Source organism: Kribbella sp. NPDC003557, assembly GCF_040610805.1.
Taxonomy (GTDB): Bacteria; Actinomycetota; Actinomycetes; order Propionibacteriales; family Kribbellaceae; genus Kribbella.
The window spans coordinates 498,328-609,237 of the sequence record NZ_JBEXMY010000003.1 but is presented as its reverse complement, the minus strand read 5'-3'; the positions used below and the strand labels follow the sequence as shown (position 1 = coordinate 609,237).

The window sequence follows — 110,910 nt, the reverse complement described above, 5'->3', positions numbered from 1 at the left end:
ATCAGGGGCCGGGTCAGGGGTGAATCGGGGACGAAACGGGTCCACGGGCGGGGGTGGGCGCGCGTATGGTTCTGGCGTGGCTCAGGATGACGTTCCCCAGGAGAACCGACCGCAGGATGTCGTGCCCGCGCAGGCCGGTGACGATCCGGTGCTGCGGCGGCGGGTGTCCGATCTCGAGCGGGAGGAGGTCGCCGACATCCTCCGCGACGCCGCGGGCGAGGGCCGGCTGTCCTACACCGAGCTCGAGGACCGCCTCGAGACGCTGTACGCCTCCAAGACGTACGGCGAGCTCGTCGAGCTGACCGCCGACCTGCCGAACGGGCCGCGCGCGCAGACCGTGCCGGCCACCACCCCGCAGTACGGCGGTGCGCTGGTGGAGTCCGGGCCGGTCATCAACGTGTTCATGTCCGAGTCCAAGCGGACCGGGAGCTGGCTGGTCCCGCAGCGCCAGGAGATCAACGCGGTGCTCGGCGACGTCACCCTCGACTACACCGAGGCGCAGATCCCGTTCGACGAGGTCCACATCGACGTGAAGTCGATCCTCGCCGACGTGAAGATCCGCGTCCCGCAGAACGCGATCGTCCTGCTGGACAGCAACCCGATCCTCGGCTCCGTGTCCGAGCAGGAAGCCGGACTCAAGGCCGTCCCGGACCCGAACAGTCAGCCGGCCGCGCCGAAGCGCTTCCACATCCGCGGCACCGCGATCCTCGGCGAGATCAAGATCAAGCGCGGCCCGCGCCTGAGCAAGCGCCTCGGCCTGACCTGACCGGCGCCGCTCAGGGAGTCGGGCGCTGCTCCTCCAGCAGTTCGCCGAGCCACAGGCGGAACGCTGACAGGTCGTTGACGTGCTGCTGGGTGAGGACGAGGTTCTTCGCCCAGACGTTCTTCGGCTGCACCGGCAGCTGCCGCGCCAGTTTCGGGCCGGCCACGAAGCCGATGGACCCGACCTCGCTCCACGCCATGAACCGCCGGCGTCCGACGTGGATGCCCCGGTGGTCGACGACGACGGCCGGGCGCTGGGTGACGAGCTGCCAGGCGATCATCGCCGCGATACCGACGTACCCCACGATCAACAGGTAGGCCAAGTACCGCCAGCCCTCGTCGTCGAGCATGTCCGGCAGCCGGCTCGCCGTGAAGAGCCCGAACGCAGCCAGGTACAGGCCCGGGAAGATCGAGAACGACCAGCGGCGCAGCGGGAACTCGACCCGGCCGTTCCGGTGCCACTCGACCATCCACGCCTCCGGCAGGCGCTCACCCATCACGCTCATCTCGCCCCCGCCCTCACAACTCCACCCCCGGAGCAGAACCAACTCTAATGCACCACACTTGGCGCATGCGGCGACTTCGCGGAGCGCTGACCTGGGCGTTCGTTCGTGGTCCGGCGGCGGCGTACGCGCTGGCCGACTCCGGCTCGTCGCTGTTCGGCATCGGAGCCGTGCTGGTCATGGCGCTGGTCGCCGCGCTCGGCGCCGGTGTCGGTGCCCTCGTCGCACTCGTGACCGGCCGGCCGGTGGACGATGCGGCGTTCGTCGGCGGGATGATCGGCCTGGGCGTGGTGGTCGCGTATCTCGTGCTGATGGTGGTCGTCGTCGGTGTCCTCTGGGTCCGAGGCGTCAGTCCGTCCGAGACGGCGACCGGCGAGAAGCCGGCCGGGCGGCACGCCGCGGCTGCCTACGGATGGCGGCGGCGCGGGGCGCCGCTCGTGCCAGGCAGTCTGGTGTTGTTCTTCCTGCTGGTCGCGGTGCCGTTCGGGGCCTTGGGCCTGCACGCCCGGAGCGCGGCCAGGCCGGCGGACGGGCCGACCGCGATCGCCGACGGGACCGTGGTGGTCGTCAATGAGCCGGGGTGGTTGGACAAGAGCTCAGGCACGGTGGACATCCGGTACGCCGTCGCCGGTGCCGACCACACCTTCGAGACGGACCGGGATGCCGGCGATCACTTCTTCCGGCTCGGCGACGTCGTACCCGTCGAGTACGTCGTCGCCGAGCCGGCGAAGGCCCGTGCTGTCTGGGCGGTCGAGTCGGCGCGGGAGGACACAGTGTTCTGGCTGTGGCTTGCCGGCATCTGCGTCGCGCTCGGGCTGCTCAGTGGTGCCGGGTACCTCGTCGGGCGGTCGCGGTCCAGCGGCCGCCGTGCCGGTTGATCTCGATCGGGTGGTCGAACGTCTGCGTGATCAGGTCCGTCGTCAGTACGTCGTCAGCGGGCCCGGCGGACAGGACCCGGCCGTCGCGGAGCAGCGCGGCGTGCGTCGTACAGGTCGGGAGCTCCTCGAGGTGATGGGTGACCAGGACCCACGCCAGGTGCGGGTGGCTGAGGTGGATCTGGTCGAGGGTCTCCAGCAGTTGCTCGCGCGCGGCGACGTCGAGGCCGGTCGACGGCTCGTCCAGGAGGAGCAGCCGCGGATCCGAGATCAGCGCGCGGGCGATCAGGGCACGGCCGCGCTCGCCCTGCGACAGTGTGGTCCACGACGAGCCGGCCAGCGCGCCGATCCCCAGCAGGTCGATGAGTTCCAGCGCGCGATCCTCCTGCGCGGGGGTCGGCTCCCACCGCGGCATCCGCTCGATCGTGCCGGTGAGCCCGGTCAGTACGACGTCCCGGATGCTCAGCGGCGATCGCAGCGCGTGCCGCGGATTCACGTGCCCGATGGATTCGCGCAGGGTACGGATGTCGACCGTCCCGAGCCGGCGGCCGAGGATCTCGACCGTGCCGCGGGTCGGATGTGTGACCGCGCCGCACAACCCGAGCAGCGTGCTCTTGCCCGCGCCGTTCGGCCCGAGCAACGCCCACCGCTCACCCTCGCCCGCGGTCAGCGACACCCTGGACAGCAACAGCTTGCCGTCCCGGACGAAGTCGACGTCCTTCAGTTCGAGCACCCGTAAACCTCCTCGTACAACGCCTTCAGCTCCTCCGCACTCGCTTCCCGTCCGGTCGCGTCCGTGTGCCGTTGCACGTGCTGCGCGAACTCCCGCTCCTGCTCGGGCGACAGCCGGATGCCGTACACAGACTCCAGCACATGCGCGATCCCGCCCTTGCCGGACTGGCTGTTCACCCGGACGACGGCCTCGTACCCGCGCCCGACGTCGGCCGGATCGATCGGCAGGTACGGCACCTCCCACGCTCCCGGTCCCTGGACGGCGAACCCCTTCCGGATCGCGTCCTGGTGCGTGCCCGAGAAGGCGGTGTAGACGAGGTCCCCGGCGTACGGGTGCCGCGGATGGATCGGCATCCGGGTGCAGTACTCCACCACCTCGCGGATGCCGTCGATGTCGGAGAAGTCGATCATCGGGTCCACACCCTGCGCGTGCAGGTTGAGCGCGAGCGTCGCGATGTCCACGTTGCCGGTGCGCTCACCGTTGCCGAAGACACAGCCCTCGACGCGCTGCGCCCCTGCGAGCACTGCCAGCTCCGCGCAGGCGATCCCGGTCCCGCGGTCGTTGTGCGGATGCACCGACAGGATGACGCCGTCGCGGCGTGGCAGGTTCTGGTGCATGTACTCGATCTGGTCGGCGTAGACGTTCGGCGTCGCGACCTCGACCGTCGCGGGCAGGTTCACGATCACCGGCCGGTCGGCTGTCGCGTCCCACTGTTTGGTGAGGTGGTCCGCCAGCTCGAGCACGTAGTCCGGCTCGGTCAGGTTGTAGACCTCGGGCGAGAACTGGAACCGCACCGAGTCCCCGGCCAGCCGCAGGATCTCCTCGGATCCGGCGTAGATCATCGAGGCCAGCTCGTCACGCGACTTGCGCAGTACGACGTCCCGCCACACCGGCGCGGTCGCGGCGTACATGTGGACGACGACGTCGCCGCGCATCCCGGCGACCGACTCGACCGTCCTCGCGATCAGGTCCGGGCGCGCCGGGGTGAACACGACGATCGTGACGTCGTCGGGCACCAGGCCGGACTCCGCCAGCAGCCGGACGAAGTCGAAATCGGTCTGCGAGGCGGACGGGTAGCCGACCTCGATCTCTTTGTAGCCGATGGCAACCATCAGCTCGAAGAACCGGCGCTTGCGCTCCGGGTCCATCGGGTCGGCCAGGGCCTGGTTGCCGTCCCGGAGATCGACCGGGACCCACAGCGGCGCCGTGGTGATCCGGTGGTCCGGCCAGCTGCGGTCGACCGGCGCGACCGGGACCCTGGCGAACACGTCGCGGTAGCGATGGCTGGGCATGGGGGAGGGCTGCTGACGATTCATGGTGAAGGTCCTTCCGGGGCTGCGGGGGAGGACCGGCGGACGACTGCACTCCACGGGAGGAGCGCCGGTCGATCAGCTCCCGCCGTGGCGGCCAAGAAGGAGGAGACCCGGGAGCGTGCGCATGCCGAGCACCGTACCAACTCCTCAGACAAGCTGACAACCTGATCAGCCCTACAATGCTGGTCATGATTCGTCGTCATCCGCTCGCGGAGCAGGCCGCCGAGGAGTTGTTGCGGCGGATCGGGAGTGGTGAGTGGGCGCTCGGGGCCAAGCTCCCCGGTGAGACCACGCTGGCCGCGCAGCTCGGTGTCGGCCGGTCGACGATCCGCGAGGCGGTGCGGGAGCTGGCCGGCCGGCGGGTGCTGGAGAGCCGCCAGGGCGCGGGCGTGTTCGTGATCGCGCTGCAGGCCGCCGAGGACTGGGACAAGGTGCTGCGGAAGGCAGACATCACCGACGTGCTGGAGGGCCGGCTCGCGATCGAGACCGAGGGCGCCCGGCTGGCGGCGTCCCGGCGGACCCCGGCCGACCTGAAGAACTTCCGCTACACGCTCGCCGACCGGCAACGGGCGGCCGTGAAGGCGCCCGACGACTGGTACATCGAGGCCGACCTCGCGTTCCATCGCGCGGTCGTGACGGCCGCGCACAACGCCGTGCTCACCGAGCTCTTCGACACGTTCGTGCCGCGGATCCGGCGGGCGATGATCGACATGCTCAAACTCGACGAGGAGCACCGGCACCGGCACGACCAGGCCGCGCACGAGGCGATCGCCGACGCGATCCGCGCCAAGGATCCCGACCTCGCCGCGGCCCGCTCACGCGAACACCTCAGCGCCGTGCGGAGTTCAATCCGCTAGATGCCGCTCGTGCAGCGACCGCAGCCACGGGGTGAGCGCGTCCAGGTCCTCGACGTTGTCCTGCGGGATCGAGATCGGCCGGGTCCGGCGGTCGGCCGGGTTGACCTGGACCGCGCGCGCCAGCGGCCAGCCGGCGGGCTCGTCGATGCTGGTGATCCCCGACCACCGCAGGATCCGGCCGCGGGTGATGCCCTCGGCGTCGACCGTGATGACCGGGCGGTTCGTGATCAGCTGCCACGCGGTCAGGCCGGTGCCGTAGACGAACGCGGCGAGCGCGGTCAGCCGCAGGACGCCGAGGGCGCCCGAGACGCCGTCCGCGCGCAGATGGTCGATGTTCGTCCACGCCGACAGCACCATCAGCAGGCCGAACCCGGCCAGCCGCACCGCCAGCCGGCCGCGGCGCGGCCGGAAATCCACACTGCCGTTGGACTCCAGCTCGGAGGTCCACGCTTCGGCGGACACGCTCAGGAACCCCACTTCTCCGTGTGCTCGGCCGCGGTCGGCGGGTCGGCGCCGTGCCGGGTGCAGGTGATCGCCGCCGCCTTCACCGCGTAGTCCACCACGTCCCGCAGTTCCTCGGCGGTCATCCCGGCCAGCCGTCGCTCGCCGAGCAGCCCGCGCGCGAGCAGCCCGGTGATCAGTGCCGCCATCAACGAGTCGCCGGCGCCCACGGTGTCGACCACCTCGATCGGCGGCGCGGGAACCTCGACCCGCAGGCCGCGACCGACGCCGAGCGCGCCGCTCCCGCCGCGGGTGATCACCACGCACTGCGTCCGCTCGGCCGTCAGCAGCTCCGCCGCGATGTCGTCGAGCGAGACACCGGGCCGGAAGAACGCGCAGTCCTCGTCGCTGAGCTTGACCAGGTCCGATTGGGCGGCGAGCTCCCGGACGGCGGCCCAGGCCGGCACCGGGTCGGGGGTGATCGCCGGCCGTGCGTTCGGGTCGAGCGTGACGGTCACGGGCTGGTCCGCGACCGACTTCAGGAACTCCCGGATCGCGGTCGCCCCGGGCTCGAGCATCATCGCGATCGACCCGGTGTGGATCGCCGGGCAGCCCCGGGTCAGCGACAGCGCCGGCGGGTCCCAGGTCATGTCGAACTTGTAGGTCGCTACGCCGTCGGCGTCCAGCGTCGCGGTCGCGGTGCTGGTCCGGAAGCCGGGATCGACCGTGCCCGGGGCGAGCTGGACCCCGTTCCCGAACAGGTGCGCGCCGAGCAGGTCGCCGTACGGATCGGTGCCGAAGCGGGCCACGAGCTCGGTCGGGACGCCCATCCGCGCGAGCCCGACGGCGACGTTCGCGGCGAACCCGCCGGGGATCGCCTTCGGCTTGCCGTTGCCGTTGCGGAACTTCCCGGCGGTCCCGACGATGTCCACGAGAGCCTCGCCGATGACGAGGACGGGTGTGCTCATCGGGCGTGCTCGAAGTCGATGGCGGAGTAGGCGCGCAGCTTCTCCAGCTGGTGGACGCTCTCGATGCTGCGGATCGTGCCGCTGCGCGAGCGCATCACGAGCGAGTGGGTGCGCGCGGTGGACCGGCCGTACCGGACGCCGCGGAGCAGCTCGCCGTCGGTGATCCCGGTCGCGACGAAGAAGCAGTCGTCGCCGCTGACCAGGTCGTCGGTGTCGAGCACCCGGTCCAGGTCGTGCCCGGCGTCGAGCGCCTTCTGCCGCTCGGCGTCGTCGCGCGGCCAGAGCTTGCCCTGGATCTTCCCGCCCAGGCACTTCATCGCGCAGGCCGCGATGATGCCCTCCGGCGTACCGCCGATGCCGAGCAGCATGTCCAGACCGGTGTCCGGCCGCGCCGCCTCGACCGCGCCGGCCACGTCGCCGTCGGAGATGAACTTGATCCGCGCTCCGGTGGCCCGGATCTGGGTCGCGAGCTGCTCGTGTCGCGGCCTGTCCAGCAGGACCACGGTGACGTCGTCGACCGTGCTGCCCTTCGCCTTCGCGACCCGGCGGATGTTCTCCGCGACCGGCAGCCGGATGTCGACCACCTCGGCCGCCTCCGGGCCGACGACGAGCTTCTCCATGTAGAAGACCGCGGACGGGTCGTACATCGAGTTCCGCGGCGAGACGGCCATCACCGCGATGCCGTTGGCCATGCCCTTCGCGACCAGCGTGGTGCCGTCGACCGGGTCCACCGCCACGTCGCACTCGGAGCCTTCGCCGGAGCCGACCTGCTCGCCGTTGTAGAGCATCGGGGCGTTGTCCTTCTCGCCCTCGCCGATCACCACGACGCCGTTCATACCGACAGTGCCGATCAGCGTACGCATCGCGTTCACCGCCGCGCCGTCGGCGCCGTTCTTGTCGCCGCGGCCGACCCAGCGACCGGCCGCCATCGCGGCGGCCTCGGTGACCCGGACCAGTTCCAGGGCGAGGTTCCGGTCGGGCGCGTGCGCCTCGACCTCCAGATGGGCCGGTGGTGTGGTCGGGTCGCTCATGCCAACGGATCGTAGCCAACGGGTCTGACCGGTGTTCGGCCGGATTGCGGTCCGCGAGACACTGTGGGCATGAGTTCGACAGGTCAGGGTGCGTCCGACGAGGCTGAAGCGCTGGAGAGGGCGCGGGAGAAGGCGCGGGAGAAGGCGCAGATCCAGGCCGAGGCGAACGAGTACCGGCAGGCGTACCGGCGGGACAAGCGCAAGTCGCAGACCGTCGGGAACATGGTGTTCGCGCTGGTGATCTGCCTGGCCGTGGTCGCGTTCCTGATCACCGTCACGTGGCGGCCGAAGAAGGAGGCGCAGCCCACCGCGGTCGAGTACTCCGCCCAGCTGGAGGATGCGCGCAAGGCCGCCGCCTGGGTGCGCGGGCCGGATCCGATGCCGTCCGGATGGACCGCGACCAGCGTGGAATTCCGCACCCCGCAACAGGCGCCGATCACCTGGCACCTCGGGACCGTGACGAACGAGAAGAAATACGTCGGGCTCGAGCAGTCCAATGTCACCGGCGGGAAATTCGTCGCCGAGAAGCTCGGCCGGACGTCGGACGACGGGACCGCGACGGTCGCCGGCGTGACCTGGCAACGCAAGGTCCTGCTGGACCGCAAGGGCGAGAACGCCTTGATCCTGGTGGGTTCCGGGGTGACCACCATCGTCGCCGGAAATGCCGGCTATCCGGCCCTGGAAGCGTTCGCTTCGGCACTGCGCTGATTCGCTGCCGCCCGCGGAATGCCCATTTTCCGGGCATTTCCGACCACTTTCCGGACGCACGTTGACACGTGCCGTCGGCAGGCGGTTCGATCGAAGTCCGGTCAGCATGCTCGGGGACAGCAGAAAGGGCCGTTCCATGGTCGCGCCGTCCCGAGCGGGGAGTTGACCCGCCGATGTTCGTCACCGGGCTGTTGCTGGGGGCCGGCAGTGCGCCGCATCTCGGTGCGCCCTGGCAGTTGCTGGCCTATCGCGGCGGCACGTTGTTCGGCGCCGCGCTCGACGGCGCGCGGGGGTGCGGGTTCGACCAGTTGGTCGTGACGCTCGGCAGTGCCTCCGAGCAGATCCACGACCGGGTCGACCTCGACGGAGTGCGGGTGGTCGAGTCCCCGCACTCCGACACCGGCAGTGCGTCGATCGTGCCGGCCCTCGACGCGGTCGACCGGCGGGCCGACGGGATCGTCGTCCTCGCCGGTGACCAGCCCGGCATCACCTCGGCCACCGTCTGGTCGCTGGTCGCCGAGGCGTCCACCCCGATCGGCGTCTGCCGGTACGACGACGGCGAGAGCTACCCGTGCTGGTTCGGCCGCGAACTCTTCGGCGAACTCCGCGGCCTGCGCAGCGACGCCGACCTGTGGGAGCCGATCGAGGCCGGCACCCACCCGGTCACCAGGGTCGATGCCATCGGCAACATCCCGCCCCGCGCCAGCACCTGGGCGTCGTACCGCGAGCTCCTCGACGGCGCCGCCGTACCCGAGGAACTCCCCTTCGACACCCACCCGCTGCCCATCGCACCTTCGACGCGCCGCCGGCGCCGCGCCCCCAGCTGACCCGGCCCGGACCGCCACCACTCATCAACCGCGCCGATGCGGCGGCCCGCCCGCTCAGAACCCGCCGCGAACCGGTCCCGCGAAGGGGTTGGTGAGTGGTGCAGGTCCGCCTACTCGGCGCCGGCGAGGCGGAGGCCGACGATGCCGACGACGATCAGGGCGATGCAGGCCAGGCGGGTCGGGGTGACCGGCTCGTGGAAGACGACGATGCCCAGCGTCACCACGCCGACGGAGCCGATGCCGGTCCAGATCGCGTACGCCGTGCCGACCGGGAGACGGTCGAGCGTCTTGGCCAGCAGGGCGACCGAGATCACGCCGAACACGAGCACGCCGAGCGTCGGCCACAGCCGGCTGAAGCCCTCGCTCGGTTTGAGGCTGAGCGCGAACGCGATCTCGAACGCCGCCGCGGCGAGCAGGATGAGCCATGCCATCAGGCCGCCAGTGCTCCCCTCAGGTGCCGGTGCGTCACCGTCGCGACCCGGGCGCCGAGCGCGGCCGCCGTCCGCAGGTCGGTCGCGGGCGGTGCCTTCTCCGCGGACAGGTCGGCGTCGGACTGCGCCATCGCGCCCAGCCAGCTGCCGAGCCGATTGAGGTCCTCGATGCTCGCGGTGCTCTCCGCCCAGCCCGGGTAGATGTCCAGGCCGACCCAGATCATCCCGTGCTGCGCGGCGAACACAGACAGGTCGACCAGGCTGTTGAGCTTGTCGCCGGACATCGCCTTGGAGTTGGTGAACCCGGCCGCGATCTTGTCCCGCCAGGCGAGGTCGGCCGCCCAGACCCGCACGCTCTCCTCGGCGAACTTCTTGAACACCCAGCTCGGGCTCCCCATGTACGTCGGGGCGCCGAAGACGATCGCGTCCGCGGCGGTCAGCCGCTCCCACACCTGCTCGGTCAGCTCGTCCAGCGGCACGAGGTCGGTCGTGGTGCCCGGAACCGACGCGGCGCCCGCGGCGACCGCCTCGGCCTGCTTCGCGGTGTGCCCGCGCCCCGAGTGGTAGGCGATCGCGATCCGAGCGTGCGTGTTGCTCATGTCTGCTTCCTCCAGAGTCTTTAGCGGACTACAGTCCGTCTTATGAACGACAGTACCGGACCGCAGTCCGCTTCACAACGGAATCTTCCGGTCGTGGGTGAGCCACGGCCGGAACGGGCCGACGCGCGCCGCAACCGGCTGCGCGTGCTGGAGGCCGCCGAGCGGCTGTTCACCGAGCGCGGGGTGAAGAACGTCTCGCTGGACGCGATCGCCGCCGAGGCGGGCGTGGGGAAGGGAACCGTGTTCCGGCGGTTCGGCGATCGCGCGGGTCTGGCGGTCGCGCTGCTCGACGAGCGCGAGCAGGAGCTGCAGGCGAAGATCATCAGCGGCCCGCCGCCGCTGGGGCCGGGGACGTCACCGGTTCTGCGGGTGACGGCCTTCCTCGACGCGTACCTGGAGCTGCTCGACCGGCACGTCGCCCTGTTCATGGACAGCGAGAACGCCTCGGACGGCGCGCGGTACCGGATCGGGTCGTACCACCTGTGGCACCGCCACCTGTCCCACCTGATCGAGTCCGCCCGCCCGGACCTGGACGCGGACTACACGGCGCACGTCGTACTCGCGCCGCTGGCGGCCGATCTGCACCACGCGCTTCGTGAGCAGGGATACGACCTCGACCGGATGAAGGCCGGCCTTCGGGCGGTGGCTACAAACTTGCTCTCAGCCTGATCTCGGGCAGGTCGTTCAGCGAGGAGTGCGTCCGGTCGGCGGTCTCGGTGAAGCCGTAGCGCGAGTAGAAGCGGCGGGCGCGGGTGTTTGCCTCGAGCACCCACAGCTGGACGGTGGTGCAGCCCGCGGCGCGGAGGTCCGCGCAGGCGGCGTCGGTGAGAGCTCTGCCGGCGCCCGTGTCCCAGCGGGAGGGATGGACGAAGAGCGCATACAGCTCGCCCGTGGCCGGTGGGGCGGCCTGATCCCGCTCGGGCCCGACCCCGGCGTACCCGATCACGAGCTCGCCCAGCACCGCCACGTGAATCCGCGATCGCCCGGCAGCAATGCTCTCCGCCCAGGACCCGGCGATCGCCACGGGATCCATCGCATCCAGAAAGTCCTGTGGCACGAGTCCGCCGAACGCGCCCCGCCAACTGGCCACCCGAGCCTCAGCGGCCCCGATCAAGTCGGCCTGCCGAGCCACCCGAGTGGTCAACTCTCCACCGCCCACCGCGTCCACCTGTTCACTCGGCCCCCGGTGGGACCTTCCTGCCCACCCGGTCGGGGGTTTGTGGCGGGTCAGTTCGTTTTCTCTTCGTGGGCGGCCTGGGCCTTGGTGAGGCGTTCGCGGGCGCCGTCGAGCCAGCGCTGGCAGGTGCCGGCCAGTTCCTCGCCGCGTTCCCACAGGGCCAGTGACTCCTCCAGGCTGGTGCCGCCGGCTTCGAGCTTGCGGACCACGTCGACGAGTTCCTCGCGGGCCTGCTCGTAGGTCATCTCGGGTCGGTCGCCGCTCACTTGTCTTCCTCCGTCTTGACTTCGACCGCGAAGCGGCCGTCACTGACCCGCGCCTGCAGCAGGTCACCCGGCGCCACCTGCGCCACTTCCCGTACGGCGGTCCCGTCGGCGAGCTGGAGCACCGAATACCCACGCTCGAGCGTCGCCTTCGGGGACAGCGCCCGCACACTCGCCAGCCGGTGCGCGATGTCGTCGCCGGCCCGGTCCAGCCGATGCGTGAGCGTCCGCCGGTTGCGTTCCACCAGCGCCGCGATCTCGTCGGACCGCCGCTGCAGGTCCGTGACGGGCGCGGCGAGCGCCGGCCGCGAGCGGATCGCCGCCAGCGCGTGCGCCTCGCGGTCCAGCCAGGACCGGATCGCCCGCAGGCCGCGCTCGCGCAGCTGCCGCACGCCGTCGAGTTCTTCCCGCACGTCCGGGACGATGCGCTTGGCCGCGTCGGTCGGCGTCGACGCGCGGAGGTCCGCGACCAGGTCGAGCAGCGGTGAGTCCGGCTCGTGCCCGATCGCGCTCACCACCGGCGTGGCGGTCTTGGAGACCGCGCGGATCAGGCCTTCGTCGGAGAACGGCAGCAGGTCTTCGAGGGAGCCGCCGCCGCGGGCGATCACGATCACCTCGACCGACTCGTCCGCGTCCAGCTTCCGCAGCGCGGTCATCACCTCGCCGGCCGCCGACGGGCCCTGCACCGACGCGTACTCGATCCGGAACGCGACCGCCGGCCAGCGCCGCTTCGCGTTCTCCAGGACGTCGCGCTCGGCCGCCGAGTCCCGCCCGCAGATCAGGCCGATCGTGTGCGGCAGGAACGGCAGCTTCTTCTTCCGGTACGGCTCGAAGAGGCCCTCGGCGCCGAGCAGTTGCTTCAGCCGCTCGATCCGGGCCAGCAGCTCGCCGATGCCGACGTGGCGGATCTCGCTGACCGCGAGGGCGAGCGTGCCGCGCCGGGCGAAGAAGTTCGGCTTGGCGTGCACCAGCACCCGCGAACCGTCCCGGACGTCGACGGTCTCGAAGACCCGCCGGTTGCAGGTGAAACGCAGGGAGATGTCCGCGTCGGTGTCCCGCAGCGTGCCGAACACCGTCGTCGTCCCGCGACCGATCGAGACGTCCGTCAACTGCCCCTCGACCCACACGGCACCGAGCTGGTTGATCCAGCTCGCGATCCCGTTCGCGATCGTACGCACGGCCGCGGGCGCTTCCGGCGAGGTCTCCAATGCCACCCCCAGACCCTACGACCCCGCACCGACATTCCCTAACGTTGAGTAATGCGCCCACTCCTCCTACTGGATTTCGACGGCCCCCACCAGCTGATCCGGCAGGTCGACGCGCGGGTCGGGCTGGCGGCGGCCGATTTCGGGGTGCTGCGGGCGTGGGCGGCTGGAAAATCCTTTGCGAGTAAAGGATTTCCGGGGCATTCTTGACGCACTGGTAACACCTCCCACGGAGGAGCCGTCCGGACAGGGCGGACGGCTCCCCGGCGCAGGTCCGGCGTGCATCCGGACCCGTTCACGGCGGCCCGTACCATGGGGACCGTGACTTCCCAGCCTGACGACACCGGTACGACGACCGCGACCAAGACCAAGCGGGTGCTGCTTGCGGCGCCCCGCGGGTACTGCGCGGGCGTCGACCGGGCCGTGGTGGCCGTGGAGAAGGCCCTCGACCTGTACGGGCCGCCCGTGTACGTGCGTAAGGAGATCGTGCACAACAAGTACGTCGTGCAGACGCTGCAGAAGCGCGGCGCGATCTTCGTCGACGAGACCGCCGAGGTGCCCGAGGGCGAGACGGTGATCTTCTCCGCCCACGGCGTCGCCCCGGTCGTGCACGAGGAGGCGGCCGCGCGGCAACTGAAGACGATCGACGCGACCTGCCCGCTGGTCACCAAGGTGCACCACGAGGCGAAGCGGTTCGCCGCGACCGACTACGACATCCTGCTGATCGGCCACGAGGGCCACGAGGAGGTCATCGGCACCTCCGGCGAGGCGCCCGACCACGTGCACCTGGTCGACGGCCCGGACGACGTGCCGAACGTCACCGTCCGTGACCCCGAGAAGGTCGTCTGGCTGTCCCAGACCACGCTGTCCGTGGACGAGACGATGGAGACGGTGCGCCGCCTGCGCGAGCGGTTCCCGCACCTGCAGGACCCGCCGAGCGACGACATCTGCTACGCCACCCAGAACCGCCAGGCCGCGGTCAAGAAGCTGGCCCCGGAGGCCGACCTGATGCTCGTGGTCGGCTCCCGGAACTCGTCGAACTCGGTGCGCCTGGTCGAGGTCGCGGTCGAGCACGGCGCGAAGGCCGGCTACCTGGTCGACTTCGCCGACGAGATCGACGAGGCCTGGCTGGACGGCGTCGACTCCGTCGGGGTGAGCAGCGGGGCGAGCGTGCCGGAGGTGCTGGTCCGCGACGTCCTGCGCTGGCTGGCCGAGCGCGGGTACGCCGACGTCCAGGAGGTCACGACCGCGGAGGAGAGCCTGACGTTCGCCCTCCCGCGCGACCTCCGCACCGACCTGAAGGCAGCCGGCCTCCCCACCACCGGCACCTCCGACCACGCCTGGACCATCTGACCTACTTGATGGTGACCTTGGTGGATTTCGTCACCGGCACCCAGCCGTTGGTGCCGCAGTACCGGACCGTGTACTTGAACGTGTAGGTGCCTGCCTTCGTGTACGTGTGGGTGCTGGGCGGCGTCGACCCGTCCTGCAGTGTGTAGGTCTGCCGTCCGGTCGTAGGCTTCGTGCCGCTCAGGCAGTCCACCGCGCCGGCGTCGGAGCCGCTCTGGCCGCCGTCGCCGAAGAAGTACTGCGTCCCACCGAGAAGGTCGAGGAAGGTGGTCTGCGAGGTCGAGAGCGGTCGGTGGTTGATGAGATCCGTCGGCACCAACTCGGTTCCGGACACGGTCACCTTCATGGTCAGGGTCCGCCCCTGAACCGTCGGCTTCAGCGTGACGTGCACTCCGAGCGTCGGGGCGTCCGGTGTGTTCGAGGTGTGGCCGGCGGCAGGTGGCGTGGTGGTCGTCGTTCGCGCGGCCCCGGTCACACCCGGCGTCGCCGGTTTCGTCGCGCTGGTGCCCGGCGCGGCGGGCAGGGTGCTGGTCTGCGTGTTCGACGGGGTGCTCGTCGGTGTGCTGGTCGGTGGACCGGTGACGACCGTCACCGGTGCGCTCGGGGTGTTGGTCACCGGCGGGCTGCTGTTGATGTCGGTGAGGTTGCCCGCGGCAACGGCGACGGCGACGACCGCGGCCGCGGCCAGGGTCACGACACCGGCGGTACGACGGCGGCGCGCCGTCCGGACCCGGGCGAACACGGACTCGCTGGGCACCGCGCTGGGCGGTGGCGGGTCGGCGACGAGGCGTTCGAACTGGTGCTTGAGATCATCGGTCATGCGTCAGCCCTCCTTCTGGGCCGGAGCGGAAACGGCGGCCACCAGGTGGTGTTCGCGGAGTTTGGCCAGTCCGCGCGAGACGTTGGACTTCACGGTGCCGACCGAGCAGCCCATGATCTGCGCGATCTCGGCCTCCGGCAGGTCCTCGAAGTACCGCAGGACCAGCGTGGCGCGGGTCCGGCGGGGGAGTCCGGCGAGTGCCCGCAGCAACAGGTCCCGGTCGTCGACCGAGCCGTACTGCTCGCGGGCCTGCGGTTCCGGCAACTGCTCGGTCGGTGTCTCGCCGCGCCACTTCCGGCGCCACCACTGCGTGCTGGTGTTCACCATCACGGTCCGGGTGTAGCTCTCCAGAGCGCTGCCGCTGCGCAACGAGTTCCGGTGGAACCACACCTTGGTCAGCGCGGTCTGCACCAGATCCTCGGCCAGGTGCCATTCACCGGTCAGCAGGTATCCGAACCTCTGCAGCGCGGTGAACCGCCCGTCCACGAACTCGGCGAATTCGTGGTCGCGTCCTGGATCCATTCCAACCCCCATCTCACTCAACTCGGTCAGCCTTGAGATGGCACGACCCGAAGGAAAGGTTGAGTGGTGAGCTGGATGATCTCAGGCGGTTTCGTCGTAGCGCTGCTGGGCCTTGGTGATGGCCGGCATGTGGGTCTCGGCCCAGTCCGTGACCGCGGCGATCGGCGCGGTCAGGGATGCGCCCATCGAGGTCAGCGTGTAGACCACCCGCGGCGGGATCTCCGGGTAGACCTCGCGGGTGATCAGGCCGTCGCGCTCCATCCGGCGCAGGGTCTGGGTGAGGACCTTCGGCGCGACCCGGCCGATGCCGTCGCGGAGCTCGGTGAAGCGCAGTGGCCCGGCGCGCAGGCTCAGCACGACCAGCACCGTCCACTTGTCGCCGATCCGGTCCAGGATCGCGCGGGTCGGGCAGTTCGGGTCGAACGCGTCGCCTTTGATTACCACAAGGTACTTATAGCACGTTGAAGTAGCCAGTTACCAATAGATACCGTCGATCCCAGATCAACGGACAAGGAGCAGAGATGAAGATCGCGGTGTTCGGCGCGAGTGGAATGGTCGGTAGCCGGGTGGCGGCCGAGGCGGTGAGCCGGGGCCACGAGGTGGCCGGCGTCACGCGGTCGGGCGGCGAACTGCCGGACGGCGTCCGGGCGGTCCAGGGGAGCGCGAACGACGTGGCCGCGGCCAAGGAACTGGCGGCGGACTCGGACGTGCTGGTCGCGGCGATCGGGCCGAGCCGGACCGGTGGCGACCACCAGGACTACCTGGACGCGGTCGACAACCTGATCGCCGCGGTGCGGGGGACGGCGACCCGGCTGCTCGTGGTCGGCGGCGCCGGCAGCCTGGTTGTCGGCGGCAACCGGGTGGTGGACGGGCCGGACTTCCCGGCCGAGTACAAGGGCGAGTCGCTGACCGTCTCGCAGGCGCTCGAGAACCTGCGCGCGAGCGATGTGAACTGGACCATGCTCTCGCCGGCGTTCGTGATCGCTCCGGGCGAGCGCACCGGCGTCTTCCGGCTCGGCCAGGACGAGCCGGTCGGCGACCACATCTCCGCCGAGGACTACGCGGTCGCCCTGGTCGACGAGGCCGAGAGCCCGGCCCACAACCAGCACCGCTTCACGCTGGGCTACTGAGAGACTTGCCCAGGTACCCGCGGGCGAGCATCGTCACCCATTGGTAGACGGCGTCCTCCGCGGGCGCCAGCGGTCCGGGCCGGAAGTGCGGGGACTCCGCGCCGCGCTGGACCGACTCGCAGGCGGCCCAGTCCTCGCGGTTCGTGATGTCCCAGAACTCCACGGCGTACGACGGATCGGTGACCTCGGGCCGGAAGTACCACGAGCACTCGATGGCGGTCAGGCCCGGCGTTCGCGGCTCGAGCCGATGGGTCATCACGTAGTCGGGATGCAGCGAGATCAGCAGGTTCGGGAACAGCCCGAGGTAGTTGACCTGGCGCGGGTTCACGCCGTCGAGCGGCACGCCGAGCGACCGGCCGTCGAGCGACATCGTCTCGGCGTCCGGCCGCAGGTCCATCAGTCCGCCGACCCAGGCGCCGGGCAGGTTCCAGTTGTCGCCCGAGGTCGGCGGCGACACCTTGCACAGCTCGGGATGGATCAGCGGGCAGTGGTAGCACTCGTGGTAGTTCTCCACGATCGTCTTCCAGTTCGCCGCCACGTCGTAGGCGTGCCGCGCCTTCAGTACCAGGGATTCCGGCGCGTACGGCGCGACGAGGTCGCTGATCCCGCCGAGATGGTCCGCGAGCGACGCCGCCGTGCCGGTCGCGTTCACGAACAGCCACCCCTGCCACACCTCGGCCGGCAGCTCGACCAGGCCGTACGGTTCGGTAGGGAAGGCGTCGCCCATCCGCGGTGCGGCCTTCACGGATCCGTCGAGCTCGTACGACCACCCGTGGTACGGGCACACCAGTGCGGGCCGGCTGCCGGACTCCGCGCGCTGCAGCAGTTCGTGCCCGCGATGCCTGCACACGTTGGCGAAGGCCCGCGGCACGTCCCCGAACGTGACGACCGTCGCGATGTCGCCGACAGTCACCTCGCGGTACGTCGCGCCGTCCGACAGTTCGTCGACGCGGCCGAGGCAGGTCCAGGTGCCGGCGAAGAAGTGCCGGCGCTCCCAGGCGAGCACCTCCGGATCGACGTACGCCGCCCGCGGCAGCATGACGGATTCGCCATGCGGCCGCAGCGAGGCTTCCAGGGCGCGCGCGTCGAGCGGAGGATTCGCCATTCCCCCACTATCGAGCGTGCTCGACGTACTTGCCCAGTACGTAGTCCCAGCCGGTGTCGTAGCTGAGGCGGGCCCGGCCGCCGTCCCCGCGGCGCTCCCAACCGGAGTGGACGAGCTGGACCTGCGTGCCGTCCGCGGTCGCCTCGAAGGTCACGGTGACCTGTCCGGCTTCTGACGGATCCTGCCCCGGGTGCCAGCTGAAGCTCAGCGACGCCGGCGGATCCCAGTCCGACAGCGTGCCCCAGGTCGCGATCTCGCCGTCGGCGCCGTACTCGACGATGCGCCCGCCGACGGCGCCCTCCAGCCGGACCTCGTTCGCCGCGGCCGCGCCGACCGAGTGGCTGAACAGCGGCCACCACGCCGACGTCTCCGCGGTGAACGCCTCGAACGCCCGGTCCACGCCGACCGGCACGACGACGGTCTTCACCAGTGGTGAGATGTCTTGTTCCACAGTCATTTCCGTTCCTCCTCGGTCTGCTTGACCGTCCGCTGCACGTGGTCGGCGTACGCCTGCAGCGCGTCGCCCCAGAACTGGTCGAGCCAGCTGCGCAGCTCGTCCAGACCCGCCTGGTGGACCCGGTAGATGTTCCGGGTCCCGCGCGACTCGTGCTGCACCAGACCGACCGCGCCGAGCACCTTCAGGTGCTGCGAGATCGCGGGCCGGCTGACGGGCACGCGCTCGGCCAGTACGCCGACCGAGCACGGCCCGCCGGTGCGCAGCGTCTCGAGGATCACCCGGCGCGTCGGGTCGCCGAGCGCGTCCAGCACCGGTCCGGCGGCTTCGAGCGATCCGTAAGTTCCCACGAACGGTAAGTTGCCACTAACCGAGGCGGACGTCAAGCCCCTCAGTCGAACGGATCGAGGATCAGGCCGGCCTGCTGTGGGTTCCCGTCGTGGACGAGCGCCTCGTGGTTGCCGACGTCGTCGAAGGCGAACCCGTACGCGTGCCCGTCGGCCATCTGGGAGTGGATGATCTTCGAGTACTGGTTGGTGACCGCGTCCTGGTAGAAGTTCGCGTTGCTCGGGTCCGGCTGGTTCGGGTTCGTCAGCAGCGTGGAGCGGTTGTAGCCAGCGCACAGGGTGCGGGAGATCGGGCCGCGGACCTGGTCGTTCGGTGCGTCGAGCAACTTGAAGCAGCCGAACACACTGGCCGAGTCGGGCTTCTGGAACGACGTGACGACGGCGCCGGAGCTGTTCGTGAAGTTCATGACGCCACCGGACACGCGGCCGAAGTACTTCGTGGTGGGCTGGTCGCCGAACGGCGTGACCGTCAGCGTCTCCGAGCTGTACTTCGACCAGACGCGGTTGATGTAGTCGTCCATCGTGTTCGCCGGCAGTGCCCCGGTCTCGACGCCGTACAGCGGGGAGAGGGCGCGGAGGACCGAGCCGTCGGGTGCCGTCTGGAGCAGGCCGCCCCAACCGCCCGCGGTGTTGCGGAGAGCGTTGTAGACGGCGTTGTAGCCGCCGGGCTTGAGGTGGCCGGTGGTCTTCGTGGTCCCGTCGGCGCCCTTCACGCTGACGGCGTACGGGGCGGAGACCATGTCCACCTGGGTGCTGTTGATCCACAGGCCGCCGTCGTTGAGCGTGTACTCCGACCAGTGGAACAGGATGTTCCGGTTCGGGTCGCTCGGGTTCTGGACGGCGGGCTGGACGAGGCCGCCGGTGGTGAGCTTGAAGACGAGTTTCTGGCCGTACGAGAAGTAGACGCGGCCGGAGAACTTCGGCATCTGGATCGTCGTCGACCGGCCGTTGGCCGGGCCCTGGATCGAGGCGTCCGGCGCCGGGGTCGGCGGGTTGCCGCCGGCCGGCCAGGCGTGGAAGGCGCCGGACGCGTCGGCCCAGCCCTGCTGGCCGGTGGCCAGGTTCGTGCCCAGGTTGTAGATGTAGACCGGGTCGCCGCGGCCCGAGTTGTTCGTGATCGTCAGCGGGATCGTCGCCGGCACCGCCGCGTCGGCCGACCGGTCCGGCACCGCCGACACCACGCCGGCCACGGCCACCGCGGCCGCGACGACACCCAACACTCTGGTCCTGAAGCGCATGTCCTTCTCCTCACGTCGCCTGAGAGAGCGCTCTCATCGTTCCGCGAGGAGGCCACTGACTGTCAACAGCTCGCTACTGTCGGCTTTCCGACAGGGTGGGCGCGGATCGCCGGGCCATCACAATCGCCGGGTGGGCGGGGGTGCCGCGCTCAGATGCGCCGAGTGGGAGCGATTGTGATGGCCTGCAGATCCGCTCAAGACTGCGGGATTCCCTCGCCGGTGAGGCCGTCGATGGATTCGCGGATCAGGTCGGCGTGGCCGGTGTGGCGGGCGTACTCCTCGATCAGGTCGACGAGGATGTAGCGCAGGCTCGGCGAGGCGCCGCCGCGGCCCGTCCAGTTGGCCAGCTGGTCCACGCCGCCGACCGCGAGAACCTCGGTGACGGCGGCGCGGGAGCGGGCAACGGCCGCCTCCCACAGCCCCATCAGTTGCTCGGGGGAGTCGTCGGCCGCGCTGCTCCACTCCCAGTCCGGCGTCGCGTCCCAGTCGACCGTGTCCCACGGGCCGCCGAGTTCCTTGCCGAGGAGCCGGCCGGTGAAGTACTCGTCCTCGACGAGCGCCAGGTGCTTGAGGAGCCCGCCGAGTGTCACGGTCGACGGCGGGTGCTGCTTGTTGAGGCCGGCCGCGTCCAGCCCGCCGCACTTCCACGCGAACGTCCGGCGATTGCGCTCGAGCGCCCCGAGCAACGTGTCCGTCTCACTCCCGGCGACCGGCGGCTCGGTCAGCGGCTCGGTCGGCGGTTCCGTCAGCGGCTCGCTCGCCGGCTCGGTGAGAGGTTCGGTGCCGGTGCCGGTGCCGGTGCCGATGCCGGTGCCGATGCCTGTGCCGGTGCCGATGCCTGTGCCGGTGCGGGCCTCGGGCTGGGATGCGTCGTCCATGGCGTGCACGGTAATCCACGTTCCGGACGATCGCCGTCCGGAATCGGTCAGCCGGCCTGGGTCGGTGGCCACCGCCGGGTCGTCGGCGACTCGTCGAGCGCCACGAACTCCGGCGCGGTCAGCGGCCGCACGGACGCCTCGATCGACTCCATCGCGGTCAGCTCGGCCTCGGTGACATGCAGGTCGCGGAGCTTGCGCGCGGTGATGAACACCCGCCGCTCGAACGAGCCGACCGTCCCGTTGTAGGCCTCGACCGCGGACGTGAGCGAGCGGCCGACCCGCCCGAGGTGATCGCCCATCGTGCCGAGCCGCTCGTACAGCTCCCGGCCGAGCTCGAAGACCTGCTGGGCGGACTCGGTCAGCGCCGACTGGTTCCACGCGTACGCCGCCGCGCGCAGGGTCGCGATCAGCGTCGTCGGCGTCGCGAGGATGACCCGGCGCTCAGCGGCATACTCGAGCAGGGCCGGCTCGATGTCGAGCGCCGCGGACAGGAACGACTCACCCGGCACGAACAGGATGACGAACTCCGGCGACGGCGACAGGCGCGTCCAGTACGCCTTCGAGGACAACTGGTCCACGTGCGTCCGCAGATGCCGCGCGTGCGCCCGCAGCCGGTCCTCGCGGAACGCCGCGTCGTCGGACTCGCTCGCGTCCAGGAACGCGGCCAGCGGCACCTTCGAGTCGACGACCAGATTCTTGCCCTCGGCAAGCCTGACGACGAGATCCGGCCGCAGCACGCCGTCCTCGCCGAACGTCGTCGTCTGCTCGGTGAAGTCGCAGTGGGCGACCATCCCGGCGAGCTCGACGGTCCGGCGCAGATGCAGCTCGCCCCACCGGCCGCGGACCTGCGGCTTGCGCAACGCGGTGGACAGCGACGCCGTCTCGCGGCGCAGCGCCTCGCCGCTCATCCGCACCTCGTTGACCTGCTGGTGCAGCTGGCTCTGCCACGCGGCGCGGCCCTGCTCGAGCTGATTCAGCTGCGCGTGCAGGCGGTCGAGCGCTTCCTTGACCACGGCCTGCCCGCCCATCTGCTGCCCGACGCTGGTCCGCTCCTGGGTCAGCTCGACGACCCGGTCCTCGGCGGCGTCGCGCTCGGCGGTGATCCGCGCCAGCGCCGCGCCGTCCCGGCCGCGCACCCACAACACGCCGAACACGGCACCCAGCAGCAGCCCCACCACGAGGAAGAGCAGGATCAGCAACACCGTCGCACCCGTCATGTCACAGATAGTGCCGAACCCCGCCGACAGTTTCCGGCAGATCGCGCCGGGAGTCCGGGAAAGTGCCGGAAGAGGTCCGGTTCGGTTCCGGATCAGCGCGCGGCCGCCTCGATCACGAACGTCGTACTCGCGGTGGCGACGGTGCCGACGAGATCCAGGCCGGCTGCCGCGAGCAGCGCGCGGTACTCGTCCGTCGTCCGCTCCCGGCCGCCCGTCATGATCAGCATGTTCAGGTCGGAGAACGCCGTGCGCACCGGATCCGGCGAGAGGTCGAGCAACTGCTCGACGAGCAGCACCCGGCCGTCGGCGGGCAACGCGGCACGGCAGTTGCGCAGGATCGCGATCGACTCGGCATCCGCCCAGTCGTGGATGACCGACTTCAGCACCAGCGCGTCCCCGGCCGGAACGCTGTCGAAGAAGTCGCCTCCGACCACCTGGAACCGGTCGGCCGAAGCGCCCGCCACCACGTCGGGCTGGTCGAACAGCACACCCTTGACCGCCGGGTAGCGCTCGAGGATGCCGAGCAGCAACCGCCCGTGCCCGCCGCCGACGTCCACCACGGTGCCGTAGCGACCGAAGTCGTACGCCGCGACCACGGCGTCGGTGACCGCGTCCGCCATCGACGTCATGGCCGCGTCGAACGCGTCCTGCTCCTCGGGATGCCTGGCGCGGTACTCCCACACCGGCTCGCCGTGCACGATCGAGAATGCTGTCTCACCGGAGCGGACGCTCTGCTCCAGCGCCGCTTGCGTCTGCCAGTACGACCCCGTCCCGATGAACCGGGCCCAGCCGGCGGCGGAGCGAGGCGCGTCGACCCGCAGGGCCGCGCCGAGCTCGGTGTTCGCGTACGTGCCGTCGTCGACCGTGTAGAGGCCGAGCGCCGTCAGCGCCCGCATGAGCCGGGTCAGCGCCGGTACGTCGGCCCCGGTCGACTGCGCGAGCTCGGGCAACGTCTGCGGGCTGGTCGCGAGCACATCGCTGATCCCCAGCCGGGCGGCGACCGAGATCGCCTGCGACACCTGGTACCCGCCGATCAGGCGGAGCAACTCCCGGGAAGCGTCCATGGCCCATCGTGCACCCGGGAGGACCTGGCGGTCAGCAGTTCATCGCGGGGAACGAGTAGCCCTGCGCCTTGAGCAGCGGGAGGACCTTGTCCAAGGCGGCCACGGTCTGGGCGCGGTTGCCGCCCCCGTCGTGCATCAGGATGATGTTGTGGTTGTGCGCGTGGGTGAGGATGTTGTGCACGATCGCGGTCGTCCCCGGCCGGGCCCAGTCGCGCGGGTCGACGTCCCACAGCACCTGGACCATGCCGGCCGCTTTGATGTCGGCGCGGACCTTCGGGTTCGAGGCGCCGTACGGCGGCCGGAAGCAGGTCGACGTCGGCCCGTCGAAGATCTCGTGGTGCCGCTTCGCGGGCGGGACCGCGGTCAGCTGCGCGTGCGTGACCGAGTGGCTGCCGATCGTGTTGCCGGCGGCAAGCACCTGCTCGCGCAGCCCGGGGTGCGCGGTCTGCATCGAGCCGAGCTCGAAGAAGGTCGCGTGCGCGCCGTGCTTGGCCAGGACCTGCAGCACCTTCGGCGTCCAGACCGGGTCCGGCCCGTCGTCGAAGCTGAGGAACAGGACCTTCTTGTTGCCGGTGGCAAGCGCTGCGGTCGGGTCCGGCGCCGGCTTGCGCGGTTTCGACGGCGGTGCGTTCAGCGTCGGTGTCTCCGTCGGCGTCGGGACGGGCGTCGTCGTGGTCTGCGTGGTCGCGGCGGCGGGCCGTGGCTGCTGTTCGTGCCCGAGCGCCAGGACCAGCAACGAGCCGGCGACGACGACCAGCGCCACCCCGGTCGCGACGAATGCTGCGAACTTTCGGGACATGACTTTCCCCTTGCAGATCAGGCGGATCTTCCCCAGCTGCGCCCCCTCAGGCGCCCTCACACTGGAGAAGACGCCCTACTGCTCGGGCTGGTTGGCGCTGCTGTGTTGCGGTGAGATCTCGACTGTTGCGACGCCGCCACGGTGGTACAGCCGGCCCTCCAGGGACTTCACGCTGGCGACCAGCAAGAAGCTCATGCTGACCAGCAACGACCACGCACCGAACTTCGCCGGATGCACGAGCCGCCACACACTCACCTGGTCGGGGTAGTTCCACGCGTCGAGGAACGTGCCGAAGTTCTCCGCGATCCACAGGAAGAACCCGATCAGCGCGAACGACAACGCCAGCGGCATCCGGTACCGCCGGACGCCGACGGTGAAGAAGACCCAGGTACGCCGCAGGACGACGAGCAGCGCGATCGTGATCGGGATCCGCAGGTCGGGGATCCAGTGATGGGTGAAGAAGTTCGCGTAGATCAGCACCGCGCCGATCGTGGTGAGCACCGGCCGGTAGTTGCTCACCCGCAGGTCGAAGCGCCGCCACGCCTGGCAGATGTAGCTGCCGACCGCGGCGTACATGAACCCGGCGAACAGCGGCACCCCCGCGAACTTGGTCACCGCGTCACCCGGGTACTGCCAGGAGCCGACCCGGACCTTGAACAACTCCAGCCCGAGCCCGACCAGGTGGAACCCGAAGATCACCGCCACCTCGCGCCACGTCTCCAGCCGGACCAGCCAGAACAGCAGCGTCAGGCCGAGGCAGTAGATCAGCAGGGCGTCGTACCGGGCGATCGGCAGGTCGACGTACTTCGAGATTGCCAGCCCCGCGAACAGGAACGCCGGGAAGAGGCACGACACCACCTCCAGCCACCCGAAACGCAGGAATTGCAGGCATCCGAACACGAAGCGTGAGGGCGATGCGAGGCGGCCGGTCCAAGTGGTCACAGACTGGAGACGTTCCTTGCGAACACCTGGTTGGGCCGAATATGACCGAATATCAACAGCCTTGGGAGGTGGCGGGGATGCTGGTGTTCGAGACGGACCGGGTGCGGGTGCGGGACTGGTCGGAGGCGGACGGCGACCGCGTGTTCGACATCTACCGGCGCTGGGAGGTGTCCCGGTGGCTGGGCGCCGAGCCGCGGGTGATGAGCGACCGCGGGGCGGCGTCGAAGGCGATCCAGCGGTGGAACGAGCGCAGCCGCGAGGCGCCGTACGGCGTCTGGGCGGTGGAGGAGCGGGCCACCGGGACGATCGCGGGGACCGTCCTGCTGGCGCCGCTGCCCGAGCCGTCGGACGGGACCGCGGGCCGCGGCGAGGTCGAGGTCGGCTGGCACTTCCACCCGGACGCGTGGGGCCGCGGCCTGGCGACCGAGGCGGCGCGCGGCGCGATCGAGCACGGGTTCACCGCCGGGATCGGCCAGATCTACGCGGTCGTCCGCCCGGACAACGTCGCGTCGCTGGCGGTCTGCAACCGGCTCGGCATGCGCCCGATCGGCCGCACCCGACGCTGGTACGGCGCCTCGCTGGAGGCGTTCCTGATCTAGCCGGATTGGGGTAGTTGGGGTTCCCCCGCGTAACCTTGACGCCCGTGGCACTCACCATCGGAATCGTCGGGCTCCCGAACGCGGGCAAGTCCACCCTGTTCAACGCGCTGACCAAGAACGACGTGCTCGCCGCGAACTACCCGTTCGCGACCATCGAGCCGAACGTCGGGGTCGTCGGCGTCCCGGACCCGCGGCTGGCCAAGCTCGCCGAGCTGTTCAGTTCGCAGAAGGTGATTCCCGCCACCGTGCAGTTCGTCGACATCGCGGGCATCGTCCGCGGCGCGTCGGAGGGTGAGGGGCTGGGCAACAAGTTCCTCAGCCACATCCGCGAGTCGGACGCGATCTGCCAGGTCACCCGGGTGTTCCGCGACGACGACGTCACGCACGTCGACGGCAAGGTCTCGCCGGCCGACGACATCTCCACCATCCAGACCGAGCTGATCCTGGCCGACCTGCAGACCGTCGAGAAGGCGATCCCGCGGCTGGAGAAGGAAGCCCGGCTGAAGAAGGAGAGCGGCGTCGTCCTGGAGGCGGTCCGGGAGGCGCAGAAGCACCTCGAGGCCGGGACGCCGATCATCGCCACCGACGTGGACCGCGACGCGATCCGCGAGCTGATGCTGATGACCGCCAAGCCGTACCTGTACGTCTTCAACTGCGACGCCGACGAGCTGTCCGACGAGGACCTCAAGCAGAAGATGCGGGACCTGGTCGCGCCGGCCGAGGCGATCTTCCTGGACGCCAAGTTCGAGGCCGAGCTGGTCGAGCTCGGCGACGAGGACGAGGCCCGCGAGATGCTGTCCGAGATGGGCATCGACGAGCCCGGTCTGGACGTCCTCGCCCGGGTCGGCTTCGACACCCTCGGCCTGCAGACGTACCTGACGGCGGGCCCGAAGGAGTCCCGCGCCTGGACGATCAAGCGCGGCGCGACCGCCCCCGAGGCCGCCGGCGTCATCCACACCGACTTCCAGCGCGGCTTCATCAAGGCCGAGATCGTCTCGTACGACGACCTCATGGACGCCGGCTCCATGACCGCCGCCCGCTCCGCCGGCAAGGTCCGCATGGAAGGCAAGGACTACATCATGCAGGACGGCGACGTCGTGGAGTTCCGCTTCAACGTCTAGGAGACGAGGCGGTTCTGCTCGGGCTGGTTGATCTCGGACCAGAGGGTGTCGAGGGACAGGCCGAGGACGTCGGCGATCGCGGCGATGGTGGGGAAGGCGGGGGTGGCGACCCGGCCGGACTCGATCTTGCGGAGGGTTTCGGGGGAGACGCCGGCGTCGAGGGCGGTCTGGAGCATCGAGCGGTCGCCGCGGGCGCGACGCAGGAGGGTGCCGAGGCGCTCTCCGCGCTCGACCTCCGCGGGGGTGAGCGGCAGCCTGACCATGGTCCGATGATAGTACCGGGATAGTTTGGCCGGTATAGTTATTGCATGATCGAGATCTTGGACAGCCGGCAGCTGGCGCAGGCGAAGGAGACCGGCGCGCTGGTGGGCGGCATCCTGCAGACGTTGAAGAGCCGGACCACCGTCGGGACGAACCTGCTGGACATCGACCAGTGGACGAAGGGCCTGATCGCGGACGCCGGGGCGCAGTCCTGCTACGTCGACTACGAGGCGTCGTTCGGGCGCGGGCCGTTCGGCCACTACATCTGTTCGGCGGTCAACGACGCCGTGCTGCACGGCAAGCCCTCCGACTATCAGCTCGTCGATGGTGACCTGCTGACGCTCGACCTCGCGGTGCTGCTGGGCGGTGTCGCGGCGGACGCGGCGATCAGCTTCGTGGTCGGTGACACCAAGGCGCCGGAGGATCTGGCGATGATCGACGCGACCGAGCGCGCGCTGGCCGCGGGCATTGCCGCTGCCAGGCCTGATGCCCGGATCGGCGACATCTCGCGAGCGATCGGGGATGTGCTGAGCAAGGCCGGGTATCCGATCAACACCGAGTTCGGCGGTCACGGCATCGGTTCGACGATGCACCAGGACCCGCACGTCTCGAACACGGGCCGCCCCGGCCGCGGCTACAAGCTCCGCCCCGGCCTGCTGCTCGCCCTGGAGCCGTGGGTCATGCAGGACACCGCCGAGCTGGTCACCGACGAGGACGGCTGGACCCTCCGCAGCGTCACCGGCTGCCGCACCGCCCACACCGAACACACCATCGCCATCACCCCTGACGGCCCCGAGATCCTCACTCGCGCGAAGTAGGTCGATGGGTCGCCGTGATCGCCCGGGCGGCTTCACCCACCAGTGTGACGAGTTCCGGGGGTGCGATGACCTGGGCGGCGCCGGCCTGGGCGAGGACGGCGGCGCAGGCTTCGTGGGGGGATTCGAGGTCGGTGTGGACGAGCCAGCAGCCGTCGTCGGTGGGGAGCATCGGCTGGAGGGGGCGGAAGCGGCGGATGGCGTGGTCGCGGACCTTCAGGACGATCGGGTACGACGGGCGTGAGGCCCGGAAGTCGCGCTGGGACTGGAGCCAGTAGGCGGCGAGATCGAAGTCGACAGGTCTGGTGAAGGCGTCCTCGGTCAGCTCGGCCGAGGTGAGGCGGGACAGGCGGTAGGTGCGCAGGCGCCCGTCGGTGCGGGCGGCGACCAGATACCAGGTGCGCGCCTTGGCCACGAGCCCGAGCGGGGCAACCGGAAACGGGCCGCGGCGCCCGCCGACCTCGGCGCGCCCAACGGACGGGTCGGGCAGCACGCCGGCTTCGGGGCGCCCGCCGGACGGGTCGGGCCGTCCCGCGCTCGGGGCGGTGTGCGGGTCGAGGTCGCCGTACGTGATGGCTAGGTGGCGTTCTTCCCAGACGGCCTGGCGGCAGAGGTCCAGCCAGCGGGGGGTTTCGCGGCGGTCGTCCCAGCCGGCGTGGTCGATGAGGAGGCGCTGCCGGGCGTACTCGGCCTCGCGGCGGGTGCCTTCGGGCAGTGACGCGATCAGTTTCGTGACGGCGAGTTCACTGGAGGCGTCGAGGCCGAGGTCGGCGAGGACGTGCGCGGTCGCGCCGACGAACACCGACATCACCTCCGACGGCGTCAGCCCGGTCAGTCGGCTGCGGTAGTCCGGCAGCATCGTCCACCCGCCGCCGCGGCCGCGGATCGAGTACACCGGGACACCGGCGAGGCTGAGCGCGTCCAGGTCGCGCTGGATCGTCCGCGGCGAGACCTCGAGCGCGGCGGCCAGTTGCGCGACCGTCGACCGGCCGCGCGTCTGCAGGTGCAGCAGCAGTCGGAGGAGCCGCTCGGCGCGCATCCTCCGACTATCTCAGGAAAACAAGCCATCAACTGGCGTCTTTCCTCCCTACGGTCGGGCCCATGACTGCAGTCGAGGTGGAGAACCTCTCGATGTCCTACAAAGCGCCAGTGCGCAAGGGCGGCCTCCGCGCGGCCCTCGGATCGCTGGTGCGCCGCGAGTACAAGACCGTCCAGGCCCTCGACCAGGTGTCGTTCACGATCGCCCCGGGGGAGGTCGCCGGGTTCATCGGGCCGAACGGGGCCGGCAAGACCACGACGATGAAGATCCTGTCCGGGATCCTCTACCCGACCGGCGGCGAGGTCCGGGTCCTCGAGCAGGTCCCATGGCAGCGCCGCGCCACCTTCCTGAAGCGGATCGCGTTCGTGCGCGGCAGCCAGCCGGTCGGCGGCTCGCAGGAGCTGACCGTGATGGACTCCCTCGAGTACCAGCGCCTGCTGTACGACGTGCCGCGCGCGACGTTCCGCCGTACCCTCGCCGAACTCGAGGCGCTGCTCGACCTGGATCCGCTGCTGGAGCGGCAGCTCCGCGCGCTCAGCCTCGGCGAGCGGATGCGGGTCGGGCTCGCGATGGCGCTGATCTACCGCCCCGAGGTGCTGTTCCTCGACGAGCCGACGATCGGCCTGGACGTCAGCGCCGCGAGCCAGATCCGCGACTTCGTGCGCGAGTACGTCGAGCAGACCGGCGCGACCGTCCTGCTGACCAGCCACTACATGGCCGACGTCGCGTCGCTGTGCCCGCGGCTGATCCTGATCGACCACGGCCAGGTCCAGTACGACGGTCCGCTGGCGGAGCTGTCCGCGCGGCTGTCGCCGTACAAGCTGATCCGGATCTCCGCGGCGGAGGATCCCTCGGCGTTCGGGGAGGTGGTCGAGAAGGCCGACGGGCGATGGGTGCTGCGGGTGCCGCGGGACGAGGTGGCGGGGACGACGGCGCGCCTGCTGCAGGCGTTGGAGGTCGTGGATCTCGCGGTGGAGGAGCCGCCGCTGGAGAAGGTCATCGACCAGGCGTACCGGGAGGGGCTGCGATGAGAACCCTGTCGAGAACGGGCGTACTGCTGGGTTTCCGGCTCCGTCAGGAGGTGCTGGAGTGGTCCGGCGCGTGGTGGTTCCTGCTGACGCTCGTCGTGCAGGCGGTGGTCGCGCCGCTGATCGGGTTGTTCGTGTGGTCCGCGGTGTATCCGGACGATCCGGCGATCGGGCGGTACTACCTCGCGGTGATCCTGGTGACGCTGATGACCGAGTCGTTCGAGCAGCACACGTTTTCCGAACGGATCTACAACGGCACCCTGAGCCACGAGTTGCTCCGGCCGCAGCCGGTGGTGGTCGGCGTGATCGGGATGAACCTCGCGATCCGCGCCTGGCTCACGGTGCTCGGCGCGCCGATCGTGCTGCTCACCGGGATCGCTGTACGGGTTGGCTTCGACTGGTCGGCGGTGCTGCGGAGCACGCCGTACCTCGTGCTCGCCGCAGCACTCGTTTTCCTGTGGACGTTCCTGCTGTCGTTGACCGCGTTCTGGACGGATCGGGTGCATGCCGTGGTCGGGTTCGGCAGCCAGTTGGTGTTCCTGTTCGGCGGTACGGCGGCGCCGATCGCGCTGCTGCCGGACGGGTGGCGCCGGGTCGCCGAGGTGCTGCCGTTCTACGGGATGATCGGTCTGCCGGCCGAGATCGCGGCCGGCGCCCGGAGTGGCGGATCGTTGACCTACCAACTGGTATGGGTGGTTCTCCTGATCGGCACGGTGGCGGTGCTGTGGCGGGCCGGCGTCCGCCGGTACACGGCGGTGGGCTCGTGAAACCCCTTCGCCTGCTGGCGGCAGGCTTCTCGATGTCGCTGCGCCGGAGCGTGGCGTTCCGCGTCAACCTCGTCTTCGACGTGCTGCTCGCGTTCACCGGCCTGGGTACGGCGATCGCGGCCGTGCTGATCGTGTTCACGCGCGCCGACACGTTGGCGGGCTGGTCGAAAGCGGAGTTCCTGGTGCTGATCGGGACCTACCAGCTGATCACCGGGCTGCGGACGACCTTCATCGACCCCAACCTCGCGTGGTTCCCGGAGTCCGGGATCCGCAACGGGAAGCTGGACGGCTACCTGTTGCAGCCGGCGTCGAGTCTGTTCCTCTCCAGCTTGTCGCAGTCGTCGCCGCTGCAACTGATCCAGGTCGTGCTCGGCGTCGGTGTGCTTGGCTGGGGAATCGGAGTCGCCGATCGGCCGCCCAGCGCGGGCGGCGTCGTCGGGTGGCTGGTGCTGGTCGTGGCCGGGCTGATGGTGACGTGGGCGTTGAGCGTGTTGCTGGCGTGCTTGGCGTTCTGGGCACCAAAGCTGCAGCTGGACGTCTTCTACCACTCGGCCTGGCAACTCGGCCGGTACCCGACGGACGTGTTCGCCCGGCCCCTCCGCCTCCTCCTCACCTACGTATTCCCGATGGCCCTGATCGCGAGCGTGCCCTCAACCGCCCTGCTCCACGGTCCTGCACCCACCACGCTGCTGGCCGCAGTCGCAGCAGCAACCGGCGCCGCCACCCTGGCCACGCTCACGTGGCGCGCGGGTCTGCGGCGCTACACCGGCGCGACGTCGTGACTGGTCAGGCAGCTTCGAGTAGGGCGGTCAGGGTGTGGTGGGCGGTGCGGGACATGACGGGGTTGGTTTCGACGTAGTACCAGAGGCAGCCGACTGCCTGGGCGAACGACCAGCCCATGCCGCGGCGCCACTCGGCGTCGTCGCTGCCCAGGGCGGTGCGGAACGCGGCGCGGGCGGTGGGATCGAGCAGGTTCCAGGCGGGCTGCAGATCCATCGCCGGGTCCGAGACGGTGAACATACCGACGTCGATGACCCCGGCGAGCCGGCCGTCCTTGGCGAGCAGGTTGCCGGGCATCAGGTCGCGGTGCGTCCAGGCGTCCGGTTCGGTGCGCGGCGTCGTGCGCAGGTCGGCCCACATCCGCGTCAGGTTGTCGACGTCGATCATTCCGCGACTACGCTCCAGGCACTCCGCGACCCACTCGTCCTGGGAGGTCAGGACCCCGCCGCGCCACGGGCCGGTGAACACTCGTCCTTCGGTCGGCTGTGCCCGCAAGGCGAGCACGAAACGCGCGAGATCCTCGGCGAAGGCGGCCGAGCCGGCGACGTCGGCGTCGTACGCGATCGTCCCGTCGACCCAGGTCTGCACCGCCCACGGCAGCGGATACCCGGCGGCCGGTGCGCCGATCGCGACCGGCTCCGGCGTGGGGTACGGCGACATCGCGTGCAACCGCCGCGCCGCCTCCGCCTCGTCCTCGAGCTCCTGCCGCACCGCCGCTGCGTCGCCGGGCTGGATCGGGAGTCGCGCGGCCAGTTCGTCGCCGATCCGGAAGACCGCGTTGACGGTCCCGTGCGACGGTACGGCGCGGATCGCGAGCCCGCTCCACTGCGGGAACTGCTCCTCGACGAGCCTTGCCACCAGCTCGACCGTCACATCCAGTTGCCCCTCGTGCATCACGCCCAGAAGTATCGCGGGAGCTCCCGGAGCCCCGCACACGATTTAGACCAGGACTGCAGGGGCGACCCGGGCCGAGCCGATGCCGCGATCCGGCTTGCCGAGCCGGAACCGGACCTTCCCCTTCAGCACCGTCCCGGACTCGGCCTGCCCGTCGACCAGCTGCTCGCCGGGGAACAGCGTGAACGTCCATCGCTCGTTGTGCTCCCAGTCCGGCGGCGTCGCGCCGCACTGCAGCACCCGCGCGCCCCAGAGCTGCCGGGTCATCCACTGCCGAGTGTCCTGGCCGTCCACGACGAAGCCGTCCGACGCGATCACCTCGTTGTAGCTGCCGAGCGACGGACCGTACGACCCGATCACGCTCACCACCAGCTGCCACGGGCGATCGCCGGGGAGTGCGACCCCGGCCGGCAGACGCTCGTCGAACACGTCGGGCGAGGTCAGCTCACGCGGCAACGGGCGCCGGGTGTCCAGCTTCGACGGATCGGGAACGAGCAGCACGCCGTACTCGACCTCGTCGGCGAAGCGGGCCGACGCGAAGTGCTCGGTCAGCGCGCGGGTGGCCTCCTCCGCCCGCTGCCACGAGAAGGTGTCGAGCAGGTACGCACGGGTGATCGCGGGCAGGCCGCGGTCGCGCACGAGCGCCGCGACCGGTGCCGCGCTCCAGGCCGCGACGAGGTGGTCGAGTGACGAGGCAACGAAATCGTTCATCGTGGGCCACGCTAGCGAGCGAGCCGGACAGTTCCGGACTGGTTCAGTGGGTCGGCAGTGGGCGGGCGCGGTCGGTGGCGAGGCGGATCGCGAAGACCGCGAGGGCGGTGCCGGTCAGGTAGCGGTGGACGCGCATCCAGGTCGGGCGGCGGGACAGGAAGACGGCGACCGAGCCGGCGGTGATCACGAAGACAGCGTTCATCAGCACGCCGACGGTGAGCTGGCCGAGGCCGAGGATCAGGCTCTGCAGGCCGAGGTGCCCGCGGGACGGGTCGAGGAACTGCGGCAGCAGCGAGATGTAGAGGATCGCGATCTTGGGGTTCAGCAGGCAGGTGAGCAGGCCCATGCCGAACAGCTTGCGCGGGCGATCCGGCTCGAGCTCCTGGGTCGCGAACACCGACGTACCGCCGGGGCGGAAGGCCTGCCAGGCGAGCCACAGCAGGTACGCCGCACCGGCCAGCTTGAGCGCCACGTAGATCTCCGGAACCAGCGCGAACAGCGTGGCGAGGCCGGCGCTTGCCGCCAGCAAATAGGTGAGGAAGCCGAGCCCGACGCCGGCCAGCGAGATCAGGCCGGCCCGGCGGCCCTGCGCGATCGAGCGGGAGATCAGGTAGATCATGTTCGGTCCGGGTACGATCACCAGCCCCAGCTCGACCAGGGCGATCCCGAGCAGTGCCTCACTACTGACCAGCATTCCGTGTCCCTCCCTCGGCGTCCTCCGAACCTAACAGCGCCGTCCGGGCGGCTCCGGAGGATTTCCGCGGGCTGGTATTCCACTCGCGGGCGACGCTCACCCTCGGTTAGCGTGGGTGCGTACGCCTACGGTTTGAAGGAGACGGTATGAGCGACAAGTCCAGCGAGCCGGCGGACGATCTGCAGAAGAAGTTTCGGGAAGCGCTCGAGAAGAAGAACGCCGGGAATCACTCGCACCCCGGGAGCGGGGTCCGGGGCCAGGGCGTCGGCGAAGCGCACAACGACAAGCAGAAGCGCCAGTTCCGGCGCAAGTCCGGCAGCTGAGTAACCGCCAAACTGTCCATCCATCCGCATGAGCCCCGGGTTGCCGCCCGGGGCTCGACCTTTGTCAGACCCGGACGCCGAGGACCGCGGCCAGCCGCTCGATCTCCGGGTCCCAGCCCGTCCGGTGGTTCGCGGCGTCCTCGGCGGTCGCGAAACCGGTGTGGCTGAGCAGCATCCGGGTGCCGTCGGGGACCTCGGTCAGCTCGACCTCGACGCGGGTCGGATCGTCGTCGGTGCCGTCCCATTTCCAGCTGAACACCAGCCGGTGCGGCGGATCGACCTCGAGGTACGTGCCCCGCACGACGTGCGGCCCCATCTCTACGACGTACGACCCGCCCGGCCGGACGTCGGCGTCGACCTTCAGCTCCAGGCGCGGGTTCGGGCAGTACCACCGGACCAGCAGGTCGGCCCGTGTCCAGGCGTCGTACACCCTGCCGATCGTTGCCGGGAGCACTCTTTCGATCCGGATCTCAGTGTCCATCGCCGTCCCCTCGCAGAAGGTCTTCCAGCCGGTCAACGGTGCTGTTCCAGTACGTCGTGAGGTCGCCGAGCCACTGCTCGACCTCGGCGAACGCCTCCGGCCGGAGCGAGCACACGACCGTCCGGCCGACCCGCCGCCGGCTCACCAGACCGGCGTCGACCAGCACCCCCACGTGCTTGGTCATCGCCGGTGCGGTGAGCCGGTGCGGCTCGGCGAGCTCGCCCATCGTGGCGTCGCCCCGGCTCAGCCGGCCGACGACGGCCAGCCGAGTCGGGTCCGCGAGCGCTCCGAAGGTCCTACTCAGCACCCGGATACTTCACCAACTGGTGAACTGTTCTGTCAAGGGCGGACCTCGAAGACGAGGTTGAACGGCGTCTGCGCGACGGTACGGAACCTGCTGAAACCGGCCGCCTTGGTGACGTCCTGGATCCGGGCCGGGCCGGCCTGCGTACCGAGGGCGAGGCCTACCGGCTGGGACAGCGAGGCGGGCGTGCACAGCAGCGTGGAGAAGCCGTAGTACGCCCGGCCGACCGGGTTGAGGTTGTCCTCGACGCGGTCGCCGGCCATCGGCTCGACCAGCATCCAGGTGCCGTCCGGTGCGAGCGCCTCGCGGACGTGCCGGGCCGCGCCGACCGGGTCGCCCATGTCGTGCAGGGCGTCGAACGTCGTCACCAGGTCGAACCCGGACCCGCTGAACCGGTCCGCGGCCGCGACCTCGAACGCCGCGCGGTCGGCGACGCCGGCCTCGGCCGCGCGCAGCTTGGCCGTCTCGATCGACTCCTGGTGGTAGTCCGAGCCGACGAACGTGGACCGCGGGAACGCCTCGGCCATCAGGATCGTAGACGCCCCGTGCCCGCAGCCGATGTCGGCGACCTTCGCGCCGCGGTCCAGCTTGTCCACGACACCTTCGAGCGCGGGCAGCCAACTGGGCAGCAGGTTCGCGTTGTACGACGGCCGGAAGAACCGCTCGCACCCGACGTGCACGTCGGACGTGTGCTCGTGCCAGCCCACCCCGGCACCGCTGCGAGCCGCCTCGATCGTCTCCGTGGTGTGCTGCACCGTGCCGAGCGCGATCTGGAAGAAGCCGGGCAGGTACGCCGGGCTGCTCGGATCGGTCAGCGCCACGGTCTGCTCCGGCGGCAGCGTGAAGCGCCCGGTACTGGCGTCGTACTCGACGAATCCGCCCGCGGCCTGGGCGTTCAGCCACTCGCGCGTGTAGTGCTCGTCGGTGCTGGTCCGCTCAGCGAGCTCCGCCGGCGTGGCGGCGCCGTGGTCGGCCAGTGCCTGGTAGTAGCCGAGCCGGTCACCCATCACGACCAGGGCCGCGTTCAGCGTCGCCCCCACCTCGTCGACCGCCTTGTAGACCAGGCCCATCAGCTTGTCGACGTCGATTGCAACAGTCATGCTCTTTCTCCCCCTAGCTGTTCGGTACCGCGAACCTAGGGAGCGGAGCCGGACCATCGCATCAGGTGGGGCACCTGGTGCACACTGCGAGACATGCTCATCGGGCGGGACGCGGAGCGCCGGGTGATCGAGCAGTTGGTCGCGGGGGCGCGCGTCGGAGCCGCAGGCGTACTGCTCGTCACCGGCGAGCCAGGCATCGGCAAAACCGCCCTGCTGGACGAGGCTGCCGCCCTGGCGGTTGGCCTGCGGATCCTGCGCGCACGTGGCACCGAGGCCGAACGCGAGGTGCCGTTCGCGGCCTTGCTCCAGCTCCTGCGTCCTGCGCTGGCAGGCCTCGATCGCATCCCCGGACCGCAGCGGTCGGCGCTCGCTTCGGCGTTGGCGCTCGGCCCTGACGGCGCGCATCCCGCGGACCGCTTCGCTGTCGGTGCGGCAACGCTCAGCCTGCTCTGCCGGTACGCCGAGAGCGCGCCGCTCGCACTGCTCATCGACGACGCGCACCTGCTGGACCGTCCGTCGGCGGAGGCCTTGCTGTTCGCAGCGCGCCGCTTGGTGGCCGACCCGATCGTGATGCTGATCGCGGCGCGCCTTGGTGAGCCGCATCCGTTCGAGTCCGACCTGCCACGGCTGCAGCTGCAGGGGATCGGACTGGATGCTGCGCGACAGGTCGTCAACCACCTTCCGAGCGATCTGGTCGAGCAGCTGCATCAGACCGTGGCAGGCAACCCGCTGGCGTTGCTGGAGCTCGCCGACGACCCGGACCGCTTGCAGCGGATGCCACCCGGCGTGCCGTTCCCGGTCCCGACGATGCTGGCGGAAGCCTTTGCCAGCAGGGCGAACCGACTGAGCGCGGATGCTCGTACGGCGCTGCTTGTCGCGGCACTGGACGACTGCGAGCTCGCAGCCGTGTCCCGCGGGTGCGCGCAGCTCGGTGTGGACGTGGGCGCGCTGGAGGAGGCTGAGACCGCCGGTCTGGTCTCCATTCGCGACGGTGAGGTCCAGTGGCGGCACCCGTTGGTCCGCTCCGCGATCTACACCAGCGCGGACCCGGCAGAGCGTCGTACGGCGCACCGCGCGGTGGCCGTGGCCACACCGGACCCGGACCGGCGGGCCTGGCACCTGTCCGAGGCAGTCCTGGGCGCGGACGACGACGTAGCGGCCGGACTGGACGTTGCGGCCGAGCATGCGGCTGCCCGAGGTGCACATGCGGTGGCAGCGACGGCTTACGAGCGTGCTGGGCGACTGAGCCGGCGGCTGCCGGACCGTGCGATCAGACTGGTCGCGGCGGGCGAGGCTGCCTGGTCAGCGGGGCTTGCGGACCGTGCCGAGACGTTGCTGGGCGACGCGCTGATCCTTCGGCCGCCGTTGCCGGTGCGGATTCGCGCGCAGGAGGTCCGCGGCGACATCGAGGTGAAGTGCGGATCGCCGCGCCAGGCCCGCGACATCCTGGTCGCGGCCGCCGCGGAGTCGACGGACCCTGCCGTTGCGACCGTACTGCTCGCGGATGCCGTCGGGGCCTGCTTTCGGCTGTGTGACGCGACCGCCGGGCTGGAGGTGGCGTACCGGCTCGACAGCCTGCTGCCGGCCGTCGACCGGCCGGGTCCGCGCATCATCGGCATGCTGGCGGCCGGAGTGGCGAAGGTGCTCGCCGGGAGCGGCGGAACCGACCAGATCCGCGCGGCGATCGCGCTGGCGCCGTCCGACGAGCTGGACCGGGACCGTCGTCGCCAGGTGTGGATGGTGCTGGCCGCGCTGTTCCTGCGGGAGACAGGGACCGGCCGGACGCTCTTGCAGCACGCGATGCTCGAGCGACGCGAGCAGGTCGCGCTGGGGACGTTGCCCGGCCTGCTGTTCGTCCTGGCGCGCGACGACGCGACGACGGATCGGTGGGCCGATGCCGAGGCGTCGTACGACGAGGGGATCCGGCTGTCGCGGGAGACCGGTCAAACGACTGAACTGGCGATGAACCTGGCCGGGCTGGCGTGGCTGATGTCGCACCAGGGCCGAGTCCAGTGCCAGGAGCTGGCAACGGAGTGCCTAGAGATCTGTGCAGCTCAGGAGATCCATCTCGGCACGGTGTGGTCCCTGTTCGCGCTGGGGGACCTGGAGCTGGGTCGTGGTGATCCGGCTGCGGCGCTACCGCAGTACGAGCGGCTGGTCGATGTACTGGCCGAGTACGGGCTGAAGGATCCGGACCTGTCGCCGGCACCGGAGCTGGTTGAGGTGTACCTGCGGCTGGGGCGGGTGGAAGACGCAGAGCGAGCGGTGCTCGAGCACTCCGCACGGGCCGAGGCCAAAGGCCAGCCGTGGTCGTTGGCGCGGGCAGCCAGAGCGCGAGGCGTGGTCGGCGACAGCGAGTCAGACTTCGTGCTGGCGCTCGGGTGGCACGAGGAGACGCTGGACGCCTTCGAGTTGGCCAGGACCCGTTTGGCGTACGGCGCGTGGCTGCGACGGCTACGGCGACGCGTGGACGCCCGTACGCAGCTGCGGCTCGCCGTGGAGGGTTTCGACGCCCTCGGTGCGCCGGGGTGGGCCGACCAGGCAGCGGCCGAGCTCAAGGCGACGGGGGAGACCGCACGGCGCCGGGTGCCGAGCACGGCCGACGAGTTGACGCCGCAGGAGCGGCAGATCGCCGTACTGCTCGTGGACGGCAACAGCATCCGGGAGGCCGCGGCCCGGCTGTTCCTGAGCCCGAAGACCGTCGAGTACCACCTGCGCAAGGTCTACGCGAAGCTCGGCATCCACTCCCGCACCGAACTGACCGAGCACCTCGGCCGAACGTAGGCTGGCCGAATGCGGCAGCCGTTCACGGAAACCAGCGGAATCGCCCGGCACTGGGGCTTCGAGGACCTGGCGGCCACCGGGCCCGTGCAGCGCATGATGCTGTTCACCGGCGTACCGGTCCAGCTCGTCACCGGGTACGCCGAGACGCGCGAGCTGCTCGCGCATCCGGACGTGGTGCGCTCGCCGATGGACGGCCCGCACCGCGACACCGTCATGGACGACCTGATCGCGCGCACCGAGCAGCACATGCTGGGCGCGAACCCGCCCGACCACACCCGGCTGCGCAAACTCGTGACGGCCGCGTTCACCCGGCGCCGGATCGAGGCGCTCGAGCCGCGGATCCGCGAGATCGCCTCCGGTCTGCTCGACGAGCTGGCCGCGGCGCCGGAGCCGGTCGACCTGGTGACCGCGTACAGCTATCCGCTCCCGATCACCGTGATCTGCGAACTGATCGGCATCCCCGCGGTCCGGCGGGACGACTTCCGCCGCTGGTCGTCGGTGTTCGTGAACGCCGCCGTGCACACCGCCGAGGAGTACGTCGACGCCACCACGTCGATGCTCGCGTTCGTCCACGAGCTGATCGTCAGCAAGCAGCAGGCGCCGACCGACGACCTGCTGTCCGGCCTGATCGCGGTCCGCGACGGCGGCGACAAGCTCAGCGAGGACGAGCTCACCTCGATGGTGTTCCTGCTGCTCGCCGCCGGCCACGAGACCACCGTCAGCCTGATCACGAACGGAGTCCACGCTCTGCTCCGGCACCCCGACCAGCTCGAGCTGCTCAGGTCCGAGCCGGACCGGCTGCCCGCGGCCGTCGAGGAACTCCTGCGGTACGACGGCCCGCTGCAGGCCGCGATCCCGTACGTCGCCCGCGCGCCGATCGACATCGCCGGGACCCGGATCGAGGCCGGCGAGGTGATCGTGTTCGCGCTGCTGCCTGCCAACCGCGACTCCCGCAAGGTCGAGCGGCCGGACGAACTGGACATCACCCGGGCGGACAGCGCGCATCTCGCGTTCGGGCACGGCATCCACCACTGCCTCGGCGCACCGCTGGCCCGGCTGGAGGGCCGGATCGCGCTCGGTCTGCTGTTCGAGCGGTTCCCGCGGCTGCGGCTCGCCGTCCCCGCGCAGGATCCGCCGCGGCACCCGAGCCTGCTGATGAACGCGATCCGCGAACTGCCCGTGCTGCTCTGACCGCAGTGGGTGGTGCAGGCTGAACATCGGATGAAGCGCAGCTGAATCACAACGATGGGATTGCGGCTCTTTTGACGATGGATGGCACACTGCCGGGGTGACAGAGTTGATGGAGGTCGTCCGGCACCTGCTCGGCATTGCGATGGCCTCGCATTGGCTGCTGCTCATCCTGTTCGCCGCCGCGGCGATCGACGCGGTGTTCCCGGTGGTGCCCAGCGAGGGCATGGTGATCACGGCCGGCATGGCCGCGGCCGCCGGTCACCAGAACCTGCTGCTCGTGATCGCGGTCGCGATGGCCGGCTCCGTCATCGGCGAATCCGTCTGCTACTTCCTGGGCCGCGGCTCCGGCCCGGCGCTGCACCGGTGGATGAAACGCCAGCAACGCCGGCAGCAGGTCTACGAGAAGGTCTCCGCGGCGCTGCACTCGCGCGGCGGCCTGATCCTGATGACCGTGCGCTACATCCCGGGTGCCCGGATGGTCGCGACGCTCACGGCGGGCGCGACGCGGTACTCGTTCAAGAAGTTCATCGTGTTCACGTTCGCCGGCGTGACGGTCGCGTACACCTACGTCGCCCTGCTCGGGTATCTCGGCGGCGACGCGTTCGCGCACGACCAGCTGATGGGGCTCGTGTTCAGCCTGAGCCTGGCCGGGGTGATCGGTCTCGTCGTCGAGACCTGCCGCCGGATCGTGGTGCGGCGCCGGGCCGTGAAGATCACGGGCGCTTAACGATCCCTGCCCCGGTTTCCGCGCGGCCGCGTGTCCCGGGTCAACCTTTGAAGGTTCCTGTGCGTCAGTAGACGCGTGGTGAGGCCTGGGGCGAACCTCGCGGCCGCTGCGGTGGTCGTCGCGGCGGTCCTGGCCGGATGTGCCGACGTACCGCTGGAAGGCGCTCCCAGTGTGACGGCCTCCTCTAAGCCCACGGGTAAGCCGACGTCCAGGCCGACTGCGCAGCCGACGCTCAAGCCGACTGCGACGCCCAGTACGCCTGGGTCACCTAAACCGTCGACTCCCGCGAGCACGCCGCCCTCACCGCCTTCGGTCGGGAACCTGCTCGCCGCCGCGCCGGTGACGCGCTCCTTCCCGGGTCGGCTGCCGGACGGCAGGCCGCCGCTGTTCGTGGTCGTCTCGTTCGACGGCGCCGGCGACCTGATGCTCTGGTCGCGCTGGCGGGCCGTCGCGAAGCAGGTCGACGCGCGGATGACGTTCTTCCTGTCCGGTCCGTACCTGTACCCGGGCGACCGCCGGACCGACTACCAACCGCCGTACAAGAAGCCCGGCGCCTCGGACATCGGCTGGGGCGACACGGCGAACATCCTCGGCCGGGCCAAGGTGCTGCGCGAGGCGATCGCCGAGGGCCACGAGATCGGCACCCACGCGAACGGGCATTTCTGCGGCACGAACGGCATCGGCCGCTGGACCACCGCGCAGTGGACCGCCGAGCTGAGCGCGTTCGACCGGATGGTGCGGACCGGGCCGTCACTCGCAGCCGGCAGGACCGTCGCGCCGCCGTTCGACCCGGCCACGGTCAGGGGCATGCGGACGCCGTGCCTGGAGGGCGACCGGCCCGCGTACCGGCTGGCGATGGCGCAGCGCGGCATGCTGTACGACGCGTCCGCGCCCGGGTACATCGCCTGGCCCAAGAAGGCGAACGGGCTGTGGAACTTCCCGCTCCAATCGGTGACGCTGGCCGGCACCGCCAAGAAGACGCTGACGATGGACTACAACCTGTGGTTCGCGCAGACCCAGGCCCGCAAGGCCCCGCTCGCGCAGGCCCCGGAGCTCAAGGCGCAGGTGCTCGCGACGTACCGTCAGGCGCTGGCGAAATCCCGGGCGAGCGGCAACCCGCCGCTGTTCCTCGGCAACCACTTCAACCGCTGGAACAACAGCGTCTACTCCGACGCGCTCACCACGTTCGTGCTGGAGACGTGCAAACAGCCCGACGTACGGTGCGTGTCGAACGTGGAGCTGGCGAGCTGGCTCGCGAAGTACGGCGTACCCCGCGGCCCTCGCCAGCCGTCATAGCTTCAGGTAGCCGTACGCGCTCTGCCAGGTGCCGCCGTCCTTGATCCGGCCGACGACGAGCCGCTGCAGGCGGGTGTCCTGCGGGAGCTCGTCGAGGCGGTCGAGGCCGTGGGTGCGGAACGTGAAGAAGATCGCGCTGTCCTGGCTGTCGTTCGGCGTCCCGTACGGCGTGAAGCGGCGGCCGAACTTCACCATGTTCGAGTCCTGCGGGAGCTGGTCCAGCAGGTACGGATCGATCAGCCAGGACCACAGGTTCGCGGTGCGCACCGGGTACTCCGGGAAGTAGCGCGGGAAGAACTCGCGGGCCTGCTGGAGGCTGTCGTCGACGAGCTCCGGGGTGAGCGGACCGGTCTCGGGGATGTGCACGCCGATGATCCACTCGCCGGGCTCGGTGCCGGGGACCGGCTTGTCGGCGGGGACCTGGTGCAGCAGGTACTGCAGCCGGCCGAGCGCGTAGATCTGGCCCGTCCAGTGGATCGTCATCCACCAGTGCGTCTCCAGGCCGTAGTCGCCGTGGGTGCGCCGGTTCACCTTGATCTGCTGCCCGAGGTCGGCCAGCGTCGCCCAGCTGATGTCGTCCGGGACGCCGCGCTCGGCGTGGTACCGGCGGATGTCCGGCACGGTGTCGAGGAACGCCTGGATCGAGTTCCGCGGATCCTCCGGCATCCGGAACTCCGGCTCACTGCCGAGCTTCCCGATCGCCCCGCGGATCTGGTCCGCGAGCTCCTTCACCGCCGCCGGATCCGGCGAGAACGCCTCGGCCGCATCCCGATCCACATCCGCGAACCCCAGCATGCGGTACTCCTCGACACTCGTCACTCGTCAACGGTAACCGATCCAGCCGAGCCAGAGACTTACCACCTGACCCCCGGACAACCGGGCACGGAGAACCTGCCGCGATCACGGCGGGAAGGCGAACCGAAGACAAGAAGGACCAGAGAGAGGGCGAGGGTTGGGTCTGCAGGCGCCCCTGGTGTCGGCAGAGGTTGCGGTTCCGTGCCGGCTCCGCACAACTCCTGTCGGGCAGCTAGGACGACCACCAAGGAAAGACAGAGAAAGGCGAAAAGGCAGAGAGGAGGCCGGATGCCTGGCTGGGCTCGGCACGCGGGTGACGGTCGGCGAGCCAGAACAGACATCGACCTACCACGGAAGAAGAGTTGAAGTACCGCAGGAGCAGCTAACCTCCGGGCGGTTGGCAAACGGGCCACCGTCGCTCCTGTACCGCAGGGCGCCGACATCGCCGGCTTCGTTGATAACTGCTACGAGTCGGTAGTCGGTGGCGAGTCCGTCGACGGCGTCCGTGCGAACTCCGACCAGTGTTGGGCGCAGGAGTGGACCTGGGTCGACGTGCGGATCGTGGTACGGACCGAGCGGATGCTGTCGTACGCGGCGGAGGACGCCCAGCCTGCAGAGGTGCGCACAGTTCATCGCGCCGCCGTCGGACGCCGTGTACGACCTGGTTGTTCGGCGGCCGCGTGGATCGGGTGCGTCGTGCATGCGAAGGTGTTTACTGGGGTGTGGGCCCACGAACAGCCCACAAAATAAGGGGATTCCAGCTCGGAAACTGTCGGTGGCACCGTCTAATGTCGAGGACATGGAACTCCTGGGCGAACGGCCGGCGTGGTCGATGGGCGGCAGCGAACTGCTGTCCACCCTCGACACGCTCGAAGCCGAGCTCGCCCGCCTGGAGTCCTACCGGCTGAGCGTCATCGCCGCGATCGAGACCACCGGGTACGCCGAAGAACTCGGAGCCCGCGACACCGCCGAACTCCTGCGTTACCGCTACCGCCTGGACGCCCCCACCGCCCGCCGCACCCTCCGCCTCACCCAGACCGCCACCCACTACCCGGCCGTGTCCACCGCCCTGGACCGCACCGCCTCCTCCGCCACCACCGCCGCACCCGACGCACCCGACGACAACCAATCCGACGACAGCCGATCCGCGGACAGCGGATCGGACGGCGGAGCCGGGGACAGCGGATCGGACGTCGGTGGAGACGGTGGGTGGTTGCTGCGTCCGGCGCAGGCGGCCGCGATCGTGTTCGGACTCGACCGGGTGCGGCAGCGGGTCCCGGTGGAGCACCTGGACGCCGCCGCGGAACAGCTGGTCGGGCTGGCAGGTCACCTGTCACCCGGTGAACTGCGCACCGCCGCCAAGGAGATCGCCGACCTGCTGGACTCCGACGGCCCCGAACCCGAGGAGCAGAAGGCCTACGCGCGGGAGTCCTTGACGCTCATCTCCGCGGACAACGGGGTGAAGCTCACCGGGTTCCTGGCATGCGAGAACGCCGAACTCCTCCGCGCGGTCGTGCATGCCGGCGCCCGCCCACACAAGACCGTCGACGGCGAACACGACCCCCGCCCCCGCGACAAGCGCCAGGCCGACGCCCTGTCCACCGCGCTGGGCATCGCCGCCGCCGTGTGGGACACCACCGGCCCCACCGCGTCCACCGGACCTACCGCGTCCACCGGACCTACCGCGCCCACCGGACCTACTGGACCTACCGGACCTGCAGCGGCGACCACAGCCGCCGCGAGCGGTGCCGCCAGTGCGGGCAGCGCTGGGAGTGCGGGGAAGGATCGTCGGGTGGCCGGGTACGGGGCGAAGGCGACCATCACCGTGACGATCGACTTCGAAGACCTGAAGGCCGCCACCGCGGACGCGATCGGGCGCACCGTCTACAGCGGTGGGTTGTCGGCGGCCACGATCCGGCGGCTGGCCTGTGACGCGAACGTGATCCCGCTGGTGCTGGGCTCGAACTCCGAGCCGCTGGATGTCGGGCGTCGCGAGCGGCTGGTCACCAAGGCGATGCGGCGCGCCCTGGACGCCCGCGACCGCGGCTGCGTGGTCTGCGGAGCGCCGCCGATCATGTGCGACGCCCACCACCTGATCTCCTGGATCGACGGCGGCGACACCAAGGTCGACAACCTGGCCCTGCTGTGCCGCCGCCACCACACCGACGTCCACGCCGGCCGCTGGCACATCACCATCACCAACGGCGCCGTCCACATCACCCGCCCCACCTGGGCCGAACCCTCACCAACCGTCACCCCAGCACGACGCCCGGCCCCACCGGACACCCACCCCCGCGGTACGGCACCGCCGGAGGCTCAGCCACGCCGTACGGCACCGCCGGACACCCAGCCACCCGCTACCGCGTCCCGTGGCGCTGAGCCAGGCGGTACGGCGTCCCGTGGCGCTGAGCCAGGCGGTACGGCGTCCCGTGGCGCTGAGCCAGGCGGTACGGCGTCCCATGGGGCTGAGCCAGGCGGTACGGCGTCCCATGGGGCTGAGCCACGCGGTACGGCGTCCCGGGGCGCTGAGCCAGGCGGGACGGCACCGCCGGGCGCTGAGCCACGTCGTACTGCACCGCCGGACGCTGAGCCACGTCGTACGGCCCCGTCGGACACGGACTCGCGCGGTATGGCGTCCCAGGGCGCGCAGCCTGGATGCGAGGCACCGCCGGACGTGCATCTACCTGCCGGCGGGGAGATCAGCGTGGACCGGTCGCGGTGGCGGGCGGATGAGGCTGCTCTGCGGCAGGCGGCGGCGTTCGCGGCGACCGGGTGAGGGCGGACCCACAACGACCTCCTGCCCGATGGCATGGGAGCTCATACCCCAGGGCACGCGGGCGGGAGGCTGTGTGCTGCGGCGCATCGGGCTGCTGATGGTTCGGGGGCAGCGCAACCTAGGCCGCGGCTGGCCGAGGCGGGTGCGTCGCCAACAACCTGGGGTCCCGTCCTCACCTACGAGGGCACATCTTGCTCGCCGCCCACCTCAGCCGGCTGAGCCGAGCCCGGCGCCGTGGGTGCCTGCTAGTCGGGGCGCCGATCGGCGGCGTGCTGTGGCCCGGGAAGCGCCAGGTGGCTTGTGTTCGGGTTAGGAGGTCTGGGAGGTCAGGATTTGGCGGATAATTACCTCGCCGAGAGATCGCGGCCGCCCCGACCCGCCGGAGCCAGGTCGTCCAGGTCGACGTCAGCCTGTGTACGCACGGCGAGCTTGCCCAGGAGGCCGTTTTGGGGACGCGCGCGCAACTCTCGCCGCTACGTCCACTCCACCTCGTACTGAATGAATCGACGGCGCCTGCGACCCACGCGCGCGCCACCGACGACGGCCTACGCTGTGCATGCCCTTCGCGCCGTTGCCGGTGTGAAGCAGGGCGCCGGGTGTGGTTGATGTCCGCGCTTTCGGTAGCACTCGCCGACTGCCACGGCATGCCGAGCTCAGCCAGGCACCCAAGCCATCCCTATCCTTTCTTCTTCTTTGTCTTTCCTTGGAGATTGGGTTGCTCAGGCTGCTGAGCGGTACCTCGGCCAGGGCTTCTGCTCAGCCTCTTTCATCTTCTCCTACTGCCTTCTCAGCGTTCTTCGGCCAGGCCTAGGTAGAGGATGGCTGGGTTGGTGGGGTTGAAGGCGAGGGACGGGATGCCGTCGTGGTTGTTGTGTTGTTTGGTGAGGGTGCCGGTGGAGGGGGTGAAGCGGTAGAGGTCGGCGCCGAAGTTCATGAAGGAGGTGCCGTAGCTGAAGTAGAGGAGGTCGGGGTCGACGGGGGAGGCCCACATGCGGTTGCCGTTGATCAGGTCGGCGCGGGTCTGGTCCAGGACCTCGCGGAACTTCTGGCCGCCGTCGGTCGACTCCCAGATGAAGCGGGTCGAGCGGTCCCGGTCGTAGCCTTCCATCCACACCTTCGACGGATCGGCCGGTGACATCGCCAGGCTGAAGGCGTTCACGCGCTCGACCGGCCGCGACCGGGTCCAGGTCCGCCCGCCGTCGAACGTCACGTACACGCCGTCCGACATCACCCCGATCACCACGTGGTCCGGGTCCCGCGGGTCCACCACGGCGTCGTACAGGAAGAGGTTGGCAGCAGCCGGTACGCCGACGCGCTGCCAGGTCACGCCGTCGTCCGAGGAGTCGTACAGCTGCCCGTCACCGGCCACGGCGCGCAACTGGCCGGGCCGCGCCTCCAGCGCAGCCAGCCCGCCACCACTGACCGGGCCGAGAACCGTGGTCACCTGGGAGCCGTGTACGCGATGGATGGGCTGGTCGTTGACGCTGTAGACGTACGCCGAGTCGCCCGGCCCGGGCTGGATGTCGTACGTGCTGAGGTCGTCCGGCACCTTGTCGAGCAACTGCCAGCTGCAGCCGGCGTCGCTGGAGCGCTGGATCGTCTGCTTGCCGATGCTGACGAGTGTGTTGACTTCCTGCAGCGTCGCGACCTTGGCGTACGTGACCGGCAGCAGCTTGCCTGTCGTGTCCGCGAGCACCCGGCCGTCGGTCTCGGTGAACGTCACCGAGCCGTCGCCGTACACCTTGCCGCAGTGCGGCCGGTTCCAGGACGGGCTCGGTATCGCTGCATCGGCCGGTGCAGGAAGAACGCCGAGCAGAAAGACGGTCGCGGCAGCAAGGACAAACGGGCGTGAGGTCATGCCCTCATATGTAAGGGCTGTGACCTCACACCAACCAGCACCTGCCGTGGCCGACAAACGCCATGACGGGAAGAGGTCAGGGAAGAGGTCAGGAAGGACAGGTCAGCCGGCAGCGGTGTCGATGTGCCGGGCCAGCACCAGGTCGTCGTCGGTGATACCGCCGGCGTCGTGGCTGCTGACCCGGAAGGTGATCGTGGTGTACCGGATGTCGATGTCCGGGTGGTGGTTCATCGACTCCGCGAGCTGTGCGACGGTGGCGACCAGCCGGATCCCGTCCAGGAACGTGTCCCTCTTGACGCTGCGGACCAGTTCGTTGTCGACGACCTTCCAGTGCGGCAGGTGGTCGCGCAACGCGAGGTCGATCTGGTCGTCGGTCAAGAGGTCAGCCATGCGCTCACTCTAGACCCCCGATGGTCGTGAGTGTCGCGATCACGTCGGTGCGCCAGGCGCGGTATCGCGCTGGGTCCTCGGTGAACGTCCGCTGGTCGGTCACCACTGCGTCCGCCGTGAGCAGTTTCGCGGCGTGCGCCTTCAGCGCGGGCGGGATGTCCGGGGTGTCCTGCAGCTCCTGCCGCAGCAGCCAGAGGAGGTTGTAGTCCTCCATCCCGTCGCGGAAGTTCTCCAGCCGGATCGAGGCCATCGGACCGTTCGGGCCCGGGTAGAACATCGACCCGTCACCCGCCGTGCCGTTGAAGGTCGCGGCCTTCCAGGCGGACAGGATCCCGTCGTTCACCAGCAGCTGGTTGGCGTGGTCCGTACGGAGCCAGCGGTTGGTCGCGTAGTACAGGACGCCTTCCACGCCGGCCTGGTAGGACATTGGCCCGACCAACGTCCGGGCGTCGATCGGCGGATAACCGTTGAACCAGTTCGGCAGCGGCGAGCCGGTGGCGATGTCCGGGTACCACCAGGCCTGGTCGCCGCGGGCGCGGGTGCGCTCGGCCACCGCCTGGTTGTACAGGTCCTGCTGCGGGGTCCAGATGTCGACGAGGCCGGCCAGGCCGGTGTCGACGCCCATCGAGTTGTCCCGCAGCGTGGTCATGATCGGCAGGTCCGGGAACTCCTGCTTGACCGCCGCGAACGTCTGCTTGGCCGCCTGCAGCAGCGGCCCGTTCGCCTCGTCGAAGCCGTAGACGTACGCGTACTTGTCGACCCCGGCCGCGCGGTAGCTGTCCATCGCCGTCCGCAGCTGCGCGATCCAGGTGTCGATCTGCGCCTGCCAGGTCTCCGGCTTGGACGGGTTGAGCATTCCGGCCCACAGGTAGAACGCGTTGAAGTCGCGCAGCCCGTAGTGGTCCCGGATGTACAGCACGTCCTCGACCGGGGTCGGCACGATCACCGGGTTCGCGTTCGAAGGGATGCACGGGCAGGTGTAGAGCTGGTCGGGCTCGATCTTGTAGTCGTGCAGGAAGGACCAGTACTGGTGCTTGGCTGCCGCCTGCGCCGCCGGATCGGTGATCCCGTAGATGTCGTTCACGATCGCGGGCGTGAACTGGAACGAGGTGTTGAGTTTCGGCGCGTCGGGCACGGTCACCGGCCAGACCTTGGCCGCCACGGTCATCGTCCGCGTCCGCTTGCCGGCGGCGCTGAAGGCGACGGTCACGTGGTACGTGCCGGGCGCCGCGGTGGGCGACGCCTTCAGCCGGATCCAGTACGGCTGGAACGAGTCCGCCGGGACGTCGACCGTCGTCAGGTCGTCGCGGATCGGGTCGGGCGTCCAGCCGGCGTACGTCGGCCGGTGGTACACGTTGGTCGGCGTGACGTTCAGCGACCCGACCGGGGCGACGGTCGCCTGCAGCGCACCCTTGCCGGACACCGACGTGACGCGGGCCTGGACGCCGGACAGCGGCTCGGCGAACGGCAGGACGACGGCCTGCACGTTCTCGTACTCGCCACGGGTCAGCGACACCGCCGGCGCCGTACCGGTCGAGGTGAACGGCAGGTCCTTCGGGTACGCCAACGCCATCGAGTCGGCGGACTCCAGGCCGAAGTCGGCCCGGCGGTCGTGCGCCCGTGCCTGGATGGTGTTCGACAGCCGCGGCACCGTCCGTTGCAGAGCGGTGACGCCCGCGTTGAACGGCTGGTACTGCGCGTATGTCATAGGCCCTGCGGCCAGTTTCTGCCGCAGCTCTGCGCACTGCGCTGCCGCGGCGCCCACCTGCGCCCGCAGCCGATCGTCGGCGGGGTCGTGCCCGAGTGACTTGTCGAGCCCCGCGATCTGCCCGTCGAGCTTCGCCAGGACGCCGTTGAAGTCGGCCAGCCGCAGCAGTTGCGCGGCTGCCAGGTCGCCGTACGGCGTTTGGTCGTACGGGTAGCTGTCGACGAGCCGGAAAGCGTCGTAGTGACCGATGACGGTGGTCTTCGACCGCGGCATCGAGAAGCCGATGTAGGCGATCCGGGAGATGTCGACACCCGCGGCCGCGATCGTGGTCATCCGCAGCGTGATCGGGGTCCAGTCGCGCGCCCGGATCGGGTAGTCCATGCCCCAGGCCTTGTTCGACTGGTCCCGGACGGTGATCCGGCCGACGGTCGTGTAGTCCCGCTCGGTGAAGAAGTCGAAGCCGAGCACCAGGTGGCCGGACCAGTCCGACACCGGCAGGCTGGGTGTCCCGGCGTACAGGTTGATGCCCGACGAAGCGGACGCGCCCGGTGTGTTGGACGGGCCAACGGTGAATTTCAGGCTCGAGCTGCCGTGGGTCGGGTCGGCGGTGCGCTCGATCCGGTCGGCCTGCGGCAGCGTGACGGTCGCTCCCTGCAGGTCGCCGTCGGTCTCGAAGTCCTGGAACACCCCGGGCGGCGCGGCCGCCTGCTCGGCGCCTGGCTGGACCAGGCCGACCACCAGGGTAATTGCCGTCAGCAACAAGCCGGTCTTCCTCACGAGCCGCTCCTCCCGCCGGAATTACGGTCCTCACCGTAAAACGGGCACCGGAGCGCGTCAAGGCGTCGAGTGAAGATTTGTGACCGAAGAATTCCAGGTATGCGCAGTTTCGATCAGTGACGACGAGCGCGCGGTGCCGCCAGGAAGCCGAGCAGCGCGAGCACGGCGCCGGCGGTGACGATGGCGCCGAAGACCCAGGGCCGCGGGTCGTCGGCGTTGAACGCCAGTAGCGTGCCGCTGATCGCGAGGGCGGTCGCGATGCTCATCGTCGCCGCCATCTGACCGGCGCTGCTGTTGCGCCCGGAGTTGCCCTGGTCGGACAGGTCGAGGGTGAGAACCGACAGGCTCGACGAGCTGAGACCCATGCCGATCCCCGCGAACCCCCAGCCGATCAGGCCGATCCAGGTGGTCGCATCCGTCCACGCGAGCAGCGACGTCACCGCCAGTCCGAGCGTCATGAACGCGAGCCCGGTGCGCAGCACGGTGACCCGCTCGATCCCGTGGTCACGGCCCTGGAGCCACGAGCCGAAGGCCCAGCAGACACCGGTGATCGACAGCGTCACCCCGGCCCGCGCCGGGCTGAAGTCGTGCTGCAGCGTGAGCAGCAGCGGAAGGTACGCGCCGACGCCGGCGAAGGCGGCACCGCCGAGTCCGCGCACGGCGACCACCGCGGGGAAACCGCGCCGCGCGCTGAACGTCCCCGCCGGCATGATGCGGACGGCGGCCCGTCCTAGCACCGCTAGCGCGACGACGATCGCCGCACCGCCCAGGAACGGATGCGCTTGGAGGTGGTCACCGGCCAGCGTCATCGAGAACAGCGCGACGGAGGCGGCCAGGGCCCAGGGAAGCGCGGCTCGCCACGCCTCGAGCTCCGCGGCGTCCTCGGCCGTACGCTCCGGCGCCGGCGCGGCGGCCGCCTGGCGCATGGCCGGGCGGAGCAGCAGCCAGCTCGGCACGAGCAGTACGAGCGCGCCGAGAAACACCCACCGCCAGCCGAACTGCTCCGTGACCACGCCGGTCACCACCGGACCGAGCACCGACGGCAGGATCCACATCGCCGCGAACAGCGAGAACATCCGCGGCCGCAGGACGGCGGGGAGCGCGCGGGCGACGAGCACCATCAACGAGACGTCGAGCAGACCTTCGGCGAGGCCGCTGAGCAGCCGTCCCGCGATCACCATCGGCATCGCGGTCGCCGTCCCGACCAGCAGCTGCGCGAGCGTGAACGAGATCGCGCCCGCGCGCAGCGTCGGGATCGGGCCGCGGCGGTCCGACCAGAGGCCGGCGACCGCGAGCGAGATCAGGTAGCTCGCGGTCGGCGCGGCGTTCGCGAGGCCGAAGCTGCCGAGCGCGCCGAACTCGCGCACCATCGTCGGCAGCGCCGTACCGACCGCGCGGTTCTCGAACGCGCCCAGCGTGACCAGACCGATCACTCCGAGCACCAACGGCAGGTGCTGTCCGGTGAACAGTCTGGGGCGGGCCTGATCGGTCATCGTCATGCCCGCCATCGTCGAAGCTCAAGCTAGGTTGAAGTCAAGTCGCCCGATGGCCCGGTAGCCGGAAGATCAGCACCAGCACGCGCAGGACCAGCACCGCGCAGATCACCAGCAGGTTGTAGCCGAGCAGCTGGAACAGCGTCATCGAGTCCGTGACCTTCGGGCCGCCCGGCGTACCGAGCAGCAGCACCGCCATGATGCCCGCCGTCGCGCCCAGCACTGCCAGCAGCGCCTGGTGGAGCAGGCCGGTGAAGTGCCGGCGATCGCGTTCGTCGGCGAACAGCCGGACGTTCACGCCGAGCCGGCCGCTCTCCGCCGCGGCGGCGATCCGGTCGATCCGGCGCGGCAGCCGGCGCAGCATCGGCAGCAACGTGGCCAGTTCCTCGGTCGCCGTACGGCGCAGCGCGTCGGGCGCCAGGCGATCGGTGACGTGGGCGGCCGCGAACTGGCGCGACGCCGCCATCAGGTCGAAGCCGGGGGAGATCCGCGAGATCGTCCCCTCGATCGTGGCGAGTGCGCGGAACACCGCGGCGACCTCCGGCGGTACGCCGAGCTCGTGCGAGGTGATGATCTTGAACAGGTCGTTGAACATCGCCGGCCCGAGAGCGACGCCGGCCGAGAGGTGCTTGGTCATGAACTGGCCGACAGCGCGCTCCAGCGAGCGCTCGTCGACGACGTCGGGGCGGTAGACGATCTCGAGCAGTGCGTCGGTGGCGGCCACCGGGTCGCCGCGGTCGACCGCGAGCAGGAACCGCTGCAGGGCATCCCGGGTGGCCGGGTCGAGCCGGCCGACCGAGCCGAGATCGAGCATGCCGATCCGGCCGTCGGTGAGCAGCAGGAAGTTGCCCGGGTGCGGGTCGGCGTGGAAGACGCCGTCGACGGCGACCTGGCCGAGCAGACACTCGAACAGTGCCCGGCCGAGCCGGTCCGGGTCCAGGCCGCGGTCCGCGATCGCCTGGTTCGCGTTGCCGAGGCCGACTCCGTCGAGCCGCTGCATGGTCAGCACCCGGCGGGTGGAGCGCTCCGGATAGAGCCGCGGTACGACGAGGTCTTTGCTGGCAGCAACGGATCGGCCGGCGGCCACCGTGGTCATGTTGCCGGCCTCGACGGTGAAGTCCAGCTCCTCGCGCATCGCGTCCGCGAAACCGTCGGCGAGCGCCCGGACCCCCAGCGAGCGGGCCCAGTCGGTGTTGCGGTCGAGCAGCCTGGCGAGGCGGCGGACGATGTCGAGGTCACGGTCGACGACGGCGGCGATGCCGGGACGCTGGACCTTCACCACCACGTCCGTACCGTCGGTGAGCCGGGCGGTGTACACCTGCGCGACCGAGGCGGCGGCGAGCGGCTCGGTGTCGAAGGCGGCGTACGACTGGGCCGGCGGGGCGCCGAGCTCGTCGGCGAGAACCTCCTCGATCCGGGACCAGGGCGCCGCGGTGACCTGGTCCTGGAGGCGGCTGAGCTCGATGGCGACCGAGGCCGGGATGATGTCGCTGCGGGTGGACAGGACCTGGCCCAGCTTCACGAACGTGACGCCCGCCTCGTCGAGCGCGAGCCGCAGCGACCTGGCCAGCTCGGCCTGGCCGGCGGCGTTCTCCCGGCCCGGGCGGCGGCGGCCCCGCAGGTACGGCCCGAGACCGTGCTTGATCGCGATCCGGAGGATCTGCAGGTAGCGCCGGCCGCGGGCGATCCGGCCGCTCAGGTCCCGCCGCAGATCGCGGGCCCGCGGCAACGACCCGGTCGGCACCAGCGCCTCGGCGAGGACCAGGAAGACCAGCCCGGCGAGCATCGAGCAGAGCGCGATCAGCACCATGAACGCGATCGCGGCGCCGTTCGACCCGGTCCACGGCGGCGTACCGATCATCGCGATCGCCAGCGGGCCGGACACGCTCAGCGTGATCAGCGCACCGACGGCGAGCCGCCCGAACCCGAACCGTACCCCGAGCAGCCGTTGCGAGATCGGCACGAAGATCATCATGAAAACGGCCAGGTTGACCAGCCGGAGCACCACGACATCCATGCCCGGCACCCTAGGCGCTGAACCGCCCGCCGGGCCTCACCCACGCGAGGGAACCGCCCCGGACCCCGAAGGCCTGCCGGTCAGCTCCCGGTCGAGTCGCGGACCACGAGCTCCGGCGCGAAGCTGATCTCGCGGTGCGGCGTGGCCGCGTCGTCCACCCGCTCGAACAGCAGCTCGGCGGCCGACGTCCCGATCTGGTACGCCGGCTGCCGCACGGTCGTCAGCGGGACGACGGCCAGCTCCGCGTCGGTGATGTCGTCGTACCCGACGATCGCGACGTCGCCGGGCACGGACCGGCCGGATCGGATCAGCTGGTTGACGATCGCGATCGCGATCAGGTCGTTGCCGCACAGCACGGCCGTCGGCCGCGGCCGCATCGCCAGGATCTCGCCGGCCAGCTCGCTGCGCTCCCGCGGACTGCGCCCGGCCGCGTCGACCCGGTGCAGCTCCGCGTCGCCGGCGCCGTACTCCCGCAGGGCCGCGAGGGCGCCCTGGTACCGGGCCTGCATGACGAGCTCGCCGCCCGGGCCGCCGGCGTACAGCACCTGGCGGTGGCCGAGGCCGAGGACGTGCCGCATCGCGAGTTCACCGCCGAGCCGGTGGTCGAAGGTGACCCGGGACGTGCTCAGCGCCATGCCTTCGCCGCCGACCACCACGATCGGCGTCCCGACCGACTCCAGGTCGCCGAGGTCCGGCGGCATCGACGCGGTGGCCGAGATGACCAGCCCGCCGACCCGCATCTCCGCGAGCCGCCGGATGTAGAGCGACTGCCGCTCCGGATCGCCCGCGGTGTCGCAGTAGACCAGGACGTCACCGCGCTCGCGGGCGCGGTCCTCGACACCGCGGGCGATCTCGGTGAAGAACGGGTTGCCCGCGTCCGGGACCAGCAGGCCGACGGTGTGCGTGCGGTTGCCGCGCAGCGTCCGGACGGCGCGGTTCGGGACGAACCGGGTGACCTCGATCGCCCGCTCGATCCTGGCCCGGGTGTCCGGCGAGACCGTCCGGGTCCCGTTCAGGTAGTTCGACACGGTGCCGAGCGAGACGCCGGCCAGGGCCGCCACGTCCTTGATCGTCACGCTTCTCGCCACTGCATCCCCGACCGTCCGACGGCAACCCGCCGCCATCCTAGCGACCGAACACCTCCCGGATCATCTCCAGGAAGGCGTAGCGGTGCTGGGTGTCCGGCAGCAGCGCGGACCCCTCGGTCCACTCGTTCCACGCGTTCACGGTCACGATCGGGTGCGCCGGCCGATGCCGCTCGAGGAACGCCTTCGCCTCCAGCAGTCCCGCCCGGAACTCCTCCGGGCTCTGGTCCCACACAGGCGTCCACGGATACCCGCCGCGCCCGAACGGCGCTGACTGGTCGGTCCGCGGCGACGCGTCCCAGCCGACGGTCACGTTCGGGTAGAACGGTACGTCGAGCTTCGCGGCGTACCGCTCGTACTCGGCGAAGGCCGACTCCCGTAGCGGCCCGGCGTCGGCGACAGGGAAGTCGAAGTCGCGCGCGTCCGCGTGATGCACCCAGACGTACGACGTGGCGGACGCGAACCCGAGGTCACGCACCAACTGCTGCGGGGCGTCCACCGTCACCGCCTCCGGCAGCACGGCGATGCCCCAGACCACCGCGTCGAAGTGCACGCCCGGATGCCCGGCGCGCCGGGCCTCCTCGTCGAACCACCGCAACGCGTCGGCGGCCGCCGCGACGCCGCCGAGACCGGTGATCAGATTGCCGAGCTCGTAGACCGAGAACCACGGCCGGCCGTCGATCCTGAGGTAGTTCGGCCGGGAGAAGTAGTTGTCGATCACGTGCCGGCCGAGCTTCTCGAAGGCCGCGCGGTCGATGGCGCCCTGCTTGAGCTTGCGCGGCGTGCCGTCCGCGGGGTCGCAGTGCGGGAAGATGTCGAGCAGTTCGTGGTTCGCCCACATCAGCGCGAACTGCACGTCGTCGCTGTTCGCCGCCGACAGCAGTCCCTCGTCGAGCGCCGCCTGCAGGTACGGGCCGTCGTCGTACCAGTAGTAGTCGACCAGGAAGCCGTCGACGCCGTACTCCTTGGCGAGGCCGATCTGCGCCTCCGCGCCCTCGGGCGTGGCCTCGTCGACGTAGCCCTCGAGCGGGACCCGGGGCTGCCGGTGACCGTCGAACCGGGGCGTCGCGTCGCGCAGCAGCTGCCACTCGGTCCAGTCCGCGCCGAACCAGTGCGCGTTCCGGCGGTCGCGGTGCCACCCGGGGAAGTAGTAGGCGAGGACCTTCGGGCGTTCCATCGATCACGCTCCCAGTGCTTGAAATATTTCAAACCCTGAGCCTAGGTGTGCGCTTCGAGCGCTGTCCAGGACAAGTGTCCGGGATCGGACAGGCGCGCCTGCGAGGCCTTGACGGCCTGATCGGCCGTCCCTACAGTCCGAGTGTTGAAACATTTCAACATCCTCGGTTCACCACCCTCTCGATCGTCAAGGACCTCAACCCCGGCCTCAGCTACCCGTACTTCGCCACCTGGTCCGACGGGATGAAGGCCGCCGCGAAGTACTACGGGGTCGAGCTCGACCAGGCCGACCTGAACTTCAAGTACGACACCCAGCTCGACCAGTACAAGCAGCTGGCCGTGAAGATGCCCGACGTCGTCGGCTCGCAGCCGATGAACGACGCGACCTACAACCAGGCCCGCCAGGACGGCGTGAAGCTGGTGATGATCGACGGCGCCTTCAAGGACGTGCCGCACTTCGGGGTCGACGACCAGCAGGTCGGCACGCTCGCGATCGACACGATGGCCGCGGCCGCGAAGGCGAAGGCGGCCGGCGCCTGGAAGGGCAGGAAGGTCGTGGTCGCCGGGCTGACCTCGGCGAACTGCGGTCCGTGCGACGCCCGGGTGAAGGCCGCGTTCGCGCGGGCGGAGAGCGCGCTGGGCATCCCGGCGGCGAACACCACGATGCTCACCCCGCAGGGGCAGGACCCGACGACGTCGGCCGGATCCACCTTCAACGACTTCCTCACCGCGCACCCCGACGACGCCGTCCTGGTCGTCTCGTACGGCGACGAGCCGGTGATCGGCGCGGTCAACGCGGCCAAGGCGGCCAACCGGGACGGCGACATCCTTGCTGTCAGCAACGGTGGCGACAGTGCCGCCCGGCTGGCGCTGCGGGACCGCAGCAACGCGGGCATCCTGGTCGCCGCGATCGACTACCAGCCGTACGCGGAGGGCTGGAACTGGGTCGAGGCCGCGATCGCGACGGCGATGGGCAAGCCGTTCGAGACGTTCCGGGTCGACCGGGTGCTGACGGCGGCGAACGTCGACCAGTTCTACCCGGAGGACAGCAAGCGATGACGGATGCTCTCGGAGTCCTCGATCCCCGGCGGCTGCTGCGCACCGCGCCCGGCGCCGGCGACCGGGCCGGCCGGCGGCGGTTGTCGGACCGGGTGCTCGACCTCGGGATCTACGTCGCGCTGGTCGTGCTCGTCGTCTACTTCGCGCAGGCCTCGCCGTACTTCCTGACCCAGCGGAACCTGCTGAACGTCGGCGCCGCGGTCGCGGTCACCGGCGTCCTCGCGGCCGGGATGACGATCGCGCTGATCGCCGGGCAGCTCGACCTGACCGTCGGTGCGAACATCGCGCTGACGAGCGTCGTCGTGTCGCAGGCGGTCGAGAGCTTGGGCTGGAGTACGTCGGCCGCGGTGCTGCTCGGCCTGCTGGTCGGTGTCGGGATCGGGATCGCCAACACCGTGCTGGTGGTCGGTGCCGGGATCAACTCGATCATCGCCACGCTGGCGCTCGGGATCGTGATCCGCGGTGTCGCGCTGATCAGCACCGGCGGTCAGACGAAGCCGCTGACCGACCTGACGCTGCCGGACGCGCTGCAGTTGCGACCGCTCGGCGTGCCCACGACGGTGTGGATCCTGGCCTGCGTGTACCTCGCCTGCTGGGTGGTGCTCACCTTCACCCGGGTGGGGTGGCACATCTACGGCGTGGGCGGGAACGCGAGCGCCGCCCTGCGCGCGGGGATCCGGACGGAGTGGCTGTACGCCGGGGTGTTCGTGACGACGGGTGTGCTGGCCGCGGTCGGCGGGATCATCACCACCGGCACGTCGAGCAGCGGCGGGCCGAACTACGCGAACGGCGCGGAGTTCGACGTACTGACCGCCGTGTTGCTCGGCGGTATCGGGCTGGCCGGCGGGTCGGGGCGGATCCAGCGCACCCTCGCCGGCGTCCTGGTGATCGGCGTACTGAACAACGGGCTGACCTTGTTGTCGGTCAGCTCCTACTACCAGCAACTCGCCCGGGGCGCGGTCTTCGTGCTGGCCGTCGTCCTCGGTGCGATCGGCGAACGGCGGAGGGCCCGATGACCGCACCTGTCCTGGCTGCCGATGGTGTCGGCAAACTGTTCGGCCATGTCCGGGCGTTGCAGGACGTGTCGTTCGACCTGCAACCCGGGGAAGTGCTCGCGGTGGTCGGCGACAACGGCGCCGGTAAGAGCACTCTGATCAAGATCCTCTCCGGGGTCTACGACCTGACCGAAGGGCAGTTGCTGGTCCGCGGCGAGCCGGTGTCGTTCGGCAAGCCCGCCGACGCGGCGGCGGCCGGGATCGCGACCGTGTACCAGGACCTCGCGCTGGTCGACACGCGGGACGTTGCCCAGAACCTGTTCCTGGGCCGGGAGTTCCGGCGCGGCCCGTTCGTCGACCGGCGCCGGATCTACCGGGAGGCGGAGCGGCTCCTGTCCGGGCTGACCATCCAGCTTCCGTCCGTGCGGGTGCCTGTGTACCTGCTGTCCGGCGGGCAGCGGCAGGCGGTCGCGATCGCGCGCGTGCTGACCGGCGGCGCCGACGTCGTGATCATGGACGAGCCGACGGCGGCACTCGGCGTCCAGGAGTCCGAGCGAGTGCGGCGCCTGGTGCGTGACCTGCGGGACGCCGGCAAGGCCGTCGTACTCATCAGCCACAACCTCCAGCAGGTCTGGCAGACCGCCGACCGGATCCTCGTCATGCACCTCGGCCGAGTCGCCGGCATCCGCCGCCGCGAGACCAGCACGGTCGACGAGATCGTGAAGCTGATCGTGTACGGCACTGCCGACGAAGCCGCCGCTCTGGAAGGGAACTGACATGCGCTCGAACCTCTTGCGGGTGTTGGCTGTGCTCGTGACCCTCTCGATGGGTGCCTTCGGCATCGTCCCGGGCGCGGCGGCCGCGGCGGCGTACACCGTGGAGACGTGGCGGTCGTTGGAGATCCCGTTGACGGCCGAGGCGGCGTACGCCGATCCCTTCAACGATGTGCAGGTGACCGCGACGTTCCGTGGTCCGCAGGGCAGGGTCGTCAGCAGGCCGGCGTTCTGGGACGGTGGGGCGACCTGGAAGGTCCGGTTCGCGCCGCCGGCCGCCGGGGCGTGGACGATGACCACGACCTCGAACGACGGTGGACTCGACGGCGTCGTCGCGACGATCCAGGCAGTTGCTTACAAGGGCAACCTCGACATCTACCGGCACGGCTTCCTCAAGCCGAGCGCAGACGGCCACTATCTGCAGCACGCCGACGGTACGCCGTTCTTCTACCTCGGCGACACGCACTGGATCCTGCCGCACGAGCGCGACGCGCAGTTCAGGTACACCGTGGACAAGCGCGTCGACCAGGGCTTCACGGTCTTCCAGTCCGAGCCGATCTGGCAGCCGCACGGCGGCACGCACGACCGGCCGGACGAGCAGCCGCAGGCGGACCTCACCAACGGCCTGACCGGCGACGACCTGGCTGGCTTCGCGCAGCTGGACCAGAAGTTCGCCTACATCGCCGACGCCGGTCTCGTGCACGCGAACGCGATGATCTCCTGGGCCGCCCAGCCGCACGACAACCCGGCCGTCATGACACCGGCGTACATGGCCGCGGTCGCCCGCTACTGGGACGCGCGGTACGGCGCGTACCCGGTGATCTGGACCGTCGCGCAGGAGATCGACAACGACTTCTACGGTGTGTACGCCGGTGCCGCGATGGCGCCGTGGACCGCGGCGATCGAAGCGCTCGACGCGGCCGACGCGTACGGCCAGCCGCTGATGCCGCACCAGGAGAACACCGACCAGACCAGCGTGGCGAACTCGCGGTTCGCGTCCGAGCCCTGGCACGACGGATTCGCCGCGCAGTTGCAGTACACCGACGGCTGGAACCTCGGGAAGGTCGCGGAGTACTGGGGCTCGGGCAAGCCGAGCGTCGCCTACGAGACGCCGTACGAGGACTTCTGGACCGACGGCAGACACGCGTTGAGCGCCCTGTACAAGGCGTATCTGCTCGGACTCCGCGGCTACGGGTACGGCGTTTCAGGCGTCTGGAACGACGTGTACTCCGCGCCGGGCGAGCCGATCGACGCCGGGACCGACTACGAACTGCCGGCCCGCTACCAGTGGTGGTACACCGGCGCGAACCGCGAGACCGCCAACCAGCTGACGTACGGCGTGCGGTTCTTCCGCGGCCGGGACTGGTGGAAGCTGACGCCGCACTTCGGCGACGCCGCGTGGTCGGACTTCGGGTCGGGCGGCGACAACCTGCTCGCGAGCGACGGCAACAAGTCGTACGTCGCGCTCTTCACCAGCTCGGGTACGACGACCGGCACGATCCGCCAACTGGACCCGGACCACTACTACTCGGCCGCCTGGTTCAACCCGCGCACCGGCCGATCGACCCCGCTGGGCAAGGTCGAGGCCCCCGCCGGCAGTTGGACCGCCCCGGCCCGCCCGACAGCCGAGGACTGGGTCCTGACGGTCACCCGCGCCGCCCCCATCGCGAACGCCCCGCGCCAACCCATCGCCGACCCGGCCGGCGGGGCTTACGAAGGCACCGCAGCCGTAAGCCTTCGTACGGCGACCCCGAACGCCGACATCCGCTACTCCACCGATGGCAGCACCCCCACTGCGCCCTACACCAAGCCACTCCAGCTCGCCGACCCGATGAACGTCACCGTCCGCGCGGTCGCGACCCGCGCCGGACAGACCAGCACGACGATGACGGCGACCTACCGTCAGTCCCTGCCGGACCTGACCCCGGCGGCGACTCTCGCGACCGAGGTAGCCGACCGTGACCGAAGCACCGGCTGGACCGGGACCGTGCTGGAGGCAACCTTCCGGGGCGAGACGGCGGTGGACACGCTGATCCTGACCGGGGCCGGGCAGGCGTCGTACCGGGTCGAGTACTGGGACGGGCAGGCGTGGCAGACCGCGGCGTCTGGCTCCGGCGCGATCGGCGGGGCGGGTGAAGGGACGGTGCTGACGTTCCCGCGGATCTCGATGACCAAGCTGCGGTTCGTCGCGTCGGAGGCGGTGACGGTCAGCGAGGCGGGGATCTACCGGCATCCGTTGATCGACGCGCCCGATCTGACCGCCGGCGGTAGCTACTCGGCCAGCTCCAGCTGGGACGGGCAGCAGGTCGCGGCGCGGGCCTTTGACGACGACCAGGCGACCAACTGGCAGGCGTGTGACGGCTGCTGGGCGGGGCAGTGGCTGGCGGTGGACTTCGGCCGCGGTACGACGTTCAACACGGTCGCCGTGTCCGAGTATGCGAACCGCACCACGGCGTACCGGATCGAGTACTGGGACGGCAGCGCCTGGCAGACCGCGTACTCGGGCACCGGCGGTTTCGGGCAGCAGGGGGAGACCACGACCCTGACCTTCCCGGACGTCACTGGGAGCAGGGCGCGGATCCTGTACCTGAGCGGGAACGGGAACGCGCCGATCGTCTACGAGCTGTCCGTCTACCGGCGCTGACAGGCCGAAGCCCCCGGAATCTCGGCGGATTCCGGGGGCTTCGTCGTGCGTCAGGCCGGGCGGCGGCGGATCTTGTTGCCGAGCCAGACCAGCGGGTCGTACTTGCGGTCGGCGACGCGCTCCTTCATCGGGATCAGCGCGTTGTCGGTGATCTTGATGTGCTCCGGGCACACCTCGGTGCAGCACTTGGTGATGTTGCAGAAGCCCAGGCCGTGCTGCTCCTGGGCGGCAACCTGCCGGTCGGCGGCGTCGAGCGGGTGCATGTCCAGCTCGGCGACGCGCATCAGGAACCGCGGACCGGAGAACGACTCCTTGTTCTCCTCGTGGTCACGGATCACGTGGCAGGTGTCCTGGCACAGGAAGCACTCGATGCACTTGCGGAACTCCTGCGACCGCTCGACATCGACCTGCTGCATCCGGTACTCACCCGGCTTGAGGTCCGCCGGCGGCTTGAAGGCCGGCACCTCGCGGGCCTTCTGGTAGTTGTACGACACGTCGGTGACCAGGTCGCGGATCACCGGGAAGGTGCGCATCGGCGTGACCGTGACGACCTCGTCCTCGGCGAACGTGTTCATCCGGCACATGCACATCAGCTTCGGCATGCCGTTGATCTCGGCGCTGCACGAGCCGCACTTGCCGGCCTTGCAGTTCCACCGGACCGCCATGTCGGGGGTCTGGGTGGCCTGCAGCCGGTGGATGACGTCGAGGACGACCTCGCCCTCGTTCACCTCGACCTCGTAGTCCTTGAGCTCGCCGCCCTCGGAGTCCCCGCGCCACACGCGAAACTTGCCTTTGTAGCTCATGCGGTCGGCAGCTCCTCATCCGTCAGGTACTTCTTCAGCTCGTCGATCTCGAACAGCTCCAGCAGGTCCTCGCGCATCGGGATCTGCTGCTCCTCGGAGACGTTCACGACCCCGTCGGCGTCGAGCGCGCAGACCAGCAGCTTCTTGCGCCACTCGGCCGACATCCCCGGGTAGTCGTCGCGGGTGTGCCCACCGCGCGACTCCTGCCGCATCAGCGCCGCCCCGGCCACACACTCCGACACGGTCAGCATGTTGCGCAGGTCGAGCGCGAGGTGCCAGCCCGGGTTGAACTGCCGGTGACCCTCCACCGTCATCTTCGCGATCCGGCTGCGGAACTCGGACAGGCGGCCGAGCGCCTGCTCCATCTCCTCTTCCTTGCGGATGATGCCGACCAGGTCGTTCATCGCCTGCTGCAGTTCCTGGTGGATCGTGTACGGGTTCTCGCCGCCCTCGAGCTCGAACGGCGCGAGCGCGTCGGCCGCGGCGGCGTCGACGTCGGCCTCGTCGATCGTCGGCCGCGCCTGCAGTTGGTCGACGTACGTCGCCGCACCCATGCCCGCGCGCCGCCCGAAGACGAGCAGGTCGGACAGCGAGTTGCCGCCGAGCCGGTTGGAGCCGTGCATCCCGCCGGCCACCTCGCCCGCGGCGAACAGGCCGGGGACGACCGACGACGCGGTGTCCGGGTCGACCTCGACGCCGCCCATCACGTAGTGACAGGTCGGGCCGACCTCCATCGGCTCCGCGGTGATGTCGACGTCGGCCAGCTCCTTGAACTGGTGGTGCATCGACGGCAGGCGCCGGGTGATCTCCTCGGCCGGGAGCCGGGACGACACGTCCAGGAACACGCCGCCGTGCGGCGTACCGCGGCCGGCCTTGACCTCGGAGTTGATCGCGCGGGCGACCTCGTCACGCGGCAGCAGTTCCGGTGGCCGCCGGTTGTTGTCCGGGTCCTTGTACCAGCGGTCCGCCTCGTCCTCGGTCTCGGCGTACTGCGCCCGGAACACGTCCGGCACGTACTCGAACATGAACCGCTTGCCCTCGGAGTTCTTCAGCACACCGCCGTCACCGCGGACCGACTCGGTGACCAGGATGCCCTTCACCGACGGCGGCCAGACCATGCCGGTCGGGTGGAACTGGATGAACTCCATGTTGATCAGCGTCGCGCCGGCCCGCATCGCGAGCGCGTGCCCGTCACCGGTGTACTCCCAGGAGTTCGAGGTGACCTTGAAGGACTTGCCGACGCCGCCGGTGGCCAGCACGACGGCCGGCGCCTCGAAGAGCACGAAGCGCCCCGACTCCCGCCAGTACCCGAAGGCACCCGAGATCGCGTCGCCGTCCTTCAGCAGCTCGGTGATCGTGCACTCGGCGTACACCTTGAGGTTCGCCTCGTAGTCGCCGGTCTTCTCGAAGTCCTCCTGCTGCAGCGAGACGATCTTCTGCTGCAGGGTGCGGATCAGCTCCAGGCCGGTGCGGTCGCCGACGTGCGCGAGCCGCGGGTAGGTGTGGCCGCCGAAGTTGCGCTGGCTGATCCGGCCGTCGGGTGTGCGGTCGAACAGCGCGCCGTAGGTCTCCAGCTCCCATACCCGGTCGGGGGCCTCCTGCGCGTGCAGTTCGGCCATCCGCCAGTTGTTCAGGAACTTCCCGCCGCGCATCGTGTCGCGGTAGTGGACCTGCCAGTTGTCGTTGGAGTTCGCGTTGCCCATCGCGGCCGCACAGCCGCCCTCGGCCATCACGGTGTGCGCCTTGCCGAACAAGGACTTGCAGATGATCGCGGTCTTCTTGCCCTGCTCGCGGGCCTCGATCGCCGCCCGCAGGCCGGCGCCGCCGGCCCCGATCACGACGACGTCGTAGGAGTGTCGTTCCAGCTCAGTCATGTCTAAGGAAATCCCAAATCAAGAGATAGAGCTCAGTTGATGATGCGCAGGTCGGAGAACCAGCCGGCGGACAGCGCCATGATGTAGAAGTCGGTCAGGATCACGGTGAACAGCGACGTCATCGCGAAGGTGCCGTGCCTCGGGTTCAGCTTGGACACGAAGGTCCAGTACCGGTAGCGCATCGGGTGCTTGGAGAAGTTCTTCAGCCGGCCGCCGACGATGTGCCGGCAGGCGTGGCAGGACAGCGTGTACAGCCACAGCATCACCAGGTTGATCCAGATGATCACGGTGCCGAGGCCGATGCCGAAGCCGCCGTCCTTGCCGTGGAAGGCCAGGATGCCGTCGTAGACGTTCAGCAGGCCGAAGACCAGCGCGCCGTAGAAGAAGTAGCGGTGCAGGTTCAGCGCGACCAGCGGGAACTTCCGCTCACCGGTGTAGGTCTTGTGCGGCTCCGGGACGGCGCAGGCGGCCGGCGCGAAGAACAGCGACCGGTAGCCGGCCTTGCGGTAGTAGTAGCAGGTGCCGCGGAAGCCGGCCAGGATCACGAACGTGATCAGGCTGAACGGTATGAAGCGCGGGAAGTCGCCGAACCAGGTGCCGAGGTGGCTGGACCCCTCGACGCAGCTGCTGGTCACACACGGCGAGTACAGCGGCGTGAGGTAGTGGTACGCGTCGACCCAGTACCACTTGTTCATGAAGATCCGGATCGTCGCGTAGACGATGAAGAACAGCAGGATCACGCCGATCCGCAGCGGCGCGAGCCACCAGCGATCCGTTCGTGCGGTCTTGAGGCCGATCTGCGCGCGTCCTGGCGCGCTCACTCCGGTAGCCATCAGGGCGCGTGCCTGTCAGGCGCGCCGAAGCCTTCGTGTTCCGCGTCGGTCCACATGGACGCGTCATACTCCACGTCGGGAATCTCCTCGAGTTCCTCCGGAACTGGTCCGGGCCTGTGCCTGGGGTCGGGCGGGCCCAGCTCCGCGAGGTCGTCGCTCAACCGGGCCACATCGGACACCAGGCGGCGGATGCCGAGGGTGTCACCGTACTCCTGGCTGAGTTTCCCGACGGCAGCGTGTAACCCTTCGAGCGCGCGGACGACCGCGGCGATGTTGCCTGGGCTGTTGTTGCCCTCACCCATGCCGACTCCAGTAATGGTTTTGTAGCTGTCAGTATGGGCACACTTTGCCCCTGCCGAGCGTCCAACGGAAGACCCCTCGGCACGGCGTGTTTCCAGTAAGGCTTACCTCAGTTGCGAGGGTGCCGACGGGTGGAGTAATGGGGCGAATCCGGCGCGCAGGACCACGAGATTCGCCGGCGGCGTGAGGGTCTCGACCTCGCGCAGACCGGCCGGGCGCAGCGGTTCGCCGTACCCCTCCCAGGACCAGGGCAGCACCCGCTGACCGAGTACCAGTGCGGGTGAACCGTCGAACCGGACCATGGCACCGTCCGGCAGTTCGGAAAGGTCCTGGGTGGTCGTCCGTTGCCGCCGGGTCCGCGGTTCGACCCGCTGACTGTGCAGCACCGCGTCCATCTCGGCGGCCCGACGGCGTTCACCGTGACCCTGCGCCCACGCGCCGGCGTACAGCAAGAAGTCCCTGCGCCGGCAGTAGGCACAGGGCCGGTGGCCGGCGGCGAGGGCGACCGCCTCGTCGAAGAAGAACAGTGCGGTCCACCGGCCGGGCGGCATCGGATCGCGCGTGCGGCCTTGGAAGTCAAGGACACAGGAGATCCACGCCTTCGATCGCCAGCGTGTCGTGCCCAGCCGGCGGTCCGGGCCGTGCAGGCAGCCGCGGTTGCCCATCAGGAGACCGCGGCCCGGATCCGTGACGATGTCCTGCGTGGGGAGAACCCTGTTCTGCAACGGCACGGCAGCATCATGTCTGAATGCGGATCGTGGTGGGTGTTGCGGTGGTACGGGACGACCGGGTGCTGGCGGCGTACCGGCCGGGGCCGGACGGCGGCTGGGAGTTCCCGGGCGGCAAGGTCGAGCCGGGAGAGACCGACGAGGAGGCAGCGGTCCGGGAGATCCGCGAGGAACTGGACCTGGAGATCAAGGTCGGCGAGTCGCTCGGGCCTGGCGTCGACATCTCCGCGGCGTACCGCCTGCACGTGTACCTGGCGACCGTGGTCGCCGGCGACCCGGTCCTGCGCGAGCACTCGGACCTGCGGTGGTTCGCCCGGGACGAGCTGGACGAAAGTGACTGGCTGGTACCGGACCGCCCGTTCGTCCGCGCGCTACAGATCCGGCTTTGAGTGGCGGAAGTCACACCGGTCACGATTCGGTGACTAGCTTCGGCTGCCCATGGCGTCCACACTGCGAGATACGTAGGGTTCCCGGGAACCCGGCCAGCCGGGCCGGAGAGTCCGGGGTGCATCACCAGAAGGACGGGTGACGGGCGATGACGCTGGGGGTATCGGAGACGCAGTCCCCTGATGAGGGACTGCCGGCAGATGCTCTGGTCGAGACTGCCGAGGCGAAGGAGATCGAGGGCCGCTCACTGGGCCAGATCGCCTGGGCGCGGCTGCGACGGGACAAGGTCGCGATCATCAGTGCGGTAGTGATTCTGCTGATCGTCGCCGTGGCGATCTTCGCGCCGCTGATCGTGAAGCTGAACGGGTTCCCACCCGATCAGTTCAACAAGCTGAACGCCAACGGGGACCCGTTGCTGAACACACGCGACGGCGGTATCCCGATCGGCGGCCTCTGGGGCAGTGGTACGAGCTCGGAGCACTGGCTCGGCGTCGAACCGCAGAACGGCCGGGACATCTTCTCCCGGCTGGTCTACGGGACCCGGGTCTCGCTGCTCGTGGCGCTCGGCGGCACCATCATCGCGGTCGTGCTCGGCACGGTGATCGGGATGGTGTCGGGCTACTTCGGCGGCTGGATCGACACGCTGCTCAGCCGGCTGATGGACATCATGCTGAGCTTCCCGTCGCTGCTGTTCGTGATGGCGCTGACACCGGTGGTCGCGTCCCGGGCCCAGGACCTGTTCGGCACGCCGGACAACAACACCCTCCGGATGGGGGTGCTGATGTTCGTCCTCGGCTTCTTCGGCTGGGCCTATCTGGCCCGGATCGTGCGCGGCCAGACGCTGTCGCTGCGAGAACGGGAGTTCGTCGAGGCGGCCCGTTCGCTCGGCGCCGGGTCGAACTACGTGATCTTCCGGCAGGTCCTGCCGAACCTGCTGCCGACGCTGCTCGTCTACACGACGCTGCTGCTGCCGACGAACATCACCGCCGAGGCGGCACTGTCCTTCCTGGGTGTCGGCATCAAGGAGCCGACCGCGTCGTGGGGCCGGATGATCGCCGACGCGTCGGCCTGGATCGAGAGCAACCCGTTGTACCTGTTCTTCCCGGGGATGGCGCTGTTCATCACCGTGCTGGCCTTCAACCTGCTCGGCGACTCGGTCCGGGACGCCCTTGACCCGCGTGCCGGAAGGAGCTGACCGGTGGGCCGTTACATCATCCGCCGCCTGATCCAGGCGGTGTTCGTGCTGGTCGTCATCAGTGCGATCACGTTCTTCCTGTTCTGGGCCACACCGGCCAACCCCGCGCTGCTGATCTGCGGCAAGAACTGCAACGCGGAGACGGTCGCCCAGGTCAACGCGACGTACGGCTTCGACAAGCCGCTGATCGTCCAGTACGGCGAGTACATGCAGGGCCTGGTGAGCCCGGGCGGCCGCACGATCGGCTCCGAGGGCAACGAGCGCGAGTGCCCGTGGCCGTGCTTCGGTGAGTCGTACCAGAACGGCATCCCGGTCTGGAACTCGATCAAGGACGCGTTCCCGTCGACCCTGTGGCTGGCCGTGGGAGCCGCGATCCTCTGGCTGGTGGCCGGCGTCCTGCTCGGACTGATAGCGGCGCTGCGCAAGGGCAAGTTCATCGACAAGTTCAGCGTCGGCCTGGCGTTGTTCGGGGTGTCGTTCCCGACGATCGTCTTCGGCTACCTGCTGCTGTTCCTGTTCATCGTCAAGCTGGAATGGATCCCGTTCCCGGACACCGCGAACGCCGCCTTGTTCAGCGTCGGTCCGGTGAAGTGGGTGCAGTTCTACATCCTGCCCTGGATGACGCTCGCGCTGGTCTACGCGGCCCTGTACACCCGGCTGACCAGGGCGAACATGATCGACACCATGAACGAGGACTACATCCGCACCGCCCGGGCGAAGGGCCTGGACGAGAGGACCGTGGTCTTCAAGCACGGGCTGCGGTCCGCGCTGACCCCGATCGTGACCATCTTCGGCCTGGACGTCGGCGGCCTGCTCGGCGGCGCGGTGATCACCGAGCAGATCTTCAGCATCACCGGGCTCGGCAAGTTCTCGATCGACTCGGTGCTCAGCAACGACCTGCCCGCGATCATGGGCGTGGTGCTGTTCGCGGCGATCTTCGTGGTGCTCGCGAACATCGTCGTCGACGTCCTGTACGCCTTTATCGACCCGCGCGTGCGGCTGGCCTGAGGAAGGTGGCGTGGTGACCGAATCCGTGACCAGTACGACGCCGGCACAACCCCGCGCGGGGAAGCCGTTCCTGGAGGTCAACGACCTGCAGGTGCACTTCCCGACCGACGACGGCCTGGTGAAGGCCGTCAACGGGCTGAGCTTCACCCTGGAGCGCGGCAAGACGCTCGGCATCGTCGGCGAGTCCGGCTCCGGCAAGAGTGTGTCCAGCCTGGCGATCATGGGCCTGCACAAGGGCAGCCGGGCCAAGGTGACCGGTGAGATCTGGCTGGACGGCGCGGAGCTCGTCGGGATGTCCGTGGCCGAGATGCGGTCCCTGCGCGGCCGGCAGGTCGCGATGATCTTCCAGGACCCGCTGTCGGCGATGCACCCGTTCTACCGGGTCGGCGACCAGTTGACCGAGGCCTACCTGGTGCACAACGACGCACCGAAGGCGGTGGCCAAGAAGCGCGCGATCGACCTGCTCGACCGGGTCGGCATCCCGTCGCCGGACAAGCGGTTCTACGACTACCCGCACCAGTTCTCCGGCGGTATGCGGCAGCGCGCGATGATCGCGATGGCGCTGATGTGCGACCCGGCGCTGCTGATCGCGGACGAGCCGACCACCGCGCTCGACGTCACCGTCCAGGCCCAGATCCTCGACCTGATGCAGGATCTGCAGAAGGAGTTCAACTCCGCGATCATCCTGATCACCCACGACCTCGGTGTGGTGGCCAAGATGACCGAGAACGTGGTCGTGATGTACGGCGGCCGGGTGGTCGAGACCGGCCCCGTCCGCGACATCTTCTACCGGCCGGAGATGCCCTACACCTGGGGTCTGCTCGGCTCGATCCCGCGGGTGAACCGCTCCGGCGACGGACGGCTGAAGTCGATCCGCGGGACCCCGCCGTCGCTGATCAACCTGCCCAAGGGATGCCCGTTCCAGCCGCGCTGCGACTACCAGAGTCACGTCGAGGACGCGGACTGCTCCACCGAACTGCCGGAGCTGTTGCAGATCGGCCAGGAGCCGCACCTGGTGCGGTGCCACATCCACTCCGAGCAGCGCCGCAAGCTGTTCGCCGAGCAGATCAAGCCGAGCCTGTGACGCCCGAGGAGCGCTGGTGAGTACGACGACACCTGCCGAGCAGACGGCCGGCAAACCATCCGCACGCGGCGAGCTGCTGCTCGAGACCCGCGGGCTGCAACGCTATTTCCCGGTCACCCGGGGGATCATCTTCCAGAAGCAGACCGGCGCGGTGAAGGCGGTCGACGGTATCGACCTCAGCATCCACGCCGGCGAGACGCTCGGCGTGGTCGGTGAGTCCGGCTGCGGGAAGACCACCACGGGCCGGCTGGTGACGCGGCTGGACGAGCCGACCGGCGGGTCGATCTCCTTCCTGGGCTCGGATGTCACGCACCTGAGCCGGATGAAGATGCGGCCGTTCCGGCGCGACATCCAGATGATCTTCCAGGACCCGTTCTCGTCGCTGAACCCGCGGCAGACGGTCGGCACGATCATCTCGGCGCCGTTCGACATCCAGGGCGCCAAGCCCGAGGGCGGCACCAAGAAGGCCGTCCAGGCGCTGATGGAGACGGTCGGGCTGAACCCCGAGCACTACAACCGCTACCCGCACGAGTTCTCCGGCGGCCAGCGGCAGCGGATCGGCGTCGCCCGGGCGCTCGCGCTGCGCCCCAAGCTGATCGTCTGCGACGAGCCGGTGTCCGCGCTCGACGTGTCGATCCAGGCCCAGATCGTGAACCTGCTGGAGGACCTGCAGGACGAGTTCGGCCTGGCCTATCTGTTCATCGCCCACGACCTGTCGGTGATCCGGCACATCTCCGACCGGGTCGCGGTGATGTACCTCGGCAAGGTGGTCGAGATCGCCGACCGCGACGAGCTCTACAACCATGCCCGGCACCCGTACACGCACGCGTTGCTGTCTGCGGTCCCGGAGGCCGATCCGGACGCCGAGGAGCGGCGCGAGCGGATCCGGCTGACCGGTGATGTGCCGAGCCCACTGAACCCGCCCTCGGGGTGCCGCTTCCGCACCAGGTGCTGGAAGGCGCAGGAGATCTGCGCCGCGGAGGAACCGCCGCTGATCCAGATCGGCGCCCCGAGCCATCAAGCGGCGTGCCACTTCCCGGAGGAACGGGACGTGGTCTGACGACTACACAGAGCGTTGGTCGGGTGTAGCAAAGGCATTGAAGGGGTCACGATCTGGTCAAGCGGGCGAAACCGCATTGCGCGGTTTGTGAACACGTGAGTTGATGACCGCCACATGACGTAGATCTCTTTCTTCATGCCGCCGCGACCCGGCGACAAGTGTCAACACAAGGAAGGAAAACACTGGCCATGGATCACCTCAAACGAACCGGAGTGGCAATCGCCGTGGGGTTCGGTCTGAGCCTGACCGCGGTTGCCTGCGGCGGGGGGAACGACAACGAAACGCCGGGGGCGCAGTCATCGGCCGGTGCCAAGGGGGGCACCGTCACCGTGTACCACGTCAACGACGTGGAGCACCTCGACCCGGCGCGGAACTTCGTCACCGACTCCGGCATGATCGGCAAGCTGATCACCCGGACCCTGACGGACTACCGGTACGACGCCAAGGCGAAGAAGATCATCCTCGAGAAGGACCTCGCCGAGAGCTACGAGTCCAGCCCTGACTTCAAGACCTGGACCTTCAAGCTGAAGGACGGCATCAAGTACGAGGACGGCACGCCGATCGTTGCCGCCGACATCAAGTACAACGCCGAGCGGTCGTTCGCCGCGGACATGGCCGAGGGTGCGCCGTACGCGCACGAGTACCTCGACTGCAAGGGCTACAAGGGCCCGTACGTGGCCGGCAACAACGGCGGCAAGGGCTGCACCGCGATCGAGGTCCCGGACGAGAAGACGATCGTCTTCAAGCTGAACCGCCCGGTCGCCTCCTTCGACGGCACGGCGAGCATGAAGGTGTTCTCGCCGGTCCCGAAGGCCAAGGACACCAAGACGCAGTACGACAACCACCCGGTGTCGAGCGGCCCGTACAAGATCGAGTCGTACACCCGGAAGAAGCAGCTCGTGCTGGTCCGCAACGACCAGTGGGACCAGAAGACCGACCCGCTGCGCGACGCGCGGCCGGACAAGTTCATCTTCAAGTTCGGTGACGCCGAGGCCACCGTCGACCAGCGCCTGATCGCGAACGGCGCCGCCGACCAGAACTCGCTGAGCTTCGCCGGTGTGCAGCCGGAGAACATCGCCAAGACGAACCAGGCCAACGTCAAGGACCGCGTCGTCGAGGGCACCGACATCTGCCGCCGCTACATCGCGTTCAACCAGCAGAAGCCGCTGCTGAAGAACCAGAAGCTGCGCGAGGCCCTGTACTACGGCCTGGACCGGACCAGCTACCGTGACGGCCGTGGTGGCGAGCGCCTGGCCAAGGTGGTCGACTCGATCATTCCGCAGGACATGGAGGGCTACAAGCCGGAGGAGAACTTCAAGGCTCCGGACCAGGGTGACCCGGCCAAGGCCAAGCAGCTGCTGACCGAGGCGGGCTACAAGGGCGAGAAGCTCGTCCTGGGCACCGCGGACTCCGGTCTGGCCGTGAAGGCCGCCGAGGCCGCGCAGGCGTCCTGGAAGGCCGTCGGGATCAACGTCGAGATCCAGAAGATCCCCGGCGACAACTACTACTCGACCCAGCAGCAGGACTCCGCGGCGACCGACCTGATCACCGCCGGCTGGTGCTACGACTGGGCGAGCCTGACGACGATCGTGCCGTCGGTCTTCGGACCTGACACGACCGCCCCGGGCAAGGCGGCGCAGAACAACTACGCGCGCAGCCAGGCCGGCTGGGACAAGATGGCCGAGATCACGTCGCAGACCGACAAGCAGAAGATCGAGACCGGTCTGTCCGACCTGTACGTGGAGATCATGAAGACGGCGCCGCTGGTGCCGACGGTCCAGGACCTCAACGTGTACGTGGTGGGCTCGAACCTCGACAACGTCGTGGCCGACCCGAACACCGGTGGTATTCCTGACCTGACCCAGCTCGGTGTGAAGAAAGTGAGCTGACCTCCAGCTCGCTGAGCAACAGCATCACAGTGAAGGGCGGCGCCGTTCGGCGCCGCCCTTCCTGCTGTCCGGAACTACCCGGAACTGTCCGGAGCTGTCTGGAGCTGTCTGGAACTGTATGGGTCGTTTGTATGGGTTGTACCTGGTGACCGCTCGTGGCCGGAGACGAGAATCCTGTCCTGAACTCTTGGGGAGGAGTGCGGTATGTCGGTCTACCCGGCGGTTCCGGTGGTGCGCAGAGAGGACTTCGCGCCGGACGTCGCCTGTGAGGTGTACGAGCTCGGCTCGCGGCGGCGGGAGCCGGCCGCGGTCAAGGAGCTGACCAGCCGCCAGGTGACGATCGGCCGGATGATGGCGACCGGCGCCAAGGACGCCGCGATCGCCCACGAGCTGGGCCTGTCGCTGCGCACCATCCGGGCCGAGATCAGCGCGCTGATCGCCGGTCTCGGCGCCAGGTCGCGGTTCCAGGCCGGATGCCTGCTCGTCCGCCGCTTCGGCTGAGCGGTGTCGGGAGAATTCCTTATCCCGAACTGTCCACGGGCCGACGTAGGCTTTCGGCATGGTTGAGCTTGCTGAGCGCCGGCTGCTGCTGGTGCACGCCCACCCGGACGACGAAACCATCAACAACGGTGTGACGATGGCGCGCTATGTCGCCGAGGGGGCCCACGTCACCCTGGTCACCTGCACCCTCGGTGAGGAGGGCGAGGTCCTGGTCCCCGAGCTGTCGCACCTGGCCGCCGATCAGACCGACGGCCTCGGCGAGCACCGGATCGGTGAGCTCGCGAACGCGATGGCCGAGCTCGGTGTCACCGACCACCGCTTCCTCGGCGGCCCGGGCAAGTATCGCGACACCGGGATGATCTACAACGACGCGGGCAACGCGGACGTCCCGCCGGAGACCCGCAAGGACAGTTTCTGGCAGGCCGACCTGCTGGCCGCGGCCGACGACCTGGTCCCGATCATCCGCGAGGTCCGCCCGCAGGTCCTGGTCACCTACGACCAGTACGGGAACTACGGCCACCCCGACCACATCAAGGCCCACCGCGTGGCGACGTACGCCGCCGATCTCGCCGCCGCCCGGTCGTACCGGGAGGATCTCGGGCCGGCCTGGGACATCGCGAAGGTCTACTGGACGGCGATGGCCGAGTCGCGGATGCGGCAGCAGTTGCGGCTGCTGCGTGAGTCCGGTGACACGACCACGTTCGAGGGCCTGGACCCCGAGGGCCCGCTCGGCCCGTTCGTGACGCCGGACCGGCTGATCGACTGCGTGGTCGAGGGCGAGGAGTTCATCGACCGGAAGATGAACGCGATGAAGGCGCACGCCACCCAGATCACCGTCGACGGCCCGTTCTTCGCCCTGTCCAACAACCTCGGCAACCAGATCTGGAGCTCCGAGCCCTACCGCCTGGTCAAGGGCACCGCCGCTCCGGACCCCGACGGCCTCGAGCACGACCTCTTCGCCGGCGTCTGAGCCGGATACCGCAGCTCTGACTGAAGACCGGTCGGCCGCTCGCGCCTGAGCGCGAGCGCCGACCGGTCCAGCGGGTCACCAACCATCGCCTGTCCGGTACCCCGGCAGGCGATCGTGATGCGGTCGGCGTGACAGGTGCCACACGCCGGGTTGAGGTATCAACCCAGGTCCGGGCATAACCTGCTGAGGTGTCCTCTTCCGAGTCGAGTGGGAGTGTCCCGCCTGCGGACTTCCGGGCTGCCCTCGGGCAGTTCGCGACGGGGATCACGATCATGAGCACGCTGCAGGACGGTGTCGCGCACGCGATGACCGCGAACGCGTTCACCTCGGTCTCGCTGGATCCGCCACTGGTGCTGGTCTGTGTGGACAAGGCCGTCCGGATGCACGCCGCCGTCCTCGACTGCGGCTACTGGGCGGTGTCGGTGCTGTCCGCGGCGCAGCGGCCGATCGCGGACCGGTTCGCGCGGTCCGGGCGGGACCTGTACAGCCAGTTCGACGGCATCGGTACGACGGCGGGCCCGAAAACCGGCTGCCCGACCGTCGACGGCGCCCTGTCGTGGCTCGAGTGCCGGACCTGGGCGACGTACGACGGCGGAGATCACACGATCGTGGTGGGTGAGGTGCTGAGCCTCGGCACCGGCGATCCGGGCGCACCGGGCGCACTGATCTACCACTCCAGTCACTACCGGGAACTGCCCGGAAACTGATCGTTACCGTCGGGGCATCGAGGGGCAGCCCCGACGGTCGGCGGGGCCCGTGGCGTCCCGTAGGATGTGCGCTTGTGCCCTGACCAAGGCTCGAGCAGGAGGACTCTGTCCGGTGGGGAGAAAACAGCTCGCGGGGATCATCGCCGCCGCGGGGCTCGGTGTAGTCGTCGTCGGGTACGGCGCGGCGTTCGCGTTCGCCGGTGACAAGATCCCCGGTGACACCACCGTGCTCGGGATCCCGATCGGCGGGCTCTCCGAGAAGGACGCGAAGGCGAAGCTGACCGCCGGCCTCCAGGACCGGGCGGCCGCGCCGATCGCGCTGAAGGCGGGCGGATCGACGTTCCAGGTGGCGCCGGCCGACGCAGGCCTCACCGTGGACGTGGACAAGACCGTCGACGCCGCGGGTGCGGGCCGCAGCCTGGCCCCGGGCCGGATCTGGCACGCGCTGACCGGCGGTGACGCGGTCGAGCCGGTCGTCACCAAGGACGACGCCAAGCTGAAGGCGGCCGTCGACAAGCTGGCCGGCCAGGTGAACCGCAAGGCCACCGAGGGCACCATCACGTTCAAGGGCACCAAGCCGGTCAAGCACGAGCCGGCCGACGGGCTGGAGCTCGACACCGCGAAGGCGGTCGGCGCGGTGTTCGCGGCGTACCCCTCGGACGGGTCCCCGAAGGAACTGCCGGTCGGTGTGACCAAGCCGCAGGCCGCGCCCGAGGCGATCGAGAAGGCGATGACGGAGTTCGCCGAGCCGGCCATGTCCGGGCCGATCCGGCTGACCGTCGGGTCGAAGTCCGTCGAGCTGGAGCCGTCCGAGCTCGCCCCGGCGCTGGCCGTCAGCGTGCAGGAGGGCAAGGTCATCCCGGCGCTGAGCACCAAGGTTCTGGAGCCGCTGTTCCAGCAGCGGTTCAAGACGCTGGAGACGCTGCCGAAGGACGCGACGGTGCAGATCGTCGGCGCCGGCCCGAAGGTGGTCCCGGCGGTCGACGGCATGGTGGTCGACCGGGCGAAGGTCGGTGCGGCGATCCTGTCGATCCTGCCGAAGCCGACCGGCGAGCGGCGCGCCGCCGTCCCGCTGACGGCGACCAAGGCGAAGTTCACCACCGAGCAGGCGGCCGCGCTCGGCATCACGCAGAACATCGGCGACTTCAAGACCGAGTTCCCGCACGCGCCGTACCGCAACACCAACATCGGTACGGCGGCGGCGAAGATCAACGGGACGCTGCTGAAGCCGAACGAGATCTTCAGCCTGAACAAGATCGTCGGCGAGCGGACCAAGGAGAACGGGTTCGCCGAGGGGTACATCATCAGCGGCGGGAAGTTCGAGAAGGACTTCGGTGGCGGTGTCTCGCAGTCGGCGACCACGACCTTCAACGCGGCGTTCTTCGCCGGTGTGAAGATCCTCGAGCACAAGGCGCACAGCGTCTACATCAGCCGCTACCCGGTCGGCCGCGAGGCGACCGTGGCGTGGCCGTCGGTGGACCTGAAGTTCCAGAACGACTCCGGGCACGGGCTGCTGGTGCAGACGATCTTCAAGGCGTCGACGCCGGGCAGCAAGGGCAGCATCCGGGTGATCATCTGGGGCACGAAGTTCATCGACGTCACCGCCGGGCAGTCGGGGAAGACGAACGTCCGGCAGCCGAGCGTCGTCTACAACACGGCCGCCAAGTGCGAGCCGCAGGCGCCGACCCCGGGCTTCGACATCACCATCTACCGGTACCTCGCGAAGAACGGCGTCCGGCAGAAGACCGAGTCGTTCACGACGAAGTACAACGCCGCCGACGACATCCGCTGCGGTCCGAAGCCGGGCACCGTGGTCACGCCGCCGCCGGGCGGGGTGACCCCGCCGCCCGGGCGGAAGCCGTCGAGCTCGACCACCGTCACGCGCCCGCCCAGCTGATCCTCAGCCGCGGTGCAGGGTGTGGAGACCGGCTGCGACCTCGCCGAAGACAGCCTCGTCGATGACCGCGCCCTCGCGGCGGACCTGGTGCGGGTCGATGCGCAGGACGCGGTCCAGACGGACCTCGCTGGGCCGGTGCTCGTTGTCCCAGGCCCCGCTGCCGATGTCCATCCAGACCCGGCCCCAGCGCGCCTCGTCGGCGGCGTCGCGGTCGTGGTCCTTGCTGGTCAGGATCAGCGCCAGCAGGTACGGCTCGTCCCAGCCGACGACCAGCACCGGGCGGTCCTTGCCGCGGCTGTGGTCCTCCTCGAACGGCACCCAGGTCCAGACGATCTCACCGGGGTCCGCCACCCCGTCGTCAGGGTGCGGCGTGTACTCCACCCGCACGGTCCCCTCGAAGTCCCCGGCGTACTCCGGCCGCTCCACCACGTGATCCGCCATGGCACGGCAGCGTAGCCCCCTCACATCTCAGCGGTCTCACACCGTTCCACCCGCGTGCTGCTCACACGTCACCGCGGTGCGGTTCTCGCTGTTCTGCTCATCGGTCAGTTCATGGCCAACATCGACACGGCGGTGGCCAACATCGCGGGGCCCTCGATCGGGGCTGACCTGCGCGCCTCGGCGGGGGCGGTCGGGTTGGTCGTCTCCGGGTACGTCGTCGCGTTCGCCGTTCTGCTGATCACCGGCGCCCGCCTCGGCGCCTCGCTCGGCTACCGCAGGACGTTCCTGCTGGGGCTCGCCGTGTTCACCGCTGCCTCGCTCGCCTGCGGTCTCGCGCCCGGCATCGGCGCACTGGTGGTCGCGCGGTTCGTCCAGGGTGCCGGCGCCGCGCTGATGGTTCCGCAGGTGCTGAGCGGCATCCAGTTGCACTTCGCGGGCCGTGACCGTCTCAAGGCCCTCGGCTACTTCTCGATCGCGCTCTCCGGCGGGGCCGTCGCGGGCCAGCTGCTCGGCGGCGTCCTGATCGCGGCCGACCTGTTCGGCACCGGCTGGCGCCCGATCTTCCTGGTGAACGTCCCGATCGGCATCGCGCTCGCCGTGGCCGGCCGCCGGCTGCTCCCGCCCGATCCGCCCGGCCACCGCGACCGGCTGGACCTGGGCGGCGTACTCGCCTTGTCCACCACGGTTCTGCTCGTCGTCCTGCCGCTCCTGCTCGGCTCCGAACGCGGCTGGCCGGTCTGGTCCTGGATCTGCCTCCTGCTCAGCATTCCGGCCCTGGCGGTCTTCGAGTACGGCGAACGTCGGACAGCCGCCCGCGGTGATCGTCCGCTCGTGGCGCGCCAGGTGATCCGGAACCCGTCCGTCCGCGCCGGTCTGCTCGCCCACGGATGCACCAGCGGGACGTACTTCGCGTTGCTGTTCGTCCTGGCGTTGTACCTCCAGGACGGCCTGCACAAGGGCCCGGCGTACTCGGGCTTCGCCATGGTCATCTGGGTGGCGGCGTTCGGCCTGGCGGGACCTGTGATCCCGAGACTGCGCAGGGGAGTGCGCTGGATGCCCGTGGTGGGCTGTCTGGTGCTGGCAGCCGGCTACCTGTGCGTCTTGGCCTATCTAGTGCTCGGCGGCCGCAGCGGCCCGTTGCTGTTCGTCCTGCTCGGTGTGGGCGGGCTGGGGCTCGGTATCAGTGCCAACACGCTGATCGGCGCCGTCACGTCCAGCATGCCCACGCAGTACGCAGCTGACCTGTCGGGTGTCGTCGCGACCAACGCACAGCTCTCTGGAGCGCTTGGAGTCGCGCTGGCTGGTTCTACCTATGCCGCCCTCGCTGACGACCCCAGAGGGGCCTTGGCGGTCGTTCTAGCGGGGTTTGTCGTGCTGACGCTGGTCGGTGCCGCGGCGGCTCACCGGCTGGTCAGATAGCGGTACCGGTACGCCTCCTGGTAGCCCAGACGCGTGTACGTCGCCATCGCGGCCGTGTTCTCCAGCAGCACCTCGAGATAGGTACGGCGGCCACCGTGCGGCCCCGCCCAGCGCGCCAGCCCCTGCACGATCGCCGTCCCCAGCCCGCGGCGGCGATAGCTGTCCGACACCCGGATCGCGTCGACGCCCAGCCAGTGCCCAGTCATGGACCCACGCCCCACCGCCACCACGGCCCCATCCAGCGCCACCGAGGCGAACAGCGCCTTCGGAGCCCCCTCAAGCACCTTCGGAGCAACCTCCGGCACCGGGCCGTCGAAGGCAGCCGCGTACCACGCGTCGCTCGGCGCCTCGTCGAGCTGGACGTCGTACGCAGGAAGCCCGTTCACGTGGTCGAGCGTGGTGTGCATGACCAGTACGTCGGACTGCTCCGGCCGGGCCTCCACCCAGCCGAGGGCACGAATCTCGTGGTCCTGGGGACTGCCGACGCGAACCAAGGCCTGTGGAGGCAGCCGGCGCTCGCGGTAGAAGGTGACGGCTTGGTCGAGGGCGTCGGCGACCGGTACGCCGGGGTCGCCCACGGGGAGCAGCGAGTTGCCGCGGCCCGTCCAGCCTGAGGACGCTCGCAGCAACCAGTGACCGACGTACGCCGTCTCGACGGCCGGGCGGCCCAGGGCGGTCGTCAGGAAGAGCTGGTCGACGTCCACCGGGCGCAGCGGCATCTCCGGGATCGTCTTCGCGGCGGTCACGTCGGCGGCCGGGATCTCGTGCACGGTGCTGTCGGCGTGCCGGACGGTGACCAGATCGGGGGTCCAGGCCTGGAGGACCCCGATGACGTCGGTCAGACCGCCCGGTATCCGGTGCCTGACGACGACACGGTGGCCGATATCACGGGCCCGAATTCCGCCCTGGGGGCCTGACACGATCCGGACTCCTGGCAAAGTGGGCGACGTACTACCGTGATACTAGAGACACTGAGCACGACCGCATCGCAGCACCCCAAGTCCAGCGCTGCGCTTGCCTGCCATAGGAGGAGTAGCAGTGACCTACGTCATCGCGCAGCCGTGTGTTGACCTGAAGGACCTCGCGTGTGTCGAGGAGTGCCCCGTCGACTGCATCTACGAGGGCAACCGGATGCTGTACATCCACCCCGACGAGTGCGTCGACTGCGGAGCCTGCGAGCCGGTCTGCCCGGTGGAGGCGATCTACTACGAGGACGACACCCCGGAGCAGTGGAAGGACTACTACACCGCGAACGTCGACTTCTTCAACGACCTCGGCTCGCCGGGTGGTGCGTCCAAGCTCGGCAAGATCGACAAGGACCACCCGTTCATCGCCGCGCTGCCGCCGCAGGAGCACGACGAGTAATCAGCTAGTCGCACAGAGTCGCACAGGGTAGGGCGTCCCGCGGGGCGCCCTACTTTTGTTGCTCCGGGCCTTATTGGTCCAGGACGTCGACGTGGACGTGGTCCAGGTGCCGGAGGATCTTCGGGTCGCCGGAGCGTTCCGGCGGGGTGTAGTCGCGCCAGCCCGAGTCCGAGCGGCCGCCGGCGGTCCAGATCTTGTCGCTGAAGATGACGGTCTTGATCTTCAGCAGGTCCGCCCGGGCGACCAGGTACTGCGCCATCGCCCAGCCCTTCGTGGTGTTGGCCGCCGAGATCGGCCGGACGAACACGTCGACCGCCCGCCCGTCGTAGTGCGCCGACCCTTCCATGTGCCCTGTCCGCACGCCGCCCACGGCGTACCCGCCGGTGGACACCTTCCCGAACGTGCGGGCCAGGTCCTTGCGGACGGCGTCCGCGCGCGGTGTCAGCCCGTTGGCGCCCATCACCTCCGCCGGCACCGAGTCGGTGTTCACGGTGCAGCTGAAGACGCTCTTCGACTGCCCGGTCAGCGCCGAGGCCAGCACGCGGGCGTCCGCCTCGTGGTCGGCGTACGCGTTCGGGAACGCGCTGCGCTGCACCTTGTCGGCGGCGACCGTGATCGCGAGCTTCTGGTAGTTCTTGATCTTCACGAGCGCGTCGTAGAACTTGCCGGTCGCGTAGTACGGGTCCCGGACCTGCTGCGCCGTTCCCCAGCCCTGCGACGGCCGCTGCTGGAACAGGCCGAGCGAGTCGCGGTCGCCGTGCGCCAGGTTGCGCAGGCCGGATTCCTGGTACGCCGTGGCGAGCGCGATCGTGGCGGCCCGGGCCGGGAGCCCGCGGCGGACGGCGATCCCGGCGATGATCGCCGCGGCCTCGGCCTGCTCGAAGTCGACCACGACCAGCTGCCCGTTGACCGTGGCGGTGCACTGCTCGGTCGGCGGCAGCAGGTTGCCGACGTGCTTGCCGCCGAGCCAGGCAATGCCGACGCCGACCACCAGACTGAGCGCGCCGATGGCACCCACGGCCACCAGGGCACGACGCTTCACCGCCATACCGCTCCCAACGTCCGAGGGCGGGTGACAGGTTCCTGTCTCACGGACAGGTTGACGTGCCGGGCCTCACGCCGGTTGCCGAATTCATACTTTCGGACGATCAGGCGTTCGCGTGCAGCGCCTCGTTGAGCGTGATGCCCTCGCCCTTGCGTGGGCGGGCCTCGACGGCGCCGGTGACCGAGTTGCGGAGGAAGAGCAGGCCGGGCTGACCGGACAGCTCGCGGGCCTTGACCACGGCGCCGTCCGGGAGCGTGACCTTGGTGCCGGCGGTGACGTACAGCCCCGCCTCGACCACGCAGTCGTCGCCGAGCGAGATGCCGGTGCCGCCGTTCGCGCCCAGCAGGCAGCGCTTGCCGATCGAGATGACCTGCTTGCCGCCGCCGGACAGCGTGCCCATGATCGACGCGCCCGCGCCGATGTCGCTGCCGTCGTCGACCACGACACCGGCGACGATCCGGCCCTCGACCATCGACGTGCCGAGGGTGCCGGCGTTGAAGTTCACGAAGCCCTCGTGCATGACCGTCGTGCCCTCGGCCAGGTGCGCGCCGAGCCGGACCCGGTCCGCGTCACCGATCCGGACGCCGGACGGGACGACGTAGTCCGTCATCCGCGGGAACTTGTCCACGCTCGTCACGCTCAGGTGCTTGCCGGCCGCGCGGGTCCGCAGCCGGACGCTCTCGATCTCGTCGACCGGGACCGGGCCGAGCGACGTCCACGCGTTGTTCGGCAGGGCGCCGAAGATGCCGTCCAGGTTCACGCCGTGCGGGCGGACCAGGCGGTGGCTCAGCAGGTGCAGCCGCAGGTACGCGTCCGCCGTACCGCTCGGGGCGTCGGCCAGCGCGATCTCGGTCGCCACCACCGCGCGCCGGACCTGGCGGAGCTCGTCGTTGCCCTCGGCCGCGACCAGCTCGGCCGGCGCCTTGACGTCCTCGGGCCGCGACCCGAGCGCGGGCGCCGGATACCAGACGTCGAGGACGTCCCCGGCGGTCGTAACGGTGGCAAGGCCGAAGCCCCAGGCGTGCGTGGCGTTCTCCGTCATACCCCACACCCTAATTCGGCGGCGCTCGCCGACTCACCGTGGTCTACTTTTCGGATGCTTCCTGCGTGGGTTCCGGGTCGGGTGGTTCTGGAGGCTCTCGGGGCTCCCGCGGAGGACGTGGTGCACGGTGAGTTGCTGCGGCAGTGGGGTTCGTCGGAGGTCAGGCGGCTGTCGTACGGCCTGCGCAGCGTGATCGTGAAGCACGGGTCCGACACGCAGTCCGGCGAGGACGCGGCGTACGAGCGGTTCGTCGTACCGCTGGAGTTGCCGGCGCCGCGCCTGCTGTACGGCGACGGCGGCGTGATCGTGCTCGAGGACGTCGGCCGGGTGACGCTGGAGCAGGAGCCGACCGCGGACGGGTTCCTCGCCGCCGCCGACCTGCTCGCCGAGATCCGCGGCCGGGTGGTGCCGGGGCCGAGCGGGTTCCCGCCGGAGCGCGCGAAGGAGCTGGCCGACCGGATCGGCCGGGTCTCGTTCGACATCGCGCCGCTGACCGAGGCGCTGGCCGCGCTGCACCGGCAGGCGCCGTCGGGCGTCGTGCACGGCGACTTCGTCCCGAAGAACCTGGTCACCGACGGGACCCGCTGGACCGCCGTCGACTGGCCGCTGACGTACGTCGCCCCGCACCTGAGCGACCTCTACACGCTGGTCCGCGATGCCGTTGCCTTCGGCTACGAGCGCGGGCCGGTCGTGGCCCGGTACGTCGAGACTGCCGGGGCGGACTCGTTCCTCGTCGATCGCCAGTTGCTGGTCGGCGGCGCGTGCTTCTGCCTGCTCGCGCTGACCTTCGTGGTCGAGGAGGGCCTGCGGACGATCCCGGAGTCGAAGGACTGGATCGACCCGTTGCTGGCCGAACTGGCGGATCTGGTGGAGCAGTTGTCGTGAGACTGCTCGTCCTCGGCGGCACGAAGAACCTCGGCCGGCACGTCGTCGAGGCCGCGCTCGCGGACGGCCACGAGGTGACGCTGTTCAACCGCGGCCTGACGAATCCGTCGATCTTCGGTTCGGTACGCCGGATCGCCGGCGACCGCGCCGCGCCCGACGCCCTCGCGACCGGCGAGTGGGACGGCGTGATCGACATGTCCGGCTTCCTGGTCCGGGACGTCGCGCTCAGCGCGGCCGTCCTACGGGACCGCTGCGCGCACTACACCTACATGTCCTCGATCGCTGTGTACGCCGACCGGACCACGCCCGGGATGACGGAGACCGCCCCGCTGCTGCCCTGGCCCGACGGGGCCCCGGAGGACCACTTCACGATGGACCTCTACGGCCCGTCGAAGGTCCGCAACGAGTCGTTGCTCACCGCCACCTTCGGCGATCGCGCCGCCGCCGTCCGCTCCGGCTTCGTCATCGGTCCGTACAACCCGGACTTCGGCAACTGGGGCTGGGCGCTGGCGCACGACCTCCCGATGGAATGCGCCGCCCGCCCCGATCAGCCCGTCCAGTACATCGACGCCCGCGACCTGGCCGCCTTCCTCCTGCACCTCACCGTGCACCGCATCCCGGGCCCGTTCAACGCGGTCGGTCCGACTCATACGCTCGCCGACCTGGCCGCCGTCTGGCAGTCCGTTGTACCCGACCCGAAGCCGATCGACTGGTCACCCGCCGTCGACCGCTTCCACCTGCCGCACGACGGCTCCAACGACGGCACCTTCCAGCTCGCCAACACCCGCGCTCTGGCCGCGGCCCTCCAGCTTCGCCCGGCCGGAGAAACCGCCCGCGATTATGTCGCCTGGGTCCACGATGGAAACGTTCCTCCCGAGCCCCCGCACTGATACGTAACATTGCGGCGTGATCATTGCGACCGGTGGTGGACCAGGCGGGCCGACGAGCTCTCGGGGTGGGTTCGGGAGCGTGGACGGAACGCGCTACTCGGGGGTTTCCGGCGGGCGGCAGGAGGCCGAGCTGCCGGGCGCCGGGGGAGTGGTCGCCACCGGGGACAGGCTGCGGTACAAGATCTATCCGGAGCTGGACGCCGCGCTGACGTACTCGGCGACGTACGCAGCCGTAGAGCTGGTGTTCGCGGACGGCACGCGGCTGGACAACGCCCGCGACCAGTACGGCAAGGCCGCCGACGCGGCGGGCCAGGGCGCGGCGAAGATCCTGTACGCCGACCAGTGGAACGACGTGCAGATCGACCTGACCGCGGCCGCCGGCCGGACGATCGCGCAGGTACTGCTCGTGGTCGACGCACCGGAGGCAGGGCACGAGTTCGCCGGCTGGATCGACGACGTCGAGATCGGCCCGGCGCCTGCGGAGCCCGACGGCTCGGACCTGACCGCCTACGTCGACACGCGGCGCGGGACCAACGCCAGCCACGCCTTCTCCCGCGGCAACACGCTCCCGATCACCGCCTGGCCGAACGGGTTCAACTTCGTCACGCCGGTCACGAACGCGTCGACGCACCGCTGGCCGTACGAGTACCAGCGCGCCAACAACGCGGACAACCGTCCCGAGCTGCAGGGCCTCACGTTCTCGCACCAGCCGAGCCCGTGGATGGGCGACCGCGACCAGCTGACGATCATGCCGGTCGCCGCCGCCGAGCCGCTCGGCGATCCGGCCGCGCGCGCCGCCGCGTTCAGCCACGACGACGAGATCGCCCGCCCCGACCTGTACGCGGTCGCGCTCGCGAACGGTGTCCGCGCCGAACTCGCCCCGACCGACCACGGCGCGATCTTCCGCTTCACGTTCCCGGCCGACGCGCCGGGCCGGCACCTGGTCTTCGACACGATCGACGAGCACGGCGCGTTCTCGTCCGACGGGAACGCGGTCACCGGCTGGGTCGAGAACGGCTCGGAGTTCGGCCGCACCCGGATGTACTGCTACGGGGTGTTCTCCAGCGCGCCGGCGGCCTTCGGCGCCACGTCGGGCGGCCGCGACAACGCCCGCGCCGCGAGTTTCGACGGATCCGAGGTGACGTTGCGGATCGCGACGTCGTTCATCGGGGTCGACCAGGCGCGGCACAACCTGGAGCTCGAGCTCGAGGGCCGGTCGTTCGAGGAGATCCGGGCCGCGGCGAACGCGATCTGGAACGAGCGCCTGCAGGTGATCCGGCCCGAGGGCGCGACGCCGCCGCAGCTGCGGACCGTGTACGGCAACCTCTACCGCCTGAACCTCTACCCGAACTCGCACTTCGAGAACGCGGGGACGGCCGACGCACCGGAGTACCGCTACGCGAGCCCGGTCCTGCCGACCGAGGGCGAGGCCACCGACCGGAGCACGAACGCGGTGATCCGGTCCGGGAAGATGTACGTCAACAGCGGATTCTGGGACACCTACCGGACCGCGTGGCCGGCGTACGCGTTCTTCTACCCGGCGCTGACCGCCGAGCTGGTCGACGGATTCGTGCAGCAGTACCGCGACGGCGGCTGGATCGCGCGCTGGTCGTCGCCCGGGTACGCGGACTGCATGACCGGGACGAGCTCCGATGTGTCCTTCGCGGACGCGTACCTCAAAGGCGTGACGCTGCCGGATCCGCTGGCGACGTACGACGCCGGCCTGCGGAACGCGACCGTCGCGCCGGAGGCGACCGAGGTCGGGCGGAAGGGTGCCGAGACCGGGTTCTTCGCCGGCTACGTGAGCACCGACACCGAGGAGAGCGTGTCCTGGTCGCTCGAGGCGTACCTGAACGACTTCGCCCTCGCCGAGATGGCCACCCACCTGGCCGACTCCCATCCCGAGCGCCGTGCGCAGCTCCTGGAGGAAGCGGAGTACCTGCGTCGCCGGTCGCTCAACTACGTGCTGCTGTTCGACCAGGACATCGACTTCTTCCAGGGGCGCCGGCCGGACGGGACCTTCGCCCGGACCCCGGCCGACTTCGACCCGGAGGAGTGGGGCGGCGACTTCACCGAGACCGACGGCTGGAACTTCGCCTTCCACGTCGCCCACGACCCGCGCGGCCTGGCCAACCTGTACGGCGGTCCGCGCGGCCTGGAGGCGAAGCTCGACGAGTTCTTCGCGACACCCGAGCTCGCGACGAAGAAGGGCACCTACTCGATCGTCATCCACGAGATGGTCGAGGCGCAGGCCGTCCGGATGGGCCAGTTCGGCTTCTCGAACCAGCCCGCGCACCACATCGCCTGGATGTACAACTACGCCGGCGCACCGGCCAAGACCCAGGCGATCGTCCGCGAGGTCCTCGACCGGCTGTACGTCGGCGAGCAGATCGGGCAGGGCTACCCGGGCGATGAGGACAACGGCGAGATGTCCGCCTGGTACCTGTTCGCCGCGCTCGGCCTCTACCCGCTGCGCGTCGGCGCCCCGGAGTACGCGATCGGCTCACCGCTGTTCCGGCGTACGGTCGTGGCGCCGATCGGCGGCGCACCGCTGACGATCACGGCCACCGGTGCCGAACACCCTTATGTGCAAGAGGTCGAGGCCGACGGCAAGCAGCTGTCCGTAGCCTCCATCACCCATGAGGCCCTGGCGACCGCCGGCCGGCTCGACTTCACCCTGGGAGCCGACCCGTCCGACTGGGCGACCCTGGAGTCACCGCCGGCCCTGACCACCGGCGAGGCCGTCGCGAGCCCACTGGTCGACCTCATCCCGCGAGACCCCGGCAACCCGCTCTTCGACGACACCTCCGCCACGGAAGCCGGCCTGGATCCCGTCACCACGTGGTCCCTGCCGGCTCCCGCGACCGCCACGATCTACACACTCACCTCGGCCCGGGCCGAGGCGGCCCCGACCGAGTGGCGCTTGGAGGGCTCCACCGACGGCGCCACCTGGACCACTCTCGACGAACGCGCCGACCAGACCTTCCGCTGGCACCGCCAGACCCGCCCGTTCACCATCAGGACCTCCGGCGAATACCAGCACTACCGCCTGACCACTCCCACCCCGGCCGCCCTCGCGCAAGTGGAGCTGCTGCCCTGAACCCCTGAGTACGATGGCCGGCATGACCGGTGATCCTGCGCGCAAGGGCGGTGCCGCGCGGGCGACGGACCGGCCCGGGGACACGTCGCCGTTCGCGCTCGGCCTGTTGCTGCGCCAGGCGCACTGGCGGGCCGGTGGTGTGATGGCCGACGCGCTCCGGCCGCTCGGCATCGAGCTGCGGCATTTCGCCGTGCTGATCGTGCTGGTCAATCAGGGCCCGACGATGCAGCGCGACCTCGCGGCCGCGACCGGCTCGGACAAGGCCGGGATCATGCGGATCGTGGACGACCTCGAGCGCAAGGGCCTCGCGGTGCGCACCGCCGTACCGGGGGACCGCAGGGCCCGGTCCGTCGAGATCACGCCCAAGGGACTCGAGCTCTTCGACGAGGCCCATGTCGCCGCCGAGCCACTGGCCGGGCGCCTGGTCGCCGGTCTCGCACCGGCCGAGGCCGAGCAACTCGCGGACCTGCTCACCAAGCTCGTCTACGACTCCGGCCGGTAGGCGAACCCGCGCGACGGCGCCTGCCGCGCGGGCCCGCGGTCGGTGGTCACGCCGCGACGCGCTCCGCGAGCGCCTTCGCCCGGGACACCGCCTCCTCGAACGCCCGCTCCCGGGACCGCTCGTACAGCGGGATCAGATCGGCCATCGCGGCCATCTTCGGCGCCATCGTCAACTCCGGAACGATGAATTCGACCTCGAGGCCGAGCCCACCGCCGAGCACCGCCCGCAGATAGTTCTGCACGAACTCGAAGCCGTGCCGCGGTGTGCCGGGCGCGTAGGAACCGCCGCGGCTGGCGATCACGACCGTCGGCAGACCGTCCGCCGAGCGGGACTCGCCGGAGGTCCGGCCGGGCAGGATGACGCTGTCCAGCCAGGTCTTCAACGTGGACGGGATCGTGTAGTTGTACATCGGCGCGCCGATCAGCAGGGCGTCGGCCTGCTCGAGTTCCTCGATGAGCGCCAGCCGCGCCGCGAGTCCGGCGGCCTGCGCGGGCGTGTGCTCGGTCGCGGGGGTCAGGCCCGCGGTGTAGGCCGCGGCCGTGATGTGCGGGACCGGGTCGGCGGCCAGGTCGCGGTAGCGCACGTCGCCGCCGGGGTGCAGTTCCCGCCAGGTCTTCACGAACGTCTCCGCGACGGCCCGGGACGCCGACCGCTCGGCGGGAAAGACGGACGAGTCCAGATGTAACAGCGTGGGCATGATTCTTCTCTCTCCGGGGTTATGACGATTGAGATCGTATCACTCGATACTATTTCAAGTGAGATCAAATCAATCGCATGAGTGAGAGACAGGAGCCATGGACGTATACGACGCAGTGATGAGCCGGCGTGCGGTCCGGGGATTCACCGATGAGCCGGTCCCACCGGAGGTCCTCGACCGCGTACTGCGGGCCGCGGCCTGGGCCCCGTCCGGGTCCAACCTGCAGCCCTGGCATCCGTACGTGGTGACGGGAGCTCCGTTGGTCGAGCTGAAGAAGCGGGCCGTCGAGCGGGTGGCCGCCGGCGATGCCTGGGATCCGTCCGAGTACCTGCAGTACCCGGAGCCGCTCAGGGCGCCGTACTGCGAACGCCGCTCCGCCTTCGGCGCCCAGCGGTACGGCGACCTCGGTATCGGCCGCGACGACCAGGAGGCCAGGTACCGGGCCGCGATCGCCAACTGGGACTGCTTCGGCGCACCGGTCGCGCTCTTCTGTTACATCGATCGCACGATGGGGCCGGCCCAATGGTCCGACGTCGGCATGTACCTGCAGACCGTCATGCTGCTGCTCCGCGGCGAAGGCCTGCACAGCTGCCCGCAGATGGCCTGGGCCAAGGTCCGCGCCACCGTCGACGAGATCCTCGCACCTCCCGGCGAACTGCTCCTCTTCTGCGGGATGTCCATCGGCTACGAAGACCCCGCCCAGCGAGCCAGCCGCACCGCGAGGGCGCCGCTACCCGAAACCGTCACAACTCTCGGCTTCGACTAGTACTCCCGGCGGTGCGGCTGGATGTGGGTCAGGTCGCCGGCGGGTAAGCGGCCAGCGCTCGGATTCGGGTGGCTCGGTCAGGGGCCGAGTCGGCGACCGGCCGGGTGATGACGAGGCGGACGTAGCGGGCCGTGAACGGGGGCACGGTGCGATCGGTGACAGCTGATGTGTTGCCGGAGACCGTGTCCCGGGTGGTCCAGAGTTTGTCGTTGTCGCTCGACTGCAGCAGGAAGTCGCGGGTGTTGAGGTCCGGTGCACCGGCGTGTTCGACGACGTACCGGCCGATGGTGCGGTCCGTGCCCAGGTCGACGGACAGCCAGGTGATCGCGTGACCCGAGGCGTTCACCCAGAGGTCTTCGCCAGGGTCGGTGACCAGGTGCGCGGTGCTGTTGGCGGCGTCCGCGACCGCGGGCCGGTACCGCGCCAGATCCGGTACGCCGGAGTGCGCGTCGGCCACCGCCGCGAACTCCAGCACTCGTGTCGTGGTGTCGTCGGAGTGTGTCGGCCGTTGCACGGTCAGCCGGACATGGCGTGCGAGCACCGGCCGGTCGAAGCGACGGTCGGTGAGGTTCTCGACGTTGCCGGTGACGACGTCTACCGCACGCCACGGGCCTTGGACGCGCTGCGCCACCTCGACCGTGAAGTCCCTCGTCGTGAAGGCGCTGGGCGCGGGACTGCCCTCGTACCCGGCGTGCTTGACGCGATAGCCGGAGATCGTGCGCAGCCCGCCTAGATCCAGGACCAGGTGGTCACCGGGTCCCGCGGTCCAGTCCCGTACGACGGCGACGTCGGTGCTCGCCCGTGCCGTCGCGGGCTCCTCCGCCGACCGGTGCAGGTCCAGCCAGACGAACCGCGGCCGGTAGATCTCAGTGGTCAGCGGATCGGCGCCCAGGCGGTTGACGTTGTAGCTGATCAGCAGCCGCCCGTCGTCCGACAGGCTCGGGTGCGCCTTGGCGTTGTAGCAGTACGTCCCGCCCTCGGTCTGCGACGCGTACACGTACGGCTCGGGGCAGTTGTAGAACCGCACACCAGGCTCGAACGGCCCGATCGGTGACGACCCGACCGCGTACTCGAGCCCGGTCGAGTTCACGTTGCGCAGGTAGACGAGCAGCCACTTCCCGGCGTACCGCCCGCTCGGGATCGGCGTCACGCTGAGCTCGGTCGACACATCGGGATGCAGCACGGCGGCGTCGTGCGTGCTGACCGTGATGTCCGGGCTCCACGCCGTACCGCTCCAGAACCGCCAGGAAGCGATGTCGGCGAACTGCTCGCGGCGCACCCGCGCGACGACCAGGTCCTTGTGCCCGTCGGCCAGCGTGTTGCGGTAACCGTAGGCGTACACGTAGCCGTCCGGGCCGGGCGTGAGGCCGACACCGAACATCACGATGTACGTGCTGGTCCGGACCAGCAGCCCGACGTTCTCGGTGCGGCGGACGGCGGTGTAGTCGGGCGTTCCGCCGGTCAGCGGTACGGCGATCAGGTCGACGCGCGCGGCGTTCCAGTTCGCGTCCGGCGCGAACCCGGTGGCGTACAGCGTGCCGTCGATCGCGATCCCGTCGTTCATCCAGAACCCGTTGCCAAAGGCACCGGTCTCCTGGGTGACGAAGGTGATCCGGGCCGGATCGGGGCGGTCGCCGGCGAGCACGGCGGAGGAGTTGTTGACGAATCCGGTCTGGGAGTAGGTCAGGTCCCGCGGATCGACGGTGCCGATCCGGGTGTCGCTGAAGATGAACGCGGTCCGCGAACCGGGCGTCGCGGACGCCAGGCCGTCGCGGCCGTCGAGCGGGACGGAGTAGATCCCGTCCGCGCCGATCCAGCCGGAGCGACGGTCGAACAGCCGGGTCCACTCGTCCGCCCGGGAGGCGGCGAGCGGCCGGGTCACAGGCCCGGTGGCAGGCCCGGTCCTGGCTTCGGAGGGGGCGGCCAGGGCAGTCGCCGGCAGCGCGGCGGAGACGCTCAGGCCGGTGGCGAGAGCGGCGTGGGTGCGCAGGAAAGTACGGCGGGAAACGGTGGTCACCGCAGGGACCTTAGGAAGAAATGTCAACGTTGACAAGGCTATGTCAACGTTGACATCATCAAATCGCTTCGCACTTGTTGCTGTCACTCAGTGAGGGAGTACCAACCGTGCGTCAATCCCGAACCCCCCTCCTCGCCGCTGCTCTGCTGGTCGCCGCCTCCGTCTCCGCGCCGGCCCTGGCGACCGCCGCCCCCGGCCCGCACCGCGCCTCGAACCTGGTGGTCGAGAGTGCGACCGAACTCGGCCCCGTCACCCAGAACCCGCACAACGCCGCCCGCGACAACGGGCAGAGCGTCCGCTACGGCAACCAGTCGGTGTGGTTCTTCGACGACACGATCCTGAAGAACCCGGACGGCTTCCTGACCAGCACGGCCGCCACCACGAGCGACCTGGACGCGAGCGACAACATCACGCTGACGTCCGCGAACCCGCTCGACGAGCACTCGACCGGGGTGCCGCCGGAGTTCGTCCCGTTCTCCGCCGCCGAGCTCGCCTTCCAGCAGGAGCACGCCTCCGCCGACTGCACGAACTCGCCGGACGAGTACTGCGGGACCGTGTTCGCGCACTGGCCCGGCCCGGCCGTGGTGGACCAGGCCCGGCACCGGATCTTGGTGTCCTACGGCAAACTGTGCCGCGGCGGCCGGGTCGGCACTCCGTGCGAGTCCGGCTTCGTCGGCCAGGCCCAAGGCACGGGCCTGGCCTCGGTCGATATGAACAGCAAGACGATCACCCGGCTCAGCGCGACCAACCGCCCGGCCGACATCCCGAGCCCGGAAGGCGCCGACGACACGCTGTTCTTCCCGCCCGGTCAGGACTGGGGCGGCCAGGCGATGGTGCTGGTCGGCGGCACCCTCTACGGGTACGGCAAGTGCACCCTCGACGGATGCGCCGTCGCCAAGGTCCCGGTCGCGAGCGTCACCGACATCTCGCAGTGGCGGTACTACGTCGGTGCCGACGGCAACGGTACGCCGCAGTGGTCGACGGATCCGTCCGCGGCGGTGCAGGTCAAGGCCAACGGCGCGGCCGGCTCGACCGTGTACTGGGACAGCGCGTTCGGCGCGTACGTCAACACGTTCATGCAGTTCCTGTCCCAGGACGTCATGTACCAGACCGCCCCGAATCCCTGGGGTCCGTGGAGCACACCGACGAAGCTCTTCACCGCCGCGAAGACCAGCGGTGTCGAGTACGCCGCGTTCGCGCATCCCGAGTACACCAGCGCCGACGGACTGACGAAGTACTACACCTACTACACGTCGTCCACCGGTGCGCAGATGCTCGTCAAGGTCCGCTTCGCCAAGGGGGCGTGATGCGCAAACGCCGCCGGGACACGATCCTGGGGTACCTGTTCATCTCGCCCGCGATCATCGGCCTGCTGCTGTTCGTCGCGTACCCGATGGTGACGTCGCTCTACCACTCGTTCACCGAATGGAACGGGCTGACACCGGCCACGTGGGTCGGCCTGGAGAACTACAAGTTCCTGTTCACCAGCGATCCGACGTTCTGGCCGTCGTTGCGGGTGACCGTGCTGTGGGTGGTCATCTCGGTGCCGGCCACGTTGCTCGCCGGGCTGGCGCTCGCCGTCGTGGTGAACCGGTCGATCAAGGGCGTCAAGGTGTTCCGGACGATCTTCTACCTGCCGGTCGTGCTGCCCGCGGTCGCCGTGCTGACGTTGTGGAAGTACATCTACGACCCGACGTACGGGCTGGCCAACCAGATCCTGGAGTTCCTGCACCTGCCGACCAGCCTGTGGCTGGGCGACGCGCACGTGGCGCTGCCGGCGATCCTGATCGTCGGCGTCTGGAGCGTCGGCGGGACGATGATGATCTTCCTGGCCGGGCTGCAGGCGGTCCCGGACGAGATCCAGGAGGCCGCCAAGGTCGACGGCGCGAACGCGTTCCGGCGGTTCACCCGGATCACGCTGCCGATGATCGGGCCGATCATGATGCTCCAGCTGATGCTGGCGCTGAACGGCGCGTTCCAGACCTTCAACCAGGTCGCGATCCTGACCAAGGGCGGACCCGGGCACTCGACCAACCTGTTGATGTACAAGATCTACAACGACGGGTTCGCCGACTTCATCACCTCACCGCAGCTCGGGTACGCGACCGCCGAGGTGTGGGTGCTGTTCCTGATCGTGATGCTGGTGACCGTCGTGATGCTGCGGCTCACCCGCCACCGCGTGTACCAGGGGGAGGGCTCGTGACCGCGGCCGCGGAGACCCTGCCCGTCGGGCGTTCGGTGGCACTGTCGCAGCGGGTGCCCTTCCTGCTCTCGCGGCTGGCCTGGTACGCGTTGTGCGGCCTGCTCGCGGTCTCGATGCTGCTGCCGCTGGTGTGGATGGTCAGCATCGCGCTCAAGGGCAACGGCGACATCAACCAGCTGCCGCCGGCGTTCCTGCCCCGGGAGTTCCGCGCCTCGAACTTCGTCGACGGCCCGGCGCAGATCGGCTTCTACCGGCTGCTGCTGAACACGATGATCGTCACCGTGCTGTCGACGATCGGCGCCGTGGTCAGCTCGATGATCGTCGGCTACGGCATCTCGCGGATCGACTTCCCGGGCCGCCGGCTCTGGTTCGCGCTGATCTCCGGCAGCATCTTCGTGCCCGGCATCGTCGGGCTGATCCCGCTGCAGCACCTCTACATCAACCTCGGCCTGATCGACACCTGGGTCCCGCTGATCCTGCCGGCCTTCTTCGGCAGCCCGATCTTCGTGTTCCTGGCCCGGCAGTACTACCAGTCGATCCCGAAGTACCTGGACGAGTCGGCCACCATCGACGGCGCCGGGCACTGGATGATCTTCACCCGGATCATGGTGCCGCTGACCAAGCCGGTGTGGATCACCGTCGCGATCATGTCCTTCCAGTTCGCCTGGAACGACTACCTGAGCCCGCTGGTCTATCTGCAGGACGCGAAGAAGTTCACCCTGCCGCTCGGCATGGCCGCGTTCCTGTCCGACCAGGCCGGCTCCCAGTACAACTACTACATGGCGACGAACCTGCTGTTCGTCGTACCGCCGCTGGTGCTGTTCTTCCTCGCCCAGCGCTACTTCATGGAGGGCCTCGGCGCCCTCGGAACCATCGCGAAATGAGGAGATCGATCATGCCCACATTCAAGGCGGCAGCGGTACTCGTCGCCGCCGGGCTCGCCCTCGCCGGCTGCGGCGGTGGATCCGGCGCCGCGCAGGACGGCGGGACCGTGCGCTACATGACCTGGGAATCCGTCGCGACCAACGCGGCGCTGGACAAGAGCATGGCCGGGCTGCAGGGCGTCACGGTCGAACGCGAGGAATCGCCGAACGCCGACTACGCGCAGAAGCTCGCCTCGCTGATCATGTCGAAGAAGGCGCCGGACTTCTTCTGGTGCTCGAACTCGCAGGAGCAGAACCTCGCCGCGGAAGGCCTGCTCTACGACTGGTCGTCGTACCTGAAGAAGGGCGACGGGCTGCAGGAGGACAAGTTCGCGCCCGGCTCGCTCGACCTGTGGCGCAACCCCGAGGGCAAGCTGTACGGCATCCCGACGCTGGCGAACACCTACGGGTTCTTCTACAACAAGGCCGCGTTCGACAAGGCGCACCTGAAGGCCCCGGCGATCGGCTGGAAGTGGGACGAGCTGTACGCCGACATCGCGGCGCTGAAACGCGCCGACGCGAAGACCACGCCGCTGGTGACCGCGTGGCCGTTGCTGCAGAGCGTGCAAGGCGTCTCGGCGTACTCGGTGGCCAACGGCGGCGCACCGATCCTGGAGACGCCGATCGGGGCCAAGCAACTGACGGCCGACGCGACCTTCCGCGGCGGCGCCGAGCGGATCGCGAAGGCGATCGCGGCCGGTGAGATGACCGACCCGAACTACGACGGGTCGAACGCGGTGGCGAAGTTCGCGAACGGCGGCATCCCGCTGATGTTCGGCGGTCAGTGGCTGCACCAGTCGATCACCCAGAACAAGCCGAGGTTCGAGTGGGGCTACGCGCCCTGGCCGGCCGGGACGGCGAAGTCCGTGCAGCCGATCGAGACCAACGGCGTCTGCTCGCCCGCGACGCTGAAGGACCCGGACACGACCTGGAAGGTGATCAGCTACATGGAGGTCGACGGCTTCAACGCGACGATGAAGGATCAGCCGATCGCCCCGATCGCCTACGAGCCTGGCTCGAAGGGGTACTACGAGGCGCTCCGGGCCGGGGACGCCGCGGCGAAGAGCATCGCGGCGACCGCGACGTACGAGCTCGGGATCAAGGACAAGTTCGTCACCCAGTTCCTCGACCCGTGGTCGACGCCCGCCGGTGACGTCGTCGGTACTACGTGGAACCCGGCGCTGTCGGGGAAGAAGGACCTGACCGCCGGGATCGACGGCATGGTCGCCGGCGTCAACAAGCTGATCGCGAAATGACCGTGCCGCCGGTCGACTTCCCGTTCGGTCCGTTCGTGCCGCGGCCGGAGAACCCCGTTCTCCGGCCCGGCCGGCACGACTACGAACGGTACGGCTGCGAGGACCCGCGGGTCGTCCTCGTGGACGGCACCTACTACCTGACCTACACCGGCTGGGACCGGCACACCGCCTGGCTGTGCCTGGCGACCTCGACCGACCTGCGCCGGTGGGACAAGCACATCCATCTGGCCACGTCGGACGATCTGCTGCACTGGAAGGCCGATCCGGAGCCGGTGCTGCGGCCCGAGCCGGGCACGTTCATGGGCGACCTGGTGGAGTCCGGTCGCAGCCGATCCGGACGCGCACCGGGCACGTGCTGCTGATGCACAACAGCGCGGTGATCCAGCCGGACGGCGGCGTGTACTACGCGTGCGGGCAGGTGCTGATCGATCCGCGGCGCCCGGACGTGGTCGTGGCGAAGCTGACCGAGCCATGGCTCGAGCCGAGCACGTACGAGGACCAGCACGGGCTGGTCAGCAACGTCACGTTCGTCGAGGGGCTCGTGTTCCACCGCGGCACCTGGTTCGCGTACTACGGCCAGAGCGACACCACGATCGGCGTCGCGACGTACACACCGGAGGTCTCGTGACGCTCGTGCTGTCCGCCGGGTCCCGGGTGATGTTCACCGGCGACTCGATCACCGACTGCCATCGGCGGGACACCGACAATCCGCTCGGCTACGGGTACCCGTTGCTGGTCGCCGGTCAGTGGGGGCGGCGGCAACCGCACCGGGCACCGGTGTGGGCGAACACCGGCATCTCGGGGGACACGCTCGCCGGGCTGGGGCGACGATGGCAGGACGACGTCCTGGCCGCGCGGCCCGACGTGGTGCTGGCGCGGGAGTCCGGCGCCCGGCTGGTCGCGGCCGATGGGATGTTCGCGGAGCTTGCTGCAGGCAACAATCCGGAGCACTGGCTGTTCGACGGCGTCCATCCCACCCCGGCCGGTCACCAGGCGCTGGCCGAGGCCTGGCTGCGCCAGGTCGATCTCTAGTACGTCGCCGTGCCGTTGACGACCAGGCGGGCGGGCACCTCGAGGCGTTGAGGTGCCCGGGACGGGTCGGCCAGCCGGTCGAAGAGCAGCTGGGCGCCGGCCCGTCCGACGTCGTACGGATCGCTGTCGATCACCGAGATGCCGAACGCGGCGGCCAGTTCGAACCGGTCGAAGCTCACCACATCCGGCCGGCGGCGCGCGTACGCGGCCGACTGCAGCAATCCGGTGCAGAGGCGGTTGTTGTCGACGAACACCGCGTCCGGCTCGGCACTGTCGAGCAGGTCCTCGGCGGCCCGGCGCGCGTCCTCCTCGCTCACCAGGTTGTCCCGGACCAGCCGCGCGTCGACGAGCAGGCCGGCGCCTTCGAGCGCGGCGACGTACCCGGCCCAGCGTTCCTCGGCGCCGCTGCCGCTGCGCGGGTGGCCGAGGTACGCGATCCGTCGCCGGCCCTTCGCGAGCAGGTGCTCGATGCCCGCGCGGGTGCTGGCCGCGTTGGTGGTGGTGACCGAGTCCATCGACCCGCCGAGGCCTGGTGGCGGGGAGTCGACGAACACGATCGCCGAGCCGAACCGCGCCTCGTTCGCGAGGTAGCCGAGGTCGTTGCCGACCGGCGCGATGATCAGCCCGGCCACCCGGTGCGCGAAGAACGACCGGATCGCCCGGTGCTCGAGCTCGGGATCGTTCTGCGCGTCGGCGGTGAGCACCAGGTAGCCGCGCTCGGACGCGACCGAGTGGATCCCGCGCAGCATCGGCGCGAAGAACGGGTTCGTGCAGTCGCCCAGGGTGACGCCGATCGACGTCATCGCCTGGTTCTTGCGGCGCAGCCCGGCCGCCACGTCGTTCAGCTGGACGCCGAGCCGGTCCGCCTCCGCGACGATCCGCTGCCGCGTCGACTCGCGCACCTTCGGATCCCCGCGCAGGGCCCGCGACACGGTCTTGATGCTGACACCGGTCGTCGCCGCCACATCCTCGAGCCGCGGCCGCCGCGGCGGTTCAATCGCCATGCCCACAGTGTAATGTCAACGTTGACATAACCAGCTCCATCCAAGCCCGCTGCGCCCAGCCAGGTTACTTCTTGGGGGCGGAGGTGGCCCGGATGTGCAATTCGGTGCGCAGGGTGACGGTGGACGGCGGGCGGCCAGGGGAGGCGGTCCGGTCCTTCAGCAGCAGGCCGGCGGTGCGGCCGAGTTCGTAGGTCGGCTGGGCGACGGTGGTCAGGCTTGGGACCACCAGATCGGCCCAGGGGATGTCGTCGAAGCCGACGATCGCGATGTCGTCCGGCGCCCGCAGGCCCTTGCGGGCCAGGCATTCGAGCGCGCCGACGGTCATCAGGTTGTTGGTGGCGAACAGCGCCTCGGGCGGATCGTCCAGCTCGAGCAGGCTCTCCATCGCGGCGTACCCGCCGGCCTCACGGAAGTCGGCGTGCCGGACCAGGTCCTTGTCGTAGCGGATCCCGCCCGCCCGCAGCGCCGACCGGTACCCGGCGAGCCGGTCCATCGCCGTGGAGACCTTGCGCGGGCCGGTGATACAGGCGATCCGCCGGTAACCGCCGTCGATCAGGTGTTTGACGCCCTCGAAGGCGCCGTGCTCGTTGTCGACCAGCACGGTGTCGGCCTCGACGCCCTCGACCCGGCGGTCGATCATCACCATCGGGATCTTCGCGTCCGCGAGCAGGTGCACGCCCTCGGCCGTCGACGTCGGCGAGATCACCACCCCCGCCATCTGGTCGGTCAGCACCGCCGACGCGTAGGCCGCTTCCTTCGCGGAGTCCTCGTCGGAATTGCACAGGACGACGTGGTACCCCTCGGTCTGCGCCACGTCCTCGAGACCGCGGACCAGCGAGGTGAAGAACGGGTTCTCGATGTCGGAGATGACCACGGCCCACAGGTTCGTCGACGACTTGCGCAGGTTCCGCGCGACGCCGTTCGGCCGGTAGCCGAGCTCGGCGACCGCGGCCCGGACCTTCTCGGACAGCTCGGGATCCACGTTCCGCCGGCCGCTCAGCACGCGGGACACCGTCGCCGGTGACACACCCGACCTACGCGCTACGTCGTAGATCGTCGTCATACCCGCTCCCCGCTGGAGATCCGATGGTCGTCTGGATCGCACTCTAACTCCGATCCGTCCGAAAGGATCTCATGAGGCCGAGGTTGCGCCGTCCAGCAGTGCCACGGCCGCGGCATGGGACGGCGCCGAGTCGGCGGCACCGTTCACGGTGGTCGACAGTGCTCCGGCCGCGTTCGCCAGCCGGACGGCATCCACCAGGCCGGCGCCATGGGCGAGGGATGCGGCCAGCGATCCGCAGAACGCGTCCCCGGCGCCGACCGTGTCGACCGTGTCGACGTCGTGGGCGGCGATCCGTTCCTCGAACCCGCCGGCCCGGTCCAGGACGTAAGCACCGCGGGACCCGAGCGTCACCACGCACGCGCGCAGGTCCCAGTCCTCGGCGAGTTTGCGGGCGATCATCGGCACCTGCGACTCGTCGTCGCAGTCCAGCCCGGTGAGTGCCGCCGCCTCCACCTCGTTCGGCACCAGGATGTCGACGTACGACGCCAGCGCCGGGTCGACCGGCCCGACCGGGGCCGGGGTGAGGATGGTGGTCACGCCCGCGGCGGAGGCGAGCCGGAGGGCGGTGTGGCTCGCCTCGACCGGGAGCTCGAGCTGGACGCTCAGCACTTTGCTCGCCGTCAGCACGTCCCGCGCGGCCTCGACGTCCGGCGCGGTGATCGCCGCGTTCGCGCGGGACACGATGATGATCGAGTTGCCGCCGTCGGGCAGCACGAGCGGCAGCCCCACGCCGGTCCCGAGCGACGGGTGCCGCACGACCCACGAGGTGTCGACCGCGTTCGCCGCCAGCAGTTCCAGGAACTCCTCGCCGTACCGGTCCTCGCCGATGGTCCCGACAATCGCCGTCCGGGCGCCCATCCGGGCCGCCGCGATCGCCTGGTTGACGCCCTTGCCGCCGAGGAACTCCGCGAACCCGGTGCCGTGCAGCGTCTCGCCCGGCAACGGCCGCCGCTCCGCCGACGCGACCAGGTCCTTCATGAACGATCCGAGCACGCACACGTCCGTCATGCCTGGTCCTCCAGCAGACGCTTGCCCAGGGCACCGGACGGGTGGAAGCGCGCGAAGTCGTGATGACTGAACTCCCGCAGCACGACGAGGGCGCAGGCCAGCGCGTCGCCCATCGCGAGCGAGGCCGTGGTCGACGCGGTCGGCGCCAGGTTCAGCGGATCCGCCTCGCGGAGCACCATCGTGTCGAGCGTGTACGTCGCCAGTCGCGCCAGCGTGGACTCCTCGCGCCCGGTCATCGCGATCACCGGGATCTCCCGCTGCCGCAGCATCCGCGCGAACGCGCACACCTCGGCGGTCTCACCGGAGGCCGACAACGCCAGCACGAGATCGCGCGTCGTGACCGCGCCGGAGTCCCCGTGCAACGCGTCACCGGAGTGGATGAACGTGGCCGGTGTCCCCGTACTCGCGAGAGTCGCGGCGATCTTCCGTCCGACCAGGCCGGACTTCCCGAGGCCGGTCACCACCAGGTGACCCTCGCAGCGGGCGACCGCGGTCAGCACGTCGAGGAAGACCCCGTCCAGCCGGTCGGCGAGTGCCGACACGGCCGCGGCCTCGGTCTCGATGGCGTCCCGCGCCGCCTGCAGTCCCCGTGCCACCAGGTCCCTGGACAGCTCGTCGGCCGTGCGGTGGGCGGACGCACGGTTCGGCACAACTGGCATCCCAGCGCCTCTCATCTCAGAAATCGATTTCCGCAGATTAGGCAGCGCGGTCGGGACGTGTCAACGTCTGCAGCCAGGTCGAAACCCTTGTGTGCAGGCGGGAATCCGCCAGATTGACCACATCGTCATCACGTCGCCCCTTGACCGACATGGCGCTCACTCGTAGATTGCGAGAAATCGATTGCCCCTCGAAGCACGGTTAGACCGTTCGAGACACACCCCTGGAGCATCTGATGGCCGCAACACCGTCCCCTGCCAGGCAGTTCAGCCGCCGGTCCGTCCTGCGCGGCGGGCTCGGCGCCCTCGCCGCGTCCGCGGCCGGCGTCCCGTTGCTGTCCGCCTGCGGCGGCAGTTCCTCCGGCGGCGACGCCAAGGAGATGTCGTTCTGGAACTTCTACGGACCGTCCGACGACCAAGGTCCGCAGAGCAAGTGGTTCGTCGACACCGTCGCGGAGTGGAACAAGAACAACGACGTCAAGGTCAAGCTGCGCTACATCCCCGGCAAGGACTACCTGAACGGGACCACGCTGCAGACCGCGTTCCAGTCGGGACAGGGTCCGGACATCTTCCTGATCAGCCCCGGCGACTTCCTCCGCTACTACAACGGCGGCGTCCTGCAGGACCTCGGATCCGCGCTGCCGGAGGAGTCCAAGAAGGACTACCTGCCCGGCCTGCTCGAGGCCCGCAGCGTGGACGGCAAGGTCTACGGCCTGCCGATGGAGATCGAGCCGCTCGCGCTGTACTACAGCGAGGCGGCGTTCGAGAGCGTCGGCCTGTCCGAGGCCGACCTGCCGAAGACTTGGGACCAGACCCTCGCCGTCGCGCAGAAGCTCACCAACAGCAAGCGGTACGGCGTGATGTTCGAGACGCTGCCCGGCTACTACCAGAACTTCACCTGGTACCCGTTCCTGTGGCAGGGCGACGGCAACGCGATCAAGGACGGCAAGGCCGCCTTCGACTCGCCGGCCGCCGCGCAGGCGCTGCAGTTCTGGGGCGACACGATCAAGCACAAGGTGGCTCCGCGCAAGGCCCTCGGCGACGGCGGCGGCGACGTGGTGTCGAACCTCGGCTCCGGTGCCGCCGCCATGCAGCAGAGCGGCATCTGGGCGGTCGCCGATCTGCGCGCGAAGGCGAAGAACTTCAAGTACGGCATCATCCCGCACCCGACACCGGACGGCGGCAAGCCGGCCACCGACCTCGGCGGCTGGGCGTTCGTCGCGAACTCCAAGGGCAAGAACCCGGAGGCCGCGGCGAAGTTCATCGCCTGGGCGCTCGGCTCCACCGACGCGGCCGGTGTCGAGCGGCAGCGGCAGTGGAACACGGTGGTGAAGACCAACGTGCCGCCGCGCAAGTCCGTGCAGGAGGCCGCGGACGCGAAGGGCGCGTTCGGCGAGGGCGTGCTGAAGAAGTTCGTCAGCGAGATCGCGCCGACCGGCAAGCCGGAGCCGCGGTTCCCACCGGAGGTGTACCAGCCGATCGCCGACGCGATCCAGGCCTGCCAGCTGAACGCGGCCGATCCGGCCAAGGCGGCGGCCGACGCGGCCGAGAAGATCGACACGTTCCTGAAGACCTACCAGGGCGCGCCGATCAGCTGATGGTGACCACGACATCTCCTCCGTCCGAGCCTCTGGTGAGGGCGTCGGGCTCGCGGCCGAAGGCCGGGATGACGAGGAAGCGGCGCGAGGCGCTGGCGGCCTACGCCTTCCTCGCGCCGGACACCCTCGGTCTGCTGATCTTCGTCGCGATCCCGATGGTGCTCGCCTTCGGTGTCGCGTTCTTCAAGGTCGACGGCTTCGGCAACTACCAGTACGTCGGTCTGGCCAACTACAAGCTGATGGCGGGCGACGACCAGCTCTGGGCGTCGCTGAAGGTCACCGCGACCTACGTGGTGACGTTCGTGCCGATCGCGTTCGTGGTCAGCTTCGCGCTGGCCATGCTGGTCCGCAACCACTTCAAGGGCATCGGCTGGGTCCGGTCGGCGTTCTTCCTGCCGAACGTCGTCAGCCTGGTCGTGGTCGGCCTGATCTGGCAGTTCCTGCTGGTCGACAAACGCGGCGCGCTGTCCAAGCTGCTGGCGCCGTTCGGCCTCGGCGACGTGTCGTTCCTCGGGACGCCGTCGCTCGCGCTCGGCACGTACGTCGTGATCAGTGTCTGGTTCCTGATGGGCTACCAGATGCTGGTGTTCCTGGCCGGCCTGAAGGACGTGCCGAAGGAACTCGAGGACGCCGCGGCGATCGACGGTGCGGGCCCCTGGCAACGGTTCCGGTACGTCATCTGGCCGCTGCTGCGCCCGACCAGCTTCTTCGTCGTGGTGAACTCGACGATCGGCGCGGTCACCGGCCTGCAGGCGTTCGACCTGGTGTTCGTGCTGACCAAGGGAGGTCCGGCGCGGGCGACCAGCACGGTCGTGCTCTACATCTACGAGCAGGCCTTCACCTTCAACAACATGGGGTACGCCGCCGCGCTGACCACCGTGGTCGTCGCGATCCTGGTGGTCTGCACCGGCCTGATGTTCGGCTTCACCCGGGGAGGTCGCTTCGATGAGGATTAGAGTCCTGCCGATCGTCGCGCACGTGCTCGCGGTGATCGCGATCCTGCCGCTGCTGTGGATCCTGATCAGTGCGCTGAAACCGGCCGAGGAGGTCTTCGACTTCGGCTGGCCGGCGCACTGGACGCTGGACAACCTGCGGTACGTCCTGCTGAAGATCCCGATGCCGCGGTTCATGCTGAACTCGGCGATCGTGTCCGTCACGGTCACGGTGATCGCGCTGTTCTTCCACTCGATGGCGGCGTACGCGCTGGCCCGGCTGCGGTTCCCGGGGCGCGGGATCATCTTTTCCGGGATCATGTCGACGCTGCTGGTCTCGCTGCCGGTGATCCTGGTGCCGCTGTTCCTGGTGGCCAAGCAGCTCGGGCTGCTGGACAGTTACGCCGGGCTGATCGTGCCGAGCATCTTCCACGCGTTCGGGATCTTCCTGCTCCGGCAGTACTACCTGAACATCCCGCGGGAGCTCGAGGAAGCGGCCGACCTGGACGGCTGCGGCTACTGGCGGCGGTACTGGAGCGTCATCCTGCCGCTCAGCCGGCCGGTCCTCGCGTCGCTGTCGGTGCTGTTCTTCCTGGCCAACTGGAACGCGTTCCTCTGGCCGCTGACCATCACCCGGAACCCGGACCTGCGGGTGATCCAGCTCGGTGTCTCCGGCATGCAGGGGCAGTACGCCTCCGCGTGGAACCTCATTCTCGCGGCCGCGGTGATCGCGGCCATTCCCACGGTCGTGGTGTTCGTCGCGGGCCAGCGCCGGCTGGTCGACGCGATGAAGACGACCGGACTCAAGTAGAGGGCGTGTATGTACGGCGACTATGGCAGCAGTCTGCGTGATCTGCCCCGGCTGCGGGACTCCAAGCGACGCAGGGCGTCCAGTTGGGACCGCACCGGCGGCAACGACGACCGGTTGACGATCCGTCCGGGCGAGACGGCCGTCCTGGCGGACATCGAGGGACCCGGATCGATCAACCACATCTGGTGCACCGTCGCCCGGGACAGCCCGTGGGGGCCGGACGAGGCCGACGGGGACTACCTGCGCAAGCTGATCCTGCGCATCACCTGGGAGGACTCCGGCCGGCCGAGTGTGCTCGTGCCGCTCGGCGACTTCTTCGGGGTCGGGCACGGGAAGACCGTCAACTTCGTGAGCGCGCCGCTGCAGATGAGCCCGCAGGACGGCAAGGGCTTCAACAGCTGGTTCCACATGCCGTTCGCGTCCCGCGCCCGGGTGGAGATCGTCTCCGAACTGTCGAGCGCGCCGGTGTTCTTCTACTACTACGTCGACTACGAGCTGTTCGACGGTGCGCAGGACGGGCTCGGGTACTTCCACGCGTCGTACAACCGGCAGCACCCCACCGACGGCGTCGAGCAGGGCAGCGAGACCCTGCGGCAGTACCAGGTGGAAGGCACCAACCTCACCGGCGACGGGAACTACGTCGTCCTCGACACCGAGGGCAAGGGGCACTACGTCGGCTGCGTGGTGAGCATCCGGAACCTGCGCGACTCGGCCGAGTGGAACTGGTACGGCGAGGGCGACGACATGATCTTCATCGACGGCGAACCGTTCCCGCCGTCGCTGCACGGCACCGGGACCGAGGACTACTTCAACACCGCGTGGTGCCCGAGCGAGGCGTACTCCGCGCCGTACCACGGGATCACGCTGCCCGGCGGACCCAACTGGAGCGGCGAGATCTCGCTGTACCGCTTCCACATCGAGGATCCGATCACGTTCTTCCGCAGCATTCGCGTGACCATCGAGCACGGGCACGCCAACAAGCGCAGCGACGACTGGTCGTCGGTCGCGTACTGGTACCAGACCCTGAAGGGATAGCTCATGAAGCGTGGGGCCTTGCTTGCTGTCCTCCCGCTGGTCTTCGGATCCGCGGCTCTTCTCACCCAGTCCTCCTCCGGCTCGCAACCGCCTGCTGCCGCCTCGACCGCCGTCGGGACGGCGCAGGTGGAGTCGAAGGGCATACCGAGCCAGAGCGACGGCGACCTGTGGCCGTCCTGCTGGGCCGGCAACGACAAGCTGTACGCCGCGAACGGCGACGGCAAGGGGTTCAGCCTCGACGGCGATTTCGCCGACATCGCGGTCAGCGAGATCACCGGCACACCGGGGAACTTGTCCGGGGCAACGATCTCGAAGGGCGACCAGGTCGGACCGGTCTGGAGCGGCGCGGGGTACAACCGGAAGCCGACGGGCATGGTCTGCGTCGGCGACACGATGTACCTCGCCGTGCAGGACCTCGCGCTGGACTTCAACGACGTACCGGCGGCGACGATCCTGAAGTCGACCGACCACGGCCGCACCTGGACGTGGGACAAGTCGAGGCCGATGTTCTCGGACCACGTTTTCACGACCATCTGGTTCGCGGACTTCGGCAAGGGCGGCTCTGCTGCTCCCGACGGCTACGTCTACGCCTACGGGCTCGACGGGAACTGGCGGGACTCGTTCGACGACACGGTCGCCGATCCGCAGTCGGTGTTCCTGGCGCGGGTGCCGAAGGGCGACGTGCAGAACCGTGGCGCGTGGAAGTTCTACACCGGCGCCGGCTGGTCGTCGAAGCTCGCCGACCGCAAGCCGGTGCTGACCGACACGCGGCGGTTGTACGCGCAGACGTACGGGACGAACGCCTCCAACCTGAGCGTGATCAGCCAGGGCGGTGTGACGTACCTGCCCGCGCAGAAGCGGTACGTGTACACGTCGTGGACGGAGTACACCTTCGAGTTCTACGAGTCGCCGACGCCGTGGGGCCCGTGGAAGCACTTCCTGAGCAAGGACTTCGGCGGGTATCCGTGGTCGACGGCGAAGTACGGCGGGTACGGCGTGACGATCCCGTCGAAGTTCGTGCAGCCGGACGGCCGCACCATGTACGTCCAGGCGAACGTGTGCCCGTGCGGCGGTGGCGGGATCGGCACGTCGGTCTACAACTTCAACCTGCGCAAGCTCGTGCTGACGCCGTCCGACGGTACGCCGGCCGCGAACCTGCCGGGATCGGACGACCTGGCGGCACCGTCGACCGGTGCCGTGGCGATCTCCAAGTCGACACAGTCGGGCAGTCTCGCGCTGATGAACGACGGCGCGCGCACCGGGAGCGAGTCGGACTTCGACGACGAGGTGAAGGGCGCGTCGTGGTGGGGTTACGAGTGGCCCGCGAAGCGCAAGGTCAACAACGTCGAGTTCACCTCCGGCGCGGTCTCGGCCGAGGGCGGGTACTTCACCGGGCGGCCGCGGGTGCAGGTGCGCCGGAACGGGCAGTGGGTCGAGGTCGGCTCCCAGACCGTGACGCCGGCGTACCCGGGTGATGTGTCGGCCGGCGCGAACACGACGTACACGATCACGTTCCCGGTGCAGGAGACCGACGGGGTCCGGGTGGTCGGCCTGCCTGGCGGAACGCGTTCGTTCTCGACTGTTTCCGAGTTGGCGGTCCGGTACGTGTCGCAGCTCGCCGACGGCGGTTTCGAGGGCACCGGTGGCGGCAAACCCGCCTGGCTCTTCGAAGGCACCGCGGCCAACGGCGTCGACCGCGGCCTCGGCTTCGCACACTCAGGAGCCAACAACGGCTGGATCCGCTGCACGTGTACTGGCTGGAGTGCGCTCTACCAGACCGTCCCGGTGGTCCCCGGTACGACGTACACCTTCGGCTCCTGGGTCAACGCCTCCGCGAACCTCCCCGCCGACCAGGGCCGCTTCGGAGTCCGCGCCGGCACCCAGGACCTCGCGAGCAAGACCTTCGGCGCAGGCACCGGCTACGTCCACCACGAGGTCAGCGTGAAAGTCCCGGCCGGCGTCCACGAGCTGACCGTCTACGCAGGTTTCAACGCCCCTAACAAGGACACCTGGATCCAGGTGGACGACTTCACGGTGAGCTAAGGCCAGGGGAGGAGCTCCGGTGCCGGGCCTGTGATCGGGCCCGGTGCCGGCCGGCCGGCGTACCAGGCGGTGAGGTCGGTGAGTGCGCCCTCGAGGGTGACCGTCTCGCCGGTGCCGTTGTCCCACGTGACGGTGGGGGACTTCAGGACCAGGTGGGTGTTGTCCGGGGTGCGCGGGCGGAGGAAGTCGAGCAGGTGCACGCAGAAGTCCTCGGACCACGCGGCCGGTGTGATGCCGAGATTCAGGTCGGCGGTGTGGATGGTGAGTTCCCGCCAGGTGGCCTGCAGGCCGGCGGACAGGTTGCTGTTGCGGTGCAGGATCGGGAGCGGCCAGTCGGTCGGGCCGACCTTGTCCCACGCGGCGAGCAACGCGGTGACCGCCTGGTTCAGATGGTTCTTCAGCTCGGCGGCCGGACGGTCCGCGCCGGTCTCGATCGCGGCGTCCCGCGCGGGGCGGCCGCCGTCGTACACCTCGACGAGGCGGCCCTGCAGGGCCTCCTCGACCTGGCGCGTCATCGCCTCGGAGAAGTTCGCGATGTGCGTGATCACGTGGCCGCGGGACCAGCCGGGCAACACCGAGTCACCACGTGCGGTGGCGTCGTCGAGGTCTGCCGTCACCGCGAGCAGCTGGTCGGCGGTCGCACGTACGTCGTTGAGGGTCACGACTGGAGACCCTAGATGAAGGATTCACATGGCAGCAACCATGTATCCCATTAGAATCCGGTCATGACCACCCTGGCCTTCGCGCTCGCCGCCACGATCAAGCACGACGGGCACGGCGGTATCGCCGATCTGCTGTCCACTCCGGAGCAGGCGGGCGCGTGGTTGGCGGACCACCAGGACCTGGTGATTGACGCCCTCGGACAGGCCGAGCTCGCGGAGGCGGATGTCTGGCCGGAGCTGGTGCGGATCAGGAAGGCCGTGCGGGCGCTGTTCGCCCGGGCGGTGGCGCCGGAACCGCCGAGCAAGGCTGACGCGGACCGGTTGATGGACGCCGACGCCGCGCTCCGGCTGGTGAACCGGGCGGCGGACCGGTTGGGGAGTGAGCGGCTCGAGTGGCCCGTGGGCGGCGACCCCGTCGTACGGCGGGTCGCGCGCACACAGGATCCGGTCGCGCTGCTGGTCGGCGCCGTCGGGCGGTCGGCGATCGACTTCCTCGCGGGCCCGGACCGGGCGCGGCTGCGGGCGTGCCCGGCGGCGCGGTGCGTGAAGTACTTCCTGCAGGACGACCCGCGGCAGACCTGGTGCTCGCCGGCCTGCGGGAATCGCGAACGCGTGAATCGCCACTACCGCCGGCGCACCGCCGGATAGCCTGGTCGGCATGACCATCGCGCGTTTCAAGGACCTGTGCGTCGACGTGTCGTCGCCGAGCGAGATGGCTTCGTTCTGGGGCCGGGTGATCGGCCTGACGCCCCCCGCCGACAACCCGAACGTGCTGGTCGGTGACGCCCCGGAGAAGACCATCTGGATGTGCACGGTCCCGGAGAAGAAGACCGTCAAGAACCGGGTCCACCTGGATGTCGTCACCGGTGCGGTCGCCGACCTCGAGCGGACCGGCGCAGCGGTCCGGACCCCGGCGAGCGAGGAGCAGCAGTGGACGGTGCTGACCGATCCGGAGGGCGGTGAGTTCTGCGGGTTCGTGCGCGAGACCGTCCCGGCGTACCGGCTGATGGAGCTGATCGTCGACTCGGCCGACCCGGAGGCGCAGGCCCGGTGGTGGGCGGGCGTGGTCGGCGGCGACTTCTCGAGCAGGCCGGGCCGGCCGTACTACTGGATCGAGAACGTGCCGGGGCTGCCGTTCAAGTACTGGGTCTTCGTGCCCGTCCCGGAGCCGAAGTCGGTGAAGAACCGGGTGCACTGGGACGTCACCGCACCCGCCCTGCAGCCCGTCCTCGACGCGGGTGCGACACTGCTGCGGCCCAAGGACGACGAGATCGGCTGGCACGTCTGCGCCGACCCCGAGGGCAACGAATTCTGCGTGTTCCTGCCTCCGGAGGCCTCATGAAGCTGGATCTGTCCGCGTCCGCGTCCGACCTGACCGAGGCGCTGGTCAACATCTCGTCGGTCAGCGGCACCGAGGAGAAGCTCGCGGACAAGGTGGAGAAGGCGCTCGCGGCGTACCCGCACCTGAAGGTCTTCCGGCACGGCAACACCGTCGTCGCCCGCACCGACATCGGCCGCGCCGAGCGCGTCGTGCTCGCCGGCCACCTGGACACCGTGCCGCTCAACGACAACCTGCCCGCGCGCCGCGCCGACGGGCTGATCCACGGCCTCGGCGCCTGCGACATGAAGGGCGGTGTTGCGGTCGCGCTGCGGCTCGCCGCGACCCTGCAGGAGCCGAACCGCGACGTCACCTATGTCTTCTACGACTGCGAAGAGATCGAGGCCGAGCGGAACGGCCTGTTCAAACTGACCCGCTCCAACCCCGAGCTGCTCGAGGGCGTGTTCGCGGTCGTGATGGAGCCGTCCAACGCGGTCGTCGAGGCCGGCTGCCAGGGCACGATGCGGATCGAGGTCACCACCCGCGGCGAGCGCGCGCACTCGGCCCGCTCCTGGATGGGGTCGAACGCGATCCACGCCGCCGGGGAGGTGCTCGCGCGGCTCTCGGCGTACGAGCCGCGGCGGGTGCCGATCGACGGCCTGGAGTACCGCGAGGGGCTGAACGCGGTCGCGGTCTCCGGCGGTGTCGCGGGCAACGTCGTACCGGACCTGTGCACGGTGACGATCAACTACCGCTTCGCGCCGAACCGGTCCGAGGCGGAGGCCGAGGAGCACCTGCGCGAGGTGTTCGAGGGGTACGACGTGGTGGTCACGGACTCCGCGCCGGGCGGGCTCCCGGGGCTGGAGCGGCCCGCCGCGGCGGCGTTCCTGCAGGTGGTGGGCGGAGAGCCGCAGCCGAAGTTCGGGTGGACGGACGTGGCGCGGTTCACGCTGCTCGGCGTACCGGCGGTGAACTACGGCCCGGGCGACCCGCTGTACGCGCACAAGCAGGACGAGTTCGTGCCCGAGGCGGAGATCGAGCTGTGTGAACAGCGGCTGAGGAGTTGGTTGACAGACCGCGCGTAGCACGGCCCGGTTACCGCTCAGGCAGGAGGTTCCTCGGAGGGCTGGCGCCTGCTGCGCGCCGCCCCGCGGGCACTGGGCGGCGTTGTCGTCGGTCGGAAGGACTCCGTCCTGCCTCCCTCCTCCGCCTTGCCCAGCACTCCGCGGGACGACGCTCGCGACGGCACCACCCCTCCGAGCAACCTCTAACCTGGAGGCATGTCAGAACCATCGATCCACCCCGACCGTCCGGTGGGCCAGCAGCAGCGCGGGCCGATCGTGATGCGGCGCAAGCAGGTGCAGCACTCCACCTCCGAGCAGCGGCTGCTGGACAGCCGCGGCCCGTCGGACTGGGTGCACACCGATCCCTGGCGGGTGCTGCGGATCCAGTCGGAGTTCATCGAGGGGTTCGGCATGCTGGCCGAGCTCGGCGCCGCGATCAGCGTGTTCGGCTCGGCGCGGACCAAGGTCGACGACCCGATGTACGCCGCCGCCGAGGAGTTCGGGCGGAAACTGGTCGGTGCCGGGTACGCGGTGATCACCGGCGGCGGGCCGGGCGTGATGGAGGCCGCGAACAAGGGCGCGTCCGAGGCCGGCGGGGTGTCGGTCGGGCTCGGCATCGAGCTGCCCTTCGAGAACGGCCTCAACGAGTGGGTCGACATCGGCATGAACTTCCGGTACTTCTTCACCCGGAAGACGATGTTCGTGAAGTACGCCCAGGGCTTCGTCGTGATGCCCGGCGGGTTCGGCACGCTGGACGAGATGTTCGAGGCGCTCACGCTCGCGCAGACCCGGAAGGTCACGTCGTTCCCGGTCGTGCTGTTCGGCACGTCGTACTGGGGCGGCCTGGTCGACTGGCTGCGCACCACGATGCTCGAGGACGGCAAGATCTCGCCCGCCGACCTCGACATGTTCATCGTCACCGACGACGTCGACGAGGCGATCAGCTACATCGTCAAGGCCGGCGAACTGGCCGACGAGGCTGCCGAGGAAGCCGCCGAGGCCGCCGCCCGCGAGGTCGACGCCGCCAACGACCCCGCCGCCCGCGCCCACCGCCTGGGCTCCGACGGGAGCTGAAATCCTGGGTGACTTCGCGGTTGACTCGTCCGGCATGGCACGATCGGACCCGTGATGTGGTTCTTCGGGCTGATCGTGGTGCTGTTGATCGGGGCTGTCGCGGTAGTCGCCTCGGGTCGTTGGGGTGCCATGAATACGGCGTACGACGACCGGCCCGACATGACCGTGCCCGCGCGGCAGGCGCTCACGTCGACCGATATCGAGTCCGCCCGCTTCGCGGTCGGCGTCCGCGGCTACCGGATGGACGAGGTCGACACCCTCCTCGAACGCATCGCGAAAGAGGTCGCCGAACGCGACCGCCGGATCGCCGACCTGGAGCGCGCCGTCGCCCCCATCGTCGACGCACCGGACGGGCGCGGCTTCACGTCCCGCGCCTACGACCCCGGCGAGTTCGAAGACACGGGCACCCAGCCCCCGATCCTGGTAGGCGGCGACTTCCCGGAGCCGGACACCGACGAGGCCGCGGGCGCAGCTGGTAGGACAGACGAATCCGGCAGCCCGACGCCCGCGCCAGGCGCGGACGGACCCGGCAGTACAGCGGATGAGCCGAGTGGTTCGGCGCACGCGCCCGACCCCGCGGATGGGCAGGGCGCACCGGATGCGGCCGGCGGCACGGACGCCTCGGGCAGTACGGCGCACGCACCGGGTCCTGCCGGTGAAACGGACGGCCCGGCTGGTTCGGCGTACGCGCCGGGTGTTGCTGGTGGAACGGACGGCCCGGCTGGTTCGGCGTACGCGCCGGGTGTTGCTGGTGGAACGGACGGCCCGGCTGGTTCGGCGTACGCGCCGGGTGTTGCTGGTGG

At 69.7% G+C, this 110,910-nt stretch carries 114 protein-coding genes (1 of these 114 only partly in view); 58 read left to right on the top strand and 56 right to left on the bottom strand.

The features are described from left to right. A protein-coding gene (locus ABZW60_RS14815; protein ID WP_355476934.1) for a fumarate hydratase crosses the window boundary here: on the bottom strand, window positions 1-2 show a 2-nt sliver of it. It extends 1,717 nt beyond the left edge of the window; a 2-nt sliver of its 1,719-nt coding sequence is all that appears in the window; only part of the start codon is in view: it crosses the left edge, with 2 bases visible at window positions 1-2; the stop codon falls past the left edge of the window. 74 nt (window positions 3-76) lie between these two features. Between ABZW60_RS14815 and ABZW60_RS14810 the strand changes: the two genes are divergently transcribed. Beyond that, window positions 77-766: a DUF1707 domain-containing protein gene (locus ABZW60_RS14810; RefSeq protein WP_355476932.1), complete on the top strand. Its 690-nt coding sequence runs from the start codon at window positions 77-79 to the stop codon at window positions 764-766. A gap of 10 nt (window positions 767-776) precedes the next feature. On the opposite strand, the gene ABZW60_RS14805 is transcribed toward ABZW60_RS14810, so the two are convergent. Next, entirely contained in the window at window positions 777-1,259 is a 483-nt protein-coding gene (locus tag ABZW60_RS14805) for a hypothetical protein (protein ID WP_355476930.1), read from the bottom strand. 74 nt (window positions 1,260-1,333) lie between these two features. Between ABZW60_RS14805 and ABZW60_RS14800 the strand changes: the two genes are divergently transcribed. Then, window positions 1,334-2,143: a hypothetical protein gene (locus ABZW60_RS14800; protein WP_355476928.1), complete on the top strand. Its 810-nt coding sequence runs from the start codon at window positions 1,334-1,336 to the stop codon at window positions 2,141-2,143. Here ABZW60_RS14800 and ABZW60_RS14795 read toward each other — a convergent pair. Beyond that, entirely contained in the window at window positions 2,085-2,873 is a 789-nt protein-coding gene (locus tag ABZW60_RS14795; RefSeq protein WP_355476926.1) for an ATP-binding cassette domain-containing protein, read from the bottom strand. The two genes, ABZW60_RS14800 and ABZW60_RS14795, sit on opposite strands and share 59 nt — an antisense overlap. After that, window positions 2,861-4,189, bottom strand: a complete 1,329-nt coding sequence (locus ABZW60_RS14790; RefSeq protein WP_355476924.1) for a 2-isopropylmalate synthase — start codon at window positions 4,187-4,189, stop codon at window positions 2,861-2,863. The genes ABZW60_RS14795 and ABZW60_RS14790 overlap by 13 nt, the downstream gene beginning before the upstream one ends. Window positions 4,190-4,374: 185 nt before the next feature. Between ABZW60_RS14790 and ABZW60_RS14785 the strand changes: the two genes are divergently transcribed. Continuing rightward, on the top strand, window positions 4,375-5,043 hold the full coding sequence (locus ABZW60_RS14785; protein ID WP_355476922.1) for a FadR/GntR family transcriptional regulator: 669 nt from the start codon (window positions 4,375-4,377) through the stop codon (window positions 5,041-5,043). Here the strand turns inward: ABZW60_RS14785 and ABZW60_RS14780 are convergent. The 3 genes from ABZW60_RS14780 to glpX are packed head-to-tail and all read right to left on the bottom strand — an operon-like array spanning window position 5,032 to window position 7,483. Next, entirely contained in the window at window positions 5,032-5,505 is a 474-nt protein-coding gene (locus ABZW60_RS14780; protein ID WP_355476921.1) for a hypothetical protein, read from the bottom strand. The two genes, ABZW60_RS14785 and ABZW60_RS14780, sit on opposite strands and share 12 nt — an antisense overlap. 2 nt (window positions 5,506-5,507) lie before the next feature. Then, on the bottom strand, window positions 5,508-6,452 hold the full coding sequence (locus tag ABZW60_RS14775) for a carbohydrate kinase (RefSeq protein WP_355476919.1): 945 nt from the start codon (window positions 6,450-6,452) through the stop codon (window positions 5,508-5,510). Next, complete coding sequence (gene glpX / locus ABZW60_RS14770) at window positions 6,449-7,483, bottom strand: class II fructose-bisphosphatase (protein ID WP_355476917.1); 1,035 nt, start codon at window positions 7,481-7,483, stop codon at window positions 6,449-6,451. The genes ABZW60_RS14775 and glpX overlap by 4 nt, the downstream gene beginning before the upstream one ends. Window positions 7,484-7,552: 69 nt before the next feature. Between glpX and ABZW60_RS14765 the strand changes: the two genes are divergently transcribed. After that, window positions 7,553-8,191: a DUF4245 domain-containing protein gene (locus ABZW60_RS14765; protein WP_355476915.1), complete on the top strand. Its 639-nt coding sequence runs from the start codon at window positions 7,553-7,555 to the stop codon at window positions 8,189-8,191. 173 nt (window positions 8,192-8,364) lie between these two features. Then, window positions 8,365-9,018, top strand: coding sequence for an NTP transferase domain-containing protein (locus tag ABZW60_RS14760; protein WP_355476913.1), 654 nt, complete (start codon window positions 8,365-8,367; stop codon window positions 9,016-9,018). Between the two features lie 110 nt (window positions 9,019-9,128). Here the strand turns inward: ABZW60_RS14760 and ABZW60_RS14755 are convergent, their stop codons facing one another. Further along, window positions 9,129-9,449, bottom strand: coding sequence for a multidrug efflux SMR transporter (locus tag ABZW60_RS14755; RefSeq protein ID WP_355476911.1), 321 nt, complete (start codon window positions 9,447-9,449; stop codon window positions 9,129-9,131). Further along, entirely contained in the window at window positions 9,449-10,048 is a 600-nt protein-coding gene (locus tag ABZW60_RS14750; protein WP_355476909.1) for a flavodoxin family protein, read from the bottom strand. The genes ABZW60_RS14755 and ABZW60_RS14750 overlap by 1 nt, the downstream gene beginning before the upstream one ends. A 93-nt stretch (window positions 10,049-10,141) precedes the next feature. Between ABZW60_RS14750 and ABZW60_RS14745 the strand changes: the two genes are divergently transcribed. Beyond that, entirely contained in the window at window positions 10,142-10,717 is a 576-nt protein-coding gene (locus tag ABZW60_RS14745; protein ID WP_355476907.1) for a helix-turn-helix domain-containing protein, read from the top strand. Here the strand turns inward: ABZW60_RS14745 and ABZW60_RS14740 are convergent. The 3 genes from ABZW60_RS14740 to xseA form a co-directional block, all read right to left on the bottom strand. Continuing rightward, complete coding sequence (locus ABZW60_RS14740) at window positions 10,695-11,081, bottom strand: GNAT family N-acetyltransferase (protein WP_355476905.1); 387 nt, start codon at window positions 11,079-11,081, stop codon at window positions 10,695-10,697. The genes ABZW60_RS14745 and ABZW60_RS14740 overlap by 23 nt on opposite strands. Window positions 11,082-11,275: 194 nt before the next feature. After that, complete coding sequence (locus ABZW60_RS14735; RefSeq protein ID WP_131337608.1) at window positions 11,276-11,470, bottom strand: exodeoxyribonuclease VII small subunit; 195 nt, start codon at window positions 11,468-11,470, stop codon at window positions 11,276-11,278. 17 nt (window positions 11,471-11,487) lie between these two features. After that, entirely contained in the window at window positions 11,488-12,702 is a 1,215-nt protein-coding gene (gene xseA, locus ABZW60_RS14730; protein WP_355476903.1) for an exodeoxyribonuclease VII large subunit, read from the bottom strand. Between the two features lie 303 nt (window positions 12,703-13,005). Between xseA and ABZW60_RS14725 the strand changes: the two genes are divergently transcribed. Continuing rightward, window positions 13,006-14,046, top strand: a complete 1,041-nt coding sequence (locus tag ABZW60_RS14725) for a 4-hydroxy-3-methylbut-2-enyl diphosphate reductase (RefSeq protein WP_355476902.1) — start codon at window positions 13,006-13,008, stop codon at window positions 14,044-14,046. 1 nt (window position 14,047) lies between these two features. Here the strand turns inward: ABZW60_RS14725 and ABZW60_RS14720 are convergent, their stop codons facing one another. The 3 genes from ABZW60_RS14720 to ABZW60_RS14710 form a co-directional block, all read right to left on the bottom strand. Then, a complete protein-coding gene (locus ABZW60_RS14720; RefSeq protein ID WP_355476900.1) occupies window positions 14,048-14,863 on the bottom strand; it encodes a hypothetical protein in 816 nt (271 codons plus the stop codon). Between the two features lie 3 nt (window positions 14,864-14,866). After that, window positions 14,867-15,385, bottom strand: coding sequence for a SigE family RNA polymerase sigma factor (locus ABZW60_RS14715; protein ID WP_355476898.1), 519 nt, complete (start codon window positions 15,383-15,385; stop codon window positions 14,867-14,869). Window positions 15,386-15,466: 81 nt separating this feature from the next. Then, the gene (locus tag ABZW60_RS14710) at window positions 15,467-15,829 is read right to left on the bottom strand and encodes a helix-turn-helix domain-containing protein (RefSeq protein ID WP_355476897.1); all 363 of its coding nucleotides are present in this window, start codon (window positions 15,827-15,829) and stop codon (window positions 15,467-15,469) included. 77 nt (window positions 15,830-15,906) lie between these two features. Between ABZW60_RS14710 and ABZW60_RS14705 the strand changes: the two genes are divergently transcribed. Then, window positions 15,907-16,515 (top strand): NAD(P)H-binding protein, encoded by a 609-nt coding sequence (locus ABZW60_RS14705; protein ID WP_355476895.1) that lies wholly within the window; start codon window positions 15,907-15,909, stop codon window positions 16,513-16,515. Here the strand turns inward: ABZW60_RS14705 and ABZW60_RS14700 are convergent. From ABZW60_RS14700 to ABZW60_RS14660, 9 genes are all read right to left on the bottom strand, one after another. Next, window positions 16,499-17,620, bottom strand: a complete 1,122-nt coding sequence (locus ABZW60_RS14700; protein WP_355476894.1) for an aromatic ring-hydroxylating dioxygenase subunit alpha — start codon at window positions 17,618-17,620, stop codon at window positions 16,499-16,501. The genes ABZW60_RS14705 and ABZW60_RS14700 overlap by 17 nt on opposite strands. Window positions 17,621-17,627: 7 nt before the next feature. Then, entirely contained in the window at window positions 17,628-18,077 is a 450-nt protein-coding gene (locus ABZW60_RS14695; RefSeq protein WP_355476892.1) for an SRPBCC domain-containing protein, read from the bottom strand. Next, window positions 18,074-18,424 carry a metalloregulator ArsR/SmtB family transcription factor gene (locus ABZW60_RS14690; protein ID WP_355476891.1) on the bottom strand — a complete coding sequence of 117 codons (351 nt, stop codon included), beginning with the start codon at window positions 18,422-18,424 and terminating at the stop codon, window positions 18,074-18,076. Before ABZW60_RS14690 ends, ABZW60_RS14695 begins: the two co-directional genes overlap by 4 nt. A gap of 41 nt (window positions 18,425-18,465) precedes the next feature. Then, window positions 18,466-19,659 (bottom strand): glycoside hydrolase family 64 protein, encoded by a 1,194-nt coding sequence (locus ABZW60_RS14685; protein ID WP_355476889.1) that lies wholly within the window; start codon window positions 19,657-19,659, stop codon window positions 18,466-18,468. Between the two features lie 194 nt (window positions 19,660-19,853). Then, window positions 19,854-20,537, bottom strand: a complete 684-nt coding sequence (locus ABZW60_RS14680) for a DUF664 domain-containing protein (RefSeq protein ID WP_355476887.1) — start codon at window positions 20,535-20,537, stop codon at window positions 19,854-19,856. A gap of 47 nt (window positions 20,538-20,584) precedes the next feature. Beyond that, complete coding sequence (locus tag ABZW60_RS14675; RefSeq protein ID WP_355476886.1) at window positions 20,585-21,754, bottom strand: DNA recombination protein RmuC; 1,170 nt, start codon at window positions 21,752-21,754, stop codon at window positions 20,585-20,587. Window positions 21,755-21,846: 92 nt separating this feature from the next. Beyond that, window positions 21,847-22,818, bottom strand: a complete 972-nt coding sequence (locus ABZW60_RS14670) for a methyltransferase (protein WP_355476884.1) — start codon at window positions 22,816-22,818, stop codon at window positions 21,847-21,849. Between the two features lie 31 nt (window positions 22,819-22,849). Next, window positions 22,850-23,617: a polysaccharide deacetylase family protein gene (locus tag ABZW60_RS14665; RefSeq protein WP_355476882.1), complete on the bottom strand. Its 768-nt coding sequence runs from the start codon at window positions 23,615-23,617 to the stop codon at window positions 22,850-22,852. Window positions 23,618-23,692: 75 nt separating this feature from the next. Beyond that, window positions 23,693-24,559 (bottom strand): DUF817 domain-containing protein, encoded by an 867-nt coding sequence (locus tag ABZW60_RS14660; protein ID WP_355476880.1) that lies wholly within the window; start codon window positions 24,557-24,559, stop codon window positions 23,693-23,695. Window positions 24,560-24,636: 77 nt separating this feature from the next. Here ABZW60_RS14660 and ABZW60_RS14655 point away from each other — a divergent pair, with 77 nt between their 5' ends. Continuing rightward, on the top strand, window positions 24,637-25,158 hold the full coding sequence (locus ABZW60_RS14655; protein ID WP_355476879.1) for a GNAT family N-acetyltransferase: 522 nt from the start codon (window positions 24,637-24,639) through the stop codon (window positions 25,156-25,158). A 44-nt stretch (window positions 25,159-25,202) separates the two neighbouring features. Next, window positions 25,203-26,279, top strand: coding sequence for a redox-regulated ATPase YchF (ychF, locus tag ABZW60_RS14650; protein WP_355476877.1), 1,077 nt, complete (start codon window positions 25,203-25,205; stop codon window positions 26,277-26,279). Here ychF and ABZW60_RS14645 read toward each other — a convergent pair. Continuing rightward, entirely contained in the window at window positions 26,276-26,542 is a 267-nt protein-coding gene (locus tag ABZW60_RS14645; RefSeq protein ID WP_355476875.1) for a helix-turn-helix transcriptional regulator, read from the bottom strand. The genes ychF and ABZW60_RS14645 overlap by 4 nt on opposite strands. Before the next feature lie 45 nt (window positions 26,543-26,587). Here ABZW60_RS14645 and map point away from each other — a divergent pair, with 45 nt between their 5' ends. Next, window positions 26,588-27,358 (top strand): type I methionyl aminopeptidase, encoded by a 771-nt coding sequence (gene map, locus ABZW60_RS14640; protein WP_355476873.1) that lies wholly within the window; start codon window positions 26,588-26,590, stop codon window positions 27,356-27,358. On the opposite strand, the gene ABZW60_RS14635 is transcribed toward map, so the two are convergent. Further along, a complete protein-coding gene (locus ABZW60_RS14635; protein WP_355476872.1) occupies window positions 27,342-28,394 on the bottom strand; it encodes a WYL domain-containing protein in 1,053 nt (350 codons plus the stop codon). The two genes, map and ABZW60_RS14635, sit on opposite strands and share 17 nt — an antisense overlap. A gap of 62 nt (window positions 28,395-28,456) precedes the next feature. On the opposite strand from ABZW60_RS14635, the gene ABZW60_RS14630 reads away from it, so the two are divergent. Genes ABZW60_RS14630 through ABZW60_RS14620 form a run of 3 tightly spaced genes read left to right on the top strand, consistent with a single transcriptional unit; the run spans window position 28,457 to window position 30,971 of the window. Then, window positions 28,457-29,425 carry an ATP-binding cassette domain-containing protein gene (locus ABZW60_RS14630; RefSeq protein ID WP_355476870.1) on the top strand — a complete coding sequence of 323 codons (969 nt, stop codon included), beginning with the start codon at window positions 28,457-28,459 and terminating at the stop codon, window positions 29,423-29,425. Next, a complete protein-coding gene (locus tag ABZW60_RS14625) occupies window positions 29,422-30,189 on the top strand; it encodes an ABC-2 family transporter protein (RefSeq protein ID WP_355476868.1) in 768 nt (255 codons plus the stop codon). The genes ABZW60_RS14630 and ABZW60_RS14625 overlap by 4 nt, the downstream gene beginning before the upstream one ends. After that, window positions 30,186-30,971 carry an ABC-2 family transporter protein gene (locus ABZW60_RS14620; RefSeq protein WP_355476867.1) on the top strand — a complete coding sequence of 262 codons (786 nt, stop codon included), beginning with the start codon at window positions 30,186-30,188 and terminating at the stop codon, window positions 30,969-30,971. Before ABZW60_RS14625 ends, ABZW60_RS14620 begins: the two co-directional genes overlap by 4 nt. A 4-nt stretch (window positions 30,972-30,975) precedes the next feature. On the opposite strand, the gene ABZW60_RS14615 is transcribed toward ABZW60_RS14620, so the two are convergent. From ABZW60_RS14615 to ABZW60_RS14605, 3 genes are read right to left on the bottom strand one after another with little or no spacing between them, the layout of a single operon-like run. After that, a complete protein-coding gene (locus ABZW60_RS14615) occupies window positions 30,976-31,863 on the bottom strand; it encodes an aminoglycoside phosphotransferase family protein (RefSeq protein WP_355477604.1) in 888 nt (295 codons plus the stop codon). 45 nt (window positions 31,864-31,908) lie between these two features. Next, entirely contained in the window at window positions 31,909-32,574 is a 666-nt protein-coding gene (locus ABZW60_RS14610) for a hypothetical protein (protein ID WP_355476865.1), read from the bottom strand. 43 nt (window positions 32,575-32,617) lie between these two features. Further along, the gene (locus ABZW60_RS14605) at window positions 32,618-33,268 is read right to left on the bottom strand and encodes a LysE family translocator (RefSeq protein ID WP_355476864.1); all 651 of its coding nucleotides are present in this window, start codon (window positions 33,266-33,268) and stop codon (window positions 32,618-32,620) included. A gap of 146 nt (window positions 33,269-33,414) precedes the next feature. On the opposite strand from ABZW60_RS14605, the gene ABZW60_RS14600 reads away from it, so the two are divergent. Continuing rightward, window positions 33,415-33,591, top strand: coding sequence for a DUF5302 domain-containing protein (locus ABZW60_RS14600; RefSeq protein WP_355476862.1), 177 nt, complete (start codon window positions 33,415-33,417; stop codon window positions 33,589-33,591). 64 nt (window positions 33,592-33,655) lie between these two features. Here the strand turns inward: ABZW60_RS14600 and ABZW60_RS14595 are convergent, their stop codons facing one another. Genes ABZW60_RS14595 through ABZW60_RS14585 form a run of 3 tightly spaced genes read right to left on the bottom strand, consistent with a single transcriptional unit; the run spans window position 33,656 to window position 35,476 of the window. Further along, complete coding sequence (locus ABZW60_RS14595; protein ID WP_355476860.1) at window positions 33,656-34,072, bottom strand: SRPBCC domain-containing protein; 417 nt, start codon at window positions 34,070-34,072, stop codon at window positions 33,656-33,658. Beyond that, window positions 34,062-34,379 (bottom strand): metalloregulator ArsR/SmtB family transcription factor, encoded by a 318-nt coding sequence (locus tag ABZW60_RS14590; RefSeq protein ID WP_355476858.1) that lies wholly within the window; start codon window positions 34,377-34,379, stop codon window positions 34,062-34,064. The genes ABZW60_RS14595 and ABZW60_RS14590 overlap by 11 nt, the downstream gene beginning before the upstream one ends. 32 nt (window positions 34,380-34,411) lie before the next feature. Continuing rightward, window positions 34,412-35,476, bottom strand: a complete 1,065-nt coding sequence (locus ABZW60_RS14585) for a class I SAM-dependent methyltransferase (RefSeq protein WP_355476857.1) — start codon at window positions 35,474-35,476, stop codon at window positions 34,412-34,414. 93 nt (window positions 35,477-35,569) lie between these two features. Between ABZW60_RS14585 and ABZW60_RS14580 the strand changes: the two genes are divergently transcribed. From ABZW60_RS14580 to ABZW60_RS14565, 4 genes are all read left to right on the top strand, one after another. After that, on the top strand, window positions 35,570-38,260 hold the full coding sequence (locus ABZW60_RS14580; RefSeq protein WP_355476855.1) for an AAA family ATPase: 2,691 nt from the start codon (window positions 35,570-35,572) through the stop codon (window positions 38,258-38,260). A 9-nt stretch (window positions 38,261-38,269) separates the two neighbouring features. Further along, on the top strand, window positions 38,270-39,451 hold the full coding sequence (locus ABZW60_RS14575; RefSeq protein WP_355476853.1) for a cytochrome P450: 1,182 nt from the start codon (window positions 38,270-38,272) through the stop codon (window positions 39,449-39,451). 97 nt (window positions 39,452-39,548) lie between these two features. Next, entirely contained in the window at window positions 39,549-40,178 is a 630-nt protein-coding gene (locus tag ABZW60_RS14570) for a DedA family protein (RefSeq protein ID WP_355476851.1), read from the top strand. Window positions 40,179-40,253: 75 nt separating this feature from the next. Next, a complete protein-coding gene (locus ABZW60_RS14565; protein ID WP_355476849.1) occupies window positions 40,254-41,474 on the top strand; it encodes a hypothetical protein in 1,221 nt (406 codons plus the stop codon). Here the strand turns inward: ABZW60_RS14565 and ABZW60_RS14560 are convergent. After that, window positions 41,469-42,293: an acyltransferase domain-containing protein gene (locus tag ABZW60_RS14560; protein ID WP_355476847.1), complete on the bottom strand. Its 825-nt coding sequence runs from the start codon at window positions 42,291-42,293 to the stop codon at window positions 41,469-41,471. The two genes, ABZW60_RS14565 and ABZW60_RS14560, sit on opposite strands and share 6 nt — an antisense overlap. A gap of 775 nt (window positions 42,294-43,068) precedes the next feature. On the opposite strand from ABZW60_RS14560, the gene ABZW60_RS14555 reads away from it, so the two are divergent. After that, a complete protein-coding gene (locus ABZW60_RS14555; protein ID WP_355476845.1) occupies window positions 43,069-45,045 on the top strand; it encodes a DUF222 domain-containing protein in 1,977 nt (658 codons plus the stop codon). A gap of 787 nt (window positions 45,046-45,832) precedes the next feature. On the opposite strand, the gene ABZW60_RS14550 is transcribed toward ABZW60_RS14555, so the two are convergent. The 7 genes from ABZW60_RS14550 to ABZW60_RS14520 all read right to left on the bottom strand — a co-directional run bounded on the left by ABZW60_RS14550 (window position 45,833) and on the right by ABZW60_RS14520 (window position 55,550). Next, window positions 45,833-46,903, bottom strand: a complete 1,071-nt coding sequence (locus ABZW60_RS14550; protein ID WP_355476843.1) for a hypothetical protein — start codon at window positions 46,901-46,903, stop codon at window positions 45,833-45,835. Window positions 46,904-47,005: 102 nt separating this feature from the next. Beyond that, window positions 47,006-47,293, bottom strand: a complete 288-nt coding sequence (locus ABZW60_RS14545; RefSeq protein WP_355476842.1) for a 4a-hydroxytetrahydrobiopterin dehydratase — start codon at window positions 47,291-47,293, stop codon at window positions 47,006-47,008. Between the two features lie 4 nt (window positions 47,294-47,297). Continuing rightward, window positions 47,298-49,778, bottom strand: a complete 2,481-nt coding sequence (locus ABZW60_RS14540) for a glycoside hydrolase domain-containing protein (protein ID WP_355476840.1) — start codon at window positions 49,776-49,778, stop codon at window positions 47,298-47,300. Window positions 49,779-49,891: 113 nt separating this feature from the next. Continuing rightward, window positions 49,892-51,277, bottom strand: a complete 1,386-nt coding sequence (locus ABZW60_RS14535) for an MFS transporter (RefSeq protein WP_355476839.1) — start codon at window positions 51,275-51,277, stop codon at window positions 49,892-49,894. A 34-nt stretch (window positions 51,278-51,311) separates the two neighbouring features. Continuing rightward, window positions 51,312-53,288 carry an AarF/UbiB family protein gene (locus ABZW60_RS14530; RefSeq protein ID WP_355476837.1) on the bottom strand — a complete coding sequence of 659 codons (1,977 nt, stop codon included), beginning with the start codon at window positions 53,286-53,288 and terminating at the stop codon, window positions 51,312-51,314. A gap of 80 nt (window positions 53,289-53,368) precedes the next feature. Then, window positions 53,369-54,364 carry a LacI family DNA-binding transcriptional regulator gene (locus ABZW60_RS14525; RefSeq protein ID WP_355476835.1) on the bottom strand — a complete coding sequence of 332 codons (996 nt, stop codon included), beginning with the start codon at window positions 54,362-54,364 and terminating at the stop codon, window positions 53,369-53,371. A gap of 49 nt (window positions 54,365-54,413) precedes the next feature. After that, on the bottom strand, window positions 54,414-55,550 hold the full coding sequence (locus ABZW60_RS14520; RefSeq protein WP_355476834.1) for a glycoside hydrolase family 99-like domain-containing protein: 1,137 nt from the start codon (window positions 55,548-55,550) through the stop codon (window positions 54,414-54,416). A 74-nt stretch (window positions 55,551-55,624) separates the two neighbouring features. Between ABZW60_RS14520 and ABZW60_RS14515 the strand changes: the two genes are divergently transcribed. From ABZW60_RS14515 to ABZW60_RS14500, 4 genes are read left to right on the top strand one after another with little or no spacing between them, the layout of a single operon-like run. Continuing rightward, window positions 55,625-56,608, top strand: coding sequence for a sugar ABC transporter substrate-binding protein (locus tag ABZW60_RS14515; RefSeq protein ID WP_355476832.1), 984 nt, complete (start codon window positions 55,625-55,627; stop codon window positions 56,606-56,608). Beyond that, window positions 56,605-57,624: an ABC transporter permease gene (locus ABZW60_RS14510; protein WP_355476830.1), complete on the top strand. Its 1,020-nt coding sequence runs from the start codon at window positions 56,605-56,607 to the stop codon at window positions 57,622-57,624. Before ABZW60_RS14515 ends, ABZW60_RS14510 begins: the two co-directional genes overlap by 4 nt. Beyond that, window positions 57,621-58,379 (top strand): ATP-binding cassette domain-containing protein, encoded by a 759-nt coding sequence (locus tag ABZW60_RS14505; protein WP_355476828.1) that lies wholly within the window; start codon window positions 57,621-57,623, stop codon window positions 58,377-58,379. Before ABZW60_RS14510 ends, ABZW60_RS14505 begins: the two co-directional genes overlap by 4 nt. A 1-nt stretch (window position 58,380) precedes the next feature. Next, entirely contained in the window at window positions 58,381-61,020 is a 2,640-nt protein-coding gene (locus tag ABZW60_RS14500; protein ID WP_355476826.1) for a DUF4038 domain-containing protein, read from the top strand. A gap of 50 nt (window positions 61,021-61,070) precedes the next feature. Here the strand turns inward: ABZW60_RS14500 and ABZW60_RS14495 are convergent, their stop codons facing one another. The 5 genes from ABZW60_RS14495 to ABZW60_RS14475 form a co-directional block, all read right to left on the bottom strand. Next, on the bottom strand, window positions 61,071-61,823 hold the full coding sequence (locus tag ABZW60_RS14495; protein WP_355476824.1) for a succinate dehydrogenase/fumarate reductase iron-sulfur subunit: 753 nt from the start codon (window positions 61,821-61,823) through the stop codon (window positions 61,071-61,073). Continuing rightward, window positions 61,820-63,697 (bottom strand): fumarate reductase/succinate dehydrogenase flavoprotein subunit, encoded by a 1,878-nt coding sequence (locus tag ABZW60_RS14490; protein WP_355476823.1) that lies wholly within the window; start codon window positions 63,695-63,697, stop codon window positions 61,820-61,822. The genes ABZW60_RS14495 and ABZW60_RS14490 overlap by 4 nt, the downstream gene beginning before the upstream one ends. Before the next feature lie 32 nt (window positions 63,698-63,729). Further along, window positions 63,730-64,530 carry a hypothetical protein gene (locus ABZW60_RS14485; protein WP_355476821.1) on the bottom strand — a complete coding sequence of 267 codons (801 nt, stop codon included), beginning with the start codon at window positions 64,528-64,530 and terminating at the stop codon, window positions 63,730-63,732. Beyond that, window positions 64,530-64,832: a hypothetical protein gene (locus ABZW60_RS14480; RefSeq protein ID WP_131285659.1), complete on the bottom strand. Its 303-nt coding sequence runs from the start codon at window positions 64,830-64,832 to the stop codon at window positions 64,530-64,532. The genes ABZW60_RS14485 and ABZW60_RS14480 overlap by 1 nt, the downstream gene beginning before the upstream one ends. Window positions 64,833-64,934: 102 nt before the next feature. Next, window positions 64,935-65,561, bottom strand: coding sequence for a hypothetical protein (locus ABZW60_RS14475; protein ID WP_355476820.1), 627 nt, complete (start codon window positions 65,559-65,561; stop codon window positions 64,935-64,937). Between the two features lie 17 nt (window positions 65,562-65,578). Between ABZW60_RS14475 and ABZW60_RS14470 the strand changes: the two genes are divergently transcribed. The 10 genes from ABZW60_RS14470 (at window position 65,579) to ABZW60_RS14425 (ending at window position 76,256) form a co-directional block, all read left to right on the top strand. After that, window positions 65,579-65,947 carry a (deoxy)nucleoside triphosphate pyrophosphohydrolase gene (locus tag ABZW60_RS14470; protein WP_355476819.1) on the top strand — a complete coding sequence of 123 codons (369 nt, stop codon included), beginning with the start codon at window positions 65,579-65,581 and terminating at the stop codon, window positions 65,945-65,947. Between the two features lie 146 nt (window positions 65,948-66,093). Continuing rightward, on the top strand, window positions 66,094-67,140 hold the full coding sequence (locus ABZW60_RS14465; RefSeq protein WP_355476817.1) for an ABC transporter permease: 1,047 nt from the start codon (window positions 66,094-66,096) through the stop codon (window positions 67,138-67,140). Between the two features lie 3 nt (window positions 67,141-67,143). Further along, window positions 67,144-68,148: an ABC transporter permease gene (locus ABZW60_RS14460; protein WP_355476815.1), complete on the top strand. Its 1,005-nt coding sequence runs from the start codon at window positions 67,144-67,146 to the stop codon at window positions 68,146-68,148. 13 nt (window positions 68,149-68,161) lie between these two features. Further along, window positions 68,162-69,232 (top strand): ABC transporter ATP-binding protein, encoded by a 1,071-nt coding sequence (locus ABZW60_RS14455; protein WP_355476813.1) that lies wholly within the window; start codon window positions 68,162-68,164, stop codon window positions 69,230-69,232. A gap of 16 nt (window positions 69,233-69,248) precedes the next feature. Further along, window positions 69,249-70,292: a dipeptide ABC transporter ATP-binding protein gene (locus ABZW60_RS14450; RefSeq protein ID WP_355476811.1), complete on the top strand. Its 1,044-nt coding sequence runs from the start codon at window positions 69,249-69,251 to the stop codon at window positions 70,290-70,292. A gap of 212 nt (window positions 70,293-70,504) precedes the next feature. Next, window positions 70,505-72,181: an ABC transporter substrate-binding protein gene (locus tag ABZW60_RS14445; protein WP_355476810.1), complete on the top strand. Its 1,677-nt coding sequence runs from the start codon at window positions 70,505-70,507 to the stop codon at window positions 72,179-72,181. Between the two features lie 204 nt (window positions 72,182-72,385). Beyond that, complete coding sequence (locus tag ABZW60_RS14440; RefSeq protein ID WP_355476808.1) at window positions 72,386-72,682, top strand: LuxR C-terminal-related transcriptional regulator; 297 nt, start codon at window positions 72,386-72,388, stop codon at window positions 72,680-72,682. 58 nt (window positions 72,683-72,740) lie between these two features. Beyond that, window positions 72,741-73,652: an N-acetyl-1-D-myo-inositol-2-amino-2-deoxy-alpha-D-glucopyranoside deacetylase gene (gene mshB / locus ABZW60_RS14435; protein WP_355476806.1), complete on the top strand. Its 912-nt coding sequence runs from the start codon at window positions 72,741-72,743 to the stop codon at window positions 73,650-73,652. A 188-nt stretch (window positions 73,653-73,840) separates the two neighbouring features. Continuing rightward, window positions 73,841-74,359 carry a flavin reductase family protein gene (locus ABZW60_RS14430; protein ID WP_355476804.1) on the top strand — a complete coding sequence of 173 codons (519 nt, stop codon included), beginning with the start codon at window positions 73,841-73,843 and terminating at the stop codon, window positions 74,357-74,359. 112 nt (window positions 74,360-74,471) lie between these two features. Next, complete coding sequence (locus tag ABZW60_RS14425) at window positions 74,472-76,256, top strand: VanW family protein (protein ID WP_355476802.1); 1,785 nt, start codon at window positions 74,472-74,474, stop codon at window positions 76,254-76,256. Window positions 76,257-76,259: 3 nt separating this feature from the next. Here the strand turns inward: ABZW60_RS14425 and ABZW60_RS14420 are convergent, their stop codons facing one another. Next, entirely contained in the window at window positions 76,260-76,697 is a 438-nt protein-coding gene (locus ABZW60_RS14420) for a type II toxin-antitoxin system PemK/MazF family toxin (protein WP_355476800.1), read from the bottom strand. 54 nt (window positions 76,698-76,751) lie between these two features. Between ABZW60_RS14420 and ABZW60_RS14415 the strand changes: the two genes are divergently transcribed. Further along, window positions 76,752-78,116, top strand: coding sequence for an MFS transporter (locus ABZW60_RS14415; protein WP_355476798.1), 1,365 nt, complete (start codon window positions 76,752-76,754; stop codon window positions 78,114-78,116). Here the strand turns inward: ABZW60_RS14415 and ABZW60_RS14410 are convergent. Then, complete coding sequence (locus ABZW60_RS14410; protein ID WP_355476796.1) at window positions 78,098-79,036, bottom strand: GNAT family N-acetyltransferase; 939 nt, start codon at window positions 79,034-79,036, stop codon at window positions 78,098-78,100. The two genes, ABZW60_RS14415 and ABZW60_RS14410, sit on opposite strands and share 19 nt — an antisense overlap. 118 nt (window positions 79,037-79,154) lie before the next feature. On the opposite strand from ABZW60_RS14410, the gene fdxA reads away from it, so the two are divergent. Next, window positions 79,155-79,481, top strand: a complete 327-nt coding sequence (gene fdxA, locus ABZW60_RS14405; RefSeq protein ID WP_012923087.1) for a ferredoxin — start codon at window positions 79,155-79,157, stop codon at window positions 79,479-79,481. Between the two features lie 70 nt (window positions 79,482-79,551). Here the strand turns inward: fdxA and ABZW60_RS14400 are convergent, their stop codons facing one another. Both ABZW60_RS14400 and dapD read right to left on the bottom strand, forming a co-directional pair. Then, window positions 79,552-80,529, bottom strand: coding sequence for a hypothetical protein (locus tag ABZW60_RS14400; protein ID WP_355476794.1), 978 nt, complete (start codon window positions 80,527-80,529; stop codon window positions 79,552-79,554). Between the two features lie 100 nt (window positions 80,530-80,629). Continuing rightward, a complete protein-coding gene (gene dapD / locus ABZW60_RS14395) occupies window positions 80,630-81,568 on the bottom strand; it encodes a 2,3,4,5-tetrahydropyridine-2,6-dicarboxylate N-succinyltransferase (RefSeq protein WP_355476792.1) in 939 nt (312 codons plus the stop codon). A gap of 81 nt (window positions 81,569-81,649) precedes the next feature. Here dapD and ABZW60_RS14390 point away from each other — a divergent pair, with 81 nt between their 5' ends. From ABZW60_RS14390 to ABZW60_RS14375, 4 genes are all read left to right on the top strand, one after another. Next, window positions 81,650-82,453 (top strand): phosphotransferase, encoded by an 804-nt coding sequence (locus ABZW60_RS14390; protein ID WP_355476790.1) that lies wholly within the window; start codon window positions 81,650-81,652, stop codon window positions 82,451-82,453. Continuing rightward, window positions 82,450-83,343 (top strand): NAD-dependent dehydratase, encoded by an 894-nt coding sequence (locus tag ABZW60_RS14385; RefSeq protein WP_355476788.1) that lies wholly within the window; start codon window positions 82,450-82,452, stop codon window positions 83,341-83,343. Before ABZW60_RS14390 ends, ABZW60_RS14385 begins: the two co-directional genes overlap by 4 nt. Before the next feature lie 79 nt (window positions 83,344-83,422). Then, entirely contained in the window at window positions 83,423-86,443 is a 3,021-nt protein-coding gene (locus tag ABZW60_RS14380; RefSeq protein ID WP_355476786.1) for a GH92 family glycosyl hydrolase, read from the top strand. Window positions 86,444-86,465: 22 nt separating this feature from the next. Beyond that, on the top strand, window positions 86,466-86,945 hold the full coding sequence (locus ABZW60_RS14375; protein ID WP_355476784.1) for a MarR family transcriptional regulator: 480 nt from the start codon (window positions 86,466-86,468) through the stop codon (window positions 86,943-86,945). A gap of 46 nt (window positions 86,946-86,991) precedes the next feature. Here ABZW60_RS14375 and ABZW60_RS14370 read toward each other — a convergent pair whose 3' ends face one another. Continuing rightward, window positions 86,992-87,642 (bottom strand): NAD(P)H-dependent oxidoreductase, encoded by a 651-nt coding sequence (locus ABZW60_RS14370; RefSeq protein WP_355476782.1) that lies wholly within the window; start codon window positions 87,640-87,642, stop codon window positions 86,992-86,994. 97 nt (window positions 87,643-87,739) lie between these two features. Between ABZW60_RS14370 and ABZW60_RS14365 the strand changes: the two genes are divergently transcribed. Further along, window positions 87,740-88,408, top strand: a complete 669-nt coding sequence (locus ABZW60_RS14365; RefSeq protein WP_355476780.1) for a nitroreductase — start codon at window positions 87,740-87,742, stop codon at window positions 88,406-88,408. Between the two features lie 28 nt (window positions 88,409-88,436). On the opposite strand, the gene ABZW60_RS14360 is transcribed toward ABZW60_RS14365, so the two are convergent. Beyond that, window positions 88,437-90,425 carry a discoidin domain-containing protein gene (locus ABZW60_RS14360; protein WP_355476778.1) on the bottom strand — a complete coding sequence of 663 codons (1,989 nt, stop codon included), beginning with the start codon at window positions 90,423-90,425 and terminating at the stop codon, window positions 88,437-88,439. A gap of 107 nt (window positions 90,426-90,532) precedes the next feature. Here ABZW60_RS14360 and ABZW60_RS14355 point away from each other — a divergent pair, with 107 nt between their 5' ends. Genes ABZW60_RS14355 through ABZW60_RS14325 form a run of 7 tightly spaced genes read left to right on the top strand, consistent with a single transcriptional unit; the run spans window position 90,533 to window position 95,839 of the window. Then, on the top strand, window positions 90,533-91,732 hold the full coding sequence (locus ABZW60_RS14355) for a DUF4185 domain-containing protein (protein ID WP_355476776.1): 1,200 nt from the start codon (window positions 90,533-90,535) through the stop codon (window positions 91,730-91,732). Next, window positions 91,732-92,628, top strand: coding sequence for a sugar ABC transporter permease (locus ABZW60_RS14350; protein WP_355476775.1), 897 nt, complete (start codon window positions 91,732-91,734; stop codon window positions 92,626-92,628). Before ABZW60_RS14355 ends, ABZW60_RS14350 begins: the two co-directional genes overlap by 1 nt. After that, a complete protein-coding gene (locus tag ABZW60_RS14345; protein ID WP_355476773.1) occupies window positions 92,625-93,512 on the top strand; it encodes a carbohydrate ABC transporter permease in 888 nt (295 codons plus the stop codon). Before ABZW60_RS14350 ends, ABZW60_RS14345 begins: the two co-directional genes overlap by 4 nt. Before the next feature lie 11 nt (window positions 93,513-93,523). Further along, on the top strand, window positions 93,524-94,807 hold the full coding sequence (locus ABZW60_RS14340) for an extracellular solute-binding protein (RefSeq protein WP_355476772.1): 1,284 nt from the start codon (window positions 93,524-93,526) through the stop codon (window positions 94,805-94,807). Further along, entirely contained in the window at window positions 94,804-95,169 is a 366-nt protein-coding gene (locus ABZW60_RS14335) for a hypothetical protein (RefSeq protein WP_355476771.1), read from the top strand. The genes ABZW60_RS14340 and ABZW60_RS14335 overlap by 4 nt, the downstream gene beginning before the upstream one ends. Further along, window positions 95,169-95,435 carry a hypothetical protein gene (locus tag ABZW60_RS14330; protein WP_355476769.1) on the top strand — a complete coding sequence of 89 codons (267 nt, stop codon included), beginning with the start codon at window positions 95,169-95,171 and terminating at the stop codon, window positions 95,433-95,435. The genes ABZW60_RS14335 and ABZW60_RS14330 overlap by 1 nt, the downstream gene beginning before the upstream one ends. Continuing rightward, complete coding sequence (locus tag ABZW60_RS14325) at window positions 95,432-95,839, top strand: hypothetical protein (protein WP_355476768.1); 408 nt, start codon at window positions 95,432-95,434, stop codon at window positions 95,837-95,839. Before ABZW60_RS14330 ends, ABZW60_RS14325 begins: the two co-directional genes overlap by 4 nt. On the opposite strand, the gene ABZW60_RS14320 is transcribed toward ABZW60_RS14325, so the two are convergent. The 4 genes from ABZW60_RS14320 to ABZW60_RS14305 all read right to left on the bottom strand — a co-directional run bounded on the left by ABZW60_RS14320 (window position 95,836) and on the right by ABZW60_RS14305 (window position 99,573). After that, window positions 95,836-96,843, bottom strand: a complete 1,008-nt coding sequence (locus tag ABZW60_RS14320; protein WP_355476766.1) for a LacI family DNA-binding transcriptional regulator — start codon at window positions 96,841-96,843, stop codon at window positions 95,836-95,838. The two genes, ABZW60_RS14325 and ABZW60_RS14320, sit on opposite strands and share 4 nt — an antisense overlap. Window positions 96,844-96,907: 64 nt before the next feature. Then, the gene (locus ABZW60_RS14315) at window positions 96,908-97,906 is read right to left on the bottom strand and encodes a LacI family DNA-binding transcriptional regulator (RefSeq protein ID WP_355476765.1); all 999 of its coding nucleotides are present in this window, start codon (window positions 97,904-97,906) and stop codon (window positions 96,908-96,910) included. A gap of 69 nt (window positions 97,907-97,975) precedes the next feature. Next, complete coding sequence (locus ABZW60_RS14310; protein ID WP_355476763.1) at window positions 97,976-98,914, bottom strand: ribokinase; 939 nt, start codon at window positions 98,912-98,914, stop codon at window positions 97,976-97,978. Then, complete coding sequence (locus ABZW60_RS14305) at window positions 98,911-99,573, bottom strand: SIS domain-containing protein (RefSeq protein ID WP_355476761.1); 663 nt, start codon at window positions 99,571-99,573, stop codon at window positions 98,911-98,913. Before ABZW60_RS14305 ends, ABZW60_RS14310 begins: the two co-directional genes overlap by 4 nt. Before the next feature lie 233 nt (window positions 99,574-99,806). On the opposite strand from ABZW60_RS14305, the gene ABZW60_RS14300 reads away from it, so the two are divergent. From ABZW60_RS14300 to ABZW60_RS14280, 5 genes are all read left to right on the top strand, one after another. Next, window positions 99,807-101,168, top strand: a complete 1,362-nt coding sequence (locus ABZW60_RS14300) for a sugar ABC transporter substrate-binding protein (RefSeq protein WP_355476759.1) — start codon at window positions 99,807-99,809, stop codon at window positions 101,166-101,168. Between the two features lie 68 nt (window positions 101,169-101,236). Further along, entirely contained in the window at window positions 101,237-102,124 is an 888-nt protein-coding gene (locus ABZW60_RS14295) for a sugar ABC transporter permease (protein ID WP_355476757.1), read from the top strand. Continuing rightward, window positions 102,114-102,911, top strand: coding sequence for a carbohydrate ABC transporter permease (locus ABZW60_RS14290; protein ID WP_355476756.1), 798 nt, complete (start codon window positions 102,114-102,116; stop codon window positions 102,909-102,911). Before ABZW60_RS14295 ends, ABZW60_RS14290 begins: the two co-directional genes overlap by 11 nt. 9 nt (window positions 102,912-102,920) lie before the next feature. Then, window positions 102,921-103,946 (top strand): glycoside hydrolase family 172 protein, encoded by a 1,026-nt coding sequence (locus tag ABZW60_RS14285; RefSeq protein ID WP_355476754.1) that lies wholly within the window; start codon window positions 102,921-102,923, stop codon window positions 103,944-103,946. A 3-nt stretch (window positions 103,947-103,949) separates the two neighbouring features. Continuing rightward, window positions 103,950-105,989 carry a DUF4185 domain-containing protein gene (locus ABZW60_RS14280; RefSeq protein WP_355476752.1) on the top strand — a complete coding sequence of 680 codons (2,040 nt, stop codon included), beginning with the start codon at window positions 103,950-103,952 and terminating at the stop codon, window positions 105,987-105,989. Here ABZW60_RS14280 and ABZW60_RS14275 read toward each other — a convergent pair. After that, on the bottom strand, window positions 105,986-106,651 hold the full coding sequence (locus tag ABZW60_RS14275; protein WP_355476751.1) for a maleylpyruvate isomerase family mycothiol-dependent enzyme: 666 nt from the start codon (window positions 106,649-106,651) through the stop codon (window positions 105,986-105,988). The two genes, ABZW60_RS14280 and ABZW60_RS14275, sit on opposite strands and share 4 nt — an antisense overlap. Window positions 106,652-106,714: 63 nt before the next feature. Here ABZW60_RS14275 and ABZW60_RS14270 point away from each other — a divergent pair, with 63 nt between their 5' ends. From ABZW60_RS14270 to ABZW60_RS14250, 5 genes are all read left to right on the top strand, one after another. After that, on the top strand, window positions 106,715-107,299 hold the full coding sequence (locus ABZW60_RS14270; protein ID WP_355476750.1) for an ABATE domain-containing protein: 585 nt from the start codon (window positions 106,715-106,717) through the stop codon (window positions 107,297-107,299). A gap of 10 nt (window positions 107,300-107,309) precedes the next feature. Further along, complete coding sequence (locus ABZW60_RS14265; RefSeq protein WP_355476749.1) at window positions 107,310-107,993, top strand: VOC family protein; 684 nt, start codon at window positions 107,310-107,312, stop codon at window positions 107,991-107,993. Next, window positions 107,990-109,054 (top strand): succinyl-diaminopimelate desuccinylase, encoded by a 1,065-nt coding sequence (gene dapE, locus ABZW60_RS14260; protein ID WP_355476747.1) that lies wholly within the window; start codon window positions 107,990-107,992, stop codon window positions 109,052-109,054. Before ABZW60_RS14265 ends, dapE begins: the two co-directional genes overlap by 4 nt. Before the next feature lie 195 nt (window positions 109,055-109,249). Beyond that, on the top strand, window positions 109,250-110,107 hold the full coding sequence (locus tag ABZW60_RS14255; protein ID WP_355476746.1) for a TIGR00730 family Rossman fold protein: 858 nt from the start codon (window positions 109,250-109,252) through the stop codon (window positions 110,105-110,107). Window positions 110,108-110,161: 54 nt separating this feature from the next. Further along, window positions 110,162-110,910, top strand: a 749-nt coding sequence (locus ABZW60_RS14250; RefSeq protein WP_355476745.1) for a DivIVA domain-containing protein, incomplete at its 3' end; no start/stop codon positions are given.

Coding starts and splice junctions, on each gene's coding strand:
- ABZW60_RS14785 (WP_355476922.1), top strand. CDS start 4,375: ATGATTCGTCGTCATCCGCTCGCGGAGCAGGCCGCCGAGGAGTTGTTG.
- ABZW60_RS14790 (WP_355476924.1), bottom strand. CDS start 4,189: ATGAATCGTCAGCAGCCCTCCCCCATGCCCAGCCATCGCTACCGCGAC.
- ABZW60_RS14465 (WP_355476817.1), top strand. CDS start 66,094: ATGACGCTGGGGGTATCGGAGACGCAGTCCCCTGATGAGGGACTGCCG.
- ABZW60_RS14315 (WP_355476765.1), bottom strand. CDS start 97,906: ATGACGACGATCTACGACGTAGCGCGTAGGTCGGGTGTGTCACCGGCG.
- ABZW60_RS14400 (WP_355476794.1), bottom strand. CDS start 80,529: ATGGCGGTGAAGCGTCGTGCCCTGGTGGCCGTGGGTGCCATCGGCGCG.
- ABZW60_RS14510 (WP_355476830.1), top strand. CDS start 56,605: ATGACGGATGCTCTCGGAGTCCTCGATCCCCGGCGGCTGCTGCGCACC.
- ABZW60_RS14740 (WP_355476905.1), bottom strand. CDS start 11,081: ATGGATCCCGTGGCGATCGCCGGGTCCTGGGCGGAGAGCATTGCTGCC.
- ABZW60_RS14800 (WP_355476928.1), top strand. CDS start 1,334: ATGCGGCGACTTCGCGGAGCGCTGACCTGGGCGTTCGTTCGTGGTCCG.
- ABZW60_RS14585 (WP_355476857.1), bottom strand. CDS start 35,476: ATGACTGTTGCAATCGACGTCGACAAGCTGATGGGCCTGGTCTACAAG.
- ABZW60_RS14680 (WP_355476887.1), bottom strand. CDS start 20,537: ATGGACGACGCATCCCAGCCCGAGGCCCGCACCGGCACAGGCATCGGC.
- ABZW60_RS14555 (WP_355476845.1), top strand. CDS start 43,069: ATGGAACTCCTGGGCGAACGGCCGGCGTGGTCGATGGGCGGCAGCGAA.
- ABZW60_RS14505 (WP_355476828.1), top strand. CDS start 57,621: ATGACCGCACCTGTCCTGGCTGCCGATGGTGTCGGCAAACTGTTCGGC.
- ABZW60_RS14370 (WP_355476782.1), bottom strand. CDS start 87,642: ATGCCCACGCTGTTACATCTGGACTCGTCCGTCTTTCCCGCCGAGCGG.
- ABZW60_RS14550 (WP_355476843.1), bottom strand. CDS start 46,903: ATGACCTCACGCCCGTTTGTCCTTGCTGCCGCGACCGTCTTTCTGCTC.
- ABZW60_RS14605 (WP_355476864.1), bottom strand. CDS start 33,268: ATGCTGGTCAGTAGTGAGGCACTGCTCGGGATCGCCCTGGTCGAGCTG.
- ABZW60_RS14535 (WP_355476839.1), bottom strand. CDS start 51,277: ATGACGATGACCGATCAGGCCCGCCCCAGACTGTTCACCGGACAGCAC.
- ABZW60_RS14635 (WP_355476872.1), bottom strand. CDS start 28,394: ATGCGCGCCGAGCGGCTCCTCCGACTGCTGCTGCACCTGCAGACGCGC.
- ABZW60_RS14290 (WP_355476756.1), top strand. CDS start 102,114: ATGAGGATTAGAGTCCTGCCGATCGTCGCGCACGTGCTCGCGGTGATC.
- glpX (WP_355476917.1), bottom strand. CDS start 7,483: ATGAGCGACCCGACCACACCACCGGCCCATCTGGAGGTCGAGGCGCAC.
- ABZW60_RS14255 (WP_355476746.1), top strand. CDS start 109,250: ATGTCAGAACCATCGATCCACCCCGACCGTCCGGTGGGCCAGCAGCAG.
- ABZW60_RS14490 (WP_355476823.1), bottom strand. CDS start 63,697: ATGACTGAGCTGGAACGACACTCCTACGACGTCGTCGTGATCGGGGCC.
- ABZW60_RS14265 (WP_355476749.1), top strand. CDS start 107,310: ATGACCATCGCGCGTTTCAAGGACCTGTGCGTCGACGTGTCGTCGCCG.
- ABZW60_RS14755 (WP_355476911.1), bottom strand. CDS start 9,449: ATGGCATGGCTCATCCTGCTCGCCGCGGCGGCGTTCGAGATCGCGTTC.
- ABZW60_RS14610 (WP_355476865.1), bottom strand. CDS start 32,574: ATGAACGATTTCGTTGCCTCGTCACTCGACCACCTCGTCGCGGCCTGG.
- ABZW60_RS14485 (WP_355476821.1), bottom strand. CDS start 64,530: ATGGCTACCGGAGTGAGCGCGCCAGGACGCGCGCAGATCGGCCTCAAG.
- ABZW60_RS14705 (WP_355476895.1), top strand. CDS start 15,907: ATGAAGATCGCGGTGTTCGGCGCGAGTGGAATGGTCGGTAGCCGGGTG.
- ABZW60_RS14320 (WP_355476766.1), bottom strand. CDS start 96,843: ATGGCGATTGAACCGCCGCGGCGGCCGCGGCTCGAGGATGTGGCGGCG.
- ABZW60_RS14310 (WP_355476763.1), bottom strand. CDS start 98,914: ATGACGGACGTGTGCGTGCTCGGATCGTTCATGAAGGACCTGGTCGCG.
- ABZW60_RS14805 (WP_355476930.1), bottom strand. CDS start 1,259: ATGGGTGAGCGCCTGCCGGAGGCGTGGATGGTCGAGTGGCACCGGAAC.
- ABZW60_RS14495 (WP_355476824.1), bottom strand. CDS start 61,823: ATGAGCTACAAAGGCAAGTTTCGCGTGTGGCGCGGGGACTCCGAGGGC.
- ABZW60_RS14300 (WP_355476759.1), top strand. CDS start 99,807: ATGGCCGCAACACCGTCCCCTGCCAGGCAGTTCAGCCGCCGGTCCGTC.
- ABZW60_RS14350 (WP_355476775.1), top strand. CDS start 91,732: ATGCGCAAACGCCGCCGGGACACGATCCTGGGGTACCTGTTCATCTCG.
- ABZW60_RS14720 (WP_355476900.1), bottom strand. CDS start 14,863: ATGACCGATGATCTCAAGCACCAGTTCGAACGCCTCGTCGCCGACCCG.
- ABZW60_RS14305 (WP_355476761.1), bottom strand. CDS start 99,573: ATGCCAGTTGTGCCGAACCGTGCGTCCGCCCACCGCACGGCCGACGAG.
- ABZW60_RS14600 (WP_355476862.1), top strand. CDS start 33,415: ATGAGCGACAAGTCCAGCGAGCCGGCGGACGATCTGCAGAAGAAGTTT.
- ABZW60_RS14285 (WP_355476754.1), top strand. CDS start 102,921: ATGTACGGCGACTATGGCAGCAGTCTGCGTGATCTGCCCCGGCTGCGG.
- ABZW60_RS14330 (WP_355476769.1), top strand. CDS start 95,169: ATGCACAACAGCGCGGTGATCCAGCCGGACGGCGGCGTGTACTACGCG.
- ABZW60_RS14735 (WP_131337608.1), bottom strand. CDS start 11,470: ATGACCTACGAGCAGGCCCGCGAGGAACTCGTCGACGTGGTCCGCAAG.
- ABZW60_RS14480 (WP_131285659.1), bottom strand. CDS start 64,832: ATGGGTGAGGGCAACAACAGCCCAGGCAACATCGCCGCGGTCGTCCGC.
- ABZW60_RS14615 (WP_355477604.1), bottom strand. CDS start 31,863: ATGCACGAGGGGCAACTGGATGTGACGGTCGAGCTGGTGGCAAGGCTC.
- ABZW60_RS14625 (WP_355476868.1), top strand. CDS start 29,422: ATGAGAACCCTGTCGAGAACGGGCGTACTGCTGGGTTTCCGGCTCCGT.
- ABZW60_RS14520 (WP_355476834.1), bottom strand. CDS start 55,550: ATGGAACGCCCGAAGGTCCTCGCCTACTACTTCCCCGGGTGGCACCGC.
- ABZW60_RS14675 (WP_355476886.1), bottom strand. CDS start 21,754: ATGACGGGTGCGACGGTGTTGCTGATCCTGCTCTTCCTCGTGGTGGGG.
- ABZW60_RS14530 (WP_355476837.1), bottom strand. CDS start 53,288: ATGGATGTCGTGGTGCTCCGGCTGGTCAACCTGGCCGTTTTCATGATG.
- ABZW60_RS14595 (WP_355476860.1), bottom strand. CDS start 34,072: ATGGACACTGAGATCCGGATCGAAAGAGTGCTCCCGGCAACGATCGGC.
- ABZW60_RS14700 (WP_355476894.1), bottom strand. CDS start 17,620: ATGGCGAATCCTCCGCTCGACGCGCGCGCCCTGGAAGCCTCGCTGCGG.
- ABZW60_RS14545 (WP_355476842.1), bottom strand. CDS start 47,293: ATGGCTGACCTCTTGACCGACGACCAGATCGACCTCGCGTTGCGCGAC.
- ABZW60_RS14760 (WP_355476913.1), top strand. CDS start 8,365: ATGTTCGTCACCGGGCTGTTGCTGGGGGCCGGCAGTGCGCCGCATCTC.
- ABZW60_RS14750 (WP_355476909.1), bottom strand. CDS start 10,048: ATGAGCAACACGCACGCTCGGATCGCGATCGCCTACCACTCGGGGCGC.
- ABZW60_RS14775 (WP_355476919.1), bottom strand. CDS start 6,452: ATGAGCACACCCGTCCTCGTCATCGGCGAGGCTCTCGTGGACATCGTC.
- ABZW60_RS14725 (WP_355476902.1), top strand. CDS start 13,006: ATGGGGACCGTGACTTCCCAGCCTGACGACACCGGTACGACGACCGCG.
- ABZW60_RS14440 (WP_355476808.1), top strand. CDS start 72,386: ATGTCGGTCTACCCGGCGGTTCCGGTGGTGCGCAGAGAGGACTTCGCG.
- ABZW60_RS14685 (WP_355476889.1), bottom strand. CDS start 19,659: ATGCGCTTCAGGACCAGAGTGTTGGGTGTCGTCGCGGCCGCGGTGGCC.
- ABZW60_RS14645 (WP_355476875.1), bottom strand. CDS start 26,542: ATGGTCAGGCTGCCGCTCACCCCCGCGGAGGTCGAGCGCGGAGAGCGC.
- ABZW60_RS14715 (WP_355476898.1), bottom strand. CDS start 15,385: ATGGATCCAGGACGCGACCACGAATTCGCCGAGTTCGTGGACGGGCGG.
- dapE (WP_355476747.1), top strand. CDS start 107,990: ATGAAGCTGGATCTGTCCGCGTCCGCGTCCGACCTGACCGAGGCGCTG.
- map (WP_355476873.1), top strand. CDS start 26,588: ATGATCGAGATCTTGGACAGCCGGCAGCTGGCGCAGGCGAAGGAGACC.
- ABZW60_RS14765 (WP_355476915.1), top strand. CDS start 7,553: ATGAGTTCGACAGGTCAGGGTGCGTCCGACGAGGCTGAAGCGCTGGAG.
- ABZW60_RS14335 (WP_355476771.1), top strand. CDS start 94,804: ATGACCGTGCCGCCGGTCGACTTCCCGTTCGGTCCGTTCGTGCCGCGG.
- ABZW60_RS14655 (WP_355476879.1), top strand. CDS start 24,637: ATGCTGGTGTTCGAGACGGACCGGGTGCGGGTGCGGGACTGGTCGGAG.
- dapD (WP_355476792.1), bottom strand. CDS start 81,568: ATGACGGAGAACGCCACGCACGCCTGGGGCTTCGGCCTTGCCACCGTT.
- mshB (WP_355476806.1), top strand. CDS start 72,741: ATGGTTGAGCTTGCTGAGCGCCGGCTGCTGCTGGTGCACGCCCACCCG.
- ABZW60_RS14665 (WP_355476882.1), bottom strand. CDS start 23,617: ATGTCCCGAAAGTTCGCAGCATTCGTCGCGACCGGGGTGGCGCTGGTC.
- ABZW60_RS14365 (WP_355476780.1), top strand. CDS start 87,740: ATGGACGTATACGACGCAGTGATGAGCCGGCGTGCGGTCCGGGGATTC.
- ABZW60_RS14270 (WP_355476750.1), top strand. CDS start 106,715: ATGACCACCCTGGCCTTCGCGCTCGCCGCCACGATCAAGCACGACGGG.
- ABZW60_RS14580 (WP_355476855.1), top strand. CDS start 35,570: ATGCTCATCGGGCGGGACGCGGAGCGCCGGGTGATCGAGCAGTTGGTC.
- ABZW60_RS14295 (WP_355476757.1), top strand. CDS start 101,237: ATGACGAGGAAGCGGCGCGAGGCGCTGGCGGCCTACGCCTTCCTCGCG.
- ABZW60_RS14575 (WP_355476853.1), top strand. CDS start 38,270: ATGCGGCAGCCGTTCACGGAAACCAGCGGAATCGCCCGGCACTGGGGC.
- ABZW60_RS14280 (WP_355476752.1), top strand. CDS start 103,950: ATGAAGCGTGGGGCCTTGCTTGCTGTCCTCCCGCTGGTCTTCGGATCC.
- ABZW60_RS14420 (WP_355476800.1), bottom strand. CDS start 76,697: ATGGCGGATCACGTGGTGGAGCGGCCGGAGTACGCCGGGGACTTCGAG.
- ABZW60_RS14670 (WP_355476884.1), bottom strand. CDS start 22,818: ATGGACGCTTCCCGGGAGTTGCTCCGCCTGATCGGCGGGTACCAGGTG.
- ABZW60_RS14340 (WP_355476772.1), top strand. CDS start 93,524: ATGCCCACATTCAAGGCGGCAGCGGTACTCGTCGCCGCCGGGCTCGCC.
- ABZW60_RS14630 (WP_355476870.1), top strand. CDS start 28,457: ATGACTGCAGTCGAGGTGGAGAACCTCTCGATGTCCTACAAAGCGCCA.
- ABZW60_RS14470 (WP_355476819.1), top strand. CDS start 65,579: ATGCGGATCGTGGTGGGTGTTGCGGTGGTACGGGACGACCGGGTGCTG.
- ABZW60_RS14375 (WP_355476784.1), top strand. CDS start 86,466: ATGACCGGTGATCCTGCGCGCAAGGGCGGTGCCGCGCGGGCGACGGAC.
- ABZW60_RS14695 (WP_355476892.1), bottom strand. CDS start 18,077: ATGACTGTGGAACAAGACATCTCACCACTGGTGAAGACCGTCGTCGTG.
- ABZW60_RS14500 (WP_355476826.1), top strand. CDS start 58,381: ATGCGCTCGAACCTCTTGCGGGTGTTGGCTGTGCTCGTGACCCTCTCG.